Genomic DNA, 115343 nt, shown 5'->3' on the forward strand with positions numbered 1-115343 from the left:
TGGCCAGGACGGTGGCAAACTTTTATAACATTCCGGAGGATCAGGTTAAGATAGTGGAGGCCAAATAAGGAGGGATTAAAATGAGCTGGATTAAAAAATTAACTGGTGAGGGAGAAGGGGACGGGCCCAAGAAAGAGCAGCTAAAGAGGATTAAATTAATGGCAGTTGGACTAGTGGTGGGTGTAGGTCTCATTGTCTGGGGCAGTTGGGGTGACAGCAAGCCCTCCAGTGATGTGGCCCCTCCGTCAGTTCAGGAAAACGTTGCAGCACCTGCCCAGAATCAAAAACCAACCCAGAAGACTGCCATGGCAGTGGAGGAAGAGCACATGGCCAATAAACTATGTGAAATGCTGCAGCAGGTAGAAGGTGCTGGAAACGTGAAGGTGACCGTTCGCCTGGACACCTCCACCGAGACCCAATATGCGGTGAATACCAGCACAGGTAAGAAGACTACCCTAGAAAAGGACCAAGCAGGGGGAACCAGAACCCTGACCGAGGATACGGATACCGGCCAGTTGGTGCTGGTTAATAGGAGCGGAGAGCAGATACCTGTACTGAGTAGGGAGATAGCACCTTCAGTAGCTGGCGTCCTGGTTGTTGCAGAGGGAGCTGCCAACCCCCGGGTCAAGGCTGAATTATTTAGGGCTACCCAGGTTGCCCTGGGAATCGAACCACACAAGGTTATTGTGATGCCGAGAAAGGGTGGTGAATAGTATGCCAAAGCGGTTTATTTTTCTTGGACTATTAACCGTTATGGGTATAACTCTTCTGGTAGTGGGTTGGCGGGGAGGATTTGCTGATTTAAAGAACGAGGCAGCCCTGGTAAACTCAAGGATCTCTGAAGAAGGTAGTGTTATTGAGGGAGAGGTAAAGGATACCGGCAATATTATTATAAAACCCGATGTAATTCCTCCCGGTAATGCTGTGAAGGTGCAGAAGGAAGAGAATGAAGGTGAAAGCACTTTAAAACAGCCTGTGGCCGATGATAGTGACTATTTTGTGGAGTATCGGCTGGAAAGGGAGAGAAGCAGGGGTCACCAGATACAACTACTTAGGGAAATAATAAATAATACAAATTCAGATGCAGATAATATAAAGAAGGCCCAGGAACAGATGTATGTTATCAGTAATAATCTACAGAAAGAGTTAGAAGTAGAAAGTCTCATTCGGGCTAAAGGATTCCGAGATGCTGTGGTTTTTCTGGAGGGAAAAACAGTTACGGCAGTTATCCAGTCCAATGCCCTAAACCAGGAGGATGCCATCAAGATTACCGATATGGTTTCTCGTAGTACAGGTGTAGGGCAGCAAAATATTGTCATTATTCCTAAGAGCTGAGAGAAAAGACTTGTTTAAATAAAGTAATTGGCAGCAGGCTTTTTGTATAGCAGTATAGAATATTGTATACTTGCATTAGCTTTGTAGCCAAATCCTGACTCCTTCTATATAATTTACATTGTACCAATAAAAATCTTTATTCATTCTTTTTATGGCAACTGACGGACCCGCTCAGGTTGTTTGGTTTAATAATAACCTGAGTTTTCTGTTGTTTTATATCGGGGGAGGAGGACATTCATGAGTCACCGTTTAAAAATCACCGATACCACCCTTCGTGATGGTCATCAGAGCTTGTGGGCCACCCGTATGGCCACCGAGGATATGCTGCCCATTGCTGAGAGGCTGGATCAAATGGGTTACCACTCTTTGGAGGTCTGGGGCGGGGCCACCTTTGATGTTTGCCTGCGCTTTCTTAATGAGGATCCCTGGGAGAGGTTGCGGTTAATAAGGAAACATGTTAAGACTACCCCCCTGCAGATGTTATTGAGGGGGCAGTCCCTGTTAGGTTATTCCCATTACCCTGACGATATCTTAGAAGCCTTTATTAATAAGGTAGTGGAAAATGGTATGGATATCATCAGGATTTTTGACGCCCTTAACGATATCCGTAATATGGAAAAGGCTATGCAAGTTACTAAAAAGGCCGGAGCCCATGTACAGGCCACAGTTGTATATACAGTTAGCCCGGTTCATACAACTGAGCACTATTTGGAAACAGCTCTGCGCCTGGAGGATTTAGGTGCTGACTCTATATGTATTAAGGATATGGCTGGCTTGCTGGCTCCCTTTAAGTCTTACGATCTAGTTAAGCTTCTTAAAGCACATTTAAATATACCCATTCAACTGCACTGCCATTACATAGGCGGGATGGCGGTAGGGGCATATCTGAAGGCTGCTGAAGCGGGTGTGGATGTTGTAGACACAGCGTCGGTGCCCATGGCCTTTGGTGCATCTCAGCCACCGGTAGAAACTGTGGTACGGGCCCTCAAGGGTACTCCCTATGATACCGGGCTCAGCCTGAAATCCCTTTTTGAAGTGGCCCAATATTTTGAAGACCTGCGTAGGGAGCTGGGCCAACAGAGGGGAGTAACCCGCATCAGTGACATGCGTGTTTTTGAACACCAGGTTCCCGGTGGGATGATCTCTAACCTGGTATCCCAGTTGGAAGAGCAGAAGGCTCTGGACAGACTGGACGAAGTTTTAGAGGAAATTCCCAAGGTGAGAGAGGAACTTGGCTACCCGCCCTTAGTGACTCCCACCAGCCAAATAGTTGGCACCCAGGCAGTGCTAAATGTATTAACAGGCCAACGCTACAAGCTAATCCCTGGAGAGGTTAAACTTTATGTGCAGGGCTACTACGGCCAACCCCCTGCCACCATTGATCCATCAATCAGCCGTAAGGTGCTAGGCGACAAAGAAATGATCACCTGTCGCCCCGCTGATTTGCTGGAGCCAAAATTGGATAAACTAAGGGATGAAATAAAAGGGGTTGCCATAAGTCAGGAGGATGTGCTGTCCTATGCTATGTTCCCCCAGGTGGCCAGGAAATTCTTTGAAGCCCGTAAGCGTGGAGAAACTGGACCCCACCGTAAGGATGCCTCGGTTAAGCCCGGTGCGCCTGCAGATGCCAATGTGACCAAGAGGACCAAGGAGGCCAAGAACGTGAACCTAAATGAATTAAGAGAACTAATTAAGGTATTAGACCAGACAGACATTACTGAGATAGATTTAGAAAGCGATGGTGTCAAGGTATCCATTCGTAAAGGTGGCAAGGTGTCGGCTACTGTTACCTCTGCCCCTGCTTCAACAGTAGCGGCTGAGGCTCCCCAGGCTGCACCTGCTAAGGTGGAAACACCTGCGGCTTCTGCATCGGTTGCTGCCCCAGACAGTGATTTAATTCCCGTAACTGCACCCATGGTGGGGACTTTCTATCAGGCCCCTGCACCGGACGCGGATCCCTTTGTGAAGATAGGTGATACTGTAAAGGTGGGTCAAGCCCTGTGTATAATTGAAGCTATGAAGCTTATGAACGAAATAGAAGCTGAAATTACCGGCGAAGTTGTTGAAATATTAGCAGAAAACGGCCAGCCTGTTGAGTATGGGCAGAAATTATTTCTTATTAGGAAGAAGTAAGGAGAGGTCATGTTTAAGAAGATACTAATAGCTAACCGGGGAGAGATAGCTCTCAGGATTATTCGGGCCTGCCAGGAGCTAAATATCAAGACTGTTATTGTATATTCAGAGGCAGACAGGGACACCCTGCCAGTTCGTCTAGCCGACGAGGCCTATTGTATTGGCCCGGCTCCCTCCAATAAGAGCTACCTAAATATTACTAATATTATCAGTGCGGCCGAGGTTTCCGGGGCAGAAGCCATTCATCCGGGCTACGGCTTTCTGGCCGAGAATGCCAATTTTGCTGAAATTTGTGAGGACTGCGGCATTACCTTCATCGGACCCTCCACCCATGCCATTGAATATATGGGCAACAAGGCCCTGGCCCGCAGCACCATGATTCAGGCCGGTGTGCCGGTGGTTCCAGGCTCCGAGGGTGCCATCAAGACCCCTGAGGAAGCCCTGGAGGTGGCCAAGGGAATTGGCTATCCCATATTAATTAAGGCTTCTGCCGGTGGTGGCGGTAGGGGTATGAGGGTGGCCCACAGTGAGGAGGATTTGCTAAAGGCCCTCAATACCGCTAAGAATGAGGCTCAGGCAGCCTTTGGCAACGGGGATGTCTATCTAGAAAAATATGTGGAGCAGCCCAGACATATTGAGATTCAGGTTTTAGGAGATAAGGAAGGTAATATCGTATACCTGGGCGAAAGGGACTGCTCGGTGCAGCGCCGGAACCAAAAGGTTATTGAAGAGGCTCCTTCTGCAGCCCTGACACCATCTCTTAGGAAAAAAATGGGTGAAACAGCCATAAAGGCTTCAAAGGCAGTAAATTATTACAATGCAGGTACTGTTGAGTTTTTATTAGACAAGCATAATAAATTTTATTTTATTGAAATGAACACCCGTATTCAGGTTGAGCACCCTGTAACCGAACTAATTACAGGCATTGATCTGATCAAGGAACAAATAAGAATTGCCGCTGGCGAACCCCTGGGTTACGGACAAAGTGATATTCGTATTGATGGCTGGGCCATTGAGTGCCGCATCAACGCGGAGGATCCCGACAAGAATTTTATGCCTCACCCTGGAACCATTGAGGTTTACCATTCTCCAGGCGGTTTGGGCGTAAGGGTAGACAGTGCAGCCTTTACTGGATATAAGATTCCTCCCTTCTACGATTCCATGATAGGCAAGCTTATTGTTTGGGGTAGAGATAGGGATGAGGCCATCCGCAGAATGCAGCGGGCCCTGAATGAATTTATTATTGAAGGGGTGCCCACAACCATCCCCTTCCATCAAAAGGTATTAAACAACGCCTTTTTCCGCCGGGGAGAAGTATATACAAACTTTATCCAGCGGAGAATATTGCCTGACCAATAAGCCAAGTTGCCCGAATTAAATTAGGTGTGTTATAATGCACATGTAAGGTAACTGGTTAATTTTGGAGGTGTATCATGGCAGAAAATAAAAGAGATATTGTTGTAATGAGCCCTCAGGACGGCATGGGCGGAATTCGCATAGCTGATGATGTGGTTGGTGTAATTGCCGGCATGGCCGCAACTGAAGTACCTGGCGTAGCCGGGATGAGTGGAGGACTTGGCGGTGGAATTGCCGAGATGCTGGGCCGGAAGAATCTTTCCAAAGGCGTCAAGGTAGAGGTTGGCGAAAAGGAAGCTGCTGTTGACCTATTTATTATTGTAGAATATGGTGTTCGTATTCCTGACGTTGCCTCCCAGATTCAGCTTAACGTAAAGCGGGCCATAGAAGGCATGACCGGTCTTTCGGTGGTTGAAGTTAATGTCCATGTGCAGGGAGTAACCTTCGCTAGCAGTGAAAATAAGGAAGAAGATCCCGCAGGCCAAAGGGTTAGGTAAATATTAATTCAAATATTTTTAGCGAAAAGGCGTGCATTAAGTTAGTTCCCTTTGTGCCCGCCTTTGAATACTTTAAGCCTTGTTCTTGCCAGGGTCAGGCAGTTCGGATTAAAGATTGGGCAAGAATGTATAACTCTAAAGTGTTAAAAAATACGGAACTAACAATTTGTTAGTTCCGTATTTTATATTTATATCTTACACTTATTATAGTATAATAGTAGGGAGGGATAGCTGGTGAGTCCCTTTGATCGAGGGCTGTTATTTTTATACACCCTGTTAATGACGGTATTTAGTGCTCTCCTATTGGTAGTGGTCTCTGGTTGGTGGCAACAGCCCCTGTATTTACTGTGGCAAAGTCCAAATTCCCGGGACCTGCAAATTTCGCTGCTGGTATTTATGGGCGTACTATTCCTTTCTGGCCTACGCCTTCTGTGGGTTTCAGTTACCCGCCAGCAGTCCGGTAAGGCGGTGGTGCATGACTACATGCTGGGGCAGGTGAAAATTTCTCTGCAAGCCATAGAAAACCTGGTGAAGAAGGTTGTCTACCAAGTTCATGGGGTTAAGGATGTTAAGCCCCGTGTAATACAGTCAACCGGCGGTATTGGGCTGCACATCAAGGCTGTAGTTGCTCCTGATATCAGTATCCCGGAAGTCAGTAGAGAAATACAGCACCGGGTTCAGGAGTATCTTGCAGAGACAACAGGTATTACTGTGACAACTATAAAAATATATGTTGAAAACATATCCAGCACCCGCCCAAGGGTGGAGTAGCCCCGCATGAAGAGTGGTGTAAATTATGCTGTATGAATTTATTAAGGAAATATTGGAAAAACACCGGGGTAAGGCCCTGGGTGTAGCCCTTGGCTTATTTTTCGGATGGTTTGCCATCAGTTATGGCTTCTTCAAGGCTGTTTTTGTAGCCCTATGTGTTGTTGGAGGTTACATAATTGGCAAGGGAGTAGACGAGCATTATGACTTTCGGGAAACCCTTTCCAGGCTTTTTCGGGACCGCTGGTGATGAGAAAATGTAAATAATTTATATTACCGGGTTAAACTAGGTGCATAAGAATTGTGACATTGAGGAGGTCCTAGCTTGGGTAGAAGGCAGGCCAGAGAAACTGCACTGCAGGTATTATTTCAAATAGACATGGGAAAAAATGAGCCTGAATTTGCGTTAACCAATACCGCGGAGGAGTTCGGAGCTGGTTCCCAGGAAATTGAGTTTGCAAGACAATTAGTCACAGGTGCCCTGGAGCATATAGAAGAAATCGACCAAGCAATAAGCAGGGTAAGTAAAGAGTGGCAGCTTAACCGTATGGCCAATGTTGATCGCAACATCATGCGGCTAGCTCTCTTTGAGATAATGTTTAGAGCCGATATTCCTGATAACGTGTCAGTGAATGAGGCAGTCGAATTGGCCAAAATCTTTGGTGGTCCAGATTCGGGCAAATTTGTCAATGGCATCCTGGGAAAGATTTTGGAAGCTAAAGGGCAGAATTTGGCTAACCGAGACTTATAAAATTTATTAACTTTCTCACTGATAAAAAGATATTTTAAAAACATAACCGGAGAGGGGAAAGAGCATGTATAAGATTGTTTCTAAGAAGACCCTTGCCCCTGCCATCCATGAGTATGAAATCCTGGCCCCTAGGGTGGCCAAAAAGGCTCAGGCAGGACAGTTTATTATTGTTAGAATTGACGAACAGGGTGAAAGAATCCCCCTTACCATAGCGGATTTTAATAGGGAAGCCGGTACTATTACTATAGTTTTTGCGGAAGCTGGCTATTCAACCAAAAAACTTGGCCGCCTCAATGAAGGTGATTCTGTGCTTGATTTTGTAGGTCCCCTGGGAGTCCCCTCCCACGTGGACAAGTTTGGCACAGTGGTTATGGTGGCCGGTGGTGTTGGCGTGGCTCCGGTATTTCCAATTGCCAGGGAAATGAAGGATGCAGGTAACCAGGTAGTAAGCATTATGGGCGCCCGCAATAAGGAGCTTATCTTCTGGGAAGAAAAGATGAAAGCGGCCAGCAGCGAGCTGCTGGTTACCACCGATGACGGGTCCTATGTAAGAAAAGGCTTTGTGACCGATGTGCTGCGTGAGTATATTGAGGCCCAGGGCAAGCCTGCTTTGGTTATGGCCATTGGCCCCCTGCCTATGATGAGGGCTGTGGTGAATGTGACCAAAGAGTATGAAATTAAGACAATGGTAAGCCTCAACTCCATCATGGTGGACGGTACCGGCATGTGTGGAGCCTGTAGGGTAACAGTTGGCGGAGAAACCAGATTTGTTTGTGTGGATGGTCCGGAATTTGACGGACATCAGGTTGATTTTGAAGAGCAATTAATGCGCTCTCGTAAATATAAGTCAGAAGAACAGCACGCCTTAACTAAGGAAAGCTGTGGCTGCGGTGGAGGAGGTAAGTGCCATGGCTAAAAAGATTATTCCTAATAAAAATCCTATGCCCCATCAGGACCCAAAGGTTAGGGCCAAAAACTTTGATGAGGTGGCCCTGGGCTACAGTAAAGAAACAGCTATGGCCGAGGCAGAGCGCTGCCTAAACTGTAAAAAACCCTTTTGTAAGGAAGGTTGCCCTGTTAGTGTAGATATTCCTGAGTTTATTGCCCATGTAAGGGAAGGAAACTTTGATGATGCAGCTAAGGTAATCAAGCGCACAAACGCATTACCCGCTGTTTGCGGCCGGGTTTGTCCCCAGGAGCACCAGTGTGAGAAGTTCTGCATTGTTGGTAAAAAGAACGAGCCGGTAGCCATTGGACGCTTGGAGCGTTTTGTTGGTGACTATATTATAGATAAAGAGGCCCAGGTTGAGGCTGTTGAGTCCACAGGCTATAAGGTGGCCATTGTTGGCTCGGGACCTGCCGGTCTGGCCTGTGCGGCGGATTTGGCCCGCCAAGGACACAGCGTGACCATGTTTGAAGCCCTGCATACCCCCGGTGGTGTGTTAATGTACGGTATTCCTGAATTCCGTCTGCCTAAGAAAATTGTTCAGACAGAAATCCAAAACCTGAAAAAGATGGGAGTCACCATCGAGACCAATGCCATCATTGGTCAAATTGCCTCCCTCGATGAACTGCTGACCGAAGAGGGCTTTGATGCAGCCTTCCTGGGAACAGGGGCCGGTACCCCCTACTTTATGAATCTGCAGGGGGAAAACTTCAATGGTGTTTATTCTGCCAATGAGTTTCTAACCCGCTCAAATTTAATGAAGGCCTACTGCTTCCCCCAGTGCGACACACCCATTAAAGTAGGTAAAAAGGTAGCAGTTCTAGGCGGCGGTAACGTGGCCATGGACGCTGCCCGTACAGCTCTCCGACTGGGTGCGGAGGAAGTATATATTGTTTACCGCCGCTCCCGGGCCGAATTGCCTGCCCGTTTGGAAGAGGTCGAGCATGCTGAGGAAGAGGGAGTTAAATTCCTGTTCCTGACCAATCCCACCAGATATATTGGTAATGAGGAAGGCTGGCTAACCGGACTGGAATGCATTAAAATGGAGCTGGGCGAGCCCGATGCCTCGGGACGCCGCAAGCCGGTGCCCATTCCTGACTCTACCTTTATACTGCCCCTGGATGTAGTGGTAGTGGCCATCGGTCAGGGACCTAACCCTCTGCTGACCAAGACCACCCCGGATCTAGAAACTAATAAACGAGGCAATATCGTTGCCGATGAAGCCGGTAAAACCTCCAAGGAAGGTGTATACGCCGGAGGCGACGTTGTAACCGGAGCCGCCACAGTAATTAAGGCCATGGGCGCCGGCCGTGCTGCAGCCAAGAGTATACACGAATATCTCATTGCTAAGGGACCCAAGAAACAGTAAAATAGTATTGTACTATCAAAATGTACCGTCACCTTATAGGGGCGGTACATTTTAAGTTAGTGGGTCTAGGGCCGGCTCAATGGTTGTCACTGTCACTGGTGTCACTGGGACGGTTCCACTGACAATGATCACAAACTAATCTAAGTCCTGTCACTGGAACCGTCCCATTGACAGGAACCGTCCCATTGACAGGATTGACAGGAACCGTCCCATTGACATGGGTGAGATTAGACTCTTGGGAGGAATGATGAAGGTGCCTGTTTTGTCGGTGTCAGATTTAACTAGGTATATAAAGGAGATGCTGGAGTCGGATCATCTGCTGGCTGGCCTGTGGGTGAAGGGGGAAATATCTAATTTAAAGCTACACAGCTCCGGGCATATTTATTTAACACTAAAGGATAAAGAAGCTTGTCTTAAGACGGTAATGTTTCGTTCCAGGGGCAGGCGTCTTATGTTTAGACCTGAGAATGGGATGTCGGTAATTGTCCGGGGGTATATATCCCTTTACGAGCGAGATGGCACTTACCAGCTCTACGCCGAAGAGATGGAGCCAGAGGGCATTGGAGCCCTTTACATAGCCTTTGAGCAAATGAAACAGAAGCTGGCGGCCCAGGGCTTGTTTGACCAGGGACGTAAACGACCTTTACCTCCTTATCCCAAGGTGTTGGGGATCGTTACCTCCCCCACTGGTGCTGCAGTGCAGGATATGCTAAATATTGTGAGGCGCAGGTGGCCTAATTTAGAGATTATTTTGGCTCCAGTGTTAGTACAGGGGGAGGCTGCTCCGTCAGATATTGCAAGGGCTATCAGGCAAATGAACAGCCTTGGCAGGATAGACGTCCTTGTCGTTGGACGAGGGGGTGGCTCCTTGGAAGAGCTATGGGCCTTTAATACCGAAGAGGTGGCCTTGGCCATAGCTGAATCTGAGATTCCTGTTGTTTCTGCCGTTGGTCATGAGACAGACTTTACCATTGCAGATATGGTGGCAGACTTGCGAGCACCAACCCCTTCGGCAGCTGCCGAGTTGGTGGTGCCCGACCGTAGAGAGATGCACCGTTATTTAACTTCCCTGGATCAAAGATTGGAAAAGGGAGTAGGCAATAAGCTTGAACGTTGTCGACATAGGCTGAAGGTATGTGCTAACAGCCAGGCACTTCAAAGACCCTATTTAATCACCGGGAACCGGCAGCAGACAGTGGACATGCTTACTGCCGCCCTACATCGAGTCGGCAAGCTCATGTTGGCAGATAAAGGGACGATCTTAGCCACCCTGGCAGGGAAGCTTGATATATTAAGCCCCCTTTCTACACTGGCCAGGGGTTATAGTATCTGTACCACCCCCGATGGACAGATTATCACTGATATGGAGGATATTATTAAAGGAGACCTGGTATCGGTTAAACTAAATAAAGGATCACTTCATTGCACCGTTGAAGGAAAGGAAGAAGCTTAATGGCACAAATACTTGATGGAAAAAAGGTTGCAGCTTTGCTGAAAGAGGAACTAAAGCAGGAGATTGAGGTATTAAAAAATAAGGGTGTCAATCCCAAATTAGCTGTCTTGCTGACTGGAGATGACCCAGCCTCGGTTGCCTATGCAAAATTTCTTGAAAAGGTAAGCGGTACAGCCGGAGTTTCCTTTGAATTGCACCACCTGGAGGCTGCTGCCTCTGAACTTGAAATTAAGCTTAAAATTGAGGACCTTAATGCAGACAATAGGGTACATGGGATACTCATAATGATGCCTTTACCAGCCCATGTGAGCAAGCAAAGGGTCATGGAAACAGTTTCTCCCCTAAAGGATGTGGACGGTTTACACCCCTTTAACCGTGGACACCTGATTAGCGGCGGCATGTGTATCCAACCTGCCACTCCCCTTAGCTGTCTTGAAATAATGAAACGATCGGGCATTTCGTTAACAGGTAAACACATGGTTATCGTTGGTAGGGGAGAAACTGTAGGGAAACCTCTGGTATTTATGGCCTTGGCTGAAAATGCAACTGTATCTGTTTGTCACACCAAGACCGTCGATTTGCAAGGATTGACCAGACAGGCTGATATCCTTGTGTGTGCAGTGGGTTCGCCAGGACTTATAACCGCCGATATGGTTAAGCCTGGAGCGGTGGTGGTGGATGCCGGCATTAGTGAAATAGACGGGCAAATTACAGGGGATGTAGATTTTGATCAGGTCAAAGAAGTGGCCGGAGCCATTACCCCAGTTCCAGGCGGAGTGGGGAGCCTGACTACTGTTTTGATGCTTAAGAACCTGGTTAAGGGAGTACATCTCCAGGAACAAGCCAGGCAATGGGAGAGTGATTTGAACAATGCATAAATATCTTAAATGGTCGGTGGATGAATTATTTGATCGGGCCTGTTCCACTTCCCCGGAACCAGGTGGCGGCGGAGTATCTGCCATGACCGGATGCCTTGGCTCAGGCATGCTTATGATGGTGGCTAAAATTACTGCAGGAAATAATAAATACCAGGATGTCCGCCAAGAAATTGAGATTTTAATAGCTTCAATTGAATCAAATATCGAAGCTCTAAAATCCTTGGCCCAGAAGGATATGGATGCCTTTAATGGCTTTATGGATGCCTTGTCCTTACCAAGGGAGACTCCTGAACAGGTTGATTTAAGGGAAGAAAAAAAGCAGCAGGCAGCCCTATTATCTGCGGGTATTCCCCTGGAAATGGCCCGTATTAGCCTGGCTAATCTACAATCGGCTGCTGAGTTGGCAGTCATTGGCAGTAAGCTGGCCATCAGTGATGTAGGGGTTGGTGCCAACCTATTGGAAGCTTCATTAAAGGGTGCCTTAATAATGGTGGATGCTAATCTGCCCTATATAAGGGATAAAAAACTTGTTTATGAATTTGTGGCAGAAAGGGAGAATTTGGCCCTGAAAGCTGAAGAATTATGCAAGCTTACTCTTGAAAGGGTAAGGTCCAGAATGAATTAATACAGGGGGGATGAGTGATGACTTTAGAAACAATGTCCTTCGAACAGGCGATTATGAGGCTTGAGGAGGTTGTCAGGGATATGGAATCAGGTCAATTGCCCTTAGACCAAGCCTTAGAGCTGTTTGCCGAAGGAATTAACTTATCTAAATATTGTAACCAGTGTTTGGAGAAGGCTGAGCATAAAATCAGTCTCCTTATGGCGGACGGAGAATTGACTGAGGCTCCCCCTACACTGTCAGGAGGCGAAAGGTAGTGTCCTTTCTTATTGACTTACAAGAACGATCCCGGTTGGTTGACGAGGCATTGGACAAGTATCTTCCCTCGTCCGAGGCTTACCCACAATTAATTCATGAGGCCATGCGCTACAGCATCTTTGCCGGCGGTAAAAGGCTTCGTCCTGTATTGGCACTGGCTGCGGCTGAGGCAGTTGGCGGCAGTGCAGAGAGGGCTATGCCGGTGGCATGTGCCCTGGAACTAATACATACCTATTCTTTAGTTCATGACGATTTGCCCGCCATGGATAATGATGATTTTCGCAGGGGCAGGCCAACCAGCCATAAGGTTTACGGAGAAGCCATGGCTATTCTGGTGGGAGATGCCCTGCTCACCCTGGCCTTTGAGTTAACTGCTAAAGCCGGGGAAACGGTGGCTCCTGAGTTAGCAAATAGAGTAACACTAGAAATTGCCAGGGCCTCTGGCTCCTGTGGGCTAATTGGTGGGCAGGTGGTTGATACCCTATCGGAAAACAAGTCCATTGATGGAAAGGTTTTAGAATACATTCACCGTCATAAAACAGGAGCCTTGTTTAAGGCGGCTGTAAGATCCGGTGCTATTATTAGTAATGCTTCTCATGAACAATTAGAGGCTTTGACGGTTTATGCCAGTCAAATGGGTCTGGCCTTCCAAATAAAGGATGATTTACTGGACATCGAAGGTGATGAAACAATAATCGGTAAGCCCGTGGGCAGCGATATAAAAAATCAAAAATCCACTTATCCTTCAGTTTATGGGCTGGAGAAGGCCAGAGAAATGGCATTTTCAGCTGCTGCTGAAGCAAATGAGGCTTTAAAAATTTTTGGTTCAAAAGGGGAATTTTTAAGATCGATTATGCATTTTATTATTCATAGGGATCATTAAGAGCGAGCCAGAGTTAAATCCGATTCGATTAAAGGAGATACAGTGTTTAAAATCAACTGCCATGAGTTCGGCCTGTCTGGTTTGGTTCGTTAGCGTATTTGTAGTCTAGAGTTTTATCGTGCTATAATTCATATCGTGCAAAACGTTTAAAAAAGGTCATTACTTAATGATAAGTGATGCAGTATTCTAGTCAGTATTACCTTTCTGAAGGCGGGCCTAAAAATCCGTCAAGGGCACATCGATGAAGTTCCTGGTGCTGGCTTTTGACGCCCAGTTGGGGGCTGGTACTGGGAGTTAAGGGGAAGGGGCGACCTGCAATGGCATGTGGGCATCGACCCCGTCCCCGTGGAGACCCAAGTGCGTGGGGAGTCGGAAACGGCGAACTATGGCTTGGCTGTTAACCTGCATGTGGTAGGAAGCTGCGTGCAGTGTAGCCTGACTTGAAGTGGCATTGGTGGATTCCTCTGGTACGACTAGGGAATACGGGCCCGTAATCCTTAGTTGTGGGATGAAACTCTTGCTGCAACAGAGTCTAAGAAAGATCAATGCTGTCGAGGAAAACTCCTAGGCTGTCCAGCTTCCTGCTGGGGCAGGTCAGGGATTAAAGTGTGGACTAAGTGGTAATCTAGCCCTGAGAGCGGTAACGCCTCAGATAAGGTTTAAAGGGAAACCGCCGTTTTGGCGACAGACGGTACCGTTATGGGAAAACCTGCTAGACCTAAGCCACAACATTTACCTGACCTGCTGTCACTTATCAAAATTAATACATAATTCACATGAGGTGGATTTTTTGGGAAATAATAATAAAGCTCAGCTTTCCACAAAGTATTTGCTGTTCGTATTTTTCGGCTCCTTTGCCCTAGCGGTGCTATTTGCCCTGCTATCTGAAACCATGGCCCGCATTGTGCAAAGTATAGCTATAGCCTTGGCAGGATTATTATTTCTTATACTTATAGGTATCCTGTCTGATATTATCGGTACTGCTGCTACCGCTGCCCAGGAGGCACCTTTTCATGCCAAAGCGGCCAAACGTGTACGCGGGGCTAAGGAAGGTGTTTTTTTGCTGCGTAACGCCGATAAGGTGGCCAATATATGCAACGATGTCATAGGTGATATCATCGGAACAGTTAGCGGTGCTTTAGGAATCTCAATTGTGGTTAGAATTATTAATAATCATCCCAATATAGACACTTTGGTGGCTAACATTACTATGACAGCAATTATTGCCTCCCTAACTGTTTCTGGTAAAGCTTTAGGAAAAACACTAGCCTTGAAGAGGGCAAATGATGTAATATTTTTGGTAGGAAAGTTTTTAGCTCAATGGGAAAATTTAACCGGGAGAAGCCTGGTGGGTAAAGCCAAACCCAAGAATTAACGAAGAGGGTGGACAAGTTTGACCTCATTACTGAAAAAAATTTATAGTCCCCAGGATTTACAAAGCTTAAGCCACAAGGAACTGACAACTTTGGCCGCGGAAATACGGGAGACCATAGTAAATACTGTAGCCGTAACGGGAGGACACCTGGCCCCTAATCTTGGTGTTGTGGAGCTCACCATTGCTCTACACAAGGTGTTCAATTCATCGGTGGATCGTATTATTTGGGATGTAGGTCACCAGAGCTATGTTCACAAGCTTCTCACGGGACGTCATGGCCAATTTGATACCCTTCGTCAATTTGGGGGTATCAGCGGATTCCCCAAGCCGGAGGAAAGCATTCACGATGCCTTTGGGGCAGGGCACAGCAGCACATCCATATCTGCTGCCCTTGGTATGGCTCTAGCCAGAGATTTAAAAGGCGATAAATATTCCGTGGTAGCAGTTATTGGTGATGGGTCCATGACCGGAGGCATGGCCTTTGAGGCCCTTAACCACGCAGGTCATTTACAAAAAGATTTGATTGTGATATTAAATGATAATGAAATGTCAATAGCACCTAATGTGGGTGCGTTATCAGGATACCTGAGCCGTCTAAGAACAGATCCAAAGTATAGCAGAAGTAAGGATGAAATTTCTGAACTGCTGCAAAAACTTCCCCACGGTAAGAAGCTCCTAAAGGTGGTTGACCGTTTAAAGGATAGCCTGAAGTACTTGGTTGTGCCGGGGATGTTCTTTGAAGAGCTAGGCTTTACATATCTAGGTCCCGTGGACGGTCATGATATTAAGGGGGTTTCCACCATGCTGCAGCAGGCCAAGGCCTGCGGTGGCCCGGTACTGGTTCACTTGCTTACCCAAAAGGGCAGGGGCTATGGGCCGGCGGAAAAGAACCCCGATCGTTTTCATGGGGTTGGCCCCTTTGAGGTTAGCACTGGGACCCTGAAGAAATCTGCCGGGGCTCCAAGCTATACTGAGATATTTGGCCAAACCCTAGTAAAACTAGCCAAGGATGACCAGACAATTATAGGAATTACCGCCGCTATGCCTGCGGGCACCGGCCTAAATCCCTTTGCCAAGGAATTCCCTGAGCGGTATTTTGATGTGGGGATCGCAGAACAGCATGCCATTACCATGGCGGCTGGAATGGCTGCTTCAGGCTATAAGCCTGTAACCGCCATCTACTCAACCTTTATGCAGAGGGCCTATGACCAAGTGCTGCACGATGTATGTTTACAAAATCTACCTGTGACCATTGCCATGGACCGGGCCGGTTTGGTGGGCGATGATGGTCCTACCCATCACGGTGTTTTTGATATTTCCATGCTGCGGAATATTCCCAATCTGGTTATCATGACGCCAAAGGATGAAAATGAACTTCAACACATGCTTAATACAGCCGTTCACCATGGCGGACCGGCAGCTGTTAGATATCCCCGGGGTGCCGGGGAAGGGGTCAGCCTGGATGAAAAACTAGAAAAGCTACCTATTGGAAAGGCCGAGTTACTGAGGGAAGGTAATGATATAGTTCTCCTGGCCCTTGGTAATATGGTTCCTGAAGCTATTCAGGCGGCTGAAATTCTTCATGCCAAAGGAGTTCGGGCAACTGTTATCAACGCCCGCTTTATAAAGCCACTGGATCAGGAACTTATTATTAAATATGCTAAGGTGATAAAAAATATAGTTACCATTGAAGAGCACGTTCTCATGGGAGGGTTCGGCAGTGCCGTCATTGAATTACTAGAGTCAGAGGGTATCAATGACGTAGCCATCAAGTGTATTGGCTTACCTGATCGCTTTATAGAACATGGTAAACAAGACATCCTAAGGGCTAATTATGGCCTCACGGCGGATGGAATAGTTGAAACAGTAATGACCCGGCAAAGGTCCCAGGGTACTAAAGTAAACAAATTTTTCAAAGCAGTAGCCGGTAAAAAGCTTAAATGAGCACAAAAAAGGTCCTGTGACAATAAATTAACCTATTGTTCTAGGACCTTTTCTTTTTCCATTAAGCTTCCCCAAAATCTGAGGGACTGCAAGCCGGTAAAAAGTCAGGGACATTTTTACCCTTTAAGCCCAGTACTTTTAACTTTCTACCAAAACTGATATAATATTACAAGTACACTGGAGGGCGTGACAGTAATTGGCTTCTTTAAAAGAGCGTTTAGATACTATGTTGGTTAGCCATGGATTTTTCCCCAGCCGGGAGAAGGCCCGTGCCGCGGTGATGGCCGGGCTTGTTTTTGTTGATGGGCAAAGGGTGGATAAGCCTGGTTATCAAGTTAAACCGGAGGTCAAGCTAGAGGTTCAGGGCAATCCCATACCCTTTGTAAGTCGAGGGGGATTAAAGCTTGCCAAGGCCATGGAGGCTTTTAATATTGAACTAGAAAATCGGGTTGTCATTGACATTGGGGCCTCCACCGGTGGTTTTACCGACTGTGCCCTGCAGAGGGGAGCCAGATTGGTTTATGCCGTGGATGTGGGCTACGGTCAGCTGGCCTGGAAGCTTAGGTCTGATTCCAGGGTTGTTTCCATGGAGCGAACTAACATCAGACATTTGGAACCGGAGGTATTAGCTGAACGACCAGATTTTGCAACCATTGATGTTTCGTTTATTTCTCTTTCCTTGGTACTACCCAGGGTAGAACTACTAACTGCCCCAGTTGCTGAGGGAGTGGCCCTGATTAAGCCCCAGTTCGAGGCAGGCAGGGATCGGGTTGGCAAAAAGGGTGTGGTTAGGGACCCGGAGGTGCATTTAGAGGTAATAAATAAAATAATTTCATTGACAGGGGAACTTGGCTGGCAGGTTGGTGGCTTGGAGTTTTCACCGGTCAGGGGACCAGAGGGTAATATAGAATACCTACTTTACTTTTTAAAAGGTCATCCACCAGTGGAGGTGCAGTTGGAGGTTAATGACATAGTAGCCAGAGCCCACAGCAGTTTGGTTTAAGAGCCCTGTCTAGCTTAAAGACAGGGGGTTGATAAAAATGCTGCCAATTGACATTTTAATTATTGGCATTATCATTGGAGCATTTTTGCTCTATAATAGCATTAAAATGTGGCGGTCCCATTCTGCACGACGTAGAGTCCTAAAGGCAGGTAAGGCGGAGGCGGCTGCTAGAAAATTTTTAGAATCAGAGGGGTACTCCGTGTTGGCTGTGCAGGAACGGGTACCAATAATAACTAAGGTTAATGGTAAGGCTAATAGGAGCCATATACAGGCTGATCTGATAGTACAAAAGGGTAAGGAAGTATTTGTGGTTGACGTAAAAACAGGGGATGTGGCCCAAAGGCCAGCCTCCCCTGAAAACAGGAGACAACTTTTAGAGTACTATTTAGTATATCGAACAGATGGCGTGTTGGTCCTGGATATGGACAGTAAAAAGTTGTATCGGATGGAATTTGACATAGATTATCCATCTACCCATGTTACCAGCCTAATTCCCTGTCTACTGTCTTTTTGTGCGGGTATAGTCATTACCTTGATTCTTTTTAAAGGGGGATATCTTAGTTGAACACCATCGGACTGGTGGTCAACAGCAGCAAAGGCAATCTATTAGATCCTGTTAGACAGGTTATTTCCTGGTTGAAGGAAAGGAATATTAGTGTTCTTTTCAACGAAGAAAGTGCCCTGATGTTGGGACAAAAGGGGCAAGGGATACCTACCCGGGAATTAGGCTTAAGGTGTGATTGCATCATGGTGTGGGGTGGTGATGGAACACTTCTCAACAGTGCCAGGCAAGTGGCCCATTCTGGAACCCCTATTTTTGGCGTTAATCTGGGCAGGTTGGGTTTTTTAACCGAGATTGATATTCCAGACCTAAAGGAAAAATTAAATGCCTTAGTTGCCGGTGATTTCACTATAGAAGAAAGAATGATGCTGGAGGCAAGTGTTATAAGAGATGGACAGGTTATCAGCACATCAATCTGTCTTAATGATGCAGTTGTTTCCAAAGGTACATCTATTCGTATGGTTTATTTGGAAATTTATATCAGTGGTGAGTTTGTGGGTAAAATGTCTGCTGATGGGATCATAGTGGCTAGCCCTACCGGCTCTACAGCCTATTCACTCTCAGCCGGTGGCCCTATTGTTGCACCGGAAACCAAGGTTCTGCTGGTAACGCCCATTTGCCCCCACTCCCTATCAAACAGACCAATAGTAACCTCTCCTGATAATGTTGTAGAAATCCAAGTTCTTCGGGGAGATAGGCACACCATGCTGACCCTGGACGGACAGTCGGGCTTTTCTTTAAATGACAAAGATATGGTGATAATAAAGAAATCTGAGCTTAGTGCTAGATTTTTAAAAATACAGAAGACTGGCTTTTATAAAGTGCTCAGGGAAAAGTTAAAGGAGTGGCAAAGGGATCTTGATTAACTGGTATTCAGCGGCCAAACTGGGTCATTATTTTCTCAATGAGGTAATAAAACCCGGTGATATAACCCTGGACGGTACCATGGGAAATGGTCATGATACAGCTATGCTGGCCAGGGCAGTGGGGCCGGAAGGTAAAGTATATGCCTTTGACATTCAGGAAAGGGCTTTGGATAATACCAGGTTAAGACTTGCAGCAGAGGAATTAATGGATGGTCGTGTTCGATTAATACAGGACGGGCATCAGAATATAAGCCAATATATAACAGACTCCGTGAAAGGTGCTATTTTCAACCTTGGCTACCTGCCCGGTGGGGACCATAGCATCATAACCTTAGAGGAAAACACCTTAGCTGCAATAAAACAGGCCCTAAAACTTTTACTTCCAGGTGGCAGGATGGTAATTGTAGTATACCCGGGTCATCCGGGGGGCGCACAGGAAAGACAAGCAGTGGAGAAACTATTGGAGAACTCGGATAGCAGAGAGTATAAAATTATCAAGGTAAATTTTCATAACCGGCCCCCCTCCGCACCAGGGGTTTTATTGATAGAAAAGGCGGGTGACAGCTTTGAAGGCTCAGCGTCAAGGTAAGATATTGGAAATAGTCCGCGAAAGAAGGATAGAAACCCAGGAGGAGTTGGCCACAGCCTTACGAATTGAAGGCTATGATGTAACACAGGCAACTGTCTCACGGGATATTAAAGAATTGAGCCTGATCAAAATACCAGGGGAAAATCACAGCTCCTATTATGCTACCCCGGATGAATCTGTACTGAGGCGGGGCGATGACAGGCTTAGACGCCTGGTGCGTCTATCACTTAGTGATATTAATTCCAGTGAAAATCTAATTATTATTAAAACACCTCCCGGAGAGGCCCAGGGAATGGCTTCAGCCATTGATCATACCCACTGGCAGGAGATAATCGGTACTGTGGCAGGGGATGATACAATATTAATTGTTATTAAGCCAAAAGAAGCAACGCCTTCAGTGGTTCAAAGGTTCCTGGATCTTGCGAGGGGGTAAGGAACTATGCTGCAATCCTTATATATTAAGAATTTTGCCCTGATTGACGATGTAGAAGTTTCCTTTGGGGGCGGTTTAAATATTGTTACCGGGGAAACCGGCTCGGGTAAATCCATGCTTATTGATGCTGTTCAACTTGCCCTTGGTGGCAGGGCATCGGCGGATTATATAAGATCTGGCCGTGACAAGGCAATAGTTCAAGCCAGCTTTGATTTATCTAAGCTGTCGACTTTAATTACTAATTTAGAAGAACTAGGGGTAGACTTCAGTGAGGACTATCTGCTCATATTATCCCGGGAGATAACCCTAAGCGGGAAAAACTACTGTCGGGTTAATGGCAGGCTAGTTAGTTTAAATATTTATCGTGAGGTAAGCAGTGGGTTAGTTGACATGCTGGGTCAGCATGAACAGCAGACCTTATTAAATCGTGATAAGCACTGCCACTTATTGGATAAGCTTGGTGGTCAGGAGGCAGCGGAGCGGATACATAGGGTAAAGGATGTGTACCGTCGTTGGAAGGAAACAACCGATGAATTAAATGCGTTGGAGCAGAATTCCCGTGAAATAGCCCGTCGCCTGGATATGCTCAAATTTCAGGTAAAGGAAATTAACAAGGCTAATCTGGCTGAAGATGAAGAAGAAGAGCTGCTTCAGGAGAGGCTATTACTGGTCAATGCTGAAAAGATAAGCCGATTGGCCGGAGAGGTATATGATAATCTCTACCGGGGTAGTAAGGGAGTCACAGCAGCTGTTGATACAGTGGGCAGGGCCGTGACATCATTGCGAGAGTTGGCCCAGATAGACTGTAACCTTGTAGGTCTAAAGGAGGCCCTGGAAGGAAGCTTATACCAATTAGAAGATGTAGCAAGGGAAGTATCTACATATATGGATAATGTAGAATACAATCCTGCAAGGTTAGATCAAATTGAACACAGACTCTCTCTAATTAAACAATTAAAATTTAAATACGGTTCTACCATTGGAGAAATACTTAATTATAAGGAACAGGCGGAGAGGGAGTTAGACTCACTGGACAATGTTTCAGAGAAGTCCGATGCATTAACAGAAGCCATAAACTCATTGACTAAAGAATGGAGGATGGAAGCTGAGGCTTTAGGTAAACTACGGGGTACTTTAGCTTTGGAGTTGGAGAAAAAGGCAGCCCGGGAGCTTAGACATTTGGAGATGACCGGGGTGGATTTTAAGGTTGGCATCAAACCCCAGGAAGTAATGTCTCCTAAAGGTATGGAAGAGATTGAATTTCTAATTGCACCAAATGCCGGTGAGCCTCCTAAGCCTTTAAATAAAATTGCCTCTGGGGGCGAGCTTTCAAGAATCATGCTAGTGCTCAAGCTCCTAATGGCTGGAGTGGACGAAGTTCCCACGCTAATTTTTGACGAGGCTGATACAGGGCTGGGAGGAAAGGCTCTGCAAGCTGTAGGTGAAAAACTATCCCAGATCAGTCAATCCAGGCAGGTAATTTGTGTTACCCATGCGGCACAGGTTGCTTGTTTTGCCGATGAACATTTTTTAATTAATAAAACCGTGAATAAAGGACACGCCAAAACCCTTGTGGCCAAGTTGGATGAATTGGGAAGGGTAGAGGAATTAGCCCGCATGTTGGCCGGTAGAGAAATTACACCCATTGTAAAAGACCATGCCCAGCAAATGATTAAGATTTCTGATGAATATAAATTTAATAAAAAGAAGATTTAACCGGGTTTTAATAATCCCGAGCAGCGACATTCGGAGCAATGGAAACAGCGCTTCGCGAAGCTGAGGAGTGAAAATGGGTGAGCGGACATGGACGTCCGCTCAAGCCTGAGGTAAACACGATGTTTACTCGAAGGCGGCCCATTTTCGCCCGAAGTAAGCGATTAGCGCGATCCACTGCGGAGAGAGGAGTTGTGAGGGATTATAAAACCCGAAGGTAGTTTCTCTAAATCTCTACGACTGCACGCAGTCGTAATTTTTTTTGCTCTTCTTAAATTATGCCACCTATACAAAAAGTTTAATAGGCAGAAAAAACAAAAGTTACATATTGACTCTAAGACTGCGAAAAGACTGAATTAGCCAATTTTCGGTATAAATGTGATGATTAAAACCTTTTTCATAAGGAGAAGTTAAGATTACTCGATGAAGATTTGCCTACGTCTTAAATGCTTTAAGTTTTGAAATCAAAAACAGGAGGTGATATTAAAAAATTATCTTAACAAATTAAAGGAGGGGCTGCACTTGGACTACCGGAAAAATAAATTGCCGATTCTTTTTTCGGCCATTCTATTCTTAGGCCTGTGTTTTCAGCTCCCGCTTCAAACTTTAATGAACATGCCCGTTTATCACAGAGTAGCTGTGGGACAGCCTTTAGATTTTGATCTTAGGATACCCAAAGCATTAGCTGATAATTTAGTATTCAACATTGATGGAGTTAAACCCTTATCCTTTGGCTTTGGAAAAACTGCACCAGTTGCAGCAACTCCCGGAGAGTTAGAAGTACAAGTTAAATTATTTGGCTTAATCCCCTTAAGAAGCATGACCTTAAGTGTAGTGCCGGAAATAAAAGTTGTACCAGGAGGTCAAGCCATCGGCATATTATTGGAATCCGAAGGAGTAATGGTAGTTGGTAGATCTGCCATCCTAGACGAAAAGGGTGTTCGGCATAACCCTGCAGCCGAGGCAGGGATTAATTTGGGAGATACCCTATTAAAAGTGGGTGGCAAAAGAGTAGAAAACGAAGTGCAAGTCCGTGACTTGGTTAACAAAATGGGTCAGGATGGTAAAGAAATAGTTTTAGAACTGAAGAATAAAGATACCAATAAAATATATCAGACAAAGGTTAAACCTATTCTTTGCCCTGAAACTAAACGTTACCGGGTAGGTCTCTATGTGAGGGACACTACGGCCGGGGTGGGAACCATGACCTTTTATCATCCGGAGAGTAAATCCTATGGAGCTCTAGGCCATATTATTACTGATATGGATACGGGCAAGCCAATAGATGTGGCAAAAGGTAAAATTATTGGGGCAAGCATTCAAGGTATCCGCACTGGGAAAAAAGGTCAGCCGGGCGAAAAATTGGGAACATTTAAAGGAGACACCAATATTTCAGGGAATATAGTAAAGAACACAAACTGTGGCGTATTTGGTAAATTACAGGAACAACCTGAAAATACCTATTTAAACAACATGATTCCTGTAGCAATGTCCCAAGAAGTCAAAGAAGGACCAGCAGAAATATACACAGTGTTACAGGATGAAAAGATAGAGAGATTTACTATCGAAATACAAAGGGTTAGCACTCAGTCAAGACCCGACGGCAAAGGACTGGTTATCAAAATAACCGATCCAAAATTGCTACAAAATACAGGTGGAATTATACAAGGTATGTCAGGAAGCCCAATAATTCAGAACGGCAAATTAGTGGGTGCAGTAACCCACGTCTTTGTAAATGACCCAACAAGGGGCTTTGGAGTTCTTGCTGAGTGGATGCTGATGGAAGCAGAGATTTTACCTAAACATGTAAGCGCGAGAAAAACAAAAGAATTTGGCGATAGTACTACTATAGCCTGTTTAAAACATGAAAATAAGTAAATTTGGGGTAAAAACTGTCGAATTGAATAAATTTAAACTTTTTTTATTTTTGGTTATTTGGAAGGACTTTACACCCCGCCTGTCGAATGCTTTTAAGCAACCATAGAAATTCCAGAAAATGGAATAGAAAATAGACTAATTTAGGAGGCGGGGAAAGAAATATGATTAGAAAGGCTATAAAGGTATTAATTGCTGATGATAACCGGGAATTTTGCGAATTATTAAAAGAATTCATCAACCATCAGGAGGACTTTGTGCTGGTGGGAATTGCAAATAATGGTTTAGAGGCACTGGAGATTGTTCAGCAGCAAGCACCTGATGTTATGGTACTGGATATTATTATGCCGCATTTAGACGGAATCGGTGTCCTAGAAAAAATTTCTTCTGGTGCTACAAATAATAAGCCAAAGGTTATTATGCTGACAGCCTTTGGTCAAGAAAGCGTAACCCAAAGGGCAGTTGAACTGGGAGCAGATTATTATATTCTTAAACCCTTTGATTTTTCAGTGCTTGCTACCAGAATCCGCCAGCTGGCTGATGGCGTTACCGTATCCTCCACCTACATTTCACCCAGCAAACCCCGTAATTTAGATGTTGCGGTTACTAATATCATTCATGAGATGGGTGTGCCTGCCCACATTAAAGGATACCATTATCTTCGGGAAGCAATTTTGTGCGTAATAAATGAGGTTAACTTACTGGGAGCGGTTACCAAAGAACTTTACCCCATGATCGCCCAAAAATATCAAACCACCCCTAGTCGCGTAGAAAGGGCCATCAGACACGCCATAGAACTCGCCTGGGACCGCGGTAACATCGAAATGATGACCAAGTTCTTCGGCTACACCATCAACCTGGAGCGTGGCAAACCAACCAACAGCGAATTCATCGCCATGGTGGCTGATAAGCTGCGGATTGAGGCTAAGGTAAGCTAGGCTAGATTACCCCTACACAGGATTAATATTATTATAAACACTCTTTATCTATTGGTTCTAAACCATTGGGTAAGAGTGTTTTTATTTGTATCAATGGGTCCGCAAACATAATAATCGACAACCATTCACTAAAGGAATATAAAAAGATAGCTAGAAAGTTAATACAAATATCTTGGGTAAAGACGGCTGGAATAATGGAGTGTACAATAGACCAGTTAGTCAGTCAAAAATTTGGCAATACTATATATTAGGGAGTGATCATATGAAAAGAATATCCCTATATTTTGTCCAGGGATTGCTTATACTTCTTCCAATATTGGGAACCTTTTTTATCGTAGCCTTTGTCTATTCTAAGATTGCCGGGCTTGGTGGGGCCATTTTGTCTCCGGTGTTGGGTATAGAATATTTACCAGGGATAGATTTTTTCTTTGCTGTAGCCTTGGTATGTTTAGTTGGTTTGGTTGGTAATTGGTGGATTACCAAAAAAATGTTAGGGCTGATAGAAGGTTTTATCGAGCGGATGCCCGGTGTAAAAAACATCTACAATACTATAAAAGACTCTTTAAAATCCTTAGCAGGAGAAAAGAAAAAATTTGATACCGTTGCACTGGTGAAGCTAAACGAGAAAGCTTATAGATTAGGATTCCTTACAGTGAAGGAGGCTCCCTTTACAAATGAAGAGGGTAATCCTTTAGTAGGTGTTTACTTTCCTCAAACCCTGCAGGTTGCCGGTGACCTGTACTGGGTGACAAGGGAGTCAGTGTCTATAATCGACATGCCAGCGGATCAGGCCTTGCGCTTAATTATCTCTGGAGGAGCAACTGGCGCTGATACGAAGGATAAATGTAATAATTAAAGAAATTCCTTTAACATACGATAATCATAATATTGGAGCATAATGATATTTTGGAGTTGAGGACATGCCTGGTAGCCCTGAGGAATTTTGCCATCCGGGATCTGTTGTTCATATTGCAGTAGGAGCCAAAAACTTTGCCGGTATAATTAGCTCTTATTACGGTACTTACATAATTGTGGAAACAGATGCCCCGGTGAGGTCTTATGTCAAAATGGGGAATAGGGTAAAGGTAACAATTGGCTCCGGGGAGGATCAACTGGTCTTTGACAGCAGGGTGTGCTTCATTGCAAAGGGTGAACAGGTTTGTCTGGAATTACCGGCTAGCCTAGGCAGGGTTGAGAGAAGGAAGCATTTACGAATTACTGCCGAGCTGCCAATCTGTTATCGCAGCGGTGATGTGGAGGTAATCTCAAAAACTATTAATATCTCAGCGGGAGGGGTTTATTTCTTCACCCCGGAGAGATTAAATGTGGGGCAAAGGATAATCATAAACCTATATTTTACAGATCGGATTCTTACATTAAAAGCAATGGTCATAAGGACCATGCAAAATGCGGCTACAGTGGAATACTGCGATACAAATGCTTGCCACGACCAGTTAGTTGAATACATATTTAGCCAATTAACCTAACATTACATGTTAGGTTTTTCCATTTATGAAAAATAATAGCATAATACTCATGTGGGTATACTTGACTTAACCATACTATAACATTAGAATGAAAGTTAATTGTAAGGTGGTGATTAATGGCATGAACATAAGAGCTATCGCCAGAGTAGATAAGAGAACCAAGGATTTGGCCAAAAGGATTCACGCCCATGAGATAGCAGTAATCTGCCACCATGAATTGGACAAGGTGGCTGCGGACTCTTTAGTGGCAGCTAAGGTCAAGGCAGTGATTAATGCGGTTCCTTCACTGAGTGACGATTATCCAAACCTAGGGCCGGTAACTTTATTAGAGGCGGGAATACCCATTTTAGATGCTGTGGGCAAAGATATCATGGATAAGGTAACTGAAGGCGACGAATTGGAGATTCGTGAGAATGTTGTTTGGCATAAGGGTAAATCAATAAGCCAGGGTAACCTTCTTAATCTGAGCCAGGTTAAAGAACATATGGAATGCTCTCGCAGTAAAATGGATCGGGTCTTATCAAGGTTTATCCATAATACTCTGGATTATGCACGCAATGAAATTGATTTTGTGTGCGGTGGACTTAGCATGCCTGAAGTCGCTACTGAATTTAAGGATAGACACACCTTGATAGTTGTACGTGGTCATAACTATAAAGAGGATTTAATAGCAATAAAATCCTACATAGATGAGGTAAAGCCAGTACTAATTGGGGTGGATGGTGGTGCCGATGCCTTAATAGAGTTTGGCTATACGCCGGATGTTATAATTGGTGATATGGATAGCACCACCGACAAAGCATTATGCAGCGGTGCTGAATTAGTTGTACATGCCTATCCCGACGGGAGGGCACCGGGTATGGAGAGGATACAGGAGCTTGGTTTGACGGCTAAGGTTTTTCCTGCACCGGGAACCAGCGAGGATATTGCCATGATGTTGGCCTATGAAAAGGGCACCCAACTAATTGTTGCGGTGGGCACCCATTCTAATATGTTGGATTTCTTGGAAAAGGGTCGCAAGGGTATGGCCAGTACCTTCCTGGTGCGTATGAAGGTTGGAGATATTTTGGTTGACGCCAAGGGTGTAAGCCAGCTATACAAGAATCGTTTAAGAATGAAATATGTTGGACAAATTTTGCTGGCTGGACTGGTTCCACTGGTAGTGGTAATTGCCATTGCCCCGCCAACTAGGGAACTGTTCCGGTTACTTGTGCTAAATGTGAGGCTCATTTTTGGTATATAATTTATTCTTTTAGGTCTTTAATTGTATGACATTTGGGAGGAAAAAGTGTGATTATTGATTATCGCTATCATATTGCTACCCTGGTAGCCGTATTTATGGCTCTGGGCATTGGCATTTTGGTAGGAAGTGCTGTCATAGGTAATGAGGCAATTGTTGAGCGTCAGAAACAATTGGCAGATAGGCTGGAGCTTCAACTTGAAGAACTTCGTCAAAAGAATGAAGCAGTACAAGCCAGGGCAAATACCCTGGAGCTGGACTACAATATTCAAAAGCAGTTTGAAAAGCAGGTATTACCGCCCCTGGTGGCAGGCAGGTTAGCCAATAAGCGCATTGCCATCGTAGAAACAAACAGCTATGGTTTCAGGGATGACTTGGTTAATACCTTAACCATGGCCGGTGCCACGGTACAGTCGGTAACTACCATTATGGATGGTTTTGAACTAACAGATCATAAAGAGCAGTTGATCCAAGAACTGGCCATAAAAGAAACTGATGATAATAATATTATTAAGCATCTGGCCAATGAAACTGCCAGGGGGATATTAACGGGGGAAAAGCAGGCAATCCTGAATACTCTGGCACAAACAGAGCTCCTTAGATTGTCCGGCGATTACGGGGTTCCTGTAGATACCATTATCTTCATTGGTGGGAGTCAAGATCCCACTTTGGTTAAGACTGAGCTGGTGGATTATCCAATGATCGATTATTTCTTACAACAAAAGCTTCCTGTCTTTGGAGTAGAAGAGACTGAGGTTACCTGCTCATATATGAAGGATTATCAGAAGAAAAGGGTAAGTACAGTCGATAATGTCGAAACTGCACCGGGACAGCTGGCTCTGGTGATGGCCATAGCAGGCAAGCCGGGGCATTATGGTGTTAAGCCAACGGCTAAGCTACTTCTTCCACCGTTGGAGGCGACTGGGGGTGTAGCTAATGGACAGACTGCCAAGGGTGTCGGTGGTAATACCAGCCCATAATGAGGCTGAACGTATTTTTGATACTATTAACGGGGTAAAAGCAATTCCCGAAGTTAAAGAAATTATAGTGGTGGATGACGCATCCACTGACAAAACTGCAGAAATAGCTGAACAAGCAGGTGCACTGGTTATCAAGCTGCCCCATAATATGGGCAAGGGGGGAGCACTAAACACCGGAGTAGCCGAAGCCAAAGGTGAGGTGGTAGCCCTTTTGGATGCCGATTTGGGCACAAGCTCCTCTGAGGCCAGGGCATTAATTTTACCCATTCTGGAAAATAAAGCTGATATGACCATAGCTCGATTCCCTAAGGCTAAAAAAAAGGGTGGTTTTGGTTTAGTCAAAAATCTAGCCAGGGGTGGAATACGCTTTTTTTCCGGCATTGAAAGCCAGGCGCCTCTCTCGGGCCAGCGGGTTATGACCAGGTCTGTGTTGACAAGAATTCTACCCTTTGCTTCTGGCTACGGGGTGGAGGTAGCCTTGACAATTAGGGTGGCCAGGGAGGGTTTTATAGTGTTGGAGGTACCCACTGGCATGTCCCATGCTGAAACTGGGAGGGATTTAAAGGGTTTTATGCACAGGGGCAAGCAGTTTGTGCATGTGGCCAAGGTGTTGGGCGGGTGTCTATTTAGGTATGGGCCATTTCCAAAAAAGAAGTTTACATAACATCAATAATTAGTTTTTTAATGGAAAAAGTTTATAGGTTGTCATAATTAGGAATAATTAATAATAAATTATTCCTTGCAGATACTTAAGAGGTGTTTCTTATGTTAGTAAATTATGATTTGCTGCTGGTCCTCATTGCTTTGGTTTTAGCCTTTACCCTGGCCCGCTTCGCATTACCGGGGCTGCTTAAAATCATTGGGGAAGCCGGTTTTGTTAGACCCAACTTCCGGGGAGATAAAATTCCTGTGGGTGCTGGGCTTTTATTTTTCTTGTCTGCCCTACTACCTACTGCCTTATTGATAATTTGGCAGCCGGAAACATATAAAATCGGTGGGCTAGCTTTTTTGTTTGCCCTGGGGACCATGACACTGCTGGGCATTGTGGATGATGTTTTTGGTTCCAGGGCTGATAGTGGACTTAAAGGACATATAAAAAAGCTATTGCGGGGCGAATTAACAACCGGGGGCTTAAAACTGGTGGCAGGTGGTCTAATGGCCCTGGTGGTAGCAGGTGTAATCAGTCCCCGGTGGCCAGATATACTGGTTAATACCATTGTGATTGCCCTATCAGTGAACGCCATAAACCTACTTGATTTAAGACCTGGCAGAGCGGGAAAGGGTTATCTCCTGGGGGTAGTATTACTAACTTCGGCTGCTTGGCCCTCCTATGAGCTGATCTGGTGTTTGGTTACCGCTGCAATACTGCTGGCTTATTTGCCAATCGACCTGAAGGCAGGAGCCATGATGGGTGATACCGGCTCAAATGCACTGGGAGCTACAATCGGTATTACTGCGGCCATGGTTTTGTTATGGCCGGTAAAGCTGGGGTACCTGGCCTTTCTGGTAGTCTTTCATTTGTTTACTGAAAAATACAGTCTCACAAAAATTATAGAAAAAAATAAAATGCTTAATTATTTGGACCAGTTGGGAAGAGGATAATAGTCCCCGGCTGGCTTTTTTTTACCTTCTGGGGGAAGGTTTTTTACAAAATTAAACGAAATATACTAAAGTTAGTATTGGAGGTCTATCATGTTAGTTAACATAAAACCAGTAACTATTTTTACTGCAAACCTGGGAAGTGGGAAAACAGAAATTTCCATCAACTTTTCTCAAATGCTTCAACAAAGGGGAGAAAAGGTATCTTTAGTTGATTTAGATATCATAAATCCCTATTTCCGTACCAGATTGGCCAAGGATAACCTGGCTAGCAGGGGATTAAAGGTAATTTGTCCACCTGGTCATCTGATTAATGCGGATGTCCCGGCACTTACTCCAGCCGTAAGGGGGGCACTGCAGACCAGCGAAGGCTATTGTGTCTGTGATGTTGGCGGTGATGATGTGGGAGCCATCGCCCTGGGTATGTATAAACCCTATCTCACGGAGGATAGATGTGATCTATATTTTGTGGTTAACACCTGTCGGCCCTTTACGAGGGATTTTGCAGGTGTGTACAAAATGATGAAGGGGATAGAAACAAACTCCCGGCTGAAGGTTACCGGCCTGGTTAGTAATACTAATCTGGGGCGCCAAACAGATGTTGAGACTATGGTGCAAGGCTATGCCAAAGTTTCCGAAATAGCATCTAAGCTAGGATTACCCGTGGCCTTTATGGCAGCTCCCAAGCCTTTGGTTCCCGAGGTGATGGCTCGATTGCCTGAGGTTTCTGTATTACCCCTTGAATTTTTTATGAAAACACCCTGGGAAGAGGCCTTTGGCGAGGCTTACTAATTAACTAATTGAGGAGGTAAAACTTTGTCAACTGTAACATTCAGGGAAGAACGCTGTAAGGGCTGCGAGCTATGCATAATAGTTTGTCCTGAGAAGATTATTACCCTGGCAGACCACTTTAATGCCATGGGTTTCCACCCGGCAACAGTGACAGAAATGGATAAATGTAAGGGCTGTGCCATGTGCGCCCGTATGTGTCCAGATGTGGTAATTGAGGTAATGAAGGAGGAGAAGCAGGCTTGAGCAAGGTATTAATGAAAGGCAACGAGGCCATTGGCGAGGGGGCAATCCGGGCCGGCTGCCGTCATTTCTTTGGTTATCCCATCACCCCCCAGAGTGAATTGCCCCATTACCTGGCAAAAAGAATGCCCGAGGTAGGAGGGGTGTTCCTGCAGGCAGAGAGTGAAACATCATCTATTAATATGGTTTACGGTGCTGCAGGCGCCGGTTTCCGCACCATGACATCATCCTCCAGCCCCGGTGTAAGCCTAATGCAAGAGGGTATATCCTATTTGGTAGGGGCGGAGCTTCCCTGTGTAGTAGTAAATGTAATGCGTGGCGGTCCTGGACTTGGCAATATTGCACCTGCCCAGTCGGATTACTTCCAATCCGTAAAGGGCGGTGGCCATGGAGATTACCATATGGTGGTATTAGCCCCTGCCTCGGTTCAGGAGATTATTGATATGATGCAGGTGGCCTTTGATCTTGCTGATAAATATCGTGGACCTGTAATGGTTTTGGGTGATGGCATCCTGGGCCAAATGATGGAACCCGTGGAGCTGGCAGATGAGGTAACAATGCCTGAAATGCTCGCAAAACCTTGGGCGGCCAGCGGCTTAAAGGGCCGGGAAAAGACCAATGTCATTAACTCCCTGTATATTGTGCCGGAGGACTGTGAGGAATTAAACAAAAAGCTTTTTGCAAAATATGAGATTATCGCAGCCGAGGAAACTCGCTGTGAGGAATATATGCTGGATGATGCAGAAATAGTTCTCACCGGTTTTGGCACTGCTGCCAGAATCGCTAAATCCGTGGTAGACAAGGCCAGAGCCGAGGGAATTAAGGCTGGCTTGATTCGTCCCATTACCCTGTGGCCCTTCCCCTCTGAGATATATGCCAGGGCTGCAGAAAATGCCGATAAGTTCCTATGTGTTGAAATGAGCATGGGACAAATGATTGAAGATGTCAAGCTGGCTGTTAACGGCAAAAAGCCTGTGCATTTCTATGGCCGAAGCGGCGGCATGGTTCCCCTGGCCAAGGATGTTTTAGTCCAGGTTAAAAAATTAATGGCAGGGGGTGCAGAGTAATGGCCAAGATAATATTCAAAAAGCCCGAGGCTCTCACCGATAAACAAAACCACTACTGTCCAGGCTGCACCCATGGGGTAATTCACCGCCTGGTGGCAGAGGTTATTGATGATATGGGGATCAGAGATAACACCGTTGGGGTTTGTCCTGTGGGCTGCTCTGTATTTGCCTATGATTATTTTAATGTAGATATGTTCCAGGCTTCCCATGGCCGTGCTCCGGCAGTGGCCACAGGCATCAAACGCTGCCTGCCTGACAGAATGGTATTTACCTACCAGGGTGACGGGGATTTAGCTTCTATCGGCTCTGCGGAAATTGTGCATGCCGCTGCCCGGGGTGAAAAAATCAGCACCATTTTCGTTAACAACGCCATTTACGGCATGACCGGCGGGCAAATGGCCCCCACAACCCTACCAGGTCAGAAGACAACCACCAGCCCCCGGGGTAGAGATAGGGAATTAAACGGCCTCCCCGTTAGGGTATGTGAGATGCTGGCTACCCTAGATGGCTCAGCCTATGTAGCAAGGGTATCGGTCCATGACCCCAAACATATCATGCAGGCTAAAAAGGCCATCCGTAAGGCCTTTGAAATACAACAGGCCGGATTGGGCTTTGCCCTGGTAGAAGTGTTGTCCACCTGCCCCACCAACTGGGGTCTCTCACCTAAAGAGTCTTTGAAGTGGCTGGCGGAAAACATGATTCCGTACTACCCACTGGGTGTGTATAAGGAATCGGAGGTGAAATAGCATGTTACAGGAGATATTAATTGCTGGGTTTGGCGGTCAAGGTGTTTTATCAACTGGTCAATTAATGGCCTATGCGGGTATGATTGAGGGCAAGCAGGTGGCCTGGATTCCCTCCTATGGGCCGGAGATGCGGGGTGGTACGGCAAACTGCGGTATTACCATATCGGATGAACCTATTAGCTCACCCCTGGTTACCGAGCCCACTACCTTAATAGTGATGAACAGGCCATCCTTAGACAAATTTGAGAAGGCCGTTGTTCCGGGTGGTTTGATACTAATTAATTCCTCCCTGGTGGAACAAAAGGTCAAACGTGAGGATGTCAAGGCAATTGAAATACCGGCCAATAAGATTGCCGAGGAATTAGGGAATGTCAGGGTAGCTAACAATGTTATCCTGGGTGCGCTAATTGAACTTACCGGCATAGTTACGGTAGAGGCAGTGGTTGAATCCTTGAAAAAGGTACTGCCTGCCCGACGCCACAACATGATTCCCGTTAACCAGCTGGCTCTGGAAAGTGGCATCAAGCTAGCCAAGGAATTAAAATAATTGTATAAAATACTGTCAGCCGGTGGCATATCTATTAATATATGCTTCCGGCTGCATATCTTTATATAAGAATTTCATTTGATGAGGGGTGAACCTGTTTTGATTAACGGTGAAAGGTTAATTCAAGAATTTATGGAATTGGTTCAAGTGGATAGTGAATCCCTGGCCGAGAGACAAGTTGCCAACTTACTGAAAGAGAGGCTTGGGGCGCTGGGATTTGAGGTCATAGAAGATGGAGCTGGTTCTTACGTTGAGGTAGGGGAAAAGACAGGAAATTTGATCGCCACACTACCGGCCACCGGTGGTGCAGGGCCTTCGATTCTTTTAAGCGCTCACATGGATACGGTTAAGCCCGGTAGGGGTATAAAACCCAAGCGGGAGAATGGTGTCATATCCTCCTCGGGCAATACCATTTTAGGTGCAGATGACAAGGCGGGAGTAGCTGCTATCTTGGAATGTATTAGGGTACTAAAGGAGCAGCAGATTCCCCATGGGGAGATACAGGTGGTATTTACCATTGGTGAAGAAATAGGCCTGGTGGGAGCTAAAAGACTGGACTATAGCAAAATAAAAGCTAAGCTCGGCTTTGTTCTTGACAGTGGAGGACCTCCGGGAGAAATTATCATTAAGGCTCCGACCCAATATAGTTTTAAGGCTACCATTAAGGGCCGGGCTGCCCATGCGGGTATTGCCCCGGAGCAGGGAATTAACGCCATTATGGTGGCCTCGGTGGCCATTGGCAATATGCATATTGGCCGTATAGATGATGAAACCACTGCTAATATAGGAATCATCTCGGGTGGTATGGCCACTAATATAGTTCCTGAGCAATGTATTATTGATGGCGAAAGTCGCAGCATCAAGCCAGACAAGGCAAAGGCACAGATTGACCATATGGTAGGTGAAATTAAAAAGGCTGCGGACAGGTTCCAGGCTAAAGCCGAGATTAAGGTGGTTAAAGAATACGATCAAATCGATTTACAACCAGACTCGTTACCGGTTCGCATTGCTGTAAAGGCTGCTGAGAGCATTGGGGTGGAGCCAAAACTAGGTCATACAGGCGGCGGCAGCGACGCTAACGTATTTAACGGTAAGGGCATTGCCTGCACCAACCTGGGTATAGGTATGTCAAAGGTACATACCACCGACGAATTTATCACCGAGGAGCATCTGATTGCCAATGCCCGCCTGATGGTTGAAGTTGTAAGGTTAGCGCAAGAAATTAGAGAGTAAGGTGATGCCTCGTGGAGGAATCGAACTTTAATGGAACTATGATAGCCCAGTTATTTAATTTCTTAGTTATGATTTTGTTGGTAGTGTTTGTTATAAAGATCATAACAAAGGCTAAAAGGGCAAGGGTATTGGAAGAGGATATTGATGATATAAGAAAACGATTACAAGAAATTGAAAACAAGTTAGACAAAAAACAATAGAAGTCGTAAGCTGGACGCTATTGCTAAAATGCTAAATAATAGTGCCTGTGTTACATATTATAACTTAACTAAGGAGGATTCTAGAATTGGATATTATGCACGCTCCTTTTATGATGGGCAGTTTTTTTGGTTTGCTAGGTATTCTATGGTTTCTAGCAGGACTTGCAGCCTTAATAGGAGTTATTAGAATGACTTATATCACCATGCCTTCGATTCAAGAAGAAGTCAAGGTGATCAGAAAGAAGCTCAGCGATCTAGAGGAACGGGATCGTAATAGAGTTTAGGAGTAATGTTTGCTGGTAATAAATAACAATAGATTATTTTAATAGGGGGATCAACTCTTGATTCGCATTCGCAAGGGCATAGTAAAATCCTTGCTCTCCCAGAGACCGGGTATAACTGAGCTGCTGGTTGAGGTGGAGGGTGAAACCCAACGGGGAGTCAATTATGACCGGCTTACAGGTCCCATCAATACCGGAGATGAGGTAATTCTTAATACCACTGCGGTATTTAAAAATCTGGGCACCGGGGGAGCTCATTTCGTGATGGGCAACTTGTCTAATCCTCAGATGGATATATCCGAGGAAGGCCATATTATGAAGGTCCGCTACAGCCCCTGTCAGGTCAAGGTTCTCTCGCTTGAAGAAGCCGATAGCCCCTACACCAGTATTATGCAGCAGGCTGAAGGGTTAGAGGGAACACCAGTCATTGTAGGTGGCTTGCACAGTATGATTGCACCTGTGGCTGCTGCTTTAAAGAAGCTGGGACAGGGACAACTTAGGGTGGCCTATTTAATGAGCGATGCAGCGGCCCTCCCCATAGCCCTATCGAAGCTGGTCTATGAGTTAAAGGAAAAGGGCCTGATACATGCTACAATCACCTGTGGACATGCCTTTGGCGGAGATTATGAGGCGATTAATCTTTATACAGGCCTTCTGGCAGCCAAGGCGGTGGCCCGGGCTGATGTGATTATAGCTGCCATGGGTCCCGGTATTGTAGGCAGTAATTCAACCTTTGGCTTTACCGGAATAGAACAGGCAGAAATGATCAATGCCATAAACCTGCTAGGGGGTAAGGCCGTTGCCATCCCCAGAATAAGCTTTACCGATTCCCGGGAGAGGCACATGGGAATTAGTCATCACTCAAGAACTGTCCTGGGTAAGGTCGCCCTCACAAAGGCCACGGTTACTCTGCCAAAGGTTGAAGCAGATAAAATGCAGCAACTGCTTAAGCAATGTGAAGACAGTGGCATTAGTAGTAAACATGATATTGCGGTGATTGATGCCGAAGCAGCTTTAGCTGCCCTGGCTGAATATGATATAAAGGTTACCACTATGGGTAGGAGTGTGCATCAGGATCGTGAATTTTTCTTGGCTGCCGGGGCCGCGGGAGTGTATGTTAGCAGCTTAGTGCAGGCTTATTAGGATAGCTTGATTTGATAGCTTTTGCGTTAATCAGCTCTTTAACAGTACTGTACTGTTCGGCAAACTGATGGATTAGTTTACATAAGTCCTTAGCCTTACACTGGAAGTATACTCGGTCGGAGTAAACGTATATATGCATAATATTTTCCCCCTCCTATGATTATGGGACAGTATATGAAGAAGGGGGACAGGTTTATACCTAAATCAAAGGGAGGATAAATAAAATGCACCGGTTAGTTTCCATGACTGCCAATGCTAGCGGTGCTGCTGAAGCCGGCAGGGCTGGCATGGTGGTAATGATTGTTGACGTCATAGATATGTCCACCACCCTGGAGTCAGCCATTGATGCTGGAGCCTTGGCAGTGCTTGGGGCCAGTCCCGACGGGGCATCACCCCCGGTTGACCTAAAACCCGAGGTGATTGGACAACAGGCGGCAGCCATTGCCCTGGCTGCCGGCAGTAGTGTCGTCCTGGTCACAGAACCACGGGTAGGCACCGATGAAGAAAGGGCCAAAAATGCTGCCAGATTCCTCTCAGGTGTAAGATTAGGGGGAGCAGAGGTAACGGCTATTATACCAAATTTAGGTGCAGAAACTCCTAAGATATGCCATCTTAAGGGCAGAGTGGTTGTAGCTGCCACCGGTACCGGGGGAGTTGCCTATGATGCGGCCATGACCGCCGGTGCTCCCGAGGTTATTACCGGAACGGTGGCCAGGACCATGAAGAAAAAGGGGACGGCGCCTGCCAGGGCAGCAGCAAAAAGGGCTGTGGAAGCCGCCCGGAGATTAAATACAGGGATCTGTGTGGTTGCAGCCAGTGCAAATTCTTTAGAAGATCTACTGGCGGCAGAGTACATTATGAAGCTGATTATCGAGGAAGGCTTTTTGAACCAAGGGTAATAATTAACTTTACCCCCGGCATAGATATGTACAGTAGCAATTTCATTAAGTTTACTGGGACATGTCGGGGGTGACCAAGTTGCGAGGCCGTTTTAAAAGCTTGTTTAAGTCCTCCCTGCGAGAGGGCTGGCCAATGTATATTCTTGCCCTAGTTACTATGCTGGCAGGGGTTTTTTTTGGCAATTGGGGAGCGGGCACGCTGGATATAAGCCAGGCCACGCAATTATCTACCTACTTGGATATGTTTGTAAGTGAGGCAGGGTTCATTGCCATTGACCACCCTCAGCTTGTGAGAACTACCATTACCAATAATCTTACCTTTGTGGGGATCATTTATCTATTGGGGCTGACCGTTATAGGAGCTCCGGTAATCCTTGCTTTGCTCTTTATCAGGGGCTTTTCCCTGGGATTTACAGTCGGCTTTTTGGCTAATGAGCGGGCTGGAGACGGAGTAATTATAGCAATAGCTTCGGTACTCCCTCAGAACCTATTATTCCTACCGGCAATTTATTTGGCCGGGGTAGCTTCCCTGTCCTTTTCCTGCCTGTTAATTGGCAGACTTCGCAACTCCCGATTGCCGGTTTTGCCGGGCTTACTCGGATATCACTTTATAATAATCATTGTTTCCTGTATAGCGGCGGCTGCAGGTTTAGTCGAAGCTTTTTTAACACCGGAGTTAATTAAGACCACTGTAAATTTATTAATTAAATAAATTTTCCATCTTTTGCTTACATAAAAAATTATTTTAAGGACATAATAATATCAGAAAAGGGGCAACCTAAATTTTTGTTTCACAAATTCTTACAGGAGGTAATAATATGTCCAAAGAGTTAATCTCAGTGGATTTACAGCCTGAAGATTTGATGAAAATAACTGCAGCCACAGGTTTAGTACCACGGGAGCTTGTGCCCTACGTTAAGCCGGCCATGGAGGAGTTTAGAAATGAGATGGCCGCGGAGCTTGGTTTGACGGATTATGCCAGCATGGATAAAGGCGAACTTCCCAGCAGGCAGAATGGAAAAGTAGGCGGCGGAATGACTAAAAAAATGGTTGCTTTTGCAGAGGCAGTTCTGGCATGGAATTATAAAAACAGAGTTTTATTAAAGGAATCCTAAAAAACAGCTCCGCGCCGCTTAATTGGCGGGAGCTGTTTTTTATTTAAAATTATTTAAACCAATATACCACTTCCAGAAAAAGGGCGGTTAGTCCTGCTGCCATTAAGGGGCCAATGGGAATTCCGCCCAAAAAAACTATGCCAAAAACAGAACCAATAACCATGCCAAATATTAATTGTGGGTCCATTTTCAATAATGTCAGACCTTCGCCATTCATATGTGTGGCCAAGGCTCCGCCAATAATGGCAAGAATTCCTTGGGGGGAGAGGGTTTTTTCCAGTATCTCCATATAAACTACATTGTCGTGGGCAAGGGGAACCAAAACAGAGAGCATTAAAAAAATAAGGCCAATCTCCAGGCCTCTACGTTCTAATAGACTAAAGAAACGATAAAGCTTGGTGAGTCTCAATATTAGTAATATACATGCAGCTGTGGCCATTAGGGTTGAATTACCCACAAAGCCCATTATTAAAAGAATAACTAGAATTATTACTCCATTTTTTCCCATCATCTCACCTCCTTCTGAAAACATATGCAGGAATCCAGAAATGTTATGACAAGAAAAAAGGCCCCGTTAGGGGCGGTCACATAAAATTATTTTTTTTGTAAATCCAGTAACTGTGTGCCGAAGGAAAGCATATTTGTTTGCATACCTTCTATACCTGCACGTATGTTTTCCACAGAACGCTTGGTGCCAAGGATAAAGTCCCTAGCACTTTCAAAATATGATTCTAGTTCTTTTTCTGTTCCCATAATCAATAAAATCAAAATCAAAAATAATACATATGGATTTTGACCGCTTAAAAAACGATATTCCGCAGGACCCATTGCTGCACCTCCTTGTTAAGCCTTCTGTACCAGGATATGGCAGAAGAACTAAAATGGTGATAGTTGCTGGCCTGTAAAGGGTCAGTAATATTAGGAAGCCGATACAATGTCTGGTCTAAAAGGTAGTTATAGTACATAGTTTTTTCTTATCTAGATGTTGCTGACATGGCAACTCCTTTAGGGGGGACAACTGTGCTGGTTGTGTTTATTACTAGGCTTAAGCAAAGAATTTTAAAGGGCTTGCGTTTTGCCTTTGTCCTTGCAGTGATAGCAATTTTGCTGGTTCAATTAATTGGTCTGCTTAAGGGCTCTGGACTAACAAGCAGGGACTCTGTACCGGGTGGAAACCCCATGAAAGTTCAAGGGGGGGTAATAGAAGCCTGTGATAATGATTTTGATCATGGGGCTTTAGAAAAAATAATAGATTACTTATTAAATAATCATCGAGATAAAAAATAAAATAAAGGAATTAATTGGATGTTTGAAGAAGTAGTCCAAAAACTTTTGGGCTGCTTTATTATTTTCTTGACAATTGGTTTAAAGTAAGGGGGGGGAAGATGGAACGCTGGTTAGAGGAATTTATCAATTATTTAGCTGTTGAGCGAGGCTTAGCCAAGAACACCTTGGCATCATATAGGATTGACCTCAGTCAGTTCCTTTCTTTTTTAAAGAAACAAGGAGTATCTTCACTAAGTGAAGCTAACCGAAATCACATCCTGACTCACCTGTATAAGCTGCAAAAGGAAGGCAAGGCACCTGCCACTATTTCAAGGCATTTAGCTGCATTAAAGCATTTTTACCGCTTTCTGCTGGCTGAAGGGGCTGCTGCTGAAGATTACACCTTGAACCTTGAATCGCCAAAGCTTGCCCAGCGGCTTCCCCAGGTACTCTCCACAGGTGAAGTGGAAAACCTATTAAGTCAACCCCAACTGGTTGATCCCGCAGGAATGAGGGATAAGGCCATGCTGGAGCTCATTTATGCCACAGGCATCAGGGTCTCCGAAATGGTTGCTTTAGATATCCAGCATGTGGAGCTGGAAATGGGCTATATTCGGTGCTTTGGAAAGGGCTCCAAAGAGAGAATCATTCCCCTGGGCTCAGTGGCAGCAAGGTTTGTGCAAGAATATCTTGCCAGAGCCAGGGTCAAACTAACCAAGGGTAAGCCTGAGAATCAGGCACTTTTCGTAAATGTGCAGGGGAAAAGACTAACCCGCCAGGGCTTCTGGAAAATAATTAAAAAGTATGCCCGGGAGGGAAAGATAGATAAGCCAATTACACCCCATACCCTGAGGCACTCCTTTGCCACCCATTTGCTGGAGAATGGAGCAGATTTAAGGTCTGTTCAGGAGATGCTGGGTCATGCGGATATTTCTACAACACAAATATATACCCATCTAACCAAGCTGAGGCTTAGGGAAGTGTATAGCAAAGCTCACCCCAGGGCTTAAATATTTTTACAAGGAGAGATGGTTTTGCATCAAGGAGAGGTTAAGAGAGTTACACTAATAGTTTTAGATAGTGTTGGAGTAGGAGAACTACCCGATGCCTCTGAATATGGAGACGCCGGCAGCAATACCCTGGCCAATGTGGCTAAAGCCATTGGTGGCATTAATTTACCTAACCTGGGAAGCTTAGGGCTAGGCAATATTATTTCTGTGGAAGGGGTTCCGCCATTGGAGAAGCCCCGGGGGGCCTTCGGTAAAATGGCCGAGAAATCCATTGGAAAAGATACAACCACCGGCCACTGGGAAATGGCCGGAATTATTTTAGAACAGCCCTTTCCCACCTATCCCCAGGGATTTCCGGCCCAGTTAATAGCTGAGTTTGAGAGGCTCATCGGGCGGGCCACCCTGGGTAATATAGTTGCCTCTGGAACAGCTATAATTGAAGAATTGGGACAGGAACATATAAATACAGGTAAACCTATCGTTTATACTTCAGCAGACAGCGTTTTTCAAATTGCTGCCCATGAAGAAATAATCGCCCTAAAGGAATTATACCGAATTTGCGAAATTGCCAGGGAGTTGCTGGACGGCGAACATCGTGTGGGCAGGGTCATTGCCCGACCCTTTGTCGGCAGTCCAGGCTCCTTTAAAAGGACTGCAAATCGTCATGATTATGCTGTGCCACCACCAAGTCCCAATATTTTAACCCTGCTGCAAGAGTCGGGGATAAAAACCATGGGTGTTGGGAAAATTTATGATATTTTTGCCGGCCTTGGGATTTCCGAGACTGTGTCTACAAAGAGCAATATGGATGGCGTGGATCAGACCATAAGGCTTATGAAGGAGTCCCAGGAGGGGCTGATCTTTGCCAATCTGGTGGAATATGACTCCCTTTACGGACACCGCAATGATCCCAAGGGTTATGCCGGTGCCCTGGAGGAATTTGACAGGAGGCTGCCTGACATTTTGGCTGCCATGTTGGACAATGAGGTACTGATCTTAACTGCCGACCATGGCTGCGATCCCACCACTCCCAGCACCGATCACTCCAGGGAGTATGTACCCCTGTTGGTCTGCGGTAAGCCGGTGAGGCCGGGGATAAACCTGGGCACTAGAGCTTCCTTTAGTGATATTGCAGCTACCTTGGCAGAGCTTTTTAGATTGCCCTCCCTCAATATAGGGGAGAGTTTTGCTTCGGAGGTCTTAGGGAGTAAGTAATTCTGCCGCATGAAGGTCGGGACAGGCGGCATTTCCAACGCTACGGTCCCGCAAGTCTACTGATTTACTTTTTTGGTAGTTGTAGTCAACGCATAAGGACCGTAGCATTCTTTTGTGGATCTTCGGGCTAAGCAACGCAGCCCGTGCTCCGCTACGCTTTTGGAAAAGCCACCTGTCCTACTATTGGGTCCCTTTGGTTAGATTTAGATTCTAGGGTTGTGTTGAGGTGTTGCTTATGAGAATGTACGATATTATTTTGAAAAAGCGTCGGGGGTTGGAGTTAACCACCGCTGAAATTGATTTTTTTATAGATGGCTATACAAAGGATGAGATACCAGATTACCAGGTGTCCGCCCTGCTGATGGCTATTTTCTTTCAGGGTTTTACCGAAAGGGAAATTGGTGACTTAACCATGGCCATGGCCGAATCGGGGGAACAGACCGACCTGAAATCTATACCTGGCATCAAGGTTGACAAGCACAGTACAGGCGGGGTGGGAGATAAGACCACCCTTATCCTGGGACCGCTGGTGGCGGCAGCCGGGGTTCCGGTGGCCAAGATGTCAGGGAGAGGCTTGGGCCATACGGGGGGGACTATAGATAAGCTGGAGGCCATACCGGGTTTCCGGGTTGCTTTAGACAACGCTGCCTTTATTGAGCAGGTCAATAGAGTAAAAATAGCAGTTGTAGCCCAAACAGGCAATTTGGCCCCTGCGGATAAAAAGCTGTATGCATTGAGGGATGTCACTGCAACGGTGGATAGTATTCCTCTTATTGCGGCTTCTGTCATGAGTAAAAAAATTGCTGCTGGAGCAGATGCCATTGTTCTGGATGTCAAGGTAGGCAGTGGAGCCTTTATGAAAAAGTCCGAGGATGCCTTTAACCTGGCCCGTACCATGGTGGACATAGGGACAAGGGTTGGCCGCAAAACAGTGGCCCTTGTGACGGATATGGATCAGCCTTTGGGCTATGCCATAGGTAATGCCCTGGAGGTCAAAGAGGCCATCGCCACCTTGAAGGGCCAAGGACCCAAGGATTTACATGAGCTGTGTATGCACTTAGGCAGCGAAATGCTTGTGCTGGCTGGTGTGGATAAGGATACTGCCAAGGCTAGGGAACGCCTGGAAAAAATAATTTTCGAGGGGCAGGCACTGGAAAAATTCAAGGAATTTATCGTTGCCCAGGGAGGCGATCCAGAGGTATGTAGTAAAGAAGGGTTGCTGCCCCCGGCAGAAATTATTTACCCTGTGTCCAGCTTGGAAGAGGGTTACGTAACCGAGATAGATGCGGAGCAAATTGGCCTGGCAGCCATGTCCCTGGGGGCTGGAAGAGCAACAAAGGATGCTGCAATAGATTTATCCGTGGGGTTGGTGCTCAAGAAAAAGATCGGAGAAGGTATCGGTAAGGGTGAAATAATTGCAGAGCTGCACGCCGCCAAGGGGCAGGAGCTTCTAGGGGCTGAAGATATGGTCAGGAATGCCTATACTATTGGCCATAATAAGCCAGCTGTTAGGGAAATTGTGCTAGGAAGAGTGTAAGTTGTTTCTTGTGTTTTTTGACTCATCACCTTATAATAAGCTAGTGAATACAAATATGAGAATATAAGGGGTTTGAATTTTCCTTGGTCAAGGGACAACTGGAAGATGAAATAACTAAAGCCATGATCCAATGGGAAAGGGATTATATGGGTCGTGGGCCAGATGAGGCTAAAACGGATATACTGCGTAATATGATAATTGTCACCCTTCGAGGAGTGCTGTCCAAGGCGGAGCAACATTTAGCCAGGGACAAGGACGGGGCTGCTTTGGTCAAAAAGTTGCGTCAGCAATTGGTTGAGCAAGGGCGCCAGGAGATAGAGATGATAGTTAACAAGATTACTTCAGCCAAGGTTATTAGCCTTCACACAGATATTAGTACAAAAACAGGAGAAAGAGTCTTTATCCTGGTTATTGATAAGAATCTTTATAATTAAATCTAATTGTTGGAAGATATTTTAAAGGGTAGTCTATATCAGTTAAATTTAATCCAACACCAATGAATAAATTGGTGTTGGATTTTTTATTTGCCCAAATACCACAATATAAGCAGGGAGATTCGACAGAGGGGAGAGATAAGATAATGAGGGAGACAAAAATTAATAGATGGAGGGTTGTGGTGGGGGCTGTCTTAATCCAGGTCTGTTTGGGAGCCATTTATGCCTGGAGTTTATTTAATCAGCCCCTGATAGAAAAATTCGGCTGGCACTCCGAGGATGTTGTTTTAACCTTTTCAATTACCATTGCTGTTTTTGCAGCCTTTACAATACTAGCAGGTAAAGTACAAGATAGAATCGGTCCCAGATGGGTTGCCACAGCCGGAGGGTTACTCCTTGGACTAGGCCTCATCCTGGCGTCACGGGCCACCACCATATGGGAACTCTATCTTTTTTATGGAATAATTGGAGGAGCAGGCATTGGCACTGCTTATGTCTGTCCCCTGGCTACCTGCGTAAAATGGTTTCCTGATAAAAGGGGACTTATCAGTGGAGTGGCAGTGGCCGGCTTTGGCGCCGGAAGTCTACTTTTCAAGCCGGTGATTCTCTTTCTGATAAGTAATTTTGGTGTTTCTGAAACCTTTATGTATCTGGGAATAATTTATCCTTTAGCAATAGTCCTGGGGGCCCAATTTTTAATCTTGCCTCCGGCAGACTATGTTCCTAAGGGTTGGACTCCTCCAGAAAACTCTAAGGCTCCGGTATCAAACTTTACCTCAGGTCAAATGTTAAAGACCTACCAATTTTATATAATGTGGTTTATGTACCTGCTGGGCTGTGTAGCCGGCCTGATGGTCATTAGCCTGGCTGTTAATATTGGCACCGACTTTGTTGGCCTTGGACCAGCCTTAGCGGCCAATGCAGTAATAGCCATAGCCATCTTCAATGCTGCCGGACGGGTAGCCTGGGGTACTCTGTCGGACATGTTAGGAAGGATAAACGCTCTGGTAGTAATGTATATATTGACCGCCAGTACTATGTTTTACATGGGAACAATGACCCTGGGTTATCTTGGCTTTATGATAGCGGTATCCCTGGCAGGCTTCTGCTTTGGTGGTTTTTTAGCATTATTTCCTTCCTTAACTGCTGATTACTATGGTATCAGAAATATGGGAGGAAATTACGGACTTGTATATCAAGCCTATGGCTTAGCTGCCATTGTAGGCCCAAGGATTGCCACCTCCATGGAATTTGCAAGTGCATTCATGATTGCCGGTATATTAAGTGTTGCCGCCGCAGTAATGGCCTTTCTGTTAAAGCCTCCGGTTTTGGCAGAAGAGGCAGGAACCACCAGGATAGGTGAGGGCTCACCAAAACCTTCGTAAATTTCCATTAACTCCCTCCAGGTTTAAAAGCATAGATCCTTCATGAAAGAAAAGAATATAAGGAGAAATGAAAAGTGAACCTGGAGGGGGAAAAAAATGAAACAATTAAAACGTGTAACTACTATTTTGATTTGCCTAGTTTTTATTCTTACCTTAAGTGTGTCGGCAGCTATAGCCGAGCCCAATGCTCAGGACAACCAGGGGCCAAAACCGGCTCCTAAGTCTGAGGCAGGAAGTAATGCCGGCGGAGTAAAATTAGAAACCACTGCTGAAACAGCAATTTTAATTGATTATGCTTCCGGACAGATCTTATTTGACAAGGACATGCATGCCTCAAGACCGATGGCCAGTGTAACAAAGCTCATGACAATGCTGCTGATTTGTGAGGCCGAGTCCCTGGGCAAAATTAAAATGACCGATAAGGTTTTGACCAGCGAACATGCTGCCAGCATGGGTGGCTCCCAGATATTCCTGGAGCCGGGTGAAGAGTTACCGGCAAAGGAAATGTTGATATCCATTGCCACAGGCTCTGCTAACGATGCCAGCGTGGCCATGGCAGAGTTTATTGCCGGCTCTGAAGAAGCTTTTGTGGAAATGATGAATGAAAAGGCCAAGTCCATGGGATTGAAGAATACTCACTTCTCTAATCCTACAGGTCTACCCGTAGAAAATCATTATACATCGGCCTACGATATGGCCAAGGTACTTAGGGAGTGCCTAAGGTATCCACTATTCCGAGAAGTTTCTTCTATCTATGAACACGACCTCCGGGGCGGGGATTTTAAACTCTGGAATACCAACAAGCTTTTGAAATGGTATCCGGGCGCTGATGCAGGTAAAACAGGCTGGACCAATGAAGCCAAGTACTGTCTGGCAGCCTCTGCAAAAAAGGATGGGCTGCGGGTAATATCAGTGGTACTGGGATGCCCCATGCCCCGCACGCACTTCCAAGAGACCATTAAAATATTTAACTATGGCTTTGCCCGTTACAAGGCTGTGAACTTAGCTGAGGAAGGACAAGTGATTAAGGAGCTGCCGGTAGGCAAGGGCGAATTAGAAACTGTTAAAATTGTAACCACTGCCCCGGTAAGCCTGGTGGTGTCCAAGGGGCAGGAAAAAACAGTCCAAGGCACCGTTCAATTGCCCGATAAGCTAGATGCACCCGTTAAAAAAGGACAGGTGGTAGGCAGCTATATCGTAACCAAGGACGGTAAGGAGGCCCTCAAAGTAGAACTGGTGGCAGCCTCAGACGTTGAAAAGGCTTCTCCGCTTAAGCTCTTAAATGATATGCTGGATAGAGTATACGGCATGGATTGATAATTAATAATGGAGATTTGAACCGTTCCCTGGCAAATGAGCCGGGGGACGGTTTTTGCATATGGCGGTCCAGGCACAGGGCAGGTTTTTTGTGCTCCTTTCTTGGAGTATAATCGACAATCATTTTGGAAGAATTTAGCAGGATAACGGGGGGCAGAGGTAGAAATTTTGTTCTTAAGATTTTGACAAGACTTTAAAGGGGGATGTTGGCAGGAGATGCAGATAGATATAGAACAAAAAATGGATGCTTTACTGGTACGTCTAAGCGGAGATCTAGATCTGGGGGTTGCGGATAAACTGCGAATAACATTGGACGAGCATCTTAATACAAAAAAGATTAAGTATCTTATTATGAACCTGTCAAGAGTAACCTTTGTTGATAGCTCGGGATTAGGTGTTATCCTAGGACGATATAAGAAATTAACACCCTTCGGAGGCAAGGTTATTTTGGTAGGTGCACAGCCCCAGGTAAAAAGGATTTTGGAGCTGTCAGGGCTAATGCAAATTATGGAGAGCTATTTGGATGAAGCCAATGCTCTGGCAAAGATTGTTTAATTGAGGAGTGGTGTAAGTGAAAGCTGTAAATTGTTGCTCAATAGAGTTTCATAGTATTGCCGAGAATGTGAGTTTTGCCAGGGTTGCTGTGGCAGCCTTCGCTTCCCAACTGGACTGTACCTTACCGGAGCTTGAGGAAATTAAGGTGGCTGTTTCTGAAGCGGTGGGTAATGCAATAATTCATGGATACCGTAAGCAAACAGATAAAACCGTGAGGCTAACGGTTAAAATTTATAAGGAAGGACTTGAAATAATAGTGGAAGATAGCGGACAAGGTATAGATGATATTGATTTAGCTATGCAGCCGGCCTATTCCACCGACCCTGAGAGAATGGGGCTGGGCTTTGTGTTTATGCAGTCCTTCAGTGACAGGCTGAGGGTTGAATCAACTCCTGGACTAGGTACAACCGTAACAATGTTCAAACATATAGGAATCCGTGGTGCCAAAGCCCGGGCCAACTAGTAAGGGGGGTGCCCCATGAGCTCAACTAGGCTTTTGGAAATGAACCTTCCCCGCTTCCCGCTGCTGGGCGATCAGGAAATGCGTGATTTAATCAAAAAAGCTCAGTCCGGTAATACGGAAGCTAGGGAGAGGTTGGTTAACTGTAACCTAAAGCTGGTATTTAACCTTGTACAGAGGTTTAACAACCGGGGTTATGAGCTGGAGGATTTATTTCAGATAGGTTGCATTGGTCTAATGAAGGCCATTGATAAATTTGATTTATCCTATGATGTCAAATTTTCTACCTATGCAGTACCTATGATCGTAGGGGAAATACGGAGATTCCTCAGGGATGATAGCCCCGTGAAGGTAAGTAGATCCCTTAAGGAAACGGCTTATAAAATTCAGCAGACCAGGGATCGGCTGACGGCCAGACTTGGCCGTGACCCATCAATCAATGAAATCGCCAGTGAATTAGGTTTCCAGCGTGAGGAAGTCGTCAACGCCCTTGAGGCGGCCCAAACGCCAACCTCCATTTACGAAACCTTACATCAGGATGACGGAGATCCCATATATATTCTAGACCAATTAAGCGATGGTGAAGAGGGGGATTCTCCCTGGCTGGAAAAACTAGCTGTAAAACAGCTATTAATTGAGCTGCCAGAGCGGGATAGGCAGATACTCTTGTGGCGATTTTTTGAGGATAAAACCCAATCGGAGGTGGCTGCCAGGCTTGGGCTTTCCCAGGTACAGGTTTCAAGGCTTGAAAGGCAGGCTTTAAGAAAGTTAAAGGAGCTTATGATTCAATCTGGTTAAAAGAATCGGTTCAATATGAGCCGATTCTTTCTTTTATAGTTGTTTTCTGAATAAAACAACTCCTGATACACATAATACCGTTAGTATTTAACAGAAATATAAGGGGGCATTATTGTGTATAAGGATGTAAGGGCCATAAGGGTAAGTGAGCTAATCGGAGAATCGCAAAACGGCTGGCGTGATGCGGTACAAAATGCTGTAAATGAAGCTTCAAAAAATTTAAATAACATTACCGGTGTGGAAATAACTAATTTTACCGCCGATGTGGAGAACGGCCAATTGGTAGATTTTAAAGCGACCATGAAAGTGGCCTACACTGATTAGATACTGGAGAGGACACCTGCGGGTGTCCTTTTGCAGCATGAAAAAAGTCAGGGTTTTTCCTAAATGAGGGAAATAACCCGGGAGACAGGTGATTTGCAGGTGCAGGAAAAACGGAATGTTATCCTGGTCACCGACGGGGATCAGATAGCACGAAGGTCCCTTGAAGTGGCTGCCCGTAATGTGGGGGCGAGATGCATTTCCATGTCCGCTGGGAATCCCACCAGGCTTAGCGGCAAGGAGTTGGTAGAATTAATCAAGTCCGCTGCCCATGATCCGGTGGTGGTTATGTTTGATGATAAGGGACACGAAGGACAGGGCCCAGGGGAAAGGGCTTTGCTTGAAGTCTACAATGACCCGGGAATTAACATTCTGGGGGTAGTGGCGGTGGCATCAAACAGCTTTTGCTGTGATGGAGCCAAAGTAGATATTTCCGTCACCGACACCTGCCAGGTGGTCAATGGACCCGTAAATAAATATGGGAAAACAACCAAACGAAGGGTCTTACAGGGGGATACGGTAGAAATATTAAATGACCTAGACGTCCCCATAGTAGTTGGCATTGGCGACATAGGCAAAATGAACGGGGATGATGATTACCACTTTGGAGCCAGTGTAACCACCAGGGCTCTTCAGGAAATTATAGAAAGGAGTGGATTTAGTGGCGGCATCAGTAGAGAAAGAAGCTCCCAGGGTTTATACGAATATTGAAAAGAACATTGAATATTTAAATGACCTATTGGGTTTTGGAGAAAGCTACGATATTGTGCTGCGAAGATTCAACGTTGCAGGTAAGGAAATAGCCATGTATTCCATCAACGGCTTTGTAAAAGATGATGTGATGGCCCTAATCCTTAGAAACTTAGACCAGCTTAAGCGGGGAGATGTTTCTCCCAATAGTCTTAAAAAACTTTTTAACGAACACATTAACCATATACAGGTGGATTTGGCCAATAACCTTGACCAGGTAATAGACGGAATCCTGAGCGGCCCCTTAGCCCTTCTAATTGAAGGTGAGGACCAGGCCCTTATCATCGACCTGCGTACCTATCCAGGCCGGTCACCCCAGGAACCTGATCTTGAAAAGGTAGTTCGGGGGCCAAGGGATGGGTTTGTGGAAAGTGTTGTACAAAATACCTTGTTGATGAGGCGTCGCCTTAGGGACCCCCGTATGAGAAATGAAGTAATACAAGTAGGAACCCGCTCTAAAACAGACATAGTAATCTCTTACATAGACGACATAGTCAATCCTGACATGGTTAAGAGGGTTAAGGAAAATATACAAAAAATAAAGATTGACGGGATTCCTATGGCGGAAAAAGCTGTAGAAGAGTTAATAGAGCCAGGCAAATATGGCCACCTTTTTCCCAAGGTTCGCTTTACGGAGCGCCCGGATGTAGCTGTTGCCCATTTACTGGAGGGTAGAATTGTTGTTACTGTCGATACATCCCCCAGTGCCATGATCACTCCCTGCACCCTGTGGGATCACCTGCAGGCAGCAGAGGAATACCGCCAGGGACCGCCCATCGGGGTCTATATCAGATGGGTGAGGTACCTGGGAGTGCTTGTGGCTTTATTCCTGCTGCCCCTCTGGTTCTTGTTTTCCGTTCAGCCTGATCTTCTACCACCTAGCCTTAGATTTATCGGTCCCAGTGAGCCGGGAAGAATTCCCCTGATAGTGCAATTTGTCATGGCTGAGCTGGCGGTAGATATGATCAGACTAGCCTCGGTCCATACGCCGTCGCCCCTGGCAATTTCCACCGGTATTATAGCTGCCATACTAATTGGTGACGTGGCCATAACCGTCGGACTCTTTAGCGCCGAGGTAGTCATGTACACAGCGGTAGCAGCGGTAGCCTCCTTCATCATCCCCAGCTATGAGCTCAGCTGGGCGGTAAGAATTGTAAGGCTATTCTTACTCTTAGCCACAGCAGCCTTTAGACTACCGGGATTGATTATCGCTATGCTCCTCGTTCTGGCTTACCTAATGCGTACCAAATCCCTGGGCGTTCCCTACCTCTGGCCCCTCATTCCCTTTAATGCCAAAGAAATGTTTGCAGTGGTAGTAAGAACCCCGGTAACACTAAGAAACAAAAGACCGGCCATATTCCACACCTTGGACCCGGTCAGACAAGCAGTACCTGAACCAGCCCGCAAAAAGGAGCGGGGAGAAGATAAAGAAAAGAAATAGCGTCAAATGAAATCCTGTGTTGAGTCACAGGATTTTTTTTGGGACAAGTGGGACAAGGGGACAGGTTCGTTGTCCCTATATAATCCTTATTATAGATAAGGTTTGGGGAGAGTTTGTGAGATAACTAGGAAGGTTACAAAATAATGATGTAGAACTAAGACAATATAATTAAATATAAAATTTATTTCATGTTGGTGATACTGTATGAAATTAACCTATGCTCTTGTTATTATTTTACTCATCTTACAGGGAGGCTGTTTTAATAGTCAGACCAGGGATGTTCCTGTAAACCAGCCTCTGGGGTATAGGGCAGAACCGCAAGTCGTAACAAAACTGAAGGTTCCAAACCAGGATACTAAAATGGAGGTTGATTATCCTGTAGCTTGGCCTAATCTAGTAATAAGTTGTTTATCAAAGAATATTCCTTGGGTACGTGGAGATGCAAATTTCACTGGTCAAGTAAATGGTGTCATAGGGAATACTAGCTTTGGTTGCGATGAAAACAAAGCTATATTGATAAAACCCACAGAATTAAAACCTAATGCTGTATTATCGTTTAACGCAGATGACGTTAAGGGATTAGATAGTCCCAAATACTTTTTATGGCTACTAAACACTGAACATAGGCTTATTCCATATAACATAGATGAAGATAGCATTATCGTACCAACTGACGAAGGCGAGTATCTATATTATCTTTTAGTAGATTGGGGAAAAGGCGATAATACTATCTCCTACTGGTTTAAGGTAAAGGTAGTCCAATGATTCATAGTATTAATACCTATACCGGCGGGACAAGGAACCTGTCCCCTTGTCCCAAATCTAATAACAGTGCAATAAAAAAGCAGAATCAGTGAAAAATATAATTTAAGCATTATTATTAAAGGGGTAGAACGATTTGAGTAAATTTCCTAAAATAGCAATCATAGGTGCTGGTCCTGCTGGTTTGGCTTGTGCATTAGAATGTGAGAAGCTTGGAGTGATTCCCCATCTTTTCGACAGTGGAGAAACAGTCGGTTGGGAGTGGCCTTCCGTTATATTACTGCTCAATATATTAGAAGTTCCAATGGGCGGTAATATTAGAGAATACATTAAGGATATATACAAAATTGATATTCAGCCAATTTCGCCTTGTACGGAACTTATTATGAAGTCACCAAATAAACAGACAAAGATAACTGGAAATTTAGGATTTTTTTATTCACGGGGTAAAAGAAAAAGCTCCCTTGAAAATCAGCTCCTAAATATGCTTATAAATACACCCGTCTTTTATAATCGCCCAGCCGACTATAAAGAACTCTCTCAGAATTATGACTATGTAGTTGTTGCCACAGGGAATGAAAAAGTCGCTAAGGAGTTAGGGGTTTGGGAGGAATACGGACAAGTACATATTTGGAGTGCCCTTACTATAGGTCAATTCAAAACTGATTCTACAACAATATATTTTAATACTGACTATGCAGGTGAAGGTTACGCTAGGCTTACTCCATTTGATTCATTTCACGCTATCGTTGACCTATATAATATTGGTAAAGATAAATTTGAAACAGACAAGCTATATAACAATTTTATAGCAAAAGAGGGTTTATCAAATTTGGAAATAAAATATCAAATGCTGCTGCCACCTTTTTCTACTGGCAAGGTAAAGAAATTTCAGGTTAATAATATAATGTTAGCAGGACGTACTGCTGGCTTAACAGAAAGGCTCACAGGAACAGGTGCAATTGCAGCTTTAGGAAGTGGTATATTTGCAGCTAGAGCGATCATAAAGAATAAGGATTATGAAACCTTAGTAAAGCCACTACAGGCTCATATAGAAAATGTATCTGCTTTTCGTAAAATCATGGAGAAACTTGATAACAATGGTCTTGATAAAATGGTTGCTATTACAGATACTCCAGGTATTAAACAACTCATGTATAATACGAGACTAAATTTTTTAGACATTGTTGGGACTATTCTTAAAAAAGTAATGTAAAAAATCACATTTATTTATACAGACACGTTCTGGGCCTGCTGGTAATCTTCGGGGGTATTTACATTAAAGAATATCGTATTCCAGTTGAACTCGGGATGCTTGTTAAAATCAAAGTACCTGACATGGACCTGTTCGTAGAAGGAAGTAATTCTTGGCCTCTCTGATTGCAGGGACTGCTCAATGGCAGGAAGACATCTTTTGCTGTAGGCAGCATGCAGGGGCTGAAGGTATCGATCCCTTTGTGGGACAGAGATATCAAATTTACCATCAAGCCTTGCCAGTAAAAGGTTTGCTAACTGCGTGTTTAAAAAGGGCATGTCACAAGCCACAAAGAAAGCAGAGTCATTAGTAATATTTTTAAGACCCGAGTGGATGCCGGCCAATGGGCCACGGTTTTGGTAATAGTCTGTGAAGATTGGTAGACCAAGATATTTGTACTGCTGGGGATTATTGCTGCTAATAAGGATCTCTTCAAAATGAGGACGAAGCTTGCTTATAATCACTTCTAACATGGGCTTGCCATTAAAACTTAGTAAAGCCTTATTGGTTTTCATTCTGCTGCTGTTACCTCCCACTAAGATTACAGCAGACGAAGCTCTTTTGTCCAAACCTATCACATCATTTCCAAGTAGTTTTTTTGGCAAATTTGCTTAACTAGGCCTCAATATCTATTATAAAGCCTAGCCAGAGCTATTGCAAAGCTCTTGTCCTATATAGAGATATATAGATCAGGAAAATTCTGTCAATATTATAAATTTTCTGACACTAAAGATATAACTGTTGCCACGGGGACGTTTGTTTGGCATAATTAGTACAAGATAAGTTATAGACAACCATTTCGGATAGACTGAAAGGGGAGTGAGAGTTTTCTTCGAGGGAATTTTTCAACCAACTCACATATTACTGATTTTAGTCGTTGTTTTGATAGTCTTTGGCCCTGGAAAACTGCCTGAAGTAGGTAAAGCGGTTGGCAAGACCATAGGTGAGTTTAGACGGGCAGCATCCCAGGTGAACTTTGACCTGGAGGAACCAAAGAAAGAGAAAAAGGAAGATAATAAGGAAGAGCCAAAAGACAGCAAACCTAGTTAAATAGTTTTTTGGTTAGATAAATATCTGTATTAAAAAAGCAGGCCCGATTTCCTTACAGGATAAGGTAATAAATGGGACTTCGGCCAAGTTGTTTTTGGCCAAAGTCCCATGAAAATTTTCGGGCCTGTCTTGGTTTGTCCTCATAAGGGGGTAATTAGCTTTGGCTGAAGAAAAAGACCAATCAATGATTGAGCACCTGGAAGAATTGCGCCGGGTGCTGATAGTTTCTCTTATTGCAACCTTTATCATGACCGGGGTATGCTGGTTTTTTAGTGATTATATCTTACAAATAATTATTCAGCCAGTAACAGCCACCGGCAATAAAATGCACTATATAGGTGTAATGGAAGCCCTAATGACAAAAATCAAGCTATCTCTTTTCTTGGGCTTTCTCACAGCTTTGCCGGTGATTTTATGGCAGTTCTGGAGCTTTATTATGCCGGCCCTGCGCAAGACAGAGAAATTATATTTTACCATTTTCGTAATCGTTTCTTATTTATTTTTCATTGGTGGAATTTTATTTTCTTTCTATACTGTGTTTAACCTGGGCGTGAAGTTCTTACTTCATTTTGGCGGTGAAGAACTGCTGCCAATGCTAACCATTGGTAATTATGTATCCTTTGCCATGATGTTTATACTACCCTTTGGTATAGTTTTTGAATTGCCCCTGGCAGTTTTCCTTTTGGCCCAACTGGGGGTAATTAACTACGAGTGGATGGTAAAGAAAAGGAAAATGGCTATCTTGGTCTCGGTTGTCACAGGCGCAGTTCTTGTGCCTTCGCCTGATATCATTACTCCTTTAATGATGGCCGCCCCTATGTATCTGTTGTTTGAAGTAGGCGTCTCGGTGGTCAAACTTGTGGAATGGCTTAAAAAGAGAAAGGCCAAGCGTCAAGCGGCCCAAGAGGAAGCCGAGGAAAGAGCGAGAAATAACAACGAGGAAGAAAAGGTTACCGAAAACAACAAAGATTAATAAATCAAACAAAACCGGTGTGCTAGTCTAGTCCGCCGGTTTTGTTTTGCGCAGAGAGTGCAGTAATATGTCATAAATTTGTACAGGTGAACAAAGAGGAAATATTAAAACAATGTCGAAACTTAAAACTGTACAAAAATAAGGGCCTAGATGTCAGTAAGATACAGAAAATAAAGGTCTTTATAATTATATGATTTGTACAAATAATAAACATGTGTATATCTTAGGGAGGCGATTGTTTAAAGGATATTTTCCGAATCTTTGTACAAGATCTAAATAATTAGTATTAGGAGGAGTTAACATTGGCTCAACAACGTGAACAGTGGGGTACCAGGACGGGTTTTGTTCTGGCTGCTGTTGGTTCTGCAATTGGTTTGGGAAACATTTGGAGATTTCCTTATGTAGCCGCTGAAAATGGCGGTGGCGCATTTTTTATTCCTTATTTATTCGCACTTTTAACTGCTGGAATTCCTATTCTTATTCTTGAATTTGGACTTGGTCAAAAATATCGTGGCTCTGCTCCCCTTACCTTTTCCAAGCTTAATAGCAAATGGGAATGGCTAGGCTGGTGGCAGGTTTTGGTGTGCTTCTTTATTGCAGTTTATTACGCAGTAATTATTGCCTGGGCCATTTCCTTTACCTTCTTCGGTCTAACCCAGGCCTGGGGTGATAATCCCTCGGACTTTTTCTTCGGCACCTACCTTGGATTAACTGGTGGTCCCTTTGAGTTGGGTGGTCTGCAGGCAGGTATTCTAATTCCTTTGCTGTTAGCCTGGGTTGTTACCTTTGCGGCACTCTATAGTGGTGTTAAGGGCGGTATTGAAAAGGCTAACAAGTTCTTCATGCCTGCTCTGTTTATCATTATCATTATTATTGCCATCAGGGGGATTACCCTCACCGGCGCAGCTGATGGTCTAAATTATTTGTTCCAGCCTGACTTTAGTAAGATTTGGGACTATAAAATTTGGACTGCTGCCTATGGTCAGATTTTCTTCTCTTTAAGTGTTTGCTTTGCTATTATGATTGCTTATTCCAGTTATCTGCCCAAAAAATCTGACGTTGTAAATAATGCCTTTATAACAGGCTTTATGGATGTTGGCTTCAGCCTCCTGGCTGGTCTTGCAGTATTTGGTATCCTTGGTCACATGGCCCATGTCCAGGGAGTAGGGGTTGCGGAAGTAGGTAAAGCCGGAGTTGGCCTGGCCTTTGTAACCTTCCCGGCGGCAATTAATACCCTTGGAGCCTTTGCCCCCGTTCTTGGTGTATTATTCTTTTTGTCATTAACCTTTGCCGGTCTGTCTTCGCTGATTTCAATTAACGAAGCGGCCATAGCGGCCTTTATGGACAAGTTTAGTCTAAGCCGGAAGAAGGCTGTTAGCATTTATATTGCTGTTGCCGCCATCTGCAGCCTGGTATTTGCAACTGGTGCAGGCCTATATATCCTTGATATTGTAGACCATTTTATAAATAATTTTGGGATTGTTTTTGCAGGACTGATACAAGTAATTCTGGTAGGTTGGTTCTTTAATCTAAAATCAATTCAGGAGCACGTAAACGCCATTTCTGATTTCAGTGTAGGTTCTTGGTGGATAGTATGCATTAAGTTCATAACACCAATCATCTTGGGTTATATGGCTATCATGAATTTGATAGGTGACTTAAAGGCTCCTTACGAAGGCTATCCTGGTGACGCACTATTTTGGATGGGCTGGTTTGTTATGATTGTGGTTATAACAGGTGGTTTCATCATGCAGGCTTTTAAAACTCAAAGTAGAGATTTAAAGGAATAGCCCATTTAAGATGTACTTCGGTTAAATAGTAAGGGGGTAAAACAATGACTACCGGTGCTATTGTGATGATGATATTCTCCATGATATTACTTTGGGGCGGGGCAGCCTATTGTATCAGTATAGCCCTGAAAAATAAATAATTAGGACAGTATCTGAGGGTCTGGACAAGAGTGCCAGATCCTTTTATTTTATGAGTCAGGTAATTGTGTCCACTTTTTATAAACATTTACCCTGGTATTTCGACAAAAGGAAGCTGCAATTGGCAGTGGAACAGTAGATGTTTCGTCATAAAAATAGTAGAATATAGCTTGTTTAAAGATAAATTTCATTCCGGAGGTGCCCGACAAATGACTTGTAAATGTAATGAAAATAACGAAAGGCAAGTCCGGTTAGAAGAGATTCTGGTGAAGTATCAGAATGAGCCGGGGGCTTTAATACCTGTACTCCAGCAGGCCCAGGATATTTATGGCTATTTATCTCCGGAACTGTTGAAGGAGATTTCTAGCTGCCTGAATATACCCCTTTCCCGTATCTATGGGGTAGCCACTTTCTATGCCCAATTTCACTTAGAGCCAAGGGGGCGGAATATTATCAGGGTTTGCCAGGGAACAGCCTGTCATGTTCGGGGTGCTTCAAGGGTGATGGATGCCATTAAGAGATATACTGGGGTTGATACAGGTGAAACAACTAAGGATTTGCGTTTTACCATAGAACCAGTGGCTTGCCTGGGGGCCTGTGGCTTGGCTCCTGTAATGATGGTTAATGAGGATACTGAGGGTCAGTTGACACCGGAAAAGGCGGTAAAAAAGATTTCCAGCTATAAATAGAAGGCAGGTAATGAAATGATTAATTTAATGGAAGCCTGCTGTTCCCAATGTAAGCATACCCCTGCCACACCCTGTCAAAGGTTCGTGGACTGTCGAAAATCTGGTCCCTTTTGCCATGAGAGCAAGGGTTGTGCTGACAGCAGGAAAAAATTAGTTAACAGGGTGCAGGTGTTATCGGGATCACCTGTTAAACAAATTATCGTGTGTGGTGGGACGGGCTGTTCTTCCTCCGGCTCGGCCAAGCTGGCAGAATTATTGACGGAGGAGATAAAAAAGCGGGAACTGTCTAATGAGGTGCTGGTTAAGAGAACCAGCTGCCATGGTTTTTGTGAAAATGGTCCTATTGTTCATGTCAAACCAGAGTCAATTTTTTATACTAAGGTTAAGCCTGAGGATGTAAATGAGATTGTTAGCTCCCACCTGATTGAAGAAAAGTATGTTGAGGGATTAATGTTTCATGATCCTGACTCAGGACACCCATACCCCCACTTCAGTGATATTCCCTTTTATGCACGGCAGACCAGGGTATTATTAGAACGCTGTGGTCAAATCGACCCGGAACAAATCGCCGATTATGTAGCATTGGGGGGGTATCTCAGCCTGGTCCAGGCCCTGCAAAGGATGTCCCCGGAACAAGCCCTGGAGGAAGTGAAGCTTTCCGGTCTCCGGGGACGGGGGGGAGCAGGGTTTCCCACGGGCAGAAAATGGGAAAGTGCCAGAAGGGCAGCGGGAGCTATAAAGTATATTATTTGCAATGCCGATGAAGGTGATCCCGGTGCCTTTATGGATCGTTCTGTGCTGGAGGGGGATCCCCATTCTGTGCTGGAGGGAATGCTAATTGCCGGCTACGCAGTTGGCGCAAGCACCGGCTATGTCTACTGCCGGGCAGAGTATCCCCTGGCTATTCAGAGACTTAAAACAGCCATTAAACAGGCCCGGGAATACGGCCTGCTGGGAAATAACATATTAGGATCAGGCTTTTCCTTTGACATTGTATTAAAGGAAGGTGCAGGGGCCTTTGTGTGTGGCGAAGGAACTGCCCTACAGGCTTCCATTGAAGGAATGCGCGGCATGCCCAGGGTCAAACCCCCCCGCTCCACCGAAAAGGGATTATGGGAAAAGCCCACCGTATTAAATAACGTTGAGACCCTGGCCAATATACCTTTAATTATTAAAATAGGGGCCGAAGAGTATAAAAAACTGGGAACGGCTAGTTCACCTGGTACTAAAATTTTTGCCATCAGCGGTTCCGTTGCCAATGCTGGATTAGTTGAGGTACCCATGGGGGTCAGCCTTAGGGAGATTATTTTTGGTGCCGGGGGCGGCATTCGGGGTGGTAAAGCTTTCAAGGCTGTTCAATTGGGAGGGCCATCCGGGGGCTGTCTTACAGAACAGCACCTGGACATGCCTGTGGATTTTGATTCCCTATCCTCTGCGGGGGCGACAATTGGTTCCGGCGGCATGGTAGTGATGGATGAAGACACCTGTATGGTAGATGTGGCCAGGTTTTTTCTAGCCTTCACCCAAGCAGAATCCTGCGGCAAGTGTACTCCCTGCCGGGAAGGAACCAAGCGCATGCTGGAAATACTCCAGTCTATGTGTCAGGGCAGGGCAACCATGGAGGATCTTGAAAACCTGGAAAGACTATGCAGGGTAGTTAAAGCAACGGCACTATGCGGTCTGGGTCAAGCCTGTGCCAACCCGGTACTTTCTACCCTCAAGTATTTTAAATCTGAGTATTTAGCCCACATCGTGGACAAGCGTTGTCCAGCGGGAGTATGCACAGATTTAATCGGCTACAGCATAGATGCGGAAAAATGCAGGGGCTGTGGTCTCTGTCTGAGGGAGTGTCCCGCAGGGGCCATCACTGGCGAAAGAAAGCAGCCCCACATAATTAATGCCCAGAGCTGTATTAAATGTGGCGTCTGCATTAGCAAATGTAAATTCAAAGCAGTAAAGATTCAAGGGAGGTGAGTAAGGTGTCTGATATATGCTTAACTATTAATGACCAAAAAGTTTCAGTGCCAAAGGGAACTACCTTGCTCGCAGCGGCCCGGAAGCTTGGCATAGATATTCCTACCCTTTGCCATGATCCAGAATTAACCCGCTATGGCGGTTGCCGTATTTGCGTGGTTGAAGTGGTAGGCTGGGGGAGCCTGCCTGCCTCCTGTGTAACAGAGGCAAGGGAAGGCATGGTTGTATATACCGAATCTGATCAGGTGACAGAGGCAAGAAGCACTATATTGGAACTGCTGCTGGCAAATCATCCTGATGATTGCCTAACCTGTGATAAGGCGGGTCGCTGTAGTCTGCAGGATTTCAGCTATCGTTACGGTATCCGTAAGGGTCCCTTTTTGGGTGAAAGAAAAGCCTATCCCTTGGATCAGGAGAACCCCTTCATTCTTCGTGATATGAGTAAATGCATACTGTGTGGCAAATGTGTCAGGGTTTGTTCCGAGGTAGTTGGCCGAAATGTAGTGGATTTTAGTTTTCGAGGGTTTGCCACCAAGGTTGCCACCCCCTTAAATTGCGGCCTTGAAGAAGCAGGCTGCGTATTCTGCGGCTCTTGTGTTGAAGTCTGCCCGGTTGGTGCATTGTCAGAAAAACAGATGTCCGGTAGGGGCCGAAGTTGGCAAGTTAATTCCGTTACCACCACCTGTCCCTATTGCGGTGTTGGCTGTCAGGTTAACCTGCAAGTGAAGGGCAACAGAGTTGTTGGAGCAAAATCCGCCGGAACAGGCATCAACGGCAAGCATCTATGTATCAAGGGACGTTTTGCCTATGGTTTTATTCACCATCCAGAACGCTTAACCAGACCCCTAATAAAAAGAAATGGCCAGTTTGAAGAGGTAAGCTGGGAAGAGGCCTTGCATGAAACTGGTAGCCGTCTTAGGGAAATAAAAGAGCTGCATGGCAGTGATGCCCTGGCCGTCCTGGCCTCGGCCCGGATTACCAACGAGGAAAACTACCTCTTGGGAAAACTGGCCAGGGCAGCATTGGGTACCAATAATATAGATCACTGTGCCCGTCTCTGACACTCCCCCACCGTCGCCGGTCTGGCGACTGCGTTGGGCAGTGGGGCCATGACTAACTCCATTGATGAAATAGCCGGAGCTAGCCTGATCCTGGCCATTGGCACCAATACCACCGAGGCCCATCCGGTTATTTCCCTGCGCATCCGTAAGGCTCTGCAGCGGGGTGCCAAATTGATAGTGGTTGACCCAAGAAAAACCGAGCTGGCAGAACTGGCCACCAGTCACCTGCAGCTCAAGCCCGGGACTGATATTGCCCTATTTAACAGCATGGCCAGGTATATTTTAGAAGAGAGAATATGGAATAAAGAGTTCGTGGCGGAAAGGTGCGAGGGATTAGAGGGACTCAGGGAATCCCTCGGCGAATTTACTCCCGAATATGCCCAGACTATAACAGGTATTCCGGCAGCTTTAATTAAAGAAACAGCCCGTGCCTATGCCCAGGCGGAAAGGGCCACAATTCTATACACCATGGGTCTTACCCAGCATGCTTGTGGAACAGATAATGTTTTGGCAGTGGCTAATCTAGCCCTGCTATGCGGTCAGATAGGGCGGGAATCCACAGGCCTTAACCCATTACGGGGCCAAAATAATGTCCAGGGAGCCTGCGATATGGGGGGCTTGCCCAATGTTCTACCGGGCTACCAGCAGGTTCAGGATGAAGGAAACAGAAAAATTTTCTCTGGGGCCTGGGGTGCAGCACTTAGTGATAAACCTGGCCTAACCCTTGGGGAAATGATGGATAGTGCTCTTCAGGGAACCCTTAAGGCCATGTATATTACAGGGGAAAACCCAATCCTTTCCGATGCTGACAGCAACCACGTTCAAAAAGCCTTGGAGAAGCTAGACTTCCTGGTGGTCCAAGACATGTTTTTAACCGATACCGCCAAGCTGGCAGATGTGGTGCTTCCGGCAGCCAGCTTTGCAGAAAAGGAAGGTACCTTCACCAACACAGAACGTCGTGTGCAGCGGGTGAGAAAAGCCATTGAGCCAATAGCTGGGGCCAAACCGGATTGGCAGATAATCTGCGCCCTGGCGGCAGAACTTGGCTACCCCATGAAATATGCAGGACCCAAAGAAATTTTCGAGGAGATCACAAGGCTCACCCCTTCCTACCGGGGCATAAGCTACCAGCGCTTAGAAAAGGAAGGCATCCAATGGCCCTGTCCCTCAGAAGAACATCCCGGCACAAAATATTTACACAACCAAACCTTTGTCCGGGGCAAAGCCCGGCTAACCCCTGTCAATTACATGCAGCCAAAGGAACTACCGGACGAAAAATACCCGCTAATGTTAAACACCGGCAGGCGTTTGCAGCACTACCATACCGGCACCATGACCCTGCGTACTGAGATTACCCAAATATACGGTTCAGAAAAGTTAGACATCAACCCCAGGGATGCCAAAAACCTGAAACTATCCCAAAAGGACAACATTAGAGTAATCTCCAGGCGAGGAGAGGTAACAATGCAGGCAAACCTCTCTGAAACAGTTCCCCCCGGCATGGTATTCGCAGCCTTCCACTTCCCCGAGGCAGCCATAAACAAACTAACCAACGCCGCCAGATGCCCCAAGGCTAAAATACCAGAATTCAAAATCTGTGCAGTAAGGGTTGAAAAGATATAAACAAAGCAAAAAAACAAGTGCCGCCCAGGCACTTGTTTCAGGCTGTCGAGAAACTACCTATATTTGGGTTTTAATAATCCCTCACGATTCCTCTCTCCGCAGTGGACAGCGCTAATCGCTTGCTTCGGGCGAAAATGGGTCGCCTTCGAGTAAACATCGTGTTTACCTCAGGCTTGCCCGGACGTCCATGTCCGGGCACCCATTTTCGCATCCTCAGCTTCGCGAAGCGCTGTTTCCACTGCTTCGAATGTCGCTGTTCGGGATTATTAAAACCCAGTTGTATCTTTTTCAACAATCTGAAACAAGTGCCGCCCAGGCACTTGTTTTTTGATCCCGTAATAAAGCAACGCAAAAAGGATAACATTATTAATCAAGCTAACAAAAACAAAGTCCCACCTGTCCCGATCCTAAAATAGCAGTATAAGCAAATCATAAAAATGACCCGCTAAAGGAGGTGATAAAAATGAAGAAAACCAAACAAAAAAACCCCCAAATGAAAGCCAAAAGTGACATCCCCAACCCCATGGAGCAAGAAGTAGGACTAACCGAACAAATGAAAGTACAAGAAAAAAAGAGCTAACAAACAAACTAATAAGTAGGGCCGGAAGCTTCTCCGGCCCTACTTATTAGGCACAAACCCTATGGGCTGCTTCACCTTACTCACAGGCTTAAGCTCCGCCAAAATATAAACTTCCTCCCGAGCCTCCTGGTTAAAATACATACCCACGAAGCTATGCCCATCAGCCAATAGCCTATTAGCCTCTTCCAACCCATGCACCCTCTTTAGCTCGGTCACATATTCACCACTGCCGATGGAAATACCGCTAGCTCCACCGGAGCCACAACTACTGCAACCCATAGCAAATTCCTCCTTATTAACAGCCATACCAAAATATATAAAGAAAGATTTAAAACTATTATAACAACTTTATTATAAAAAGCATATCAAAATGAAAATTTGCCAATACTACCTATGGATATGCTCATAAAGGAGGGATTACTATGCCTGTTCGGGTGGGGATACCCAGGGCGTTGCTCTATTACTACTATTACCCCATGTGGAAAGAATTCCTGCAGCAATTGGGTGCCGAGGTTGTTGTTTCAGACCGAACTACCAAAGGGATCTTAACCAAGGGTGTACAGCATTGTGTGGATGAGGCATGCCTTCCGGTTAAGCTGGCCTTTGGGCATGTTGGAAATTTAGCAAATAAGAATGTAGATTACATTTTTCTTCCCCGCATGGTCAGTGTAGCCCAGGGAGAATATATTTGTCCAAAATTTCTAGGCTTCCCAGATATGATTAAGCAAAATATAAAGGGCCTTCCACCGGTAATTGATTCTGTTATTAATTTGCGCAATAAACCACAAGATATTAATAATTTCACTAAAGAAGTAGGCAGTCATTTTAACAAAGGAAAATTAAAAGCATGGTTAGCCTACCGAAGGGCCATGGCAGTGCATAAACAATATACCCAGCTGCTTGAACAAGGGCTAATGCCCGATGAGGCTCTATCAGTCCTAGAAGGCAGGACAAAGCCAGTTGATGATAGGGAAACTGATTTAACGGTGGCTGTAATCGGACATCCATATAATATTTATGATCCATTTATAAGTATGAATATTATCAATAAATTGAGAAAGGCTGGAGCCAGGGTTCTTACCGCTGACAATCTAACTGAGCAGGTTGTTAACCAGGGAGCAAAAAGGCTACCCAAAAAACTCTTTTGGACCCTATCCAAAAGAATGACCGGCGGTGCCTTAAACTATCACGATCAAAGATCAGTGGATGGAATTATACATGTGGCAGCCTTTGCCTGTGGACCGGACTCCATGACCGGCGAACTCATAGAGAGGTTTATACGCAGGGAAGGTAAGGTACCTTTCATGAATGTAAATTTAGATGAGCACACCGGCGAGGCTGGCATAGTTACAAGGCTTGAGGCATTTTTGGACATGGTACGGTGGAGGAGGACCGCGGTATGAAGGTAACCTGCCCCCATATGGGCAATATGTACTTATCTATCAAAGGAATGCTTGAGTACCTTGGAGTAGAGGTTATTGTTCCTCCGGCATGCAGTAAAAAGACCATCGATCTTGGCTCAAAACATTCCCCGGAATTTGCCTGTCTGCCCCTTAAACTTAACATCGGTAACTTTTTAGAGGCCAAGGAACTGGGTGCTGACACAATCCTTATGGCCGGCGGCTGCGGACCCTGCCGATTTGGCTATTATGCTTACGTTGAACATGAAATATTAAGGGATCTTAGGGTTGATTTTGATTTGGTAGTAATGGAGCCACCGGAAAAGCATATTGGCGAGCTTTTAGCCCGTATTAGAAAAATCACCGGCAATCGTCCCTGGATCCAGGTGGTCAAAGCCATTAAATTTGGCTTTCAAATTGCAAAGGCTGCAGATGAGATAGAAAGAATGTCTTATAAAATACGCCCCAGGGAGATTAGGAACGGTGATACAGACCGGGCTATGAAATCTGCCATAAGGGAACTGGAAGGGGCGAAGACCCCGGATGAACTGCCAGGTGCCCTGGGAAGGGCTAAAGAAATCATGTCCGCTGTACCGGCAGATATGAACAAAAAGGCCATCAAGGTTGCCCTAATCGGTGAAATCTATACCTTACTGGAACCCTTCGCCAATGCCAATATAGAAAGAAACCTGGGTAAAATGGGCGTTGAGGTGGATCGATCCATTATGTTAAGCGAATGGATAAATGATCACTTGTTTAAGGGCTTGCTAAAGGGTATGCCCAGCAGTGAGCGATTTAAGAAGGTTGCCTCTCCCTATCTAAATTACTTTGTGGGTGGCCATGGTCAAGAAACTGTAGGTTCGGCAGTATGGTATCACAGGCAGGGATTTGACGGAGCCATTCAAGTATTACCCTTTACCTGCATGCCGGAGATAGTTGCCCAGAGTATCCTGCCAAAGATAGCAGAAGATACTGGTCTTCCCATTATGACTTTAATAATGGATGAGCATTCCGGCGAAGCAGGGATAATAACAAGGCTGGAAGCCTTTATAGATTTATTGCAAAGAAAGAGTGAACAAAAGGAGGCTCTTACTTCCTAGTGAAAGGTTATCTTGGTATCGATGTAGGTTCTGTTAGCACTAATATTGTTTTTATGGATGAAGAAACAAATGTTTTAGAAAGCCTGTACCTGAGGACTAACGGACAGCCTGTAGTAACGGTTCAAAGGGGATTTAGGCAGATTAGGGACAAGATAGATAAGAACACTGTTATCAGGGGGGTAGGCACCACCGGAAGCGGACGTCAGCTTACTGGTGTTGTAGTAGGGGCAGATGCAATAAAAAATGAAATAACTGCCCATGCTGTAGCGGCCTCTCACCTGGTTCCGGGAGTGCAAACCATATTGGAGATAGGTGGACAGGACAGTAAAATAATAATTCTCCGCAATGGGGTAGTGGCAGACTTTGCCATGAATACCGTTTGTGCTGCTGGAACAGGCAGCTTCCTTGACCAGCAGGCAAGTCGCTTAAATATTGCCATAGAGGAATTTGGAGATCTGGCTCTCCAGGGAAAAACCCCGGTTCGTATTGCCGGACGCTGTGCAGTTTTTGCTGAATCTGATATGATTCATAAGCAGCAGATGGGCTTTAATCTTGATGATATACTGGCCGGGTTATGTGAAGCCCTGGTGAGAAATTACCTTAATAATGTTGGTAAAGGGAAAGAGATTTTAGGTCCTGTGGTTTTCCAGGGGGGGGTGGCAGCCAACGCAGGAATGAGGCGTGCCTTTGAAAGGGCCCTTGGCCTGGAGATAAACATTCCCAAAAACTATAATGTAATGGGTGCTGTTGGTGCAGCCCTGCTGGCCAGGGAGACTGTTTCCAAAGGAATCCCCACCCGTTTCAAAGGCTTTGGAGTAGCAGATATGGAATACAAGGCCGGTTCCTTTGAATGTGACGGCTGTCCAAATCTTTGTGAGGTCATTGAAATGGCTGAAGCCGGTCAGATTATCGCCCGCTGGGGCGACCGCTGCGGTAAATGGGCCAATGCCCTCTCCGCCCCAGAGGTGGCGGGGGGGATTAGCTAAAGGGTTTAACCTATAAAAATATGAAATCTATGGGTCCGGCAGGATACTGCCGGACCTTTATTTTAAAACAATTTCAACAAGGATGCCGGGTATACCTATGTTGAAATTGCTGAGTTGGTATAGATATTAACATATTATGGAAAATAATTACTTTTGGTTACACTGTCGGAAGGAAGGTGGCTATACACTGTCGAAGATCAGTTTAATTGGCAGTAAAAAGAAATCTATATATGGTAAGGAGACCTCTTAATGCAGAATGAGTCAATGATATTGGCGCAGATTTCACGGGAATTGCAAATTGTTAACCGGAAGGTTGAGCAGACCGCTAGCCTCCTGGATGAGGGAAATACCATCCCATTTATTGCCCGTTACCGCAAGGAGGTTACGGGAGAACTGGATGAGGTTCAGATAAGGAAAATATCCGAAAGGCTAAATGCCCTTCGTAATCTGGCGAAGCGTAAGGAAGAGGTAATAAGATCTATTGAGGAACAGGGTAAATTAACTGAAGAATTAAGGGAAGCAATACTAAAGGCAGAAACTGTTACCCGGGTGGAAGACTTGTACCAGCCTTTTCGTCAAAAGAGAAAGACCCGGGCCAGTGTTGCCCGGGAACGTGGCCTAGAGCCCTTGGCAGGGTGGCTTTTAAAGGTGCAGCCGGGCAGCAATATTGGCCTGGAGGCAGAAAAGTTCGTAAATCCAGAATTGGGTGTTGCTACTGTTGATGAAGCTTTGCAGGGAGCCATGGATATAATTGCAGAAATGGTATCAGACAACCCTGAGACCAGGGGCTGGGTAAGGCAGTTTACCTACAACCGGGGAGAGCTGGTGACAGAGGTAAAGAACCAGTCGGTGGATGAGCGTGGCGTATACCGTATGTATTATGAGCACAGGGAACCAGTTAAGTTTGTTCCGCCCCATAGAATACTGGCCATTAACAGGGGTGAAAAGGAAGATGTATTAAAGGTCCGGGTAGATGTAAATGAAGAAGCTATACTGGAAAGACTCAATAGGGATTGGTTACCTGCTAAAACCGGTGCACAGGAGCTATTGCAGGAGGCTGTTCGGGATGGATATAAAAGACTCTTAGCATCTTCGGTGGAACGGGATATTAGAAACCAGCTAACTGAAAACGGTGAAAAGCAGGCCATCTCTGTTTTCTCTAAAAACCTGAGGCAACTGCTATTGCAGCCTCCTGTTAAGGGGAAGACGGTGCTGGGGATTGATCCTGCCTATCGTACTGGCTGCAAATGGTCTGTGGTTGATGCTACAGGTAAATTGTTGGAGGTTGGGGTCATTTATCCTACCCCGCCTCACAAAAAAATACAAGAGGCCAGCCGAGAGATAAAGCGCATCAATGATACCTATAAAATTGATATAATCGCCATTGGTAATGGTACAGCCTCCAGGGAGACTGAACAATTTGTAGCCGAATTAATTCAAAGTGAAGGCTGGCAGCAGCTTAAATATATACTGGTCAACGAGGCAGGTGCCAGTGTTTATTCAGCTTCGGAATTGGCAGCCAAAGAATTTCCGGGTTTGGGTGTAGCCGAGCGTAGTGCAGCCTCCATTGCCAGAAGACTGCAAGATCCCCTGGCCGAGCTGGTGAAAATCGAGCCACGATCCATAGGGGTGGGGCAATATCAACATGATGTGGAGCCAAAACAGCTGGAGGAAAGCCTGAAGGGTGTTGTTGAGTCAGCCGTTAACCTGGTAGGCATTGACCTTAATACAGCCTCCACTTCTCTATTATCCTACGTATCCGGCATTAACTCTGCAGTAGCCCAGAATATTGTGAAGTTTCGGGAGGAGAACGGAAAATTTGTTGAAAGGGTACAATTGAAGAAGGTCCCTAGACTAGGACCTAAGGCCTTTGAACAAAGTGTTGGTTTTTTACGCATCAGTGATGGTAAAAATCCATTAGACAAGACCGGCATTCACCCCGAATCTTACCCGGTGGTAAAAAAGCTCCTTGGGGAAATAAATTGCTCCGCTTCAGATATTGGAAGCCGGTCTCTGCGTGAGAAGCTTACCCAAATAAATGTTGAGGCATTAGCCTCGTTGTTGGAAACGGGAGTTCCTACCCTTAAGGATATTATTGATGGTCTACTGCGTCCAGGAAGAGATCCCAGGGAAGATTTGCCGGGGCCGCTATTTAGAAGTGATATTTTAAAAATCGAAGATTTACAACCGGGGATGTGCTTGAAGGGCACCGTAAGAAATGTTGTAGATTTCGGAGCCTTTGTAGATGTAGGCTTAAAGAACGATGGCATGGTGCATCGCTCTGAATTAAGCAATCGTTCCTTCCGTCACCCCCTTGATATCCTTTCTGTGGGTGATGTAGTTGAGGTAAGGGTACTATCCGTAGATCTTGAAAGAAATAGAGTGGCTTTAAGCATGAAGGGAGAAAGTCAAAGCTAGGTCCTTAAACTGTTCCGATATTGAGCACTAAAGAAAAAAATTAAGAATTTTTAAAATAAATCCCCATTAGGAGCGAAAAAACTGTATAATATAATCGCGAACATGTTTTGGGGGATTTAAGTTATCTAAAGTGTCCAATTGAGGGAAAGGGACGTGGCACTGGTGGTTAACCGGCAGGAGTTGTTTTGGAGGATTGAGAGGGCAATGCTTTCTATGCAAGCCTTAGGTTATACTCCCGAGCAAATAGAGAGTGTATTGATGGATGTCTTTTACCAGCGACCCCAGGGGAGCTACAGCAATGAGGAGTTAACTCCTATGGTTAGGGAACTGGAAAAGAGAGTAGTCGAAGCAAAACGCTGGATATTATACTTGAATAGCGGTTCCTGTGGCCTGAGTCCAATAACTAAGTCATAAACAAGCTTTAATTATAGACCCCTACCACTATATGGCTGGGGTTTTACCATGTCATTACATTTTTTTATTGTCCTAGCAAGTTTACTTTGCTATTATGTTTCTATAACTGCTAAAAAAGAGGTATTTAAAGAGTGGGAAAATTATTAGGAGCCTTTTATTTGTCCCTTGCGGCAGGGATTTGGGGCGGAATGTATGTTGTCAGCAAATATGTTTTAGATTTTGTACCTCCATTAACCCTTGTGGTTTTAAGGTTTATTATTGCAGCCACGGTGCTGGGGCTGATTTTTTACTATAAAAAGGACCGAAGGGTAGAAAAAGAAGATTTAAAGCTGGTGGCTTGGTTAGGTTTTATTGGTTATACAGTTTCTATCGGGGCCCAATTTGCCGGCACATGGTTATCATCTGCACATATGGGAGCGGTAATAACATCAGCATCCCCGGCTTTTATTGTATTATTTGGTGCTTTGCTCTTAAAGGAAAGAATTACCCTGCCCAAAATTTTGTCTTTGCTGGTTGCCTCTGTCGGCGTGGCTGTGGTGATAGGGGTAGGGTCCCACGGCATGGAGGGTGGCAGCCTGATCGGAAACCTATTCCTGGTTTTGGCAGCGATCAGCTGGGCACTTTATTCAGTGATGGGTAAGATTGCTACTAAAAAATATTCATCCCTGGCGGTAACCTTTTATGCATCGTTATTTGGGTTGATTTTTACCCTGCCCTTGGCAGCTTGGGAATTAACAAGATTACCGGCTGATCCTCTGGCAAATGTCTGGGTCTGGTCAGGTATACTATACTTAGGTGTGGTTTCCACGGCAGGGGCTTTTTATTTTTGGAATAAAGGCTTTGAGCTAATGGATGCTTCCTCAGCCGCGGTATTCTTTTTTGTTCAACCCGTGCTGGGCTCCCTACTGGGTTGGCTAATCCTTAATGAGCATTTAGAAACAAATTTTTTCATTGGGGGAGCCATGATCCTTCTTGGTGTAGCCATAGCCTCCTTTAGCCCGGAAAGCACTAAAAGGGAGACCGAGACCTGCTAAAGTTTTATAGCTCGACAATGTTTGTGAATTAATACCACAATTTACCTGTTGTATTAATACTTAGAATTGGTGTAGAATAAAGAGCCTAGATGGCAAAAAGTTTGTCTGGAGAGGTGGTGTTTTTTGTGTCCGAGAATCAAGTCCATGATTATGTGTTGTCTCCCGATGAACTAAAGGAAATCTGGGCCAAATACGGTAAACCGGGTGAGACTGCTCCTGGAACTAAAGCTACCAAAAAACGTAACAATAGAGCTCAAACAAATACTCAATCTAATGAAAAAACCGGCTAGAAAAACCCTGTCGCAACAGCGACAGGGTTTTTTAGGCATTAATCGAATATTGACCGTTGCTTGACCCTCATTTTTTTTCCAGCTATAATCTATACTGTAAAGTTAAGATTTATTTAGGCGGCCCAAGGATTCTTGTGGCCGCCTAATCTATAAAGCCGACCTAATAAAAGGAAAAATGTGTCAGTGTCAATATTAACCATTAACGGCGTAAAATGGTTTGGGAGGAGAAATAAATGAAACTACAAGGAACCATGATAATTAATGATTTGGGTCATTTGGAAATTGGTGGTTGTGATACTGTTGAACTGGCAAAGGATTATGGTACACCCCTTTATGTTATTGATGAAGAGCTCTTTAGACAAAATTGCCGTGACTATTATCAGGCATTTACCGAGACCTATGGGGCAGAGGTTATTTATGCCAGCAAGACACTATCAAATTTAGCCATATGTGCTATTGTTAATCAGGAAGGCCTTGGCTTAGACGTGGTTTCCGGAGGAGAGCTTTTCACTGCTGCAAAAGCCAAATTCCCCATGGACAGGGTATATTTTCACGGTAATAACAAATCAGTGGAAGAATTAAAAATGGCTCTGGATTACAAAGTGGGCAGAATTATGGTTGATAATTTGTATGAACTGGGGCTTCTTAATGCCATTGCCGCAGAAGCAGGGCAAAAGGCAAAGATTATGCTTCGCTTGAGTCCGGGTGTGGAAGCACATACCCATGAATATATTAAAACCGGGCAGATTGATTCTAAGTTTGGCCTGACCCTAGAAAATGGCATGGCACTATCGGCCGTTAAGCGTTGTCTGGAGCTGGACAATATTGAACTTAAAGGCTTCCACTGCCACATTGGCTCGCAAATATTTGAGTTACAATCCTATGCCCATGCTGCTGAGGTAATGATGAGCTTTGTTAGGAGTGTTCATCAGGAAGCAGGTTATTTAGCCCAAGAGTTAAATCTCGGTGGAGGTTTAGGCATTTATTACTTTAGGGATGATCAACCCCGTCCAGTTAAGGAATATGCTGATATTATGATGGTTGCTCTAAAGGAAAAGGCACGGGAATTTGGGCTTCCGGTACCTAAGGTAATTGTAGAGCCAGGCAGATCCATTTCCGGACCTTCAGGCACTACCTTATATACCATAGGGGCAATCAAAGATATCCCCGGTATAAGAAAATATGTTTCTGTGGATGGGGGCATGGGGGATAATCCTCGCCCAGCCCTCTATCAGTCCCGTTACGAGGCCTGTTTAGCAAACCGCATAACCGAGGAAGATGCTGAGACGGTTTCCATAGCCGGCAAGTGCTGCGAATCTGGAGATATGTTGATTTGGGATGTGGAATTGCCGGAGGTTCAGGCAGGGGATATCCTAGCGGTTTCCAGTACCGGAGCATACAATTACTCCATGTCAATGAATTACAATAGGCTACCTCGGCCAGCCATGGTTCTGGCTGCCAATAATAAAGCTGAGTTAATCATTCGGAGAGAAGACTATGCAGATCTAATCCGTAATGATGTACTACCTGAGCGTTTGGACAGTTCTGTAGTCAACTTAGCCAAGTAGGCACTAATTTGTAGTCTTGTTGTTAGTATTGGTATTACCCCAAGCCTAACAACAAGACCTTCTGTGTTATAGCCTTTTCTGGTCAAGGACTGTATGATATAATTTAATGTATTTACATAACGGAACAATATTTTCCTTTTGGGGGGGTGCTCTGTTTGGAGATTATTACCACACATGTCAATACAGACCTGGACGGGCTAGCTTCTATGGTTGCGGCTCAAAAGCTATACCCTGGTGCAGAGTTGGTCTTCCCGGGAAAATTATCCCGCAACGTTGAGGAATTCTTGGCCCTGCATAAAGACACCCTCAAAAATGTCCGGAATATTAAGGATATCAATATTAGCAAAGTTAAGAGATTAATTATGGTTGATACCAAAAGTCCAGGCAGGGTCTCCAAGTTAAAGGAATTATTTAACTTGCCCCAGGTTGAGGTGCATATTTTTGATCATCACCCCCGGGCGGAGGGTGATGTTCGAGGCAAGGTGGAGGTTGTGGAGCCCCTGGGAGCCTGTTCTACCCTACTAATTGAAAAAATCAGGTCCAAGGGATTGGAAATAACCCCCCTAGAGGCTACAATTATGGCCCTGGGAATTTATGAAGATACAGGCTGCCTGGTCTTTACCAATACTACACCAAGGGATATTAGGGCTGCGGCTTTCTTGTTAGAGCAGGGGGCAAATTTAGCGGTGGTGGCTGACTTCTTAGGCCGACCCCTAACCCAGGACCAGAAATCCCTATTAAAGAGACTTCTGGTAAGTGCCGAACATCATCAAATTAATGGCACTAAGATCCTAATAGCCCGGGGAAGTGAAGATGAATTTGTGGGAGGCCTTGCCCTGCTTACTCACAAATTGGCAGAAATAGAGCAGATAGACGCGGTCTTTACTGTGGTTGAGATGGAGGACCGGGTTCACATAGTGGGAAGATGCCCCCTTAAAGAGGTAAACTGTAAGGAAGTCATGGAGCAGTTTGGCGGAGGGGGCCATCCAGCCGCCGCCTCTGCCACAGTAAAGGGGCAGGGGGTAGATGAGGTTGCCGATGCCCTGCTGGAAATTGTTAAGGGTATGGTAAGGCCGCCCCTTACCGTTGGAGATATTATGTCCAGTCCTGTAAAAATGGTCTTCCCTGAAACAACTATTGAGGAAGCTGGTAAAATTATGCTTCGCTATGGGCATACAGGTTTGCCTGTTATCGGCAAGGGCAAATTGGTGGGTGTTATTTCCAGGCGTGATGTTGAGAAGGCAACCCATCACGGACTGGGACATGCCCCTGTAAAGGGTTATATGACGGTGAATGTTGTTACCGTCCAGCGAGATATGAATATTAATGACGTTCAGGATTTAATGATTGAAAAGGATATCGGCAGGCTGCCGGTGGTTGAGGGAGATATGGTGGTGGGTATAGTTTCCAGGACAGATGTCTTACAAACCCTGCATGAAGGGTTTCAAGGCAGATACTCCACCACATATACTGATAAGAATGGCAATAGTCCCAAAAGCTCGAACATCCGTCCCGACATGCAGCGGGTGTTGCCGGGCCGGATCATGGGTATTTTAGCCAAGGCTGGCGAGGTGGCGGAGAACTTAAATTATCAGGTCTACGCCGTGGGAGGCTTAGTCCGGGATGTATTGCTGAAGGTAGAAAACCTTGATGTGGACTTGGTGGTTGAGGGCGATGGAATCCTCATGGCCAATAAATTGGCCGAGGTTATCGGCGGTCGTGTTCGACCCCATGAAAAGTTTGGCACGGCGGAGATTCTTTTTCCCGATGGCTACTGGGTAGACGTGGTAACCGCCAGGGTAGAGTATTACGAATATCCCGCTGCCTTACCCCAGGTTGAGCAATCCTCATTAAAGCATGACCTTTATCGCCGGGACTTTACAATCAATGCCATGGCTGTAGCTTTAAATCCCGGTAGATTTGGTGAATTGGTTGATTACTTTAATGGTAGGGAAGACTTACAAATAGGGGCTATCCGAGTTTTACACAACCTAAGTTTTATTGAAGATCCAACTCGAATATTAAGGGCCATTCGCTTTGAACAGCGCTATGATATGGCCGTTGAACCTCAGACCATGAGGCTGATTAAAGAAGCAGTAAGGGAAAAGGTAATTGCCCGGCTTTCCACCGAACGCATGTGGGGGGAACTTAAGAGCATACTGGAGGAATCTGATCCCGAGCACATGTTAGACCGTATGTCTGAGCTGGGAGTGTGGGATTACTTATTCCCCGAGATAACTTTTTGGGAAGTTCAGCCGGTTATTAGTGAGATGCCCCAGGCACTGATGATTTTACGAAATTGGGGTTGGGCTGAGCCTGCGGAGAAGTGGCTGCCCTATTTCTTAGCCATACTGCATTGGACCACCCAGGACACTGCCCATACCATCTGTCAGAGATATTTCCTGGGACGGCGTCAGACCGATAAGGTCCTTGATACCATTGCCCATTGGCGGGCCGCCCTAAAAAGTCTATCGGCAACAGAAGATGTGCCCCTTTCAGAATTAACAAAAATTGTTCAGACCCTGCCCAGGGAGGCTTATCCACTGTTTCTTACCCTCCTCGAGGATAAAATGGCCATACGCCGCTTCCGGCTGGTAATGGAATCAGTGCATAGGCAAAAACCCTCTGTTAACGGTAAAGACATTAGAGGCATGGGTTTTAAACCGGGGCCAATGTACAGAATCGCCCTAGATGCCCTTTGGAGGGCAAGATTGGATGGATTGATTAGTGATCGGGATGAAGAATTAGCCTATGTCAAGGCATATCTGGAGAGTCGTAATGCCCCTAAAATTGAGACCAAACAACCGGAGGCTGTAGGCTCACAGGGGAACCGCCCTAATCAAGGAACCCAAGGGAAGAAATCGAAAGGGAAGAAATCTCGTGTTTAATTTTCCATCAATACAGGATTTATTATTAATGGCGCCGCCCATTTTGCTGGCTTTGGCATTTCATGAGTTTGCCCACGCCGCGGCTGCCCATAGGCTAGGGGATAACACCGCCAGAAATGAAGGGCGGCTGACCCTTAATCCCATAAAGCATTTGGATCCCATTGGTACATTATTGCTCTTTTTCGCCGGCTTTGGCTGGGCCAAGCCTGTCCCGGTAAATCCCTGGAATTTCGATAACCCGAAACAGGGAATGATGCTGGTATCCCTGGCGGGTCCCGGCAGCAATTTGTTTCTGGCCATTATGGGAGCTATTTTGTTTGGCTTGCTGCAGCCCATGGGCAGCTTAAATTACATGCTCAACTTTTTTATATATATTAATGTATTGCTGGCAGTTTTTAATATGTTACCCATTCCACCTTTAGATGGCTCTAAGATACTGGCCGGAATTTTGCCGGGTCGCCAGCAATGGCTTTACACCTTGGAGCAGTATGGCACACCAATTTTATTTATATTAATATTTTTAGGGGTCTTAAGGCCTGTGCTTAAGTTTTTTATTTATCCAATTGTAGGCATGTTAAATTCCCTGGCAAACTTTGTTGCCGGGTTGCCACTATAATTAAAAGGAGTCTTGATTATGGCCGCTGCAAAAGGAACGATATTAAGTGGTATGAGACCTACGGGTCGCCTCCATTTAGGTCACCAGAGTGTATTAAATAACTGGGTACGTCTGCAGGAACAGTACAACTGTTTTTATGCTGTGGCTGACTGGCATGCTTTGACCACCGGCTGGGAGGAAGCCAAGGGTATTGGCAAGAATACAGAGGAAATGGTTGCCGATTGGTTAGCTTCAGGCCTGGACCCTGACAAATCAACAATCTTTAGACAATCAAGGGTTTTGGAGCATGCAGAGCTGCATTTGCTGTTCTCTATGATTATACCCCTTTCCTGGCTGGAAAGGGTGCCTACCTATAAAGATCAGATCCAAAAGCTGGGAGAAATGGGAAAGGATATTAATACCTACGGGTTTCTAGGCTATCCATTGCTTCAGGCTGCTGATATTCTGGTTTACAAGGCCAATGCTGTACCCGTGGGAGAAGATCAACTTCCCCACATAGAGCTGACCCGGGAGGTTGCCCGACGCTTTAACCACCTTTTTAAACCGGTATTCCCGGAGCCCCAAGGAATTGTTAACAAAGAGACGGCGGTATTACCAGGTGTTGATGGGGCTAAAATGAGCAAAAGCTACCAAAACTATGTTTCCATTGGTGCCGATCCAGAGGAAATTAAAAGAAATGTTAATCTAATGATCACCGATCCCGGCAGGATTCGCAAAACTGATCCAGGCAATCCGGATGTCTGTGTGGTTCATAAGTTTCACCGTATTTATAATGCCGGAGTTTTAGAAGGCATAGAAACCGACTGCCGGGCCGGCAGTATTGGTTGTGTAGCCTGTAAGAAACAGCTTAGCAGCACCTTAGAACAGCAACTGGCTCCCATAAGGGAGCGCAGGGATCAGGTATTGGCCAAGAAGGGCTATATTGAAGAGGTTCTTCAGGCTGGTGAAGATAAAGCCAGGGCTGCTGCAGGGAAGACCATGGAGGAAGTACGCCAGGCCATCTTTGGCTAAAGCAGGTGAGTAAACTGTCTTATGAAGTAAAACTAGCTGCCTTTGAGGGACCCTTAGACCTATTACTTCACCTGATCAATAGGGATCAGGTGAATATTTATGACATCCCTATTGCCAAGATTACTGCTCAATATTTGGATTACCTGCAGCAGATGCAAAATCTTGATATGGAAATAGCAAGCGAATTTTTAGTTATGGCGGCAACCTTGGTGGCCATAAAAGCGAGAATGCTGTTGCCAAGGACCCCCAAAAATATCTCCGCCGGAGAGGAAGAAGGGCCGGACCCCAGGGAAGAATTGGTGCTGAGACTTCTAGAATATCAAAAATTTAAAGAAGTAGCTGATTATCTAAAGGGTCAGGAGAGACAGGTAGGTAAAGTCTATACCAGACATAATTCTGCGGAAATGTACCAGCATCTTTTCAAGCCTAGGGACCCACTGGGGGGCATTTCCATTGACAAACTATTGAATTCTTTACAGCAGGTGCTGAAAAAGGCAGGGGCACAGCTTTCCGTACCGGAAGAGATCACCCGGGGGGAAATAAGCTTACCGGATAAGATGCGCCAGGTGATGGCTAAATTGATATTCTATCCCATGGGGATGCCCTTTGAAAAGCTTTTTGATGGGAGTAATAGTCGTTCAGAGATTGTTGTTACATTTTTGGCGGTGTTAGAATTGTTAAAATTAGGTCAAATAAAGGCCAGCCAACAGGAAAACTTTGGGGAGATTACTCTGCTGCCAGGAATGCCAAGGCAGTCTGAGGGGGCTTAAGATTGGCAGTTTTGTTCAGGGAGCAGGTAAAGTCTGCTCTAGAAGTATTGCTTTTTGTTTCCAGTGAACCCTTATCGGTTCAGGTACTGGCTAAGATTGTTGAGGTTGAGGCTGAAGATGCGGTGGAATTATTGCAGGAACTGGCAGTTGAGTACACTGCCAGGCCGGGAGGGCTAAAGCTCATTGAGGTGGCTGAAACCTGGCAAATGTGCACTAAGCCTGAATTTGCACCCTATGTAGAGCGGCTTTACAAGCAGCGGGGAGGTTCGGGACTATCCCGGGCAGCTGTAGAAACCCTAGCCATTATAGCTTACCGACAGCCGGTAACCAGGGCTGAACTGGAATTAATCCGGGGTGTAAAGGTGGACTCCCCCATTAACACCCTGCTGGAGCGAAACCTTATTGAGGAAAAGGGACGTCGTGAAGGACCCGGAAGACCGGTATTATACGGAACAACCCTGGAATTTCTAAAATATTTCGGCCTCAAGGATCTATCCCAACTTCCTCCCCTGGAGGAATTCTTAGTAGATGAACCTGAGGATGAAAAGGAATAATAAGTCAGAGAACCTTCTCCTTGCTTTTTTTTAGTCAGGGGAAGGTTCTTTGACTTATTTTTGCTCCTGGGTGACCTTGGCCAGGGGGATACCACAGCTTTGGCAAAGGTATTCGCCTGGTTCCTGGGGCAATTCAGTAATCTGCCCGCACTTTTGACATTTGACTCGGTATACTCCTCTAATGGATTTGAAGGCTAGATAAGTCATTGCTAAGGCTCCCAGTACACCAAAGATTAGTAAAAAAAATCCTAATGCCGATGTCATGTTTATCACCTGCAAAAAATGTTGATTATATTAACAAATATAGCAATTAAATCCTAGCATTTCCACTACAAGTGCATATTTCTCCAATAATTGCTAAAAATATATAAAAATACTTTGGGGGAATTATTATGCGCAAATTTGCTTTGGTAATGTGTTTTTTGTTTCTAATTTCTTTGTCCATAGGGTGTGGAGCGGCTAGGAAGCCAGAACAGACAGAGCCCGCGCCCAAAACAATTGTAGTGCCCGATGTTTCTAAGGTTAGCTTTGAAACCATTGAGTTGGAGAAGGCACCTGAAATTGTCCGGGCTCTGGCAAACAATCTTGAAGAAAGTCATTATGCAACCTGGACAGCAGTTAACGGCAGAAATTATGTGGTGATTAGCCAGCAAAACTTACCGGTGGGGAAAGGTATAGAAATCATTGAGATAGAGCGAAGGATACCAGCCAATGATTTTGATTGGATCAACGTCAGATTAAGGTACCTGGCAAATGTGGAGAATGGTGAGCAAGAAGGAGAACCAAAACCTATTGTGGCGGTCTTTTCATTAGACAGGGCAGTAAAAGCCCTGGGCTTTGAAATTGGGCGGGAGGAAAACAAGACGGCTCCAACTCCAGCGGTCCCACCTGCGCCTGCACCTACTCCAGCTCCGGAGACAACTAAAGAGCAGGCTGCGGAAAAGGGCCTAAGTTTAAATTCACCAAAACCCGGTGAAAAGGTTGATAGTCCTTTGCAGATTTCAGGTACGGTTTCAGGGGTAGAGGGGGCTGTAAGGGTGAGAATTAAAGACTCCGGCGGTCAAACCTTGGCAGAAAAGCCTGTTAATGTTAGTGGCTCCAGATTTAATACTTCAATTAGCTTTGGCTCATCAGAAAATGAACAAAGAGGAACTGTTGAGGCCTTTGTTACCGGAAGTGGTGGTATAGAAAAGGATATGGTTGCGGTGCCAGTTACTATCCTGCCAAAGGGAGCCGAGGAAACTATAGGAGCACCCTAGAAGGGTGAAGAATTAACTTTAGTTATTAGCCAGAGGGGAGTGACCAAAGTCTGCTAACTTTGTATTTGTCGTTGGGTTTGGGACTGTTACTGGCTTTGGTGCTCTTTTCCCATCTAATAATTCACTTTCGCTACTTTAGAGAGCAAGAGGATGATACCATAAGTGTGGAGTTCTTTCTATGGAGCTTTATAAATTATAAAATAGAAATCCCGGTACTGACTCTTCAGAACAAATTGTCTGGCATATCACTAACCACAAGAACTGAGCTGGAGACAGGGGGAGATAATTCCAGGGAGTTGCTGGGTAAGGCTGGTAAATTTAGTATTGAAAGTTTGGAAGATGCAATTTGCAAGTTTAAGCAATGGTGGCCTTTAGTTGATGAAATGAAGGTAATAGCGGATTACTTTCTTAGTCACATCCGCGTTACTTGCTTAGAGTGGCATACCAAAATAGGTACTGGTGATGCGGCAGTAACTGGCTTCCTGACAGGATTTTTATACTCCTTTAAAGGGGGAATTATCTCTGCCTTTTATAGAAAACTTGCCAATGCAGGTAACCCCAAGATTAGTGTTGAGCCTAATTTTCGCAAAGAACAATTTTCGACATCAATAAATTGCATATTTAAAATTCGAGTTGGCAATATTATGGTTACTGGCGTAAAAATATTTATGAAGATGGTTAAGAGACGGGGGGTGAACAGAACTTGTCAGAACATCCCATAGAAGGCCTGATGAAGACTGCCATGGAAAGTATCAAAGAAATGGTTGATGTTAACACAGTTGTAGGGGATCCCGTTGAAACACCCGACGGCAGTGTTATCATTCCAATTTCAAGGGTGGCCTGTGGATTTGCCGCCGGTGGTGGTGATTATCAAGCCGGAGCCAACGGAAAGAAGGAAGGTGAGGCTCCTGGACCTCCCTTTGCCGGGGGAAGTGGTGCGGGGGTATCGGTGCAACCCATGGGCTTCCTGGTTGTTGGCAACGGACAAATCCGCTTGTTGCCTGTAGATGATAGCCATGCCTTGTTTGACCGCCTGATCGATGTTGCCCCACAAATGCTGAACCAAGTACAGGGCATTTTTAACCGTGGTGTAAATCAAACAGCCACAAATACACAGACTCAGCCACCAGTGATATAATAACTTTTTAAAAAGTGGGGAAACCCACTTTTTTGCTATATAATATGCTCTTAAAATCAAGCTGGCAGGGACTTGATTTAGATGTGACTTTCTAATTTTTTTTTAAAGGTAATAATAAGTTTATGTCGAAAAAATTATTTAATTCTCCAATACTTTATGGAGGTTTTTATTTTGAAGGATTTCGAAGAATTAGTATCTGTACCTCAGCTTGATCAGTCGGAGCTGTACTCTAAATGGAAGAAGTTTATTAACGGAGTACCCCTAGGCCAGGAAAAGATTTTTAACGAAACATTAATGGCCTGGCAGAGGTGCGCAGATTTAGGCATAAGTCCCTATAACCTAAGAATTGAAGAATTGTCAAAGGAAGAGCTAAGCTATAGACAGGGTAAACTGACAGAGGTCCTTAAGCTTCTGGATGCCCACATTGAAACCGTAAAAAAGACTGTCAGTACCCATAGCACGTCATATTGTATTTCAGTTGCGGATCGGGACGGCTATATTATGATGGCTATTAATGAGCCGGGTCCGGAACCCATCCCCTTTGGCCCGGGACTCTCCCCTGGCCGATGCTTCGCCGAAAAGTATGTAGGGAATAATGCCATAGGTACTGTTCTTGCAACCGGGCAGCCCATAGCAGTGATTGGACCTGAACATTACGTGCAAACCCTTCACAGATTGTCCTGTGTTGGGGCACCGATCTTTGACATAAGTGGAGAAATTATTGCGGTTATTGAAATTACTACTCCTACTGGTTTTGAAAGCCCCTATACCTTTAGTCTGTTAGTGGCTGTTGCCACCGCGGTACAGGCTGGCTTGAGACAAAATTTGGTAGAACGGCAACTAAAGGAAACCAGTAAGGTTTTGGACCAAATATTACAGCAGAGGGATATAATTTTTAACTCCATGTCCCAGGGGGTAGTGATTTTAAATAAGGACGGAGTAGTCATCTTCTTTAATAAGGCCGCTGAAAAAATTTGGGATCTGAAATCTGAGGAGGTAGATGGCAAGGCCTTTGATTGTTTATTTCAAGACAAATGCCCCCGCCAGGAGCCCCTATTAATAAAAACTATCAGTGAGGGCATTGCCTTTACCAATATTGAATGTAAGTGTAGAAATAATCGGGAGAGAAAAAACCTGCTGGTAAATACTAGCTTGTTGGTTGATGAAAATAACGCTGTGGCGGGAGTTATCGGTATTTATACCGACGTTACAGAGCTAAGGCGTCAAGAGGAGAGAATTAAGGAACAGGAAAAACTGGCAGTTGTAGGACAAATGGCTGCGGGAATGGCTCATGAAATCCGCAATCCTCTAACTTCAGTCCGGGGGTTTGCCCAGCTTATGAGTGAAAAGCAGGCCATTGACCAGGCGGTGTTAAAAGAATATCTGGAGATAATGATTAATGATATTGACCAGGCTGATGGTTTTATCAATCACTTTCTACAGTTGTCTAGACCTAAACCACCTGTGAAGAAGGTTAGCTTAATTAACGATCTGATTAACGATTTTGTGCGTATTTTTGAATCCCAGGCATTTCTTCAAGGGACAAAGGTAAATACACAATTAAAGGATGTTCCCCCTGTGATTATGGATGCCAATCAGATTAAACAGGTTCTACTAAACTTGTGCCAAAATTCTCTCCAGGCCCTGCGCCTGGGGGGAGCCCTTACCCTGACAACAACCTATATCAGTAAAGAGAAGATGGTACGTATAGAAATCATAGATAATGGCCCGGGAATTTCACCAGTTAATCTTAAGAAGATTGGCATTCCCTTCTTTACTACTAAAGATACAGGAACAGGGCTAGGTTTGTCCATTTCCTATTCCATTGTAGACAAGCATCAAGGAAGGATTGAAGTGGAAAGCCAGGAGGGTAGTGGGACACGCTTCTCTATCTACCTACCTGTGGACGAACAGTAATAAATGGCCAACCCCCCTCATATTAATCTCATAAGGGGACAAGGGGGGAGAGATTTTTGGTCAATTATGTTTGGCTTGGCATGATTGTTTTTGGAATTATTGTGGCCGGCTTTAACGGACAAATTGAGGTGGTCACTAAAGCAGCTTTGGATGGGGCACAGGTGGCCGTAAAAACTTCCCTCAGCCTGATTGCCATTATTACCTTTTGGCTGGGAATTATGAAACTGGCCGAGGCAGCGGGGCTTGTCCGGGCTTTAGCATATCTAGTTAGGCCGGTGACCCATTTTTTATTTCCCAGCGTTCCTAAGGATCACCCTGCCATGGGGGCCATAATCATGAACCTTAGTGCCAATATTTTGGGGCTGGGGAATGCTGCTACCCCCATGGGGTTGATAGCCATGCAGGAATTGCAAAAACTGAACAAGAACAAGGATACGGCCTCGGAAGCAATGTGTACCTTTTTAGCCCTTAATACCGGTTGTATCACCTTAATTCCAACCACTGTAATCGGCATCAGGCTCCTTTATGGCAGTCAGGACCCCACCGAGATTGTAGGAACCACCATATTCGCAACCTGCTGTGGCATGTTAGTGGCTATTTTGGCGGACCGGGTACTTCGTGGCATGTATCGGAACAGGTGGTGAAATCATGTATGAGATAATCACACAGATTTCACGCTGGGCCATACCAATGATGCTGTTGGTTATAATACTGATGGCATTTTTTAGAAGGGTACCTGTGTATGAGACCTTTGTTCAAGGTGCAGAAGCAGGTTTTTCAACGGCAATTAAGACCATCCCCTTTTTGACTGGTATGTTGGTTGCGGTAAGTATCTTTAGGGCTTCCGGGGCCATGGAACTGCTGGCTGCCTGCTTATCCCCAGTTTTAAGCATCATCGGCATCCCTGCAGATATACTACCACATGCTGTTATGAGGCCCCTTTCCGGGGGGGCGGCCCTGGGTATTGCTACGGACTTGATAAAGACCCATGGACCTGATTCCTTTATTGGGCGACTTGTCTCTACAATGCAGGGAAGCAGTGATACAACTTTTTATGTCCTAACCCTTTATTTTGGTTCCGTGGGCATACGTCGGTACAGGTATGCCGTAGCCTCAGGACTGGCTGCAGATTTTACCACCTTAATAGCATCACTTATCATATGCAGTATGATATTTTAACTTTTTAAAGATACTACCTTTGGGTGGTGTAGGATATAGTTCATTAAATACAAAAATAATGGAGGCGTTGATATTGCCACAAGCGTATGATAATAATAAACGTAAGATAATTTATATGCCATTAGGATTGGCACTAGGTGCGGGATTGGGGGCGGCATTTAGCAATGTGGCTATTGGGATATCAGTAGGTATTTTATTGGGAACGAGCATAGATATGGTGGTCTACTCACATAAAAAGAAAAAATAATGTAATAAATGCTACCCGATGTGAAAAGTGTGTGGCCAATGAATAGGAGTAGTGAGTTGACTTAGTTTTATGCTGTAAGGGTATGATACTAGTATAATGATAAATCATAAAGGGGTTACCATAATAAGATGCTTGAACGATTGCAGAAGGTATTGGCTAGGGCAGGAGTGGCTTCCCGCCGACATTGTGAAGAGTTAATTACTAAGGGTAAGATTCGCGTTAACGGTAAGGTGGTTACAGAGCTTGGGACCAAGGTAAATCCTTTGGGGGATAAAATTGAGGTAGACGGAAAGCCACTGCCAAAGGAACAGCAAAGGGTTTATTTTCTATTAAATAAGCCCCGGGGATATGTTACTACCCTTAAAGATGAAAGGGGTAGAAAAACCGTTATTGAATTATTGTCTGGCATAAGCCAGAGGGTATATCCTGTAGGTAGACTAGACTATGACTCCGAGGGTTTGCTACTATTGACCAATGACGGAGAACTCACCCAGGCCCTTACCCATCCTAGCCACAGGGTCAAGAAGACCTATCTGGCTAGAGTTGACGGCCTTCCGGAAGAGGAAAAGCTAGCTTCTATGGCTAAGGGGCTACAGTTGGATGATGGTCCCACTGCCCCTGCGGAAGTTAAGCTTGCCAGTGTAACGGATAATCGAGCCCTTTTGGAGATAACCATACATGAAGGACGCAACCGGCAGGTCAGACGGATGTGTGAACATATTGGCTATCAGGTTTTACGCCTGCAAAGAACCAGGGTTGGCCCATTAAATCTTGAAGGTTTGAAGCCAGGACAATTTCGCCCCCTTACTCAAAAGGAACTGAGGGAAGTATTTTTACTGGCAGGAATTAAACTAAGCTCCCGGGAAGAAGAATTAAAGGGGGCAAGCAGGACAGTAAAGCTGTCATTGGTCACAAGAAATTATCTTAATGATCAACCAAATAGAAAATCTACCCATGCAGGCGCTTTAAGAGGTAAAGGAAACCATAGGAATAGGTTGGCTGAAAAGGATAAAACAGAAACAAGGAAGGACAACCCAGGTGGTCTTAGGGGGAAAAGAAACGATAGAAAGAAGTTTTTCGAAAAAGATAAAGCAGAAGCTGTTCCTGGCAAAGTAGGAGGCCTCAAGTCTGACAGAGGTGAAGGAAAGAGATTTACCTCACGGGGGAAAAGTTCTTTTAGTAAAAAGAATAATAAATCAAGATAAAGAGATTAGCTTCCCTTGAGGAGGCTTTTTTCCTGTAATTGGGCATAAAATGTTTTCTGCTATGGCAATATTATAGATTAATTAAACTATCTTATTTTGCGGAGGAATTTAATTATGCCATATTGCAGGAATTGCGGAAACCATGAGAGTTTAGCCAGTTCCCAATTTGCCCCCAGCACAGAGACTGCAGCCGCACCCCCTTGGGGTTTGCTGGCTAACTTTAACCGGAATGGGCAGCTCACCACCATGGAGTGCCAGGGAGCTAGCTTGGACGATGCCCAGGAGGCCTTTGAAGAACCGGAAAAATATTTTGATATCTGTCCTTTATGTGGTTCTAATGAAATCAATTGGTAATAGTTAGCAGGGATTTCACCTCACTAAATAGAATAACTAAGCTTAGTTTTCTTAGGCAAGTGTGAGGGGGTAATCCTTTTGAGTGTACAAAATGAAGATATTATGCATAAGCCCTTGAAGGTTAAAGTTCGTATGGATTTTAGAGGAGTTGGCAAACCGGGTAGATTTATCTTTGGCGGCAAACAAAGTGATAAGGCTGCTGAAGATATTAGGGAACAGCAAGTGGCGGTCTTTAGGAATGTCCCTATCCAGGGTATTCATGTGGAAGATATTGATGTCAGTGCTGAAGTATATACGGTCCGTGATGAAGTGACCAATAACGAGGTAGCCTATGCTCCGGTGGTGTTAATGATCAGGGCGGAAAATTTGGAAGATGTGGTCAGGTTTATTGCCAGGGATGACTTCCGCAAAATAGAAATTATCGATCCACCAAACCTATCCCTTTCCAAATATGATGTGGAAAGACTATTATTTAGGGTGGCGGAAGAAATGAGGGTTTACAGGTCCTTGTTAGATCGAAAATATAACAGTCGCTAGTGATAGGAATATATTGGCAGTCTGCCGCATATACAACTTTTGTAGGAGGCGGTGGAATGCAAAGGTTTAATGATTTTTGGAACAAAAAATCCCTTGAAAGATACTTGCTGACTGTTGTTGGGATTTGCTTGGTTTTCCTGGTGGTTTTACAGCTTACCCATGTTAGAACACCTTACCAAGGAGTAATAGACCAAGTGGGTTCTGATGCCCAGGCTATGTCCTATGCTGAGGTAGCTGATACCACAATCATTTTACAATTGGTCAACTATTCAACCTTACCTAAGGCAAGGGTTTTGGTGAACGGACAAGTAAAGGGAGATTTTACCCATCCCTATGTAACCCTTTCGGTGGCTGACGGTGATCTGCTCGAAGTGGATACCAGCTTTTACCGTCATTCAGTGAAGGTTAAAGTTTTAGAAACCAGTAATAAAATTGTTGTTCCCGAAAAGGGCGTCGAAATTTCCGGACAACAGAATATTTTAGTCCTGGGAGAAGTCAAGCTGCTCAAGTAAGGGTATACATTGCATTTGCTGAGAGGCTGTAATATAATCTAAGCACCCCATGGGTTCCTAATGGGAGTGCTATTTTTATAGGGGGGTTGCGATTGGGTCTCCATGGAAGCAGAAAAGTGGCCCGGGTAGCCATTGAAATGGCTATGACAGAAACTAGAGATCAGGAAAAGGAATATAAGACTAAATTTTTATCTGATGGCATTCGCACTGCCGCTGTGGATTATGGTGGTGACTTCATTTCTTCTGTTAATCGTATCATTGAAAGAGCGGTGGTTGCAGCCAAGAGAGAAGGGGTAATTAAGGAAGTGCATGCCGATGAGGGGGCAGTCGCCGGTGCCACCAGGGAAGCCCTTTCGATGATCATGCCTAAGGCTGTGGGGTTAAATGTTGGGGGTAAAATTGGCATTGCTCGGCAGGCAGACCACATCAGTGTGGCAGTATTCTTTGGGGTTGGGCTTTTGCACCTAGATGAAGTTGCCATTGGATTAGGACACAGGGCGGTATCCAGCTTCTAATTTAGTTTTATTTGTGGGAGGGTTTAGTAGTATGGGTTCATTAGTAAGGGGAATAAGGGGAGCAATTACGGTAGAACGGAATGATGCACAGGAGATTATTGAAGCAACCAGAGAGCTATTAAGGGAGCTTGTTCAAAGCAATCAACTAGAGGAAGAAGATATTTGCAGCGTTTTTTTTACGGTGACAAAGGATTTAGATACTGCTTTTCCTGCAAGGGCTGCAAGATCCCTGGGTTGGCAATTTGTACCACTACTATGTGCTCAGGAATTAGATGTAGTTGGCTCGCTACCAAGATGTATTAGAGTTTTATTGCATGTAAATACCGACAAGGCCCAGCAAGAAATAAAGCATATATACCTTCGGAATGCAGTTGGCCTAAGGCCCGACCTTGCCGATTAGATATTAAGTAATTTAAAGGGGTCCTGTAGTTTTTACTACAGGACCCCTTTAATATGACCAGCTATTTAGGTCAAAGACCTACTTCTCTGCTTCATAGGTGCCGTAGGGGGAAGAACCAAAGAGCAGAAGGATAAGAATCAAGAAAATAATAAAGGACTGATTGCCGCCACCGAAACCACCAATACCGTAACCCATTATGTTACCTCCTTAAAAATTTTTTATCCCTGGTGTTTTATTAGTCAGCCTCGTAGGTGCCGAAGCCAGGACCACTGAATAATAAAAGAATTAAAATCAAGAAAATAATAAAGCTAGAGTTTGAACCACCATAACCTCCCATTTTTAACGCCTCCTAAAAAATTAAAATTTGTGGGTACCCTTGATACATAATAAGAGTTTGGTCAAGAAAATGTTACAGTTAGCCTGAAAAAGATAAATGGTATTTAGTCCCTGAAACTGACTTGTCTACTAGAATTAGGAGGAATGAAACGGGGGACTTCCTATAATAAAATAAATACCCTACACCTTATTGGTGTAGGGTATTTTAGTGCTTATTTCAAGCCCAATTCCTGGGCCAGGGCAGTCCAAGCGGGTAAAGATTTCTCGATTATGTCCTTGTCTATGCAATAGGCTAGACGGAAATAACCGGGCAATCCAAAGCCGCTGCCGGGGACCACTAAGATATTATAGGCCTGGGCTCTACGGGTGAATTCCATGTCATCTTCAAGGGGTGATTTTGGGAAAAGATAAAAGGCACCCTGGGGTTTAAAGATATCGAAACCAAGGGAAGTCAGGTGATTTAAGAGCAGATCCCGTTTTTCCTGATATTCCATAATATTCACTGATTCCCGTTGTAAGTCTGCCACTAATCGCTGCATCAAGGCCGGCGCGTTTACAAAGCCTAGGGTACGGTTGCAGAAGATAAGGCCATCCATTAATTCATTAACACCTTTAATGTTGGGATTTACCGCGATGTACCCTATACGTTCCCCGGGCAGGGCCAAATCTTTACTGTGGGAGGTTACCAGGATTGCATTGGTTATATACTTGAATACAGAAGGAACTTCAACTCCATCGTAAACAATTTTTGAATAGGGCTCATCGGAAAGCACATAAAGGGGTCGTCCATTTTCTGCGGATTTTTGCTCTACCAGCCGACCAAGGCGTTCAAGTAAATGGGCAGGGTAAACTGCTCCCGTCGGATTATTGGGTGAGTTTATGATAATTGCCCTGGTCTTCGGGCCAATGGCTGCTTCTAGGGCAGCTAGGTCAGGGAGAAAGTCCTTGTCGGTGGGTACAACCTTTAGGATGCCACCATGATTATCCGCATAGAAGCCATATTCTACAAAGTAGGGAGATAGGGCGATTACTTCATCTCCGGGATTTAGAATGGTTTTGAAAGCAACGTTTAGACCGCCACCTGCACCAACGGTCATAACTATATGATTAGGACTAAAGGGCAAGCTTGACTGTTCGGCAAGGACTTCCGCCACAGCAGCCCTTGTTTCAAGATAGCCGGCGTTGCTCATATAACGGTGCATGCCTGGCTCTGGGTTTAGTGCCAATTTTCTTAACTCATCGCGAAATTTTTGCGGGGGCTCCACCGTTGGGTTGCCAATGGTGAAATCAAAGACCTTATCGGCTCCGTGTATTTTTCGGAGACGGTCTCCCTCCTCAAACATCTTACGAATGAAAGAACCCTTAGTTAAAAAAGAAGCAATTTTATCTGACAGTACCACTATGATTACTCCCTTCACATAATCTTCCATATTAAAAACATTAACAATATTGTACATTACACAGGCATAAAACACAAAAATTTATGTATTTTGCAAGAGATAATTGCCAGGGAGCAGAGCCAGTGATAACATAGAGGTGTAGAATGGGCTTTAAATTATTTATTGTGTAGAACGGTAGTATGGTAAGGAGGGATATCTATGTCTTATTTTAGTGACTAGGGCACTCTCTATGGGGTGCTTTTTCTAATTTGTTTTGGTTATATTAACCTTAGGGAATTCAAAGGAGGATAACAATTATGATTGTAATTATGGGCCATAGGGCTGATGATAATAAAATTGAAGTAGTGCTTGAAAGACTTAAGAAGGCGGGTTTTAAAACCCATCTTTCCAGAGGAGTTGAGAGAACTATAATTGGTGCCATAGGAGATAGAACAAGGATGGCTGATTTAGCCCTGGAGGCTATGCCTGGGGTGGAAAGCGTTGTACCTATTTTGCAGCCCTATAAGTTGGCCAGCAGAGCCTTTAAGGAAGAGGGAACCATAGTAAAGATCGGTGATCTTGAACTGGGTGGCTCGGAAATACAAGTTATGGCCGGGCCATGCGCTGTGGAAAGCAGAGAACAGCTTTTGGAATCTGCACGGCTGGTCAAGGCAGCTGGGGCTACCATGCTTCGGGGAGGGGCCTTTAAGCCAAGGACTTCACCCTATTCCTTCCAGGGGCTTGAAGAGGAAGGGCTGAAGCTTTTAGCAGAAGCCAGAGATTTAACAGGCTTAAAAATAGTTACTGAAGTAATGGATGCCAGTACTATACCCATGGTGGCTGAGTATGCTGATGTGCTGCAAATTGGCACCAGAAATATGCAAAATTTTTTCTTGCTTAGGGAAGTGGCCAAGGTTAATAAACCAGTGATTCTAAAAAGGGGAGTTTCGGCAACCATTGAGGAATGGCTAATGGCTGCTGAGTACATCATGGCCGGCGGTAATTACAATGTTATTTTATGTGAGCGGGGAATCAGAACCTACGAAACCTTTACCCGAAATACCCTTGATTTGTCGGCAGTCCCTGTAATAAAACATCTATCCCATCTGCCGGTGATTGTTGACCCCAGTCACGCCATAGGTAAATGGAGATTTGTTGCTCCCATGGCGGCGGCTGCAGTGGCAGCAGGTGCTGACGGTCTGCTGATTGAGGTGCATCCCAATCCGGCGGAGGCCCTTTGCGACGGGCCCCAATCCCTTACCCCCTCAAATTTTGAAGCTTTAATGAAGGAATTGAATGGAGTGGCAGGTGTTTTTGGCAGGAGATTAGGAGTACCCCAGGGTATTTAGGAGGGTAACGGCTTGTTTAATAAAGTAGTTATTGCGGGAGTTGGCTTAATTGGCGGTTCATTGGGCCTAGCCTTGACCCGGAGAAATCTGGCCAAAGAAATTGTGGGAGTTGATCCGGATAGGGATAACTTGAACAAAGCCCTGGCCTTGGGGGTGGTGCATAGGGCAGATTCCCTGGCTGAGGCTTTACCCGGGGCAGATTTATTTATCCTTGCGGCACCCATCGGGGTAACCCTTGGGATTCTAGAAATGGCTATCCCTTATTTGACGCCTGGCACCATTATCACAGATGTGGGCAGCGTAAAGGGGCGGTTGATAGAAAGGGCGGAACAGATGTTGCCCCAGGATAGCTATTTTGTGGGAGGACATCCCATGGCCGGCCTTGAAGTTACCGGGGTAACGGGGGCCAGGGAAGATCTGTTTGATGGAGCAACCTATGTATTCACACCAACAGCTAACACAGAGATAAGCGCTATTAATTCCCTCAAGGATTTTGCACATGCCCTGGGTTCCAAGGTGCTGGAACTTGAACCGGCAGAGCATGATCGGGCGGTGGCTTTAATTAGCCACCTTCCCCATTTATTGGCAGCTACCCTGGTCAATACTGTGGCAGCGGACGATGACTGTGGAGGGTTATTAAAGCTGGCAGGTGGGGGATTTAGGGATGCCACCAGAATAGCTGCTTCCAATTCAAATATGTGGAGGGATATTCTTCTAACTAACCGGGAAATGGTCCTCCAATCCGTAAGGGAATTTCGCTTCCAGTTGGAGGAAATGGAACAGGCTATTATAAATTTTAATCGGGAAGATTTAGTATCGGGTTTAATCAGGGCCAGGGAGGTAAGGGAATCCCTGCCGGAAAACCGCAAGTATGTTAGCAGGATTAAATAATAAACAAAAAGAGAGAGGGTAAAATGGAGCTAATAATCAATCCTGTAAAAAAACTTAGAGGCGAAATATCGGTTCCAGGTGATAAATCAATCTCCCACCGGGCAGTAATGCTGGGGGCCTTAGCCCAGGGAACAACGGAAGTAGAGAATTTTCTCATGGGAGAGGATTGCCTGGCCACTGTAGGCTGCTTTAAAGCTATGGGAGTTAAGATTGCTGGCCTGGATGGAGAGAAATTAACTATAGAGGGCGTAGGATTAGAGGGACTTAAAGAGTCGGCGGATATTTTAGATGCAGGTAATTCAGGAACCACCACCAGACTATTACTGGGTATTTTAGCTGGACAGCCCTTTAGCAGTATCTTGACAGGGGATGATTCCCTAAAGGGACGTCCCATGGCCAGGGTAACCAAGCCCCTTACAGAAATGGGTGCCAAATTTATTGGCAGGGATAATAATAACTTATTGCCCTTGGCTGTCCGGGGGGGTAAATTAAAGGCCATAGAATTTTACTCCCAGGTGGCCAGTGCCCAGGTTAAGTCGGCGGTACTATTGGCAGGTTTATTTGCCGAAGGTGAAACATCAGTCACTGAGCCAACGGTATCCAGGGATCATACTGAACGCATGTTGAAGGCCCTGGGGGCAGAGGTTGTTCGAGAGGGTACTACAGTAAAGCTCAAGGGAAGACCCGAGCTTAAGGGGAGAAAAATACAGGTTCCCGGGGACATTTCATCAGCTGCCTTTCTTATAGTGGCGGCGGCTATTTTACCCGGCTCAGATATCATCATTAAGGGAGTAGGGATTAACCCTACAAGGGATGGGATACTTGATGTAATGAATAATATGGGAGCCAGGGTGGAGATCCAGAATTTCAGGGAGCAGAATGGAGAGCCAGTGGCAGACGTTAGGGTTCAGGGCGGCAGCCTGCAGGGAACAGAAATCTCGGGCAGTCTAATACCAAGACTAATAGACGAGATCCCGGTATTAGCTGTGGCTGCAGCCTGTGCCAAGGGGACTACCATCATCAAGGACGCAGCTGAGCTGAAGGTTAAAGAAAGCAACCGGATTGCTGTGGTAGCCAGGGAACTGGGTAAGTTTGGAGTGAAAATCGAAGAACGCTCAGACGGCATGATCATTGAAGGTGGCAATAGTTTAAAGGGATGCCGTTGTCAAAGCTTTGGTGATCATAGAATTGCCATGGCCGCTGCTGTTGCCGGTCTGGTGGCCGAGGGGCAGACAATAGTGGAAGGTGCGGAAGCCATTCCTGTGAGTTATCCCGGTTTTGCTGATGCATTAAAATTATTGGGAGTAGAATAATAAAGCTGGAAGAGAATTTCCTCTTCTGGCTTTTTTGCTCAAAATAAAGGAATTTAATCAAAAGCGTCGAAAAATCTATAGGTATGTCCGAGGTTCTTTATTATGGAGGTTTTCCGTTGTCTAATCATAAAACTATTGCTATAGATGGCCCGGCCGGAGCGGGTAAAAGCACAGTTGCCAGAATGGTTGCCCAAAAATTGGGACTATTATATATTGACACAGGGGCTATGTATCGTGCCATTACTTTAAAAGCCCTACGGGAAGGGATTAGGACCGATAATCCTGCGGCCTTAACTGAATTAGCAGGAAGAACCAATGTGGAATTGGTTGCTGGCAGCAAACAGCAAGTTATCATGGATGGTGAGGACGTCACCGAGGCGGTTCGCTACCCAGAAGTATGCCTTAATGTATCTAAAATAGCTCAAATCTCAGGAGTCAGGGCTATTTTGGTAGAACAGCAAAGACGATTGGCTGAAAAAAGCGGTGTCGTGATGGATGGAAGGGATATAGGTACAGTTGTTTTACCCCGAGCTAATTATAAATTCTTTCTGACAGCATCACCTGAAGAGAGGGCCCGTAGAAGGGCTTCGGAGTTAGCAACAAAGGGATATACTATTGATATAGAAAAATTAACCAGGGAAATACAAGAACGCGACTATACAGATAGTCACCGTGCAGTGTCACCTCTGGTGCCTGCTGCTGATGCCATAGTTATTGATTCTTCAGGTTTAGGCATTGAAAGTGTTGTAAATATGATGATAGACCTGGTGGAGAAGGATAAGTAGGGGGAAAATAATGTTTTATTCATTTCTCCGGGTTGTTATACGATTTGCCCTTTTAATTTGGCGCAGACCGAGAGTTATTGGGGAAGAGAATATTCCTGCCACCGGCGGGTTAGTGGTGGTGGCGAACCATGTTAGTAACCTTGATCCCATTGTAATGGGCTGTGCCATTAACAGACAGGTTCATTTTATGGCTAAAGTTGAGCTATTTAAAAATGTTCTACTGGCAGCTTTTTTAAGAACTGTAGGTACCTTTCCTGTTAATCGTGAAAAATCAGATCGTAACGCCATTAGAATGGCTTTAGAGCTATTGCAGGCAGGTAGGGTTGTTGGGATCTTTCCTGAAGGGACCAGGAGTAAAACGGGGGAATTATTAAAACCCCATATTGGAGCTGCCATGCTGGCGGTAAAGGCTGATGTGCCCATACTTCCTATGGCTATAATTGGAACCGAGGGTTTGTTTAAAAAAATAATTGTTGTGATCGGTGAACCGGTTTATTTTCCAGAATTATGGCACAGTCGTCCAGGTAGAGAAGAACTGGAAGAACTTAGTATGCAGGTAATGGGTTCAATTGAAACAGCTATAAAATCTGACCAAACTAAGTCAGGTGCTTAATAAGTGTTTTCTAAGGGGGATTGGTTTGGAAGTCAGGATGGCTAATAAGGCTGGTTTCTGTTACGGGGTTAAGAGAGCCATTGAAATGGCTCTAAAAACCTCTGGGGAAAAGGGAGGTTCCATCTTTACCCTGGGACCTATCATACATAATCCCCAGGTAGTAAAAGACCTGGCTGACAAGGGTATAAATGAACTTGATTGTTTAGATGACATTGCGGATGGCACAATTATTATCAGATCCCATGGAGTTGGACCTGAGATACTTGAGCAAATAAAACAAAAGGGCTTGGAATTGATTGATGCGACCTGTCCCTTTGTGGCTAGAGCCCAGCGTTATGCTAAGGAAATGGCGGATAAGAACTTAATCGTTTTTATTCTTGGGGATCCAGGCCACCCTGAGGTCCAGGGGATTTTAGGCTGGTCAAGGGATAAGGGTATCGTTGTAGAAAAGGCTCAGGAAATAAGTCGGGTGGAACATTCTAAAGTAGGCTTGGTAGCTCAAACCACTCAGCCCATAGCCAATTATCAGGAGGTTGTGGAGGCGCTACAAAAGCAGGGAATAGAGGTGGATGCCCGCAACACCATTTGTCACGCCACTGGTGAACGGCAGAAGGCGGCCTTGGAGTTAGCCCAAAATGTAGACATAATGGTGGTTGTTGGAGGAAAGAATAGCGCCAATACTAAAAAGTTGGCAAAGATCTGCAGTGAAACAGGCACTCCCACCTTTCATGTAGAATCTGCAGAGGAACTGCAGGATGAGTGGTTTCGAGGGGCTGATACAGTTGGGCTAACAGCAGGTGCTTCAACACCTGACGTAATTATAGAGGAGGTTAAAAGAAGGATGAAGGAGTTGGACGAAATGACTAACGGTGAAGAAAGTATGAGCGAAGCAATGGAGGTAAAAGCTCCTCAAACAGGAGAATTAGTAAAAGGCATTGTTGTTCAGGTTAGTATGGACGAAGTAATGGTGGATGTAGGCGCCAAATCTGAAGGTGTTATTCCCAGGAAGGAATTAGCCTGTTACGGAGTAGATAATCCCCAAGAGGTAGTAAAGGTAGGGGATGAAATAGAGTGTGTTGTAATTAAAGCAGAGGACAAGGAAGGGAATTTAATCCTGTCCAAAGAGCGAGCAGATGCTGAAAAGGCCTGGGGTGGACTGGAACAAGCCATGGATAACGGAACCATCATCAAAGGGGTTGTCCGGGAGGCAGTTAAAGGTGGACTTTTGGTAGACGTTGGTGTGCGCGCTTTTCTGCCAGCCTCTCTGGTTGATCGGGGCTATGTTGAAGACCTTACCAAGTACTTAAATCAAGAGATTGAAGTACGGGTTGTGGAGATGAACAAACAGCGTAAGAAGGTTGTTGTTTCCCGTAAATCAGTTTTGGTTGAAGAGTATGCCCGTAAACGTGAAGAACTGCTGGTAAACCTGCAGGAGGGTCAGGTAGTTAAGGGTGTTGTTCGCCGGTTAACCCAATTCGGAGCCTTTGTTGATCTGGGTGGTGTGGACGGTCTTCTGCATATTTCTGAAATGAGCTGGCATCGGATAAATCATCCCCAGGATGTTGTCCAGGTTGGGGACGAGTTAGAGGTGATGGTTCTGAAAATAGACCGGGATAACGAAAAGATTTCCCTGGGATTAAAGCAGGTTTTACCTAATCCCTGGGATAATATCGAAGAAAAATATCCCGTAGGGAATGTGTTCCCGGCTAAAGTTGTTAGACTGGCTCCCTTTGGTGCTTTTGTTCAATTGGAGCCTGGGGTAGAAGGTCTGGTGCATATTTCTCATCTGGCAGACCGCCATGTGGCCAAGCCTGATGAAGTAGTAACCGAGGGTGAAGAGGTTAGCGTAAAAGTATTAAGTGTTGATACTGTTGAAAAACGCATTCGCTTGTCCATCCGTGAGGTTAACAGCGAGCCACGACCTGCCAGGGAGCCACGTCAGTCCAAGCAAGAAGTGGCTGAACCTAAGGTTGAGGAAGTAAAGGAAGACAACCTCACCTTGGGAGATGTTTTTGGAGATATGTTTAAGAAGGAACAATAATTTATTTTGGTAAAACGGCCCATCTTTTATAAGGTGGGCCGTTTTTATTTATACAACTAGATTAAATTACTTATCACATTTTAAATCTGTATAATTTGCCAACCGAAGGGAAATCTAATTTTTAGAATTACATCCAAAGGAGGCAGGTTTATGGATCGTTTTCCGCTGGGACTTATCGTGCTAATTGCCGTATCTGTGTTAATCTTTTTTGGTTTTGCCCAAAGGGCCTTGGATCGAATGAGACTTTCCGATAAGGGTGCTCTGGCAGTTATTTTAGCTATTATCGTTGGTAGTTTTATTAACATTCCGATACCTGGGGCCAGGGTGCCCTTAGAGATTAACCTGGGAGGGGCCTTGGTGCCATTGGGTCTCGCAATCTATCTGCTTGCCAGGGCCGGTACAGGCAAGGAGGTTACCAGGGCTCTTATTGCCACTGGCCTAACCGCCGTTATTATTTGGTTTATTGGCTCTCGGCTGATGGCAGGTCTTCCTGAGCCGGGAGGAAGGTTTGGTATATTAGATACCCTATATGTCTATCCGATAATTGCGGCGGTTGTAGCCTATATAGCAGGACGTTCGAGGCGTAGTGCCTTTATCGGTGCCACTTTAGGGGTAATTTTGGTAGATGTGGCCAACTATTATTATCTTCTACAAAACAATGCCACCAATGCCCTAAAAAGTATTGGTGGGGCTGGAGCCTTTGATGCCATTGTAATTTCCGGTATCTTCGCAATTCTTTTAGCCGACTTGATCGGTGAAACCCGGGAAAGGCTACAGGGTGGTCCTTCGTCGGAGGGAAAACCAGAAGCCCTGTTAGCGGGACTAAGGAAACCTGAATTGCGTAAAAAAGAAAAAAGGGATAAAGAAACAGAGGAAAAGAGAGAAAATCCAAGGGGCCGGGAACGGGAGGAGGTCGACCGTTATGAAGATTAAAAAAATCACCAGGGCTTTAAGTATCGGCATGATGCTGATAGGAATAGGGATAATTGCTCATCTGAGCTTTTCTCCTGGAATCCTACCTGCCTGGAATCCGGCTGCGTTTTTAGAAGGTGAAGACGGGGACCACATGGTGGGTAAAGTAGTTAATATTCTAGATGAAGAAGGTAAAGCAATTAGTCAAGCCTGTCGAGGGGTAGCAGTTGGAGATGAAATTATAAATTCTAAAGGGCAGCATTATAAGGTGGTAAAGGTGGATAAGGATCTGGCCACTGTAAAATCCCTTGGTAAGGATAATAGGCTTTTAGCCTGGCAGGATTATTTTACCGACGATAGATTAGAAATGGCTGCAGCCACCAGAAAAAATGGAACCGTGGGTGTGTATCACACCCATAGTGCTGAATCATATGTTCCTTCCGATGGTTCGGAAAGTGTTCCCTTTAACGGTGGCATTTACGATGTGGGTCAGACCTTTGTGAATAGGCTGGAGAAAAAAAGCGGCTCACAAATATTATATGATAAGACGCCCCACGATCCCCATGATAATGCGGCCTATCAAAGGTCACGCCGCACGTCCATGAAGCTGCTGGAGCAAAATCCAATTGCTTTGATAGACGTTCACCGGGATGGTATTCCTGATCCCAATTTCTACAGGGCAAATATTTCTGATACGGATGTTAGCCAATTGAGGCTAGTTATCGGAAGGCAAAACCCGAACATGGAGGCAAATTTAGACTTTGCCAGAAGAATGATGGCCTATGCCAATAAGGTGCACCCGGATATAGTAAAAGAGATTTTCATGGCTAGGGGCAACTATAACCAGGATTTGATGCCAACAGCACTACTGATAGAGGCCGGGACCCATACCAATACCAAAGAACAGGCTGAGCGAGGTGTGGCTCTTTTTGCAGATGCAGTGCCAACTGTCCTTGGTATTGAAGGAGGACCTGCCGCCGGGGCACAGACTCCAGAGCCGGCTATTACTGGCGGTGAAGGAGGTGGCTGGCGGGCAGTTGGTTGGATTTTAGGCCTGACCCTGTTGGTTGGCGGTGGTTTTCTACTCATCAGCACCGGCAGCCTGAAGGGGGCTTCGGATAGACTTAGCAACATTGGTAAGGAGTTTACTAATTATCTTGGCCCTATAAGGAATCGTATTGGCAAGAAACCTGACTCCACTAAGGAAAAGTCTAAGAAAAATGTGGCTGATCGAGCTGTGGCTGATCATAGAGACGATGTAACCGAGGATTAAGACTACCGCTGCCGCCTTCCCAGGGAGGCGGCAGTTCTATATCAGTGAAGTGTGTACAACTTTAGCGTACCTTTCTGAGGGGGTATCTTATGGAACAGTACTTAATAGTGGTTGTAGGTGGCATTACAGCTGGGTTTGTTACCAGGTTAGCACTTTTAAGGGTTGATTATCGCCAATATCCTGGCTATCCCCACGGTTTTGTCACACACCTTTCCCTGGGCTTTATTGCAGCTGCCCTGGGGGCCATTGCGGTGCCAGCTCTGCTGGAGCCGGATTACACTGCCTTTACCTTTTTAGCCTTGGCCGCCCAGCAATTTAGGGAAATAAGAAATATGGAAAGGCAGACTCTGGAAAGTCTTGAAGAAAGTGAGTTGGTTGAGCGAGGCAAAGATTACATAGAGGGTATTGCTCGAACCTTTGAGGCACGGAATTATTTAGTTATGGCCACTGCCTTTGTTACAGCCTTGATTACCCAAACCTTAGGGACATTAGCTGGCTTCGCCGGAGGCATTGTACTTATACTATTAAGTCTTCTACTTAAAACGGGCAATACCATTGGGGATATTTGCGACGTGGAACCAGCTAAACTAAAGTTTAAAAATACTATTTTAATGGTTGATCATATTGGGATTATGTCTGTTGGTTTGAAGGAAAGGCGTGAAAAAATTGCCGGGGAAGGACTAGGGGTAATTATTAAACCCAAAAATGACGATGCCAGGGCTACCATACACGACATGGGACAAAGGATAGCCATCGCCCACACCGCAGCAACCATCCTAGGAACTAAAAAGGATATTGATCTGCCGGAATTTACACCCATGCTTAGGAAAGATCCAGACACTGGTCAGGTTGGCTTTTATATTCTCCCTAATGAACCTGATATGGAGGCCTTAATTGAGGCAGTTAAGCAAGCACCTGTATTGGAAAGTGCAGCGGCGCGACCGTTGAAAAGCAAGGCTGGACGCTATGCTTCTGATTAACTACAGGGGAGGTGTCAAAGCTGTCTAATCCAAACCTAGTTTTGGCTATAACTATTAATGAGGATAGTGTTGGAGGCGATATGCCCATAATTTTTGCCAAGGATGAGGAGGACATGCAGCAGTTGGCCAGGCATGTTGCCAATATCATGCATGCTACAGTTCATGATCTGGGAAACGGTACTTTACTAATCGTTCAGCGTTAAACGTTAAATCCTTGACTATGTCTGGCAAATGGTGGATAATTGTTGCAGTAAGTCAGGGGAGAATTTTATGGAACATAATGGATTAATTATTTCTGAAGTTGAAGCAGGAAGTATTGCAGATGAGCTTGGTTTAAAACCAGGGGATAAGCTGGTTTACATAAATAGGGAACCCGTTCGGGATGTCTTGGATTACCGCTTTTTATGTGCAAATGAAGAGCTAGTGGCAACCATTATCACCCAGAGGGGTGAGGAATGGGAGTTGGAGATAGAGAAGGACTATGATGAGGATCTGGGGCTGGATTTTGGCGAAAATTCCTTCGGCCCCACCAGACGATGCCACAACCGGTGTCTATTTTGTTTTGTAGATCAGATGGCCCCCTCCATGAGGGAAACCTTGTATATTAAGGATGATGATTATCGTCTTTCCTTTTGGCAGGGTAATTTTGTGTCCCTTACCAATGTTGGTGAAAAGGAACTGCAAAGAATTATTGACCAAAAGTTTAGCCCACTATATATTTCTGTGCACACTACCAATCCCCAATTGCGCTGCCGTATGTTAAACAACCGGCATGCGGGAAAAATCATTGAACAGCTTGAACGGCTAACCCAGGCAGATATAGAAATGCATACCCAGGTGGTTCTTTGTCCGGAGATTAATGACGGGGATGAACTTAAGAGAACCATAGATGATCTGTCCCGGCTTTGGCCCCAGGTGTGTTCCCTTGCTGTGGTGCCTGTAGGGATAACCAGATATAGAGAGGGACTTTATCCCTTGAGACCCTTTAACCGTGAGGAAGCGGGGCAGGTAATAGATTTAATTGAAGCATACCAGCAGCAGTTTTTAGCAGATCGGGAATATCCCTTTGTTTATGCCTCCGATGAGTTTTACCTCATTGCTAATCGTCCAATACCTCCTTACGAACGGTACGGAGACTTCCCGCAAACGGAAAACGGGGTAGGATTGGTTAGACTGTTTCTTGAGGAATGGGAAGCCGTGGAACAGGAACTACCGGACAATATATCACCTCCCCGGGTTATCACACTGACCACAGGCGTGTCCGGCGCAGTGGTCTTAAACCCGGTGGTTAAGAGGCTAAATAAAATCAACGGGTTAGAGGTAAAGCTTGAGGCGGTGGAAAACTCATTTTTTGGCAAAACTGTCACTGTAACGGGCCTGGTAACAGGCGGGGATATTATACATGCATTAGATGGTAAAGAACTGGGAAGTAAACTGGTCTTGCCTTCCGTAATGCTGAGGGATGGGGAGGATATCTTTTTGGACGATATGACTGTGGACCAACTCTCAGTAAAATTAGGCATACCAATAAGTGTGGCAGAGGGACCAGAGGATTTAGTCAGAGAAATATTGGATTAAAGGTAGGGTTAACTGGTCAAACTTTTATTACAGGGATTAAAAATTTAGTTTACATAAAACGCAGCATAGAAATGAGGGAGCACCCTTGTCAAAGCCAATAGTTGCCATTGTGGGACGTCCCAACGTAGGCAAATCAACATTATTTAATCGTATTGTAGGCTCAAGAATTGCCATTGTAGAGGATATGCCTGGGGTTACCAGGGATAGGCTTTATCAGGATGCCGAGTGGCAGGGCCGTGAATTTACTTTAGTAGATACAGGTGGATTGGATTTTGCGGAAGATGTAATAACCGAACAGATAAGGAAGCAGGCCGAGCTAGCCATAAGGGAGGCCGATGCCATTATCTTTTTAGTAGATGCCCGGGAGGGTCTAACAATCATTGATGAGGAGGTTGCCAAGCAGCTTCGTTTAGCTGACAAGCCAGTGTTGCTGGTGGCCAACAAGGTTGAACAATTCGATGCCTCAAAAATACCCTTTTATGATTTTTATCAACTGGGGTTAGGTGATCCTGTTCCTGTATCGGCTTCAGAGGGATTAAATACCGGTGATCTATTGGATGAGTTGGTAAAACTGTTGCCTGAGCAGGAGGATGACCCATATTCACCAGACACCATTAGAATTGCAGTAATAGGTAGGCCTAATGTTGGTAAGTCGTCCTTGGTCAATGCCATACTTGGTGAAGAGCGGGTAATAGTCAGCAACATTCCTGGAACAACCAGGGATGCAATAGATTCTCCCTTCGAGAGAAATGGTAAGAGCTATGTCATTGTAGACACAGCCGGGATGAGAAGGAGAAACCGTATAGATCTAGCTGCCGAAAGATATAGTGTGGTGAGAGCCCTAAGGGCAGTGGACCGGTGCGATGTAGCCTTGATGATCCTTGATGCCACCGAGGGTGTGGCTGAGCAGGACAAAAAAATAGTGGGCTATGCCCATGAAAAGGGTAAAGCCATTGTTTTGGTTGTAAACAAATGGGATCTTGTTGTTAAAGATGATAAGACCATGAATAGATTCGAAAGGAAAATTCGTGAAGAGATTACCTTCTTAAATTATATTCCTATAATTTATGTATCTGCTTTGACTAAGCAGCGCCTGCCAAAGATTTTAGACATGGTTGATTTTGTGGCAGAGGAAGCCAGCCGCAGGGTAGCCACAGCCGATTTGAATAATTTAATCAGGGAGGCCACCCAGGCTACTCCACCACCGGCAGATAAGCATAGAAGGCTTAAGATCTTCTATGTTACCCAGGGCGGTGTTAAACCCCCAACCTTTATTTTGTTTGTAAATGATCCTGAATTAATGCATTTTTCTTACCAGCGCTACCTGGAAAACAAATTAAGAGATACCTATGGCTTCGAAGGAACCCCCATCAGAATTTTCCTCCGCAAGAGGGAAGCCAAGGAACAGTAGTGTTTATTAAGTATTAAAGCAAATCATCTTATTGTCAGGGGAGAAAATAAGTAAAAGAATAGTCCCCTATTCGGAGGAATAGACTTGTTTAGCACAAATGCTTTATTGCTAGGATTAGCAGCTTATTTAATAGGCTCTATACCCTTTGGTTACTTGCTGGCTCGTTTTTGGAAAGGGATAGATATTAGAAAATTTGGTAGCGGTAATATTGGCGCTACTAATGTATGGAGGACCCTGGGAAAGGGTCCTGGAATGGTTGTTCTTATACTAGATATGCTAAAGGGTACGGCAGCTGTTATGCTGGCTAAGCAGCTAGAATATACAGACTTTGCGGTTCTGTTTTCTGCTTTACTGGTGATGGTGGGACATAGTTATCCCCTGTGGCTAGGCTTTAAAGGGGGTAAAATTATTGCCACCGGGGCTGGTGCTGTACTGGCCATTGCCCCTGTGCCCTTACTGCTCAGCTTTCTGGTTTGGGCATCAACGGTGGGACTAACTAAGTATGTTTCTCTAGGTTCAATTTTAGGGGCTATTTCCTTGCCCCTTTGGGTGTATGCCATGGATTACAATGTTAATTATCTTATCTTTTCTGTCCTGGTATCCTCCTTTGCAGTTTATAAGCATAGATCAAATATAAAGAGGTTATGGCAGGGGACTGAGTTTAAAATTGGCAAAAAAGGCTAATGATTGGGGGAGTTAGACATGGCCAAAATTGCTGTCATTGGAGCAGGAAGTTGGGCCACAGCTTTGGCCCAGGTGTTGGCTCCTAAAGATAATTCTGTTTGCCTCTTAGCCCGGAGGCAGGATTTAGCTGACATAATAAACGGTGGTGAAAACAGTCGGTACCTTCCTGGGATCAGTCTTCACCCTAATATTTCCGCAGATACAGATATGGAGAAGGTTTTGAATGGGGCTGAGGCGGTGGTGTTTGGTGTACCGTCTCATTGTTTCAGGGAAATGTTAGTAAAGTCCCTTCCTTATATTAATCCTAAATCCACTGTGGTAAATGTGGCTAAGGGGTTGGAGGAAAGCACTCTGCTTAGGCTGTCCGAAGTTTTTGCAGAGGAGGCAGGGGAGGAAGCCCTTAAACGTTATGTGGTGCTCTCTGGGCCAAGCCATGCAGAGGAAGTGGGAAAAAATATTCCTACTGCCCTGGTGGCTGCCTCCAGCGAGATACCTGCGGCTGAGTATGTCCAGGATTTATTTATGACTGGGAGTTTTCGAGTTTACACAAACCAGGACCTTGTGGGAGTAGAACTGGGTGGAGCCTTGAAAAATATTATTGCCCTAGGCACAGGTATTGCCGATGGGCTTGAATTCGGTGACAACACCAAGGCTGCCATGATGACCAGAGGTCTAGCAGAGATTACCAGGCTGGGCTTAAGTATGGGTGCCAGCTTCCTAACCTTTTCCGGGTTAGCAGGTGTAGGGGATTTAATTGTTACTTGCACCAGTATGCATAGCCGCAACCGCCGATGTGGCATTGAAATAGGCAAAGGCAAAAGTCTGGAAGAGGCAGTAGAAAGTGTTAAAATGGTGGTGGAGGGAGTTAGAACCACCAGAGGTGCCTGGCATTTAGCCAAGAGGCAGGGTATAGAAATGCCTATTACAGAACAAATCTATCAAGTATTATTTGAGAGCCAAAGCCCTAGGGTGGGTGTTATGAATTTAATGGGCCGAGGTAAAAAGCTTGAATTAGAAGAGATTGCATTTAGTAAAGTTAGCTGTACAGTATTAGAATAGATAACAGGCAGGGCCGTTGGCCCTGCCTGTGTTTTTTTTGTGCTGTTACTTTTTGTTCCAATTCTTATTAGGCATAAAGGGACCAAAATTAAAGGGGAATTGGGGATATTTTTTCTCTTGCTTTTTAGGGGGCTGTTTTTCCTGTACAGGGGGCTTTGCTTTGGGCTGTTCCTGAACAGGTTTTTTTACGGGTGCACCATACCAAGGACCAAATCCGTAACCCATAATTATTCGCTCCTTTTTTATAATCATATTTGTAGTAAATATATGGTAAATTAGGGGGTTTTGTGACAATTTTTTTCAAAATAGGTATTAATGTCTATTTATTAATTATTACGATTTTAGATGGACAGGCATAAAGGGACAAAACCAAAATATCTTTAATCAATAAGTAAGTAGCTTGAACATTTAGTTAACCAAAATCTAAATTATTCCGTCATAAACCTGGCACAAGCTCATATATATATAATGTTAATGTATGCCATTGGAAAAAAATTCAGGAAGAAGGGACTACCTTACCTTCCTCCTACCATCTATCAATATTTTAGTCTTCTACGGTCCATTATCGCGGGGGAGGGATGCAGTATTTCAAGATAATTTTCCCTAATATTTATAATATCTTTGAAGGAGGGGATAAATGTTTATGGAAAAACTGGATATCTTCCGCGATATAGCGGAGCGGACCGGGGGAGATATCTACCTCGGTGTGGTCGGCGGAGTGCGGACCGGAAAATCCACATTTATTAAAAGATTTATGGAACTTATGGTAATTCCAAATATTAAGAATGTATATGATAAAGAGCGGGCCAAGGATGAGTTACCCCAGAGTGGGGCTGGCAGAACCATTATGACAACAGAGCCAAAATTTGTTCCCAATGAGGCTATTGAGATAAGTGTAAATCCCACCATTAAACTACGTGTCAGATTAGTAGATTGCGTAGGTTACAGGGTTTCCGGGGCATTGGGCTATGAAGAGGAAGAGGGACCCCGTATGGTTACCACTCCTTGGTACGAAGAGCCAATTCCCTTCCAGGAAGCAGCCGAAATAGGTACCCGTAAGGTTATTTCTGAGCATTCCACCATAGGGGTGGTAGTAACTACCGATGGAAGTGTTACTGATATTTCCAGGGATAGCTATGTTGATGCTGAGGAGAGGGTTGTAGAAGAATTAAAGGATATAAATAAGCCCTTTATCATGATCCTGAATTCCACCAGACCAAGTGATAGTGAAACCTTAGAGTTGGCTGGGGAATTGGAAGAAAAGTATGATGTTCCTGTTTTACCCGTTGATTGTGCGGAATTAAAGCAGCAGGACATACTTAAAATATTAGAGCAGGTTCTCTTTGAATTCCCTGTTAACGAGGTTAATATAAGCCTGCCTATGTGGATTGAAGAACTTGACAGCAAACATTGGCTTAGGCAGAATTTTGAAGATGCAGTTAGGGATACTGTCCGTCATGTTCGCCGCCTAAGGGATATAGAGAGTGCGGTAACCAGCCTGGATGGCTATGATTTTGTGCATCAGGTTAATCTTAAACAGCTGGATATGGGTACCGGCTCAGCCTCCATTGATATGGTTGCAAGGGCTGAACTATTCTATCGGGTACTGGCTGAAGAGACTGGCTTTGAGATTGAAGGAGATCACCACCTGTTTAGATTGATGAAGGATCTTGCTGTAGCCAAGCGGGAGTATGATAAGGTATCTACAGCACTTACGGAAGTGAGGGAGAGTGGCTACGGAGTGGTTACCCCCAGGTTGGATGAAATGAATTTGGAGGAGCCGGAGCTAATTCGCCAGGGCAACCGCTTTGGTGTTAAGCTTAAAGCCAGTGCACCCTCCCTACATGTAATCAGGGCGGATATTACAACAGAGATTACACCCATCATCGGTACCGAAAAACAGTGTGAGGAATTAGTTCAATACATGCTGGCCGGGTTTGATGAGAATCCCCAAAAGATTTGGGAGTCAGAAATATTTGGCAAGACCCTGCATGATTTGGTTAGGGAGGGAATTCAAAATAAACTTCACCGTATGCCGGAGAATGCTCAAGTTAAATTGCAGGAAACCCTCCAAAGAATTGTTAACGAAGGCAGCGGCGGTCTAATTTGTATAATTATATAAAGATTAGGAAGGTGCACTAGTGGGCAACCCAGTGCACCTTTTTTTTGCTTTTTTGAATTTCTAATGATTATGTGGCAATATTAAAGCTACAAAAACACTGAAAAAACTTCGCTATTTAACCAATAATAAAGGATTTAGCCCAATGCGGCTAAATTCGGGTATTGATGGCCAATTTTGGGAGTGCTATAATGTCTACTGTGGGAGGATAATTATCCACGGAAAATGGACTATACAAGGAGGCCCGGCGGTGACAAGAAAAGAGCCTAAGTATTATCTTGTACAAGAGGATATACTGCCAGAAGCAATAATTAAAACCGTAATGGCCAAGGAACTGCTGCTTAGGGGAGACGCTAATACGGTAAATGAGGCTGTAGAGCAGGTAGAACTGAGCCGCAGTGCCTTTTATAAGTATAAAGATAAGGTATTTCCCTTCCATCAATGGAGTCGAGGTAAAATTGTAACATTGGCCCTTCTAATGGAGCATAGACCGGGTGTTTTATCAACGGTACTAAATATTATCGCATCAGTCAAGGGGAGCATTCTGACCATCAATCAAAATTTACCCCTGCAGGGGCTAGCTAATGCCACCTTGTCTGTGGAAACTGCTGAAATGGATCAGGATTTAGAGGAACTATTAAGAATAATTCGGGCTGTCACAGGAGTTAGGGATGTCAGGTTGGTGGGTCAGAATTAGGATCTGAGAGGAGAATAATAATGGAGCGACAGGTAATAAAGGTTGGACTGCTAGGACTAGGAACTGTAGGTCGCGGAGTCTATCGCATACTTATAGATAATGCAGAAAGTATTAAACAACGTGTTGGCATTGAGTTAGAGGTAAAGAAGATATTGGTTAGATCCCTTGAAAAAAACCGGGGCTTAGATTTGCCTGAAGGAATTCTTACGTCAAACCTGGGAGAAATTGTAGATGACCCGGAGATTAATATAGTTGTCGAAGTATTAGGGGGCACCAACCCAACCCTGGACTATGTTCTTGAAGCATTAAGAAAGGGAAAAAGTGTGGTTACCGCCAATAAGGATATGGTGGCTGAGCATGGTGAACGGTTATTTGCTGCTGCCCAGCAAAATAATTGTGACTTGCTCTTTGAGGCAAGTGTTGCAGGGGGTATACCAATAATTCGCACCCTAAAGCAAAGCTTGGCAGCCAATAGAATTCAAGAAGTATTTGGTATAATTAACGGTACAACTAACTATATGCTAACTAAAATGACCCAGGAAGGCAGCGAATTTGACGATGTTCTTAAGGAAGCCCAGGCCCAGGGTTATGCTGAGTCTGACCCTACAGCTGATGTTGGTGGCTTTGATGCAGCCAGGAAAATTGCTATCCTTTCCTCCATTGCCTTTAATACCAGGGTACCCCTTAGCAGGGTTTACACTGAGGGCATCACCAAAATCTCAGCAGAAGATATTGCCTATGCTAATGAATTGGGATATGTTATTAAATTACTAGGAATTGCAAAGTCCCGTGACGAAGGAGTAGAAGTAAGGGTACATCCAACCTTTATTCCAAAGGCTCACCCATTGGCGGCAGTGGGGGATGTATTTAATGCCGTTTTTGTACGGGGTGATGCAGTGGGAGATACCATGTTTTATGGACGGGGTGCCGGTGAAATGCCTACGGCCAGTGCCGTGGTGGCCGATGTGATGGATGCAGCCAGGGATTTGGTTAGAAATGTGCCTGGAATTATTGGCTGCACCTGCTTTGAGCATAGACCGGTGCTGGAAGTAGGCCAAACCTTCAGCAAGTACTATATTAGACTGAAGGTTTCTGATAAGCCAGGGGTGCTGGCCTCCATTGCCCTGGTATTTGGCAATAAGGAAGTGAGCCTGAAGTCCGTAATACAAAAGGAAGCTACGGGCAAAACTGCTGAGCTGGTTTTAGTTACCCATAGGGTACAGGAACAAAATGTTCAAGACGCCCTGATGGATATTAAGCAGTTATCCTCGGTAATAGAAGTTGCCAATGTTATCCGCGTCGAAGGAGAAGAATAGCTGGCTATGAATAATACTGTTGTAGTGGCAATACCGGCAACAACTGCCAATATGGGACCAGGCTTTGATTGCCTGGGCATGTCCTTAAGCCTTTATAATGAAATTCATATGTCCCTTACCCCCGGTTTCATAAACATAGAAATCGAGGGTGAGGGAGCAGAAGATATTGCCAGGGATGAGAGGAATATTGTTTTTTGTGCAGCTAAGAGGGTTTTTACAGAAATTGGGGAGTCCTGTGTTGGCCTATCCATTAAACTTATTAATCAGATCCCGGCTTCAAGGGGCCTTGGCAGCAGTGCTTCGGCTATAGTTGGAGGCCTGGTGGCGGCTAATAAACTTACAGGCAGCCGGCTGTCCCAGGAAAGATTGCTGGATTTGGCCACAGAGATGGAAGGACACCCGGATAATGTAGCCCCGGCTCTGCTGGGGGGAATTATTGTATCGGTATTTCAGGAGGGTAAAGTTCACTATTTGAGGGTTAGTCCTCCGGAGGGGTTAAATGCTGTGGTGGCTATTCCTGAGTTTCATTTATCTACCCACTCGGCTAGGGAAGTACTGCCAAAGCAGGTAAGCATGAAGGATGCAGTATTTAATCTAAGCAGGTCGGCCCTTTTGGTAGCTGCCCTTTGTCAAAATAGGCTAGAGATGCTTAGGGTTGCAGGGACTGATGCTTTGCATCAACCTTATAGAACTAAGCTGATTCCAGGTATGAATGAGGTTATTGAGGGGGCTCTTCAGGCAGGGGCATTAAATGTAACCTTGAGCGGGGCTGGACCAACGGTGATAGCCTTAACTGATGGGGAGAAACCGGCGGTAAATGATGCAATGAAGGGTGCCTTTCAACGGGCTGGTGTAAGCTGCCAGGTCAAGAATCTGAAGCCAACTGTTGAAGGTGCGCGAATTATATGATTTAATAGTTATGCAGATGAGTATTACTAACCCGAGGAGAGGCAGGTAACAAGATGCTGGTTGTCAAAAAGTTTGGTGGTAGTTCGGTGGCAGAACCCGAGCGGATTAAGCGGGTAGCCCGGCGTGTTGTTGAAGAACATCAAAGGGGAAACCAGGTTGTTGTTGTGGTTTCTGCTATGGGAGATACAACCGATGATTTAATAACCTTAATGAAGAAGGTAACTAATAACCCGCCAGAAAGGGAAGTAGATATGCTTCTTTCAACTGGCGAGCAAATATCCATTGCCCTACTGTCCATGGCCATTCGTGATTTAGGTTCCGACGTGGTGTCACTAACTGGTGGACAAGTGGGAATTGAAACAGATGAAGTACACACCAAGGCAAAAATATTGAAGGTTTCTACCGAACGAATGAAGGTTGAGCTGGAACAAAATCGTGTAGTGGTAGTGGCCGGTTTTCAGGGTATTAATAATAATAAGGATATTACCACCCTGGGCAGAGGCGGTTCTGATACAACCGCAGTGGCTTTGGCGGCAGTCCTTAAAGCAGATGTGTGTGAAATCTTCACCGACGTAGATGGTGTATATACCACAGACCCAAGGGTTGTGCCCGAGGCAAGCAAGCTTACCAATATATCCTATGATGAAATGTTGGAGCTGGCCAGCTTAGGAGCTCAGGTTCTGCACCCCCGCTCGGTGGAATTGGCTAAACAGTATGGAATTCCCCTGCATGTTCGTACAAGCTTTGATCATAGAGAAGGAACTATTGTTGAGGAGGCACCGGATATGGAAAATGCACCAGTTGTCAGCGGAGTAGCCCACGATTTTAATGTAGCAAAAATTGGCCTATTTGATGTTCCTGATAAACCCGGAGTAGCCAAGACAATTTTTAAAGCCCTTTCTGCCCACAATATCAACGTGGATATGATAATCCAAAGTGCCATGCGCAACAATATGAACGATATCGGTTTTACCACTACCCATGACGACCTAAGGAAAGCTTTGTTGACTATTGAGGCTATCCAACAAGAGGTTGGCTTTAAAGGCTATACCCATGATGAAGATGTGGCAAAGGTCTCCATTGTAGGTGCCGGCATGATTTCACACCCAGGAGTAGCTGCCGACATGTTTGAGGCCCTGGCAGATGAAGAAATCAACCTGGAGATGATCACCACCTCCGAGATTAAAGTTTCCTGTGTCATTAAACGTTCTGAAACAGAAAGGGCAGTTAAAGCCCTTCACAAAAAATTCTGCCTTGATGACCTGGAAGCAGCTAGAAACTACGGACAATAGGATAAGGGTTAGGACAAAGAAATAAAGTACTGGAAGGTGCGCTAAGTTTGCTAAAGCGCACCTTTCTCGATATTGTGTTAAGAACTATGTATGATTTTATATTAGGGGGTTAACAATGAATCGTTTAATTTGTCTCCTGTCTATTTTGCTTCTTTTGGTTTTGCCTATCCTGCCAGCTCAAGCTCAAACAAGTGACGAAATAAAGGTGTTTATCAATGAACAGCCGGTCAATCTTGATGAAAGCCCCTTTGTGCAGGATAATCGCACCTTAGTACCCTTTAGACCATTGGCTGAAGCGATGCAAGTAAACGTAGCTTACCAAAGTTCCACTCAAAGGATATTAGCCCAGGGTTCCAATAATACTGTAACTCTTACTGTTGGGGATCAGGGGGCCAATGTAAATGGAGAAAAAATATTGCTGGATGTGGCACCCCAAATCATTAACGGAAGGACATTTATTCCCCTCAGATTTTTTAGTGAAGTATTTGGCTGCCAGGTCCAATGGATTTCGGAAACCAGGCTGATTAAAATTACATTACCTCCCCAGGAAATGGAGGTAATTGGTTTTTACGCCCTGGGAGATATGCAGACCAGTAGTTGGACAAACCTTTTTACCACGAGCTATCCCGAGACAAGCAAGGGCAATACTGAAAATATCACCGGTCTGGCCTTTGGGTGGTACAGCCTGGATCAGGAGGGCAATTTATTAACCGATAGTAAGACAGGCTGGCAGAGGCCTGATGATTATGAAGCAGTATTAGAGGCAGCAAAGGGATATCAAATGACCACTGAAATGGTAGTACATATGATAGACGGGGATAGTTCTTTGACTAATTTACTAAATAGTCAACTGGCTATGGAAAGGGCGATAGCTAATATTGCCAAAGAGGCTAGTCTGTACCGGGGAGTTAACCTGGATTTTGAAGGTCTTGGCTGGCAAGACAAGGGCGAGCAATTAGTAAAGACCAGGGATAGCTTTACCTATTTTGTAGAGATGCTATCTAAACAGCTAAAAAAAGAGGGACTTGAGCTCACCTTATCCCTCCACGCCCCTAACAGTGCTTACCAGGGCTATGATTATAAAAGCCTTGGAAGTTTTGCCGACAGAATTATTATTATGGCCTATGATTATGGTGTCAAACCCGAACCAGATGCCATGGTGTCCCAAGCAGTTCAAGGGGCAATGATAAATGTTCCGGCCAATAAACTGTTACTGGGGATTTCATTGCCAAGTGAGAACCCTGCTAGTTTGAAATCAAAGATTAACATTGCCAGGATGTATAACTTAAAAGGCATTGCCCTTTGGCGGCTAGGACTTTTATCAAATGACATGTGGAGCTCCTTGGAGGCATCTGCTCAAGCTAAAAAACTATTTAATAATGAAAATTCGGCTAGGGATTAAATAGTTCACTCTAATCCCTTGACAACAATAATTACATTTGATATTTTTCTTCCAAGCTACAATAGAAAAATTGCTGAATCGAACAACGATAGGCCACAACTCTCGCCTTGGGGCGAGGGTAGTTGGTCTGTTTTATTTTTGTGGAATAAATAATTTAAGGAGGTGTCAGCATAGGCTAGGAGAGTCCGTTGAAAGAGTATAATAAGGAGGCCAAGACATGAAAATATTAGTGCCCTTTGATGGTTCTGAAGCTGCGCAAAATGCCATTCAATATGCATTGAAATTAGCCAAATCACATAAAAACTCAGAAGTGACAATTCTTTCGGTAGCCTGTTACAAAGCTCCCTACGCCAGGGATTTTTCCTATACCCCAATAGAGCTGAAGAATGCCTGTCAGGTTTTTTTTCAAGATATATTAGCAAAAACTGCGGAAGTATTTAAGGATGCCGGTATTGTAACCTATACAATCACGGAAACCGGTGATGCGGCAGAAATAATTATAGATAAAGCCAGAACCAATAATTATGATAAAATTGTCATGGGCCGGAGGGGTCTTGGCTCCCTGGCAGGTCTAATGCTGGGAAGTGTCAGCACTAAAGTACTGGCCCACGTAGATATTCCAGTAACCATAGTAAAGTAGCCATAAATGAGATAAAAAAACCGTCCCCTGACTCAATGCCGTGAGTTAGGGGGACGGTTTTTCTTAAGAAAAGATTACTTAATTACTAAATGTTTAGTGGGAGCATGGCAACTTTTATGTAGATGGCATATAATTATGCTATTAAATCTACACCGAGGGAGTGAATTTAAAGTATGAAAATTTTGATACCTTATGACGGTTCCCAATCTTCCCAGAATGCTGTTCACTATGCTTTGAAATTTGCCAAGGGACATAGTAGTGTAGAAATTACCCTTTTGACTGTTGCATGTAATGATGCTCCCTTTGCCAGGGACTTTGTGGCTAATCCTTTAGAAGTTTTGCAGGCGTGCCAGGAGTTTTTTAAAGGTAGTTTGGACAAGGCAAAAGCAAGCTTTGAAGCTGAAGGTGTAAAAGTTAATTCAGTTATGTCATCGGGGGATGTGGCAGAGGTTATCATTGATACTGTAAAGACCGAATCCTATGATAAGGTAATTATGGGAAGGAGGGGTCTGTCCGCCTTAACCGGACTGGTGTTGGGCAGTGTGAGCTCCAAGGTGCTGGCCAACGTAGACATCCCCGTGACACTAATAAAATAATAAATAATCCCCGCCACCGGCGGGGATTTCTATTTAACGGTTAGGGGAGGCCATATCTACCTTATACATGGAGCGTCCCAACTCTTGGGAGCGGCGTGTGGCCCGCAATATGGCCTTGCGAATAGTATTTTTAAAGTTGCCTTGATCTAACTCACTTATACCGGCCATGGTGGTGCCGTTAGGGGAGGTAACCTGGCGACGTAGGACCTCTGGCTGTTCACCAGTTTCAATTAACATCTTAGCCGCTCCTAGGAGAGTTCTTAAAACTAAGGGCCTGGCCATTTCCCGGGGAATTCCTGCTGATTCGCCGGCCTTTTCCATGGCCTCTACCAGGTAATAAATATAAGCAGGTCCACTACCCGATAAACCAGTTACTGCATCAAGGAGGACCTCGTCAAATACAACAACCTCACCAACCATACGGAATATGGCACTGGCTAATTGCATTTGCTCCGGGGTGGTAAAATGGCCGGCACTAAGCCCTGTGGCTGATTCAAGCACTGCACAGGATGTGTTGGGCATGGCACGGATAACTCCCAGCTTGGTTCCTAAGCCATCCTCTATGAGGGTGGTGGAAATGCCCGCAAGTACGGAGATTATCAGCTGATTCTCACTCACACTGCCTTTAAGCTCCTCTAAAGCCGAAAAAACATCCTGTGGCTTCATGGCTAATATTATGACATCAGCCTTGGAAGCAGCATCTGATTTATTCTCAACGGGGACGATACCGTAATAATTTCTTAAAAAATTTAATCGCTCAGCATTTTTTCTGTTTGATACCCAGATTTCCCCAGGGCGAACTATACCCGTAGAAAGGAGTCCTTTAACCATGGACTCACAAATATTACCTGCACCGATGAAAAAGAAATTTTTTCCTGCTAGCATTCTATTACCTCCCAGAATTTCTATGAGCGGGTTTGGCCGCTTCCTCTAACCACATATTTATAACTGGTAAGTTCCACTAGGCCCATGGGACCACGGGCATGGAGTTTTTGTGTACTGATACCTATTTCAGCTCCAAAACCATATTGAAAGCCGTCTGTAAATCTGGTGGAGGCATTATGATATACTGCCGCAGCATCAATATTTTTCAGAAACTCTTCTGCCACGGCATCGTTTGCTGTGACAATGCTTTCTGAATGACCGGATCCATAGGTTTGGATATGGGAAATGGCCGCATGGGTATTGTCTACAATCTTTACAGACAATATCGGGGCAAGGAACTCGGTGGACCAATCTTCTTCATTGGCAGGGGCGATATCCGGTACAAGGGAAAGGGTTTGGCTGCAGCCTCGGATTTCTACCCCGCGGGCTTGCAGTTCCCGGATTGCTTCAGGCAGCCAGGAAGCTGCCAGCTCTTGATGAACCAACAGAGTCTCCGCAGCATTGCAAACACCGTAACGTTGGCATTTTGCATTAATTATTATTTCCCCGGCCATTGCAGGATCTGCGTCTTTATCTATATAAACATGGCAGTTGCCAACACCTGTTTCAATTACCGGCACTGTGGCCTTTTGCACCACTGTGCGAATCAAATTGGCACCACCCCGTGGAATAACCAAATCAAGCAGCCCATTTAGCCTGAGCATCTCCTCAACGGCATCCCTATCCCCAGTATCAATAAATTGTACAGCATTCACGGGAATAGTACTATTCTCTAAACCCTTTTTAATGGCCTTAACCAATGCCCTGTTGCTATTCAGGGCACTGGAACTGCCCCTCAAGACTACCGCACTGCCTGCCTTTAAACAAAGGGCACAGGTGTCAACAGTAACGTTAGGCCTAGCTTCATAGACCATCCCAACAACACCCATGGGCACCCGTACTTTATTAATTATTAAGCCGTTTGGCCTATCCCATGAAGCAATAACCTCTCCCACAGGGTCTTCAAGTTCGGTTACCTGTTTAACTCCTTCAACCATATCCATAATTCGATCCTTGTTTAGGGCTAAACGGTCCAGCAGAGCTGGACTAAGGCCAGAATCTGCACCGTTTTTTAGGTCGATTTCATTGGACTTAATAATTTCTGTTGTATTTGCCAGAATCATATCGGCTACTGAGAGGAGGGCTTGGTTTTTATCCTTTGCTGTCAGTAGGGCCAGTTCCCTTGAAGCCACTTTAGCCTTAGCAGCCAGTTCCTTAACTATTGACATGTGGAAAAACTCCTTTCACATACTAACCAATCACGGTTTATTACTTCTAGTCCCCGCTTAGGTTTCTTTATGACTAAACGTAAGTCCTCGGCTGATAGGTTGGTAATACCTCGAGCCATCTCCAACCCGTTTAAGTCCTCCACTGCTACAATACTTCCTGCAGAAAAATTACCAGTCACAGCAACCACACCTACCGCTAGGAGGCTTTTGTTGCCAGCCATCAGAGCTCGCGCGGCCCCTTCGTCAACCTTAAGGGTGCCCCGGGGAATGGTGCCAAAGGCAATCCATTGCTTCCTGCTTTTTAGGGAATTGTTGGCTGGTTCAAAGGAAGTTCCTAACTTTTCACCTGAGGCAATGGCCTTCAGGGATTCGGGGTTATTTCCGCTGGTAATTACTGTTTTTATACCACTCCGTGCGGCTATGCGGGCCGCAGCAAGCTTTGTACGCATGCCGCCTGTGCCAACCGGGCTGCCCCTTTCTCCAGCCACCCGAATAATTGAATCATCCACCTGCTGTACCACTGGAATAAGTTTAGCCTCAGGATCCTTTCTAGGATCGCCGCTATATAGCCCGTCAATATCAGTGAGGATAACCAGTAGTTCAGCCTCTACTAATCCGGCCACAAGGGCACTTAAAGTATCGTTATCCCCGAAGCGTATTTCCGCAAAGGCTACAGTATCATTCTCGTTGACAATTGGTAATACGTTTCGGGTCAGGAGGGCATTTAATGTGTTTCTGGCATTTATATATCTCCGCCGGTCCGCCAAATCCTCCTTTGTAAGTAAAATTTGGCCCACTTTAAT

The 115343-nt window shown here is 45.1% G+C and carries 124 protein-coding genes (1 of these 124 running past the window's edge); 113 read left to right on the forward strand and 11 right to left on the reverse strand.

Annotation, left to right across the window (positions count from 1 at the left end; all coding sequences use genetic code 11):
- Window positions 1-80: 80 nt before the first annotated feature.
- From P6N53_RS04005 to P6N53_RS04200, 40 genes are all read left to right on the forward strand, one after another.
- Window positions 81-713, forward strand: a complete 633-nt coding sequence (locus tag P6N53_RS04005) for a SpoIIIAG-related protein (RefSeq protein WP_304541391.1) — start codon at window positions 81-83, stop codon at window positions 711-713.
- Window position 714: 1 nt separating this feature from the next.
- Entirely contained in the window at window positions 715-1335 is a 621-nt protein-coding gene (locus P6N53_RS04010; RefSeq protein ID WP_304541393.1) for a SpoIIIAH-like family protein, read from the forward strand.
- Between the two features lie 237 nt (window positions 1336-1572).
- Window positions 1573-3468: an acetyl-CoA carboxylase biotin carboxyl carrier protein gene (gene accB / locus P6N53_RS04015; RefSeq protein WP_304541394.1), complete on the forward strand. Its 1896-nt coding sequence runs from the start codon at window positions 1573-1575 to the stop codon at window positions 3466-3468.
- A 9-nt stretch (window positions 3469-3477) separates the two neighbouring features.
- Window positions 3478-4827, forward strand: coding sequence for an acetyl-CoA carboxylase biotin carboxylase subunit (gene accC, locus P6N53_RS04020; protein WP_304541396.1), 1350 nt, complete (start codon window positions 3478-3480; stop codon window positions 4825-4827).
- Window positions 4828-4901: 74 nt separating this feature from the next.
- Window positions 4902-5321, forward strand: a complete 420-nt coding sequence (locus tag P6N53_RS04025) for an Asp23/Gls24 family envelope stress response protein (protein WP_304541397.1) — start codon at window positions 4902-4904, stop codon at window positions 5319-5321.
- Window positions 5322-5555: 234 nt separating this feature from the next.
- Window positions 5556-6092 carry an alkaline shock response membrane anchor protein AmaP gene (gene amaP / locus P6N53_RS04030; protein WP_304541398.1) on the forward strand — a complete coding sequence of 179 codons (537 nt, stop codon included), beginning with the start codon at window positions 5556-5558 and terminating at the stop codon, window positions 6090-6092.
- 25 nt (window positions 6093-6117) lie between these two features.
- Complete coding sequence (locus P6N53_RS04035; RefSeq protein WP_304541399.1) at window positions 6118-6339, forward strand: DUF2273 domain-containing protein; 222 nt, start codon at window positions 6118-6120, stop codon at window positions 6337-6339.
- Between the two features lie 75 nt (window positions 6340-6414).
- Window positions 6415-6840 carry a transcription antitermination factor NusB gene (gene nusB / locus P6N53_RS04040; RefSeq protein WP_304541401.1) on the forward strand — a complete coding sequence of 142 codons (426 nt, stop codon included), beginning with the start codon at window positions 6415-6417 and terminating at the stop codon, window positions 6838-6840.
- Between the two features lie 64 nt (window positions 6841-6904).
- On the forward strand, window positions 6905-7756 hold the full coding sequence (locus P6N53_RS04045; protein ID WP_304541403.1) for a sulfide/dihydroorotate dehydrogenase-like FAD/NAD-binding protein: 852 nt from the start codon (window positions 6905-6907) through the stop codon (window positions 7754-7756).
- The gene (gene gltA, locus P6N53_RS04050) at window positions 7749-9155 is read left to right on the forward strand and encodes an NADPH-dependent glutamate synthase (RefSeq protein ID WP_304541404.1); all 1407 of its coding nucleotides are present in this window, start codon (window positions 7749-7751) and stop codon (window positions 9153-9155) included. The genes P6N53_RS04045 and gltA overlap by 8 nt, the downstream gene beginning before the upstream one ends.
- Before the next feature lie 253 nt (window positions 9156-9408).
- Window positions 9409-10608, forward strand: a complete 1200-nt coding sequence (xseA, locus tag P6N53_RS04055) for an exodeoxyribonuclease VII large subunit (protein ID WP_304541594.1) — start codon at window positions 9409-9411, stop codon at window positions 10606-10608.
- Window positions 10608-11486, forward strand: a complete 879-nt coding sequence (locus P6N53_RS04060) for a bifunctional 5,10-methylenetetrahydrofolate dehydrogenase/5,10-methenyltetrahydrofolate cyclohydrolase (protein ID WP_304541405.1) — start codon at window positions 10608-10610, stop codon at window positions 11484-11486. The genes xseA and P6N53_RS04060 overlap by 1 nt, the downstream gene beginning before the upstream one ends.
- The gene (locus P6N53_RS04065) at window positions 11479-12111 is read left to right on the forward strand and encodes a cyclodeaminase/cyclohydrolase family protein (RefSeq protein ID WP_304541406.1); all 633 of its coding nucleotides are present in this window, start codon (window positions 11479-11481) and stop codon (window positions 12109-12111) included. The genes P6N53_RS04060 and P6N53_RS04065 overlap by 8 nt, the downstream gene beginning before the upstream one ends.
- A gap of 17 nt (window positions 12112-12128) precedes the next feature.
- Window positions 12129-12365, forward strand: a complete 237-nt coding sequence (gene xseB, locus P6N53_RS04070; RefSeq protein WP_304541407.1) for an exodeoxyribonuclease VII small subunit — start codon at window positions 12129-12131, stop codon at window positions 12363-12365.
- Window positions 12365-13249, forward strand: coding sequence for a polyprenyl synthetase family protein (locus P6N53_RS04075; protein ID WP_304541408.1), 885 nt, complete (start codon window positions 12365-12367; stop codon window positions 13247-13249). Before xseB ends, P6N53_RS04075 begins: the two co-directional genes overlap by 1 nt.
- Before the next feature lie 790 nt (window positions 13250-14039).
- On the forward strand, window positions 14040-14624 hold the full coding sequence (locus P6N53_RS04080) for a hypothetical protein (RefSeq protein WP_304541409.1): 585 nt from the start codon (window positions 14040-14042) through the stop codon (window positions 14622-14624).
- 18 nt (window positions 14625-14642) lie between these two features.
- Window positions 14643-16568 carry a 1-deoxy-D-xylulose-5-phosphate synthase gene (dxs, locus tag P6N53_RS04085; protein WP_304541410.1) on the forward strand — a complete coding sequence of 642 codons (1926 nt, stop codon included), beginning with the start codon at window positions 14643-14645 and terminating at the stop codon, window positions 16566-16568.
- 196 nt (window positions 16569-16764) lie between these two features.
- Window positions 16765-17571 (forward strand): TlyA family RNA methyltransferase, encoded by an 807-nt coding sequence (locus tag P6N53_RS04090; RefSeq protein WP_304541411.1) that lies wholly within the window; start codon window positions 16765-16767, stop codon window positions 17569-17571.
- 37 nt (window positions 17572-17608) lie between these two features.
- Window positions 17609-18136 (forward strand): PDDEXK family nuclease, encoded by a 528-nt coding sequence (locus P6N53_RS04095; protein WP_304541412.1) that lies wholly within the window; start codon window positions 17609-17611, stop codon window positions 18134-18136.
- Window positions 18133-18999, forward strand: coding sequence for an NAD(+)/NADH kinase (locus tag P6N53_RS04100; protein ID WP_304541413.1), 867 nt, complete (start codon window positions 18133-18135; stop codon window positions 18997-18999). The genes P6N53_RS04095 and P6N53_RS04100 overlap by 4 nt, the downstream gene beginning before the upstream one ends.
- Window positions 18992-19588, forward strand: a complete 597-nt coding sequence (gene mnmM / locus P6N53_RS04105) for a tRNA 5-(aminomethyl)-2-thiouridylate-methyltransferase MnmM (RefSeq protein ID WP_304541414.1) — start codon at window positions 18992-18994, stop codon at window positions 19586-19588. The genes P6N53_RS04100 and mnmM overlap by 8 nt, the downstream gene beginning before the upstream one ends.
- Window positions 19566-20021 carry an arginine repressor gene (gene argR, locus P6N53_RS04110; RefSeq protein ID WP_304541416.1) on the forward strand — a complete coding sequence of 152 codons (456 nt, stop codon included), beginning with the start codon at window positions 19566-19568 and terminating at the stop codon, window positions 20019-20021. The genes mnmM and argR overlap by 23 nt, the downstream gene beginning before the upstream one ends.
- 6 nt (window positions 20022-20027) lie before the next feature.
- Window positions 20028-21737: a DNA repair protein RecN gene (gene recN, locus P6N53_RS04115; protein WP_304541417.1), complete on the forward strand. Its 1710-nt coding sequence runs from the start codon at window positions 20028-20030 to the stop codon at window positions 21735-21737.
- Window positions 21738-22256: 519 nt separating this feature from the next.
- The gene (gene spoIVB / locus P6N53_RS04120; protein ID WP_304541418.1) at window positions 22257-23612 is read left to right on the forward strand and encodes a SpoIVB peptidase; all 1356 of its coding nucleotides are present in this window, start codon (window positions 22257-22259) and stop codon (window positions 23610-23612) included.
- 161 nt (window positions 23613-23773) lie between these two features.
- Window positions 23774-24547, forward strand: a complete 774-nt coding sequence (gene spo0A / locus P6N53_RS04125) for a sporulation transcription factor Spo0A (protein ID WP_304541419.1) — start codon at window positions 23774-23776, stop codon at window positions 24545-24547.
- Between the two features lie 262 nt (window positions 24548-24809).
- Window positions 24810-25403, forward strand: coding sequence for a DUF502 domain-containing protein (locus tag P6N53_RS04130; RefSeq protein WP_304541420.1), 594 nt, complete (start codon window positions 24810-24812; stop codon window positions 25401-25403).
- Window positions 25404-25467: 64 nt separating this feature from the next.
- Complete coding sequence (locus P6N53_RS04135) at window positions 25468-26034, forward strand: PilZ domain-containing protein (RefSeq protein ID WP_304541422.1); 567 nt, start codon at window positions 25468-25470, stop codon at window positions 26032-26034.
- A gap of 121 nt (window positions 26035-26155) precedes the next feature.
- A complete protein-coding gene (steA, locus tag P6N53_RS04140; protein WP_304541424.1) occupies window positions 26156-27277 on the forward strand; it encodes a putative cytokinetic ring protein SteA in 1122 nt (373 codons plus the stop codon).
- A gap of 47 nt (window positions 27278-27324) precedes the next feature.
- Window positions 27325-28254 carry a copper transporter gene (locus P6N53_RS04145; protein ID WP_304541426.1) on the forward strand — a complete coding sequence of 310 codons (930 nt, stop codon included), beginning with the start codon at window positions 27325-27327 and terminating at the stop codon, window positions 28252-28254.
- On the forward strand, window positions 28211-28918 hold the full coding sequence (locus P6N53_RS04150) for a glycosyltransferase family 2 protein (RefSeq protein WP_304541428.1): 708 nt from the start codon (window positions 28211-28213) through the stop codon (window positions 28916-28918). The genes P6N53_RS04145 and P6N53_RS04150 overlap by 44 nt, the downstream gene beginning before the upstream one ends.
- 101 nt (window positions 28919-29019) lie before the next feature.
- Window positions 29020-29856 (forward strand): MraY family glycosyltransferase, encoded by an 837-nt coding sequence (locus P6N53_RS04155; RefSeq protein ID WP_304541430.1) that lies wholly within the window; start codon window positions 29020-29022, stop codon window positions 29854-29856.
- Window positions 29857-29946: 90 nt separating this feature from the next.
- Window positions 29947-30645, forward strand: coding sequence for a nucleotide-binding protein (locus P6N53_RS04160; RefSeq protein WP_304541431.1), 699 nt, complete (start codon window positions 29947-29949; stop codon window positions 30643-30645).
- Window positions 30646-30669: 24 nt separating this feature from the next.
- Window positions 30670-30888 (forward strand): 4Fe-4S binding protein, encoded by a 219-nt coding sequence (locus P6N53_RS04165; RefSeq protein ID WP_304541432.1) that lies wholly within the window; start codon window positions 30670-30672, stop codon window positions 30886-30888.
- Entirely contained in the window at window positions 30885-31952 is a 1068-nt protein-coding gene (locus tag P6N53_RS04170; protein ID WP_304541434.1) for a 3-methyl-2-oxobutanoate dehydrogenase subunit VorB, read from the forward strand. Before P6N53_RS04165 ends, P6N53_RS04170 begins: the two co-directional genes overlap by 4 nt.
- A complete protein-coding gene (locus P6N53_RS04175) occupies window positions 31952-32698 on the forward strand; it encodes a thiamine pyrophosphate-dependent enzyme (RefSeq protein WP_304541435.1) in 747 nt (248 codons plus the stop codon). The genes P6N53_RS04170 and P6N53_RS04175 overlap by 1 nt, the downstream gene beginning before the upstream one ends.
- A gap of 1 nt (window position 32699) precedes the next feature.
- Complete coding sequence (locus P6N53_RS04180; RefSeq protein ID WP_304541437.1) at window positions 32700-33245, forward strand: 2-oxoacid:ferredoxin oxidoreductase subunit gamma family protein; 546 nt, start codon at window positions 32700-32702, stop codon at window positions 33243-33245.
- A gap of 99 nt (window positions 33246-33344) precedes the next feature.
- Window positions 33345-34478, forward strand: coding sequence for a M20/M25/M40 family metallo-hydrolase (locus P6N53_RS04185; protein WP_304541438.1), 1134 nt, complete (start codon window positions 33345-33347; stop codon window positions 34476-34478).
- A gap of 11 nt (window positions 34479-34489) precedes the next feature.
- The gene (locus P6N53_RS04190; protein ID WP_304541440.1) at window positions 34490-34678 is read left to right on the forward strand and encodes a hypothetical protein; all 189 of its coding nucleotides are present in this window, start codon (window positions 34490-34492) and stop codon (window positions 34676-34678) included.
- A gap of 86 nt (window positions 34679-34764) precedes the next feature.
- Window positions 34765-34962 (forward strand): hypothetical protein, encoded by a 198-nt coding sequence (locus P6N53_RS04195; RefSeq protein ID WP_304541441.1) that lies wholly within the window; start codon window positions 34765-34767, stop codon window positions 34960-34962.
- A 57-nt stretch (window positions 34963-35019) separates the two neighbouring features.
- On the forward strand, window positions 35020-36102 hold the full coding sequence (locus P6N53_RS04200; RefSeq protein ID WP_304541442.1) for a DUF3866 family protein: 1083 nt from the start codon (window positions 35020-35022) through the stop codon (window positions 36100-36102).
- Here P6N53_RS04200 and P6N53_RS04205 read toward each other — a convergent pair.
- Entirely contained in the window at window positions 36077-36241 is a 165-nt protein-coding gene (locus P6N53_RS04205) for a hypothetical protein (protein WP_304541443.1), read from the reverse strand. The genes P6N53_RS04200 and P6N53_RS04205 overlap by 26 nt on opposite strands.
- Before the next feature lie 85 nt (window positions 36242-36326).
- Here P6N53_RS04205 and P6N53_RS04210 point away from each other — a divergent pair, with 85 nt between their 5' ends.
- The 3 genes from P6N53_RS04210 to P6N53_RS04220 all read left to right on the forward strand — a co-directional run bounded on the left by P6N53_RS04210 (window position 36327) and on the right by P6N53_RS04220 (window position 38116).
- A complete protein-coding gene (locus P6N53_RS04210) occupies window positions 36327-37001 on the forward strand; it encodes a hypothetical protein (RefSeq protein ID WP_304541445.1) in 675 nt (224 codons plus the stop codon).
- Between the two features lie 61 nt (window positions 37002-37062).
- Window positions 37063-37713: a stage II sporulation protein M gene (gene spoIIM, locus P6N53_RS04215; RefSeq protein ID WP_304541447.1), complete on the forward strand. Its 651-nt coding sequence runs from the start codon at window positions 37063-37065 to the stop codon at window positions 37711-37713.
- A 106-nt stretch (window positions 37714-37819) separates the two neighbouring features.
- A complete protein-coding gene (locus P6N53_RS04220; protein WP_304541449.1) occupies window positions 37820-38116 on the forward strand; it encodes an alpha/beta-type small acid-soluble spore protein in 297 nt (98 codons plus the stop codon).
- Window positions 38117-38165: 49 nt separating this feature from the next.
- Here P6N53_RS04220 and P6N53_RS04225 read toward each other — a convergent pair whose 3' ends face one another.
- Together P6N53_RS04225 and P6N53_RS04230 are read right to left on the reverse strand one after the other, a co-directional pair.
- Window positions 38166-38624 (reverse strand): DUF441 domain-containing protein, encoded by a 459-nt coding sequence (locus P6N53_RS04225; protein ID WP_304541596.1) that lies wholly within the window; start codon window positions 38622-38624, stop codon window positions 38166-38168.
- Between the two features lie 86 nt (window positions 38625-38710).
- Window positions 38711-38944, reverse strand: a complete 234-nt coding sequence (locus tag P6N53_RS04230) for a hypothetical protein (RefSeq protein WP_304541451.1) — start codon at window positions 38942-38944, stop codon at window positions 38711-38713.
- A gap of 192 nt (window positions 38945-39136) precedes the next feature.
- On the opposite strand from P6N53_RS04230, the gene P6N53_RS04235 reads away from it, so the two are divergent.
- The 15 genes from P6N53_RS04235 (at window position 39137) to P6N53_RS04305 (ending at window position 52583) form a co-directional block, all read left to right on the forward strand.
- Window positions 39137-39403, forward strand: a complete 267-nt coding sequence (locus P6N53_RS04235) for a hypothetical protein (RefSeq protein ID WP_304541453.1) — start codon at window positions 39137-39139, stop codon at window positions 39401-39403.
- 98 nt (window positions 39404-39501) lie between these two features.
- A complete protein-coding gene (gene xerD / locus P6N53_RS04240) occupies window positions 39502-40392 on the forward strand; it encodes a site-specific tyrosine recombinase XerD (protein WP_304541455.1) in 891 nt (296 codons plus the stop codon).
- Window positions 40393-40416: 24 nt separating this feature from the next.
- Entirely contained in the window at window positions 40417-41607 is a 1191-nt protein-coding gene (locus tag P6N53_RS04245) for a phosphopentomutase (protein ID WP_304541457.1), read from the forward strand.
- A 235-nt stretch (window positions 41608-41842) separates the two neighbouring features.
- A complete protein-coding gene (locus P6N53_RS04250; protein ID WP_304541458.1) occupies window positions 41843-43144 on the forward strand; it encodes a pyrimidine-nucleoside phosphorylase in 1302 nt (433 codons plus the stop codon).
- 83 nt (window positions 43145-43227) lie between these two features.
- Window positions 43228-43578: a Na-translocating system protein MpsC family protein gene (locus P6N53_RS04255; RefSeq protein WP_304541460.1), complete on the forward strand. Its 351-nt coding sequence runs from the start codon at window positions 43228-43230 to the stop codon at window positions 43576-43578.
- 146 nt (window positions 43579-43724) lie between these two features.
- Complete coding sequence (locus P6N53_RS04260; protein ID WP_304541462.1) at window positions 43725-44963, forward strand: L-lactate MFS transporter; 1239 nt, start codon at window positions 43725-43727, stop codon at window positions 44961-44963.
- Window positions 44964-45059: 96 nt separating this feature from the next.
- Window positions 45060-46280 carry a D-alanyl-D-alanine carboxypeptidase family protein gene (locus P6N53_RS04265; RefSeq protein WP_304541464.1) on the forward strand — a complete coding sequence of 407 codons (1221 nt, stop codon included), beginning with the start codon at window positions 45060-45062 and terminating at the stop codon, window positions 46278-46280.
- Between the two features lie 216 nt (window positions 46281-46496).
- Window positions 46497-46835: an anti-sigma F factor antagonist gene (gene spoIIAA, locus P6N53_RS04270; RefSeq protein WP_304541466.1), complete on the forward strand. Its 339-nt coding sequence runs from the start codon at window positions 46497-46499 to the stop codon at window positions 46833-46835.
- Between the two features lie 16 nt (window positions 46836-46851).
- Window positions 46852-47298, forward strand: coding sequence for an anti-sigma F factor (gene spoIIAB / locus P6N53_RS04275; RefSeq protein ID WP_304541467.1), 447 nt, complete (start codon window positions 46852-46854; stop codon window positions 47296-47298).
- Between the two features lie 15 nt (window positions 47299-47313).
- The gene (gene sigF / locus P6N53_RS04280; protein WP_304541468.1) at window positions 47314-48093 is read left to right on the forward strand and encodes an RNA polymerase sporulation sigma factor SigF; all 780 of its coding nucleotides are present in this window, start codon (window positions 47314-47316) and stop codon (window positions 48091-48093) included.
- A 114-nt stretch (window positions 48094-48207) separates the two neighbouring features.
- Complete coding sequence (locus P6N53_RS04285) at window positions 48208-48417, forward strand: dodecin family protein (protein WP_304541471.1); 210 nt, start codon at window positions 48208-48210, stop codon at window positions 48415-48417.
- Window positions 48418-48480: 63 nt separating this feature from the next.
- Complete coding sequence (spoVAEA, locus tag P6N53_RS04290) at window positions 48481-49125, forward strand: stage V sporulation protein SpoVABEA (RefSeq protein ID WP_304541472.1); 645 nt, start codon at window positions 48481-48483, stop codon at window positions 49123-49125.
- The gene (locus P6N53_RS04295; protein ID WP_304541473.1) at window positions 49076-50605 is read left to right on the forward strand and encodes a spore germination protein; all 1530 of its coding nucleotides are present in this window, start codon (window positions 49076-49078) and stop codon (window positions 50603-50605) included. The genes spoVAEA and P6N53_RS04295 overlap by 50 nt, the downstream gene beginning before the upstream one ends.
- A 204-nt stretch (window positions 50606-50809) precedes the next feature.
- Window positions 50810-51370: a hypothetical protein gene (locus P6N53_RS04300; RefSeq protein ID WP_304541474.1), complete on the forward strand. Its 561-nt coding sequence runs from the start codon at window positions 50810-50812 to the stop codon at window positions 51368-51370.
- A 133-nt stretch (window positions 51371-51503) separates the two neighbouring features.
- Complete coding sequence (locus P6N53_RS04305) at window positions 51504-52583, forward strand: FAD-dependent oxidoreductase (RefSeq protein ID WP_304541475.1); 1080 nt, start codon at window positions 51504-51506, stop codon at window positions 52581-52583.
- A gap of 14 nt (window positions 52584-52597) precedes the next feature.
- Here the strand turns inward: P6N53_RS04305 and mobA are convergent, their stop codons facing one another.
- A complete protein-coding gene (gene mobA / locus P6N53_RS04310; RefSeq protein ID WP_304541597.1) occupies window positions 52598-53200 on the reverse strand; it encodes a molybdenum cofactor guanylyltransferase in 603 nt (200 codons plus the stop codon).
- 241 nt (window positions 53201-53441) lie between these two features.
- Between mobA and tatA the strand changes: the two genes are divergently transcribed.
- From tatA to fdhF, 7 genes are all read left to right on the forward strand, one after another.
- Window positions 53442-53672, forward strand: a complete 231-nt coding sequence (tatA, locus tag P6N53_RS04315; protein WP_304541477.1) for a twin-arginine translocase TatA/TatE family subunit — start codon at window positions 53442-53444, stop codon at window positions 53670-53672.
- Between the two features lie 160 nt (window positions 53673-53832).
- Window positions 53833-54645, forward strand: coding sequence for a twin-arginine translocase subunit TatC (gene tatC, locus P6N53_RS04320; RefSeq protein WP_304541478.1), 813 nt, complete (start codon window positions 53833-53835; stop codon window positions 54643-54645).
- 302 nt (window positions 54646-54947) lie between these two features.
- Window positions 54948-56435, forward strand: a complete 1488-nt coding sequence (locus tag P6N53_RS04325) for a sodium-dependent transporter (protein ID WP_304541479.1) — start codon at window positions 54948-54950, stop codon at window positions 56433-56435.
- A 44-nt stretch (window positions 56436-56479) separates the two neighbouring features.
- Window positions 56480-56575, forward strand: coding sequence for a methionine/alanine import family NSS transporter small subunit (locus P6N53_RS04330; RefSeq protein WP_304541481.1), 96 nt, complete (start codon window positions 56480-56482; stop codon window positions 56573-56575).
- A 207-nt stretch (window positions 56576-56782) separates the two neighbouring features.
- Window positions 56783-57262, forward strand: a complete 480-nt coding sequence (nuoE, locus tag P6N53_RS04335; protein ID WP_304541483.1) for an NADH-quinone oxidoreductase subunit NuoE — start codon at window positions 56783-56785, stop codon at window positions 57260-57262.
- A gap of 15 nt (window positions 57263-57277) precedes the next feature.
- Window positions 57278-59236, forward strand: coding sequence for an NADH-quinone oxidoreductase subunit NuoF (locus P6N53_RS04340; RefSeq protein WP_304541484.1), 1959 nt, complete (start codon window positions 57278-57280; stop codon window positions 59234-59236).
- A gap of 5 nt (window positions 59237-59241) precedes the next feature.
- Window positions 59242-61920 (forward strand): formate dehydrogenase subunit alpha, encoded by a 2679-nt coding sequence (gene fdhF / locus P6N53_RS04345; RefSeq protein ID WP_304541485.1) that lies wholly within the window; start codon window positions 59242-59244, stop codon window positions 61918-61920.
- A 619-nt stretch (window positions 61921-62539) separates the two neighbouring features.
- Here the strand turns inward: fdhF and P6N53_RS04350 are convergent.
- Window positions 62540-62779, reverse strand: coding sequence for a hypothetical protein (locus tag P6N53_RS04350; RefSeq protein ID WP_304541487.1), 240 nt, complete (start codon window positions 62777-62779; stop codon window positions 62540-62542).
- 143 nt (window positions 62780-62922) lie between these two features.
- Between P6N53_RS04350 and P6N53_RS04355 the strand changes: the two genes are divergently transcribed.
- From P6N53_RS04355 to scpB, 13 genes are all read left to right on the forward strand, one after another.
- Entirely contained in the window at window positions 62923-63903 is a 981-nt protein-coding gene (locus tag P6N53_RS04355) for an acyl-CoA dehydratase activase-related protein (protein WP_304541488.1), read from the forward strand.
- Window positions 63900-65000 (forward strand): CoA protein activase, encoded by a 1101-nt coding sequence (locus tag P6N53_RS04360; RefSeq protein WP_304541490.1) that lies wholly within the window; start codon window positions 63900-63902, stop codon window positions 64998-65000. The genes P6N53_RS04355 and P6N53_RS04360 overlap by 4 nt, the downstream gene beginning before the upstream one ends.
- A complete protein-coding gene (locus P6N53_RS04365) occupies window positions 65000-65986 on the forward strand; it encodes an acyl-CoA dehydratase activase (RefSeq protein ID WP_304541491.1) in 987 nt (328 codons plus the stop codon). The genes P6N53_RS04360 and P6N53_RS04365 overlap by 1 nt, the downstream gene beginning before the upstream one ends.
- 249 nt (window positions 65987-66235) lie before the next feature.
- Window positions 66236-68404 (forward strand): Tex family protein, encoded by a 2169-nt coding sequence (locus tag P6N53_RS04370; protein WP_304541492.1) that lies wholly within the window; start codon window positions 66236-66238, stop codon window positions 68402-68404.
- Between the two features lie 153 nt (window positions 68405-68557).
- Window positions 68558-68818 (forward strand): hypothetical protein, encoded by a 261-nt coding sequence (locus tag P6N53_RS04375; RefSeq protein ID WP_304541493.1) that lies wholly within the window; start codon window positions 68558-68560, stop codon window positions 68816-68818.
- 131 nt (window positions 68819-68949) lie between these two features.
- Complete coding sequence (locus P6N53_RS04380; RefSeq protein ID WP_304541494.1) at window positions 68950-69852, forward strand: DMT family transporter; 903 nt, start codon at window positions 68950-68952, stop codon at window positions 69850-69852.
- A 125-nt stretch (window positions 69853-69977) separates the two neighbouring features.
- Window positions 69978-70142 carry a spore protein P gene (locus tag P6N53_RS04385; protein WP_304541496.1) on the forward strand — a complete coding sequence of 55 codons (165 nt, stop codon included), beginning with the start codon at window positions 69978-69980 and terminating at the stop codon, window positions 70140-70142.
- Window positions 70143-70375: 233 nt separating this feature from the next.
- Window positions 70376-71710 carry a diaminopimelate decarboxylase gene (gene lysA / locus P6N53_RS04390; RefSeq protein WP_304541497.1) on the forward strand — a complete coding sequence of 445 codons (1335 nt, stop codon included), beginning with the start codon at window positions 70376-70378 and terminating at the stop codon, window positions 71708-71710.
- Between the two features lie 155 nt (window positions 71711-71865).
- Window positions 71866-74598 carry a CBS domain-containing protein gene (locus P6N53_RS04395; RefSeq protein ID WP_304541498.1) on the forward strand — a complete coding sequence of 911 codons (2733 nt, stop codon included), beginning with the start codon at window positions 71866-71868 and terminating at the stop codon, window positions 74596-74598.
- A gap of 28 nt (window positions 74599-74626) precedes the next feature.
- A complete protein-coding gene (locus P6N53_RS04400) occupies window positions 74627-75214 on the forward strand; it encodes a site-2 protease family protein (protein ID WP_304541499.1) in 588 nt (195 codons plus the stop codon).
- 18 nt (window positions 75215-75232) lie between these two features.
- Window positions 75233-76225 carry a tryptophan--tRNA ligase gene (trpS, locus tag P6N53_RS04405; RefSeq protein WP_304541501.1) on the forward strand — a complete coding sequence of 331 codons (993 nt, stop codon included), beginning with the start codon at window positions 75233-75235 and terminating at the stop codon, window positions 76223-76225.
- A 5-nt stretch (window positions 76226-76230) separates the two neighbouring features.
- Window positions 76231-76995 carry a segregation and condensation protein A gene (locus tag P6N53_RS04410; protein WP_304541502.1) on the forward strand — a complete coding sequence of 255 codons (765 nt, stop codon included), beginning with the start codon at window positions 76231-76233 and terminating at the stop codon, window positions 76993-76995.
- A 2-nt stretch (window positions 76996-76997) separates the two neighbouring features.
- Complete coding sequence (scpB, locus tag P6N53_RS04415; protein WP_304541503.1) at window positions 76998-77549, forward strand: SMC-Scp complex subunit ScpB; 552 nt, start codon at window positions 76998-77000, stop codon at window positions 77547-77549.
- 54 nt (window positions 77550-77603) lie between these two features.
- Here the strand turns inward: scpB and P6N53_RS04420 are convergent, their stop codons facing one another.
- Window positions 77604-77813 (reverse strand): hypothetical protein, encoded by a 210-nt coding sequence (locus P6N53_RS04420; protein WP_304541504.1) that lies wholly within the window; start codon window positions 77811-77813, stop codon window positions 77604-77606.
- 128 nt (window positions 77814-77941) lie between these two features.
- On the opposite strand from P6N53_RS04420, the gene P6N53_RS04425 reads away from it, so the two are divergent.
- From P6N53_RS04425 to aroH, 13 genes are all read left to right on the forward strand, one after another.
- Window positions 77942-78808, forward strand: a complete 867-nt coding sequence (locus P6N53_RS04425) for a Gmad2 immunoglobulin-like domain-containing protein (protein WP_304541505.1) — start codon at window positions 77942-77944, stop codon at window positions 78806-78808.
- Between the two features lie 164 nt (window positions 78809-78972).
- Window positions 78973-79530 carry a DUF2953 domain-containing protein gene (locus P6N53_RS04430; protein ID WP_304541506.1) on the forward strand — a complete coding sequence of 186 codons (558 nt, stop codon included), beginning with the start codon at window positions 78973-78975 and terminating at the stop codon, window positions 79528-79530.
- The gene (ytfJ, locus tag P6N53_RS04435) at window positions 79512-79946 is read left to right on the forward strand and encodes a GerW family sporulation protein (protein WP_304541507.1); all 435 of its coding nucleotides are present in this window, start codon (window positions 79512-79514) and stop codon (window positions 79944-79946) included. The genes P6N53_RS04430 and ytfJ overlap by 19 nt, the downstream gene beginning before the upstream one ends.
- Window positions 79947-80117: 171 nt before the next feature.
- Window positions 80118-81863 (forward strand): ATP-binding protein, encoded by a 1746-nt coding sequence (locus P6N53_RS04440; protein ID WP_304541508.1) that lies wholly within the window; start codon window positions 80118-80120, stop codon window positions 81861-81863.
- 56 nt (window positions 81864-81919) lie between these two features.
- The gene (locus P6N53_RS04445) at window positions 81920-82507 is read left to right on the forward strand and encodes a nucleoside recognition domain-containing protein (protein ID WP_304541509.1); all 588 of its coding nucleotides are present in this window, start codon (window positions 81920-81922) and stop codon (window positions 82505-82507) included.
- Window positions 82508-82511: 4 nt separating this feature from the next.
- Window positions 82512-83042 (forward strand): spore maturation protein, encoded by a 531-nt coding sequence (locus P6N53_RS04450; protein WP_304541510.1) that lies wholly within the window; start codon window positions 82512-82514, stop codon window positions 83040-83042.
- A 73-nt stretch (window positions 83043-83115) separates the two neighbouring features.
- Entirely contained in the window at window positions 83116-83289 is a 174-nt protein-coding gene (locus tag P6N53_RS04455; RefSeq protein WP_304541512.1) for a glycine zipper domain-containing protein, read from the forward strand.
- A 128-nt stretch (window positions 83290-83417) separates the two neighbouring features.
- Window positions 83418-84494, forward strand: a complete 1077-nt coding sequence (locus tag P6N53_RS04460) for a pseudouridine synthase (protein WP_308447258.1) — start codon at window positions 83418-83420, stop codon at window positions 84492-84494.
- A 114-nt stretch (window positions 84495-84608) separates the two neighbouring features.
- Window positions 84609-84848 (forward strand): hypothetical protein, encoded by a 240-nt coding sequence (locus P6N53_RS04465; RefSeq protein ID WP_304541513.1) that lies wholly within the window; start codon window positions 84609-84611, stop codon window positions 84846-84848.
- Between the two features lie 102 nt (window positions 84849-84950).
- Complete coding sequence (locus tag P6N53_RS04470) at window positions 84951-85385, forward strand: hypothetical protein (RefSeq protein WP_373322983.1); 435 nt, start codon at window positions 84951-84953, stop codon at window positions 85383-85385.
- A 56-nt stretch (window positions 85386-85441) separates the two neighbouring features.
- The gene (locus tag P6N53_RS04475; protein WP_304541515.1) at window positions 85442-85897 is read left to right on the forward strand and encodes a hypothetical protein; all 456 of its coding nucleotides are present in this window, start codon (window positions 85442-85444) and stop codon (window positions 85895-85897) included.
- A 92-nt stretch (window positions 85898-85989) separates the two neighbouring features.
- Window positions 85990-86412: a HutP family protein gene (locus P6N53_RS04480; protein ID WP_304541516.1), complete on the forward strand. Its 423-nt coding sequence runs from the start codon at window positions 85990-85992 to the stop codon at window positions 86410-86412.
- A gap of 31 nt (window positions 86413-86443) precedes the next feature.
- The gene (gene aroH, locus P6N53_RS04485) at window positions 86444-86812 is read left to right on the forward strand and encodes a chorismate mutase (protein WP_304541518.1); all 369 of its coding nucleotides are present in this window, start codon (window positions 86444-86446) and stop codon (window positions 86810-86812) included.
- A 548-nt stretch (window positions 86813-87360) separates the two neighbouring features.
- Here aroH and P6N53_RS04490 read toward each other — a convergent pair.
- Window positions 87361-88548, reverse strand: a complete 1188-nt coding sequence (locus tag P6N53_RS04490) for a pyridoxal phosphate-dependent aminotransferase (protein ID WP_304541598.1) — start codon at window positions 88546-88548, stop codon at window positions 87361-87363.
- Between the two features lie 296 nt (window positions 88549-88844).
- Between P6N53_RS04490 and aroF the strand changes: the two genes are divergently transcribed.
- The 14 genes from aroF (at window position 88845) to P6N53_RS04560 (ending at window position 103416) form a co-directional block, all read left to right on the forward strand.
- Window positions 88845-89876 carry a 3-deoxy-7-phosphoheptulonate synthase gene (gene aroF / locus P6N53_RS04495; RefSeq protein WP_304541519.1) on the forward strand — a complete coding sequence of 344 codons (1032 nt, stop codon included), beginning with the start codon at window positions 88845-88847 and terminating at the stop codon, window positions 89874-89876.
- A gap of 12 nt (window positions 89877-89888) precedes the next feature.
- The gene (locus P6N53_RS04500) at window positions 89889-90767 is read left to right on the forward strand and encodes a prephenate dehydrogenase (RefSeq protein WP_304541520.1); all 879 of its coding nucleotides are present in this window, start codon (window positions 89889-89891) and stop codon (window positions 90765-90767) included.
- Window positions 90768-90790: 23 nt separating this feature from the next.
- Window positions 90791-92080 (forward strand): 3-phosphoshikimate 1-carboxyvinyltransferase, encoded by a 1290-nt coding sequence (aroA, locus tag P6N53_RS04505; protein WP_304541521.1) that lies wholly within the window; start codon window positions 90791-90793, stop codon window positions 92078-92080.
- Between the two features lie 116 nt (window positions 92081-92196).
- Window positions 92197-92865 carry a (d)CMP kinase gene (cmk, locus tag P6N53_RS04510; protein ID WP_304541522.1) on the forward strand — a complete coding sequence of 223 codons (669 nt, stop codon included), beginning with the start codon at window positions 92197-92199 and terminating at the stop codon, window positions 92863-92865.
- Window positions 92866-92875: 10 nt separating this feature from the next.
- Entirely contained in the window at window positions 92876-93478 is a 603-nt protein-coding gene (locus tag P6N53_RS04515; RefSeq protein WP_304541523.1) for a lysophospholipid acyltransferase family protein, read from the forward strand.
- Between the two features lie 25 nt (window positions 93479-93503).
- On the forward strand, window positions 93504-95519 hold the full coding sequence (locus tag P6N53_RS04520; protein WP_304541524.1) for a bifunctional 4-hydroxy-3-methylbut-2-enyl diphosphate reductase/30S ribosomal protein S1: 2016 nt from the start codon (window positions 93504-93506) through the stop codon (window positions 95517-95519).
- 150 nt (window positions 95520-95669) lie between these two features.
- On the forward strand, window positions 95670-96452 hold the full coding sequence (locus P6N53_RS04525; protein WP_304541525.1) for a DUF1614 domain-containing protein: 783 nt from the start codon (window positions 95670-95672) through the stop codon (window positions 96450-96452).
- On the forward strand, window positions 96442-97704 hold the full coding sequence (spoIIP, locus tag P6N53_RS04530) for a stage II sporulation protein P (RefSeq protein WP_304541527.1): 1263 nt from the start codon (window positions 96442-96444) through the stop codon (window positions 97702-97704). The genes P6N53_RS04525 and spoIIP overlap by 11 nt, the downstream gene beginning before the upstream one ends.
- Window positions 97705-97793: 89 nt before the next feature.
- Window positions 97794-98684: a YIEGIA family protein gene (locus tag P6N53_RS04535; RefSeq protein ID WP_304541529.1), complete on the forward strand. Its 891-nt coding sequence runs from the start codon at window positions 97794-97796 to the stop codon at window positions 98682-98684.
- Between the two features lie 11 nt (window positions 98685-98695).
- On the forward strand, window positions 98696-98887 hold the full coding sequence (locus P6N53_RS04540; RefSeq protein WP_304541530.1) for a capping complex subunit for YIEGIA: 192 nt from the start codon (window positions 98696-98698) through the stop codon (window positions 98885-98887).
- Window positions 98888-98954: 67 nt separating this feature from the next.
- Window positions 98955-100262, forward strand: coding sequence for a DUF512 domain-containing protein (locus tag P6N53_RS04545; protein ID WP_304541531.1), 1308 nt, complete (start codon window positions 98955-98957; stop codon window positions 100260-100262).
- An 85-nt stretch (window positions 100263-100347) separates the two neighbouring features.
- On the forward strand, window positions 100348-101673 hold the full coding sequence (der, locus tag P6N53_RS04550) for a ribosome biogenesis GTPase Der (protein ID WP_304541532.1): 1326 nt from the start codon (window positions 100348-100350) through the stop codon (window positions 101671-101673).
- Window positions 101674-101757: 84 nt separating this feature from the next.
- Window positions 101758-102357, forward strand: a complete 600-nt coding sequence (plsY, locus tag P6N53_RS04555; protein ID WP_304541533.1) for a glycerol-3-phosphate 1-O-acyltransferase PlsY — start codon at window positions 101758-101760, stop codon at window positions 102355-102357.
- An 18-nt stretch (window positions 102358-102375) separates the two neighbouring features.
- A complete protein-coding gene (locus tag P6N53_RS04560) occupies window positions 102376-103416 on the forward strand; it encodes an NAD(P)H-dependent glycerol-3-phosphate dehydrogenase (protein ID WP_304541535.1) in 1041 nt (346 codons plus the stop codon).
- A gap of 45 nt (window positions 103417-103461) precedes the next feature.
- On the opposite strand, the gene P6N53_RS04565 is transcribed toward P6N53_RS04560, so the two are convergent.
- Complete coding sequence (locus P6N53_RS04565; protein ID WP_304541536.1) at window positions 103462-103641, reverse strand: hypothetical protein; 180 nt, start codon at window positions 103639-103641, stop codon at window positions 103462-103464.
- Window positions 103642-104059: 418 nt separating this feature from the next.
- On the opposite strand from P6N53_RS04565, the gene spoIVA reads away from it, so the two are divergent.
- From spoIVA to P6N53_RS04605, 8 genes are all read left to right on the forward strand, one after another.
- Window positions 104060-105538, forward strand: coding sequence for a stage IV sporulation protein A (gene spoIVA / locus P6N53_RS04570; RefSeq protein WP_304541599.1), 1479 nt, complete (start codon window positions 104060-104062; stop codon window positions 105536-105538).
- 247 nt (window positions 105539-105785) lie between these two features.
- The gene (locus P6N53_RS04575) at window positions 105786-106232 is read left to right on the forward strand and encodes an ACT domain-containing protein (protein ID WP_304541537.1); all 447 of its coding nucleotides are present in this window, start codon (window positions 105786-105788) and stop codon (window positions 106230-106232) included.
- Window positions 106233-106252: 20 nt separating this feature from the next.
- Window positions 106253-107548 (forward strand): homoserine dehydrogenase, encoded by a 1296-nt coding sequence (locus tag P6N53_RS04580; RefSeq protein WP_304541538.1) that lies wholly within the window; start codon window positions 106253-106255, stop codon window positions 107546-107548.
- A 6-nt stretch (window positions 107549-107554) separates the two neighbouring features.
- The gene (thrB, locus tag P6N53_RS04585) at window positions 107555-108457 is read left to right on the forward strand and encodes a homoserine kinase (RefSeq protein WP_304541540.1); all 903 of its coding nucleotides are present in this window, start codon (window positions 107555-107557) and stop codon (window positions 108455-108457) included.
- 53 nt (window positions 108458-108510) lie between these two features.
- The gene (locus tag P6N53_RS04590) at window positions 108511-109749 is read left to right on the forward strand and encodes an aspartate kinase (protein WP_304541541.1); all 1239 of its coding nucleotides are present in this window, start codon (window positions 108511-108513) and stop codon (window positions 109747-109749) included.
- Window positions 109750-109864: 115 nt separating this feature from the next.
- Window positions 109865-111151, forward strand: coding sequence for a stalk domain-containing protein (locus tag P6N53_RS04595; RefSeq protein WP_304541542.1), 1287 nt, complete (start codon window positions 109865-109867; stop codon window positions 111149-111151).
- Between the two features lie 217 nt (window positions 111152-111368).
- Window positions 111369-111791 (forward strand): universal stress protein, encoded by a 423-nt coding sequence (locus P6N53_RS04600; protein ID WP_304541543.1) that lies wholly within the window; start codon window positions 111369-111371, stop codon window positions 111789-111791.
- 173 nt (window positions 111792-111964) lie between these two features.
- Window positions 111965-112387: a universal stress protein gene (locus tag P6N53_RS04605; RefSeq protein ID WP_304541544.1), complete on the forward strand. Its 423-nt coding sequence runs from the start codon at window positions 111965-111967 to the stop codon at window positions 112385-112387.
- Between the two features lie 33 nt (window positions 112388-112420).
- Here the strand turns inward: P6N53_RS04605 and proC are convergent, their stop codons facing one another.
- The 3 genes in view from proC to proB are tightly spaced (at most 20 nt apart) and all read right to left on the reverse strand, a layout consistent with a single transcriptional unit that may run on beyond the window.
- Window positions 112421-113272 (reverse strand): pyrroline-5-carboxylate reductase, encoded by an 852-nt coding sequence (proC, locus tag P6N53_RS04610; protein WP_304541545.1) that lies wholly within the window; start codon window positions 113270-113272, stop codon window positions 112421-112423.
- Window positions 113273-113292: 20 nt separating this feature from the next.
- On the reverse strand, window positions 113293-114540 hold the full coding sequence (locus tag P6N53_RS04615) for a glutamate-5-semialdehyde dehydrogenase (RefSeq protein ID WP_304541546.1): 1248 nt from the start codon (window positions 114538-114540) through the stop codon (window positions 113293-113295).
- Window positions 114531-115343, reverse strand: the 3' portion of a protein-coding gene (proB, locus tag P6N53_RS04620) for a glutamate 5-kinase (protein ID WP_304541548.1). 285 nt of this gene lie beyond the right edge of the window; only the last 813 of its 1098 coding nucleotides appear in the window; its start codon lies off the right edge, out of view; it ends in the stop codon at window positions 114531-114533. Before proB ends, P6N53_RS04615 begins: the two co-directional genes overlap by 10 nt.

Source organism: Desulforamulus aquiferis (assembly GCF_030577015.1).
GTDB classification, from domain to species: Bacteria; Bacillota; Desulfotomaculia; order Desulfotomaculales; family Desulfotomaculaceae; genus Desulfotomaculum; species Desulfotomaculum aquiferis.

Coding starts and splice junctions, on each gene's coding strand:
- P6N53_RS04590 (WP_304541541.1), top strand. CDS start 108,511: ATGCTGGTTGTCAAAAAGTTTGGTGGTAGTTCGGTGGCAGAACCCGAG.
- xseB (WP_304541407.1), top strand. CDS start 12,129: ATGACTTTAGAAACAATGTCCTTCGAACAGGCGATTATGAGGCTTGAG.
- P6N53_RS04220 (WP_304541449.1), top strand. CDS start 37,820: ATGTCCAAAGAGTTAATCTCAGTGGATTTACAGCCTGAAGATTTGATG.
- accB (WP_304541394.1), top strand. CDS start 1,573: ATGAGTCACCGTTTAAAAATCACCGATACCACCCTTCGTGATGGTCAT.
- P6N53_RS04450 (WP_304541510.1), top strand. CDS start 82,512: ATGTATGAGATAATCACACAGATTTCACGCTGGGCCATACCAATGATG.
- gltA (WP_304541404.1), top strand. CDS start 7,749: ATGGCTAAAAAGATTATTCCTAATAAAAATCCTATGCCCCATCAGGAC.
- P6N53_RS04025 (WP_304541397.1), top strand. CDS start 4,902: ATGGCAGAAAATAAAAGAGATATTGTTGTAATGAGCCCTCAGGACGGC.
- aroH (WP_304541518.1), top strand. CDS start 86,444: ATGGGTTCATTAGTAAGGGGAATAAGGGGAGCAATTACGGTAGAACGG.
- P6N53_RS04355 (WP_304541488.1), top strand. CDS start 62,923: ATGCCTGTTCGGGTGGGGATACCCAGGGCGTTGCTCTATTACTACTAT.
- P6N53_RS04600 (WP_304541543.1), top strand. CDS start 111,369: ATGAAAATATTAGTGCCCTTTGATGGTTCTGAAGCTGCGCAAAATGCC.
- recN (WP_304541417.1), top strand. CDS start 20,028: ATGCTGCAATCCTTATATATTAAGAATTTTGCCCTGATTGACGATGTA.
- P6N53_RS04005 (WP_304541391.1), top strand. CDS start 81: ATGAGCTGGATTAAAAAATTAACTGGTGAGGGAGAAGGGGACGGGCCC.
- P6N53_RS04525 (WP_304541525.1), top strand. CDS start 95,670: ATGGATCGTTTTCCGCTGGGACTTATCGTGCTAATTGCCGTATCTGTG.
- P6N53_RS04095 (WP_304541412.1), top strand. CDS start 17,609: ATGCTGCCAATTGACATTTTAATTATTGGCATTATCATTGGAGCATTT.
- P6N53_RS04535 (WP_304541529.1), top strand. CDS start 97,794: ATGGAACAGTACTTAATAGTGGTTGTAGGTGGCATTACAGCTGGGTTT.
- P6N53_RS04330 (WP_304541481.1), top strand. CDS start 56,480: ATGACTACCGGTGCTATTGTGATGATGATATTCTCCATGATATTACTT.
- aroF (WP_304541519.1), top strand. CDS start 88,845: ATGATTGTAATTATGGGCCATAGGGCTGATGATAATAAAATTGAAGTA.
- P6N53_RS04155 (WP_304541430.1), top strand. CDS start 29,020: ATGTTAGTAAATTATGATTTGCTGCTGGTCCTCATTGCTTTGGTTTTA.
- spoVAEA (WP_304541472.1), top strand. CDS start 48,481: ATGAGGGAAATAACCCGGGAGACAGGTGATTTGCAGGTGCAGGAAAAA.
- P6N53_RS04465 (WP_304541513.1), top strand. CDS start 84,609: ATGCCATATTGCAGGAATTGCGGAAACCATGAGAGTTTAGCCAGTTCC.
- P6N53_RS04470 (WP_373322983.1), top strand. CDS start 84,951: ATGCATAAGCCCTTGAAGGTTAAAGTTCGTATGGATTTTAGAGGAGTT.
- P6N53_RS04035 (WP_304541399.1), top strand. CDS start 6,118: ATGCTGTATGAATTTATTAAGGAAATATTGGAAAAACACCGGGGTAAG.
- spoIIM (WP_304541447.1), top strand. CDS start 37,063: ATGTCGGGGGTGACCAAGTTGCGAGGCCGTTTTAAAAGCTTGTTTAAG.
- P6N53_RS04605 (WP_304541544.1), top strand. CDS start 111,965: ATGAAAATTTTGATACCTTATGACGGTTCCCAATCTTCCCAGAATGCT.
- spo0A (WP_304541419.1), top strand. CDS start 23,774: ATGATTAGAAAGGCTATAAAGGTATTAATTGCTGATGATAACCGGGAA.
- P6N53_RS04580 (WP_304541538.1), top strand. CDS start 106,253: ATGGAGCGACAGGTAATAAAGGTTGGACTGCTAGGACTAGGAACTGTA.
- P6N53_RS04010 (WP_304541393.1), top strand. CDS start 715: ATGCCAAAGCGGTTTATTTTTCTTGGACTATTAACCGTTATGGGTATA.
- P6N53_RS04350 (WP_304541487.1), bottom strand. CDS start 62,779: ATGGGTTGCAGTAGTTGTGGCTCCGGTGGAGCTAGCGGTATTTCCATC.
- steA (WP_304541424.1), top strand. CDS start 26,156: ATGAACATAAGAGCTATCGCCAGAGTAGATAAGAGAACCAAGGATTTG.
- accC (WP_304541396.1), top strand. CDS start 3,478: ATGTTTAAGAAGATACTAATAGCTAACCGGGGAGAGATAGCTCTCAGG.
- spoIIAA (WP_304541466.1), top strand. CDS start 46,497: ATGCAGATAGATATAGAACAAAAAATGGATGCTTTACTGGTACGTCTA.
- P6N53_RS04560 (WP_304541535.1), top strand. CDS start 102,376: ATGGCCAAAATTGCTGTCATTGGAGCAGGAAGTTGGGCCACAGCTTTG.
- P6N53_RS04340 (WP_304541484.1), top strand. CDS start 57,278: ATGATTAATTTAATGGAAGCCTGCTGTTCCCAATGTAAGCATACCCCT.
- lysA (WP_304541497.1), top strand. CDS start 70,376: ATGAAACTACAAGGAACCATGATAATTAATGATTTGGGTCATTTGGAA.
- P6N53_RS04595 (WP_304541542.1), top strand. CDS start 109,865: ATGAATCGTTTAATTTGTCTCCTGTCTATTTTGCTTCTTTTGGTTTTG.
- P6N53_RS04370 (WP_304541492.1), top strand. CDS start 66,236: ATGCAGAATGAGTCAATGATATTGGCGCAGATTTCACGGGAATTGCAA.
- P6N53_RS04615 (WP_304541546.1), bottom strand. CDS start 114,540: ATGTCAATAGTTAAGGAACTGGCTGCTAAGGCTAAAGTGGCTTCAAGG.
- P6N53_RS04230 (WP_304541451.1), bottom strand. CDS start 38,944: ATGGGTCCTGCGGAATATCGTTTTTTAAGCGGTCAAAATCCATATGTA.
- P6N53_RS04135 (WP_304541422.1), top strand. CDS start 25,468: ATGCCTGGTAGCCCTGAGGAATTTTGCCATCCGGGATCTGTTGTTCAT.
- trpS (WP_304541501.1), top strand. CDS start 75,233: ATGGCCGCTGCAAAAGGAACGATATTAAGTGGTATGAGACCTACGGGT.
- P6N53_RS04180 (WP_304541437.1), top strand. CDS start 32,700: ATGTTACAGGAGATATTAATTGCTGGGTTTGGCGGTCAAGGTGTTTTA.
- P6N53_RS04205 (WP_304541443.1), bottom strand. CDS start 36,241: ATGCATATATACGTTTACTCCGACCGAGTATACTTCCAGTGTAAGGCT.
- P6N53_RS04265 (WP_304541464.1), top strand. CDS start 45,060: ATGAAACAATTAAAACGTGTAACTACTATTTTGATTTGCCTAGTTTTT.
- P6N53_RS04425 (WP_304541505.1), top strand. CDS start 77,942: ATGCGCAAATTTGCTTTGGTAATGTGTTTTTTGTTTCTAATTTCTTTG.
- spoIVA (WP_304541599.1), top strand. CDS start 104,060: ATGGAAAAACTGGATATCTTCCGCGATATAGCGGAGCGGACCGGGGGA.
- P6N53_RS04475 (WP_304541515.1), top strand. CDS start 85,442: ATGCAAAGGTTTAATGATTTTTGGAACAAAAAATCCCTTGAAAGATAC.
- aroA (WP_304541521.1), top strand. CDS start 90,791: ATGGAGCTAATAATCAATCCTGTAAAAAAACTTAGAGGCGAAATATCG.
- P6N53_RS04160 (WP_304541431.1), top strand. CDS start 29,947: ATGTTAGTTAACATAAAACCAGTAACTATTTTTACTGCAAACCTGGGA.
- P6N53_RS04060 (WP_304541405.1), top strand. CDS start 10,608: ATGGCACAAATACTTGATGGAAAAAAGGTTGCAGCTTTGCTGAAAGAG.
- P6N53_RS04420 (WP_304541504.1), bottom strand. CDS start 77,813: ATGACATCGGCATTAGGATTTTTTTTACTAATCTTTGGTGTACTGGGA.
- P6N53_RS04150 (WP_304541428.1), top strand. CDS start 28,211: ATGGACAGACTGCCAAGGGTGTCGGTGGTAATACCAGCCCATAATGAG.
- P6N53_RS04460 (WP_308447258.1), top strand. CDS start 83,418: ATGCTTGAACGATTGCAGAAGGTATTGGCTAGGGCAGGAGTGGCTTCC.
- P6N53_RS04210 (WP_304541445.1), top strand. CDS start 36,327: ATGCACCGGTTAGTTTCCATGACTGCCAATGCTAGCGGTGCTGCTGAA.
- P6N53_RS04260 (WP_304541462.1), top strand. CDS start 43,725: ATGAGGGAGACAAAAATTAATAGATGGAGGGTTGTGGTGGGGGCTGTC.
- spoIIP (WP_304541527.1), top strand. CDS start 96,442: ATGAAGATTAAAAAAATCACCAGGGCTTTAAGTATCGGCATGATGCTG.
- P6N53_RS04400 (WP_304541499.1), top strand. CDS start 74,627: ATGGCGCCGCCCATTTTGCTGGCTTTGGCATTTCATGAGTTTGCCCAC.
- thrB (WP_304541540.1), top strand. CDS start 107,555: ATGAATAATACTGTTGTAGTGGCAATACCGGCAACAACTGCCAATATG.
- proC (WP_304541545.1), bottom strand. CDS start 113,272: ATGCTAGCAGGAAAAAATTTCTTTTTCATCGGTGCAGGTAATATTTGT.
- P6N53_RS04565 (WP_304541536.1), bottom strand. CDS start 103,641: ATGGGTTACGGATTTGGTCCTTGGTATGGTGCACCCGTAAAAAAACCT.
- P6N53_RS04515 (WP_304541523.1), top strand. CDS start 92,876: ATGTTTTATTCATTTCTCCGGGTTGTTATACGATTTGCCCTTTTAATT.
- P6N53_RS04360 (WP_304541490.1), top strand. CDS start 63,900: ATGAAGGTAACCTGCCCCCATATGGGCAATATGTACTTATCTATCAAA.
- nuoE (WP_304541483.1), top strand. CDS start 56,783: ATGACTTGTAAATGTAATGAAAATAACGAAAGGCAAGTCCGGTTAGAA.
- P6N53_RS04225 (WP_304541596.1), bottom strand. CDS start 38,624: ATGGGAAAAAATGGAGTAATAATTCTAGTTATTCTTTTAATAATGGGC.
- P6N53_RS04065 (WP_304541406.1), top strand. CDS start 11,479: ATGCATAAATATCTTAAATGGTCGGTGGATGAATTATTTGATCGGGCC.
- P6N53_RS04130 (WP_304541420.1), top strand. CDS start 24,810: ATGAAAAGAATATCCCTATATTTTGTCCAGGGATTGCTTATACTTCTT.
- P6N53_RS04300 (WP_304541474.1), top strand. CDS start 50,810: ATGAAATTAACCTATGCTCTTGTTATTATTTTACTCATCTTACAGGGA.
- P6N53_RS04250 (WP_304541458.1), top strand. CDS start 41,843: ATGAGAATGTACGATATTATTTTGAAAAAGCGTCGGGGGTTGGAGTTA.
- P6N53_RS04175 (WP_304541435.1), top strand. CDS start 31,952: ATGGCCAAGATAATATTCAAAAAGCCCGAGGCTCTCACCGATAAACAA.
- sigF (WP_304541468.1), top strand. CDS start 47,314: ATGAGCTCAACTAGGCTTTTGGAAATGAACCTTCCCCGCTTCCCGCTG.
- xerD (WP_304541455.1), top strand. CDS start 39,502: ATGGAACGCTGGTTAGAGGAATTTATCAATTATTTAGCTGTTGAGCGA.
- P6N53_RS04545 (WP_304541531.1), top strand. CDS start 98,955: ATGGAACATAATGGATTAATTATTTCTGAAGTTGAAGCAGGAAGTATT.
- P6N53_RS04045 (WP_304541403.1), top strand. CDS start 6,905: ATGTATAAGATTGTTTCTAAGAAGACCCTTGCCCCTGCCATCCATGAG.